Genomic DNA, 109368 nt, shown 5'->3' on the forward strand with positions numbered 1-109368 from the left:
GCCGCCGATACCCCGCGCTCCCTGACAAGCTTCACTGCCTCAAGCTTGAACTCGCGACTGAATTTTCGTCTCTGCATGGCTCCCTCCGGCTTCATGAAACACCCAATCTCGGTGTCCACCAAACCGGCAGCAGCTCAGTTGGGCGGAAGGCGCTTCGAAGTGCGCCGAGGGAGGAGCTCTAAGTCGCTCAGATGCAAGTCTGCCGGCAGCAGCCATCCCTCTTCGCGCGAGGGATCGTCACCGGAGGCGAAGACGCTCCTTGCCCATCTTCAACCGAGGGGCGGCTTCGTGAGGCTGCTCGCTCAGGCGGCCGAGTAAAGCCCGGTCCGGCTCGCCGGACGCGCCGACCCTATCTCGGATCATTTCCGATGCTAGAATTGCTGGACATGCCTGGAGGCGCTGCCTGTGCTCGACGACATCGACAAACTGAAGTTAAAGCGAATATGCGACGACTGCGTCGGTGAACCGTTTCTCAAGGACTTGATCCAGAAGACGGGAAAGAAGCGGAAATGCGCCTATTGTAAAATCAGTGCTCCAACCATCTCGGTCGGAGAACTCGCCGAACGTGTCGACGGCGCATTCGATCGGCATTATCGAAGAACGTCTACAGAGCCGGATGGCTATCAGTGGATGGCGATGAAGGACCCCGAATCGAATTATGATTGGGAGCGTGACGGCGAGCCGGTGATCTGGGCGATCGTCAACGCAGCTGTGATTTCTGAAAAGGCGGCAACAGACGTTCAAGAGATTCTGTCAGAGGAACATGGCAGTTCGCCATCGGACTACACCGGCGAAGAAGAGCCCTACGATAGCGACTCTCACTATGAAGAGATCAGCGTCGATGACTACGCCTGGCAGGAAGAATGGCGCAATTTCGAGCACTCACTGAAGACGGAGAGCCGCTATTTCAGCCAAACCGGTCTCGCACATTTGAAATCCGTGTTCGCTGGACTTGATGCGCTGAAGACCTCAAACGGGCAAGCCCTCATCGTCGATGCTGGACCGGGAACGCCGTTCGAGGCGTTCTATCGCGCACGCTATTTTGAGTCCGGGTCGAAACTTAAAGAGGCCATGAAGCGTCCAGACCGCAACATCGGGCCGCCCCCAACCGAACTTGCTGCTGCTGGGCGAATGAATGCGCGCGGGATATCGGTCTTCTACGGCGCCGGCAATGCCGAGACAGCGCGAGCAGAGATACGGCCCCCCGTCGGATCGCGGGTCATTGTGGCAAAGTTCAAAGTGATGCGCACTCTGAAGCTTCTCGATCTTCGCTCGTTCCTCCACGTCCACGAAGCGGGAAGCATTTTCGACGAAACACTGGCTCGACGGACGGGTCGAGCAGTCTTCCTCCGCAGTTTGGTTTTCAAAATGACGATGCCGGTGATGCCAAGCGACGAGGCGACGTCCTACCTGCCTACGCAGGCGATTGCCGACTTTTTGGCATCAAACATGGAGCCCGAGCTCGACGGAATTCTCTTTCCATCGGTCCAGGTTGCCGGTGCAGGGCTGAATGTCGTGTTGTTCCACAAGGCCTCACGCGTCGCCGGAATCAGTCTGCCGAAGGACACGAAACTCATCGCTTCTCAAGGTCACACGACCGAGGAAGGTTATGAGGCCGACTACACCGTCTTTGAAGAAGTGCCGAAGCGGGACGAGCCCGAAGAGCAAAAGGCCCAAACCTTATGGGAGCCGATTGGCATTATCTCGCCAGAATACGCCTACGGTGGAGATACGCGAATGACATCGCTCGATGTGGACCTGGGCAGCGTCGAGGTACACGAAATCAAATCGGTGAGCTTCGTCGCAGACGTTGAAGCCGTGACCCGTCATCGTATTGAAAGGCGGTTTCAGAAAGTGACGAAACAGGTGGACGAGGAAATCATCGACTTCTGAGGCTCTTTCCACAGGTTCTTCTCAAGTGACAGGCCAGGCCTTGGCGCGATAAGGACGACGACGTTCTCCATCCGGAGCCAGTCGGCGAGCAATGCCTGCATTCGGCGCATTCCGTCATCGGACGACTTGCCAGCGAGTAGGTCGTTGCCCTCGCCCGCAGATACAGGCGCAAGAAGTTGGTATTTGCAGATGTCAGTCACAACGATCTCATTGCGTGGAGCCTCCGTCGGCTATCGGGCTTTCTTCACGATGTTCATTCACCGCGTCGAACACAGCATCGTCAAGCAATCGCAAATCGAAGTGCCGCATCACGCCTGGAGAAAAGTTTGTGGTGTGTCGGCCTGCCTACCAGTCGGGATTCGAATTGGTGATGGCGATCGACGTTGCAGCGCAACGTTGCGCGGCAACAAGATTCTCCAGCGCACTTGCCGTGAGATTGTGTGAACGCGCTTCACTCGGAAACGTCCGTTGCAAGTGGGCCAACGTTTCGTCGATGTGCATCGGAAACAACCACTGCCGAATCATGGCCCGGAGAAAACCCGCCGAAAGCACCCGAATCGACCGAAATTTGAGGCGAATTGTGCGGCGCATGGTGGTGGTTTAGGCACGAAAAAGCCCGTAAACCGGGGCTCATTTGCGATGCCTTCGGGCCCGGAGAGAAAGTTCGCGGGCTCCGTGGCGGATCGATCGAGATTCGAACTGGGAGTGGCTGACAGGCGGATCTAGTGCGAATATTTCAACAGTTTTGCGCCTTCATGTTGAACGATTTCGAGGGCTTGAATCGTCTACCTGTTTTCGGCAGAAAAAAATAAGCTGTTGGCCTTTCTGTTGGCCTCGTGATCATTTCTAATGATAAATTATCCCATAAAATCAGTTCGTTACGGGGAATTTGCGATTCCGTCTCGGGCACCATCTACCTTCTCAAGCCATTGATGCGTGACCTGGTCTGCCAGGCGCTGGCCGGCGATTAGGCGCCCGCGATCCGCATCTTGCCGAGGAAGTCGCGCTTGCCGATCGGCACGCCTTTCTGGCGCAGGATGTCGTAGGCGGTCGTGGCGTGGAAGTAGAAGTTCGGCAGAGAGAACGACATCAGGAAGTCTTCGGCCTTGAACGGAATCTTGCGGTCGCCGACCGAGAAGATCACGTCCTTGCCCTCGATGCCGTTCACCTCGTCGGGTTTGATCGCCTCGAGGGATGCGCGGGCATCGCTCACTAGTTTCTGAAGAGCGGCGTAGTCCTCGCCCGCGGGCTTGGGCGGGGAGAAGGCACCAGCCATCGCGCCCCTGATGCCGCCGGCGGAGTGGTGCGCCGCCGCGACGATCTGGAATCGGAACGGCGCCATGTCGGGAAACAGCTTCGTCTCCACGATCTCATTGGGATCCAGGCCCTTCTCCGTGCAATGAGCCAGGCCCTTGGCGAGAAAGCCCTCGACGCCGCCGAGAATCTGTAGGAACGACCTGACGCTGAGGTCATAGAGTGAAATGGCCATGAAGCACCTCCCTTTGTCGTGACGTTACGATTTTGGACCGAACTCGGCGAGACTCGGTCTCGCTGTCTGGGCGACATGTTCACGAAGAATGCCGTCGCAGCGTAGTTCACGCCCTCGGAAAACTTATCCTTCCGGTACCGGTCGACTCGCAAACCACGCCCGTGAACGCGGGGTGAAGAGCATGTAGATGGCAGCGAACATCAATACGAGCCGCACCTCGACCAGCAACAGCACGGGATCACGCTCCACCATCTGGGGATATCGGATGCCGTCGTAGGCAACGATTATCAGACTGAAGGGAATAGCTATCACCCAGCGAAGGAAATTGCTCTTGCGGCGGGTGCAGAACAGCATCAGCAGAAATGTTCCGCCAAAACGGACGCTGGTCAGCAGCGCGGCAATGTAACGCCCGAATCTGCTCACGGACCAATCGAACATCATAATGGTAATGAACACGCTCAACACCAAGGTGGCGAGCCACAGTCGCTCGAACCAGGCGATGTCTGGCGGCGCGTCGGCATATTCCTCGAAATAAGCCCTGAACATCCTAAGGTCTCCCGAGACGATAGCTGCCCACTTGCTCCCGCGAACTTCGGGGCACGTTGACTGTCGGCGTAAGGGTGTGGCGGAGCCTGAGTGAGCATGCGTGGCAAACCGACACTTCGTAGCATGCAGCGTGCCTTTCACATCGCCCTGTCTGGATCCGAAGGAAATCGAGCACCATCAGAGCCGCAGTGCAGACCGAGCCGGGGATACTGGTGCGACGTTGCTTGTGCATTGGTTGGTCAAGGAAGCGCTCGTGGAGCGATTGCCGCCATTGACTACAGACCCACCGTGCAAGCGCGCAGAAATCCGTCGAGCCTTCACGGGAGTCGTTGCTGCTGCAGGCTGGGCGCAGTCGCGCTGCTGTCGAGCCTGATCGCCGCCTGGATCGCCTATGTCGCGGTGGCGTTCCTGGCGGTCCATTTCGATCCGCCTCAACAGCCCTTACCGAAAGGTGCGACGCGGGAGTTTTTACTGGCTCGTCTTGTTGAACGGATCGGAATGGGGACATGCAATTCGGCCATATGGCATCGAATGCCGAACCGTGCCGCAACGTATGGGCGTCGGAATTTCTTGGCTTGCGCAATCCGTCTGGTGAGCGGAAGGTCGAAACATGGCTTCCCTTGTCCACCCACGGTTGATCGGCAAGCGTGTGCTGATCGTCGAAGACAACTACCTCATCGCGACGCATCTCGAACAGATCGTGCGCGATGCAGGCGGCTGGCCGGTGGGGCCTGTTTCCAACATCGATCGTGCCTTGAAACTCCTGCGCTGGGGCAAGGTCGACGTGGCGCTGCTCGATTGCTGGCTGTCCGGTGGACACGCTGGACCCATAGCGGAGCTGCTGTGGTTTCGCCGGACGCCGTTCGTCGTTGTCACCGGCTGCGATACTTTCGATCTGCCGCCGGCCCTGCGCGATGTGCAATTCGTCCCCAAGCCGTTCAGCGGCAGCGACGTCGTCGGCGGTCTGGCCCAGGCAATCGGCCGCCAGCTCTGATCACAGACTGAACGATGTCCGCCTATGCGCTGTATCAGCCGCGCGATCGAGTCGGGTTCTGCCCTGGTCGACGTCGATATCAGCGTTGATATGCGGAAGGGGCTTGATCTCCAGGATCTGACCGGCAGCCCTCGAAGCGGACTTTTCGATGCCGTCCCGCGTACCAGGCCTCGTGCGTGGCTCGGTCTGCTTGGCAACCAACGGAGCAGCGGGAAAAAAGCAGGATCGTGACGGCAAGCAGGTCGGCACTGCCACCTGCGGACAGGTTACGGGCCACGAAATCGCGGTGAACCTGTTCTGCTCGTGTCTTCCAGCTCTTTTCGTAGCAGCCGCCCTGCTCCAGAAAGGCTCGCGCGGCGTGTCGCACGAAGCCGCTTCCGTCCAGGCCTCCCCGATACAGCACGGTCGTGTCTTCGACGGCTTCCATCAGCGTGAACAGGGTTTGGACACTTGCGGTATTTCCATCCAGGCCCGCTCTCAGCGCCGTACTGTAGGCCGGAAGCGCCACATCGAAGATGCTGGGAAATCCGAGCGCCGCCTCGCGCCTCGCGCCATCGTGACCCGTGGCGCGTCGCACGATCGCGCCGTGACTATCGCCGATTTTGCCGTCCGCGGCATGGGCCTCGAGGGCGGCGCCCCATTCCCCTCGCAATGTCGTGCGGACCAGGTCGGGAGAGACATCTTCGCGCCGAGCCGTTACGTGCGCGATGGCGGCGACCATCATTCCCATCGCGAAGATGGCGCCGCGATGCGTATTGACCCCGCCTGTGGCGGCCAGCATACGCCGCTCCGCCTGAACACCAAGCGGCTTCAGCGCGCCCTCGAAAGACTTCCCCTCCCGACCGGCGGCAGCAATGGCCTCGAACGGTTCGGCCAGGGCATCGGCAGATCGGCGCATCAGGTCGAAGTCCATGTCGGCGTGTGACCCCGAGTCGATGGGACTCACCAGGCCAGGCTTCGGATAGGCCGCGAGTTCTTCGTGTAATGCCTTGACCGCAGCCGCGGCCAGATCGGCATCCGTGATCGCGGCGCGCGTGGCGGCGTCGAAGGCAGCGTCGGGACTCACGGCGCGAGTTCCGTGCGCGGAACGAGCCGGAGAGCATCGATCGACTTCAGCACGATTTCCGGTTCGCCCTGATGATATTCTCGCCACTGCACCTCGCCTCGGTCGGCGAGAGACAATTCGCCGTCGATCCGGAAGGCCAGCGTCGGCTCCTCGCGGGCGAGCATCGCCGCCGCGCGATCTGCCTCCTCGAGGGACACGACGTCGATCACGACATCGAGGTCCGATGCTTCATGCACATGTCGCTCGTCCGTGAGGGCTTGCCACATCCAGCTACCATAGACGCGGACCACGACGCCGGCTTCCGAGGCCGCGGCCTGCAGGCGCGCGAAGGCCGGCGCCTTCGTTCGGGCGGCCGCACACTGGGCCACCGCGTCGAGCGACAGTGGCCGCATGCTTTCCACGATGTGCTGCGGGACAGTTTGCGCAGCGACCCGACGCGGCCTCAGTTGCGGATGGTGACGATCGGTGGTGCAGAAGCCGAGTCCGATCTCCGCCCCTTCGCCGCGACGGCGCGTGACGACGAAAGGCCGTCCTTGCGCCTGCCAGGCAGCGGCGCGCGCGCCATCGTCGGTATCGAATGCGTCCGGCGGCTCGGAAAGCCAAACCAGGCTGTGGCGGCGAAGCGGCTTCATCGCGCCGATTCGGTCAGCACCTTCTTGCGGATGTCGAGGGCGAGCTTGCGCCCACCGCGCTTTTTGCCCAGCTCGGCGCGATTGTCCACCGGCGAGGCCGTCGCGATCGCCTTCTCGAGCTTGGCGGCGACACCGTCATCGAGCGTCCACACTTCCTCGACGCCGCCCAGAAGGGCAAAGGGCTGCGCGCCGAATTCCAGCGACGGCATGGTTTTGGAGAGCTTGGTCAGGACCGGAACGGGGATCTTGGTGACCGCCGACATCGCCTCGACCGGCATCAGCCCGACGCTCGCGGAGTCGAGCGCATAGATGCGGTCGCCGAACATGCCGTAGCAGATGAACGCCCCGCCGACCGCCTTGCCGGTGGCGACGGTGATGAGCTTGTGGCCGTTGCGGCGCGCCAGTTCGAGGCAGCTCAGCAGATGGCCGAAATAGCTGGCGAGGCCCAGCATCTCGGCGACGCGGTTGGGCTCCTGGCCGGCGCTGTCGACCAGCATGACGATCGGCATCTTGGGGTGATGCTCGATGCAATCGATGACCTGCGCCGCCAGATGCAAAGCGGCGGCGTTGTCGACATAGGTTCCGTCGCAGGTACCGATGACGCAGACCTTGGTCGTTCCGACGGCGGCGTAGCCGGTCAGCAGCGACTTCTTGACCGCGACATCCTTGGCGGAGGTGCCGAACAGCTTGGCGAGCAGGGCACGGGAGGTCAGCTTCTTCATCGATCTCACTTCCCGCGCTTTGCCATCGCCGCGAATTCCGGCCCGGAGGCGAGCGACGCCGCCTCGATGTCGCGAACGCCCATGCCCTTCCAGACTGCATCCGCGTCTTGCGTCTGGCCGAACCGCTTCAGGCGCTTGGCGAGTTCGGCCTGGCGTGCCTTGACCGCCTTCAGCGACATCGGGCTCGACTTGCCCAGCAGCCTGGCGATCGCGTCGCGAATCTCGCCGGCATCGTCGTGGACCAAAGCGTCGGCATCGCCCAGCAGATACTTGGTCTTGCCGCCGCTGGTCTTCCAGACCAGGGCCCGGTTCGACGAGTCATACGCCTTCTTGCCCATCCATTTCTCGATGACGATGGGGCCGGAAATGCCGAGGCGACCATGTTCGGTCATCACCCGGAAGTCGCAACAGGTCGACAGGATACCCATGCCGCCATAGGCGCCGATGTCGGAGCAGATCACGGCCAGCGTCGGCACCTTGAGGGCGCGACACTCGAAGATGGCCCGCATGGTCTCGGCGATGGCGATCTCGCCAGCCGACCCTTCATGCAGGCGCACGCCGCCGCTCTCGATGATGATGACGCAGGGGATACGGTCCCGCGCGGCGGCCTTGAACAGGCCGGTGAGCTTGGCGCCGTGGATCTCCCCCACCGCGCCACCGACGAACTGGCCGACCTGGGCGGCCAGATAGATCTTGCGACCGCCGATCTTCGCGCGGCCGATCACGACGCCATCGTCGAACGACACCGGGATGCCGAGCTGCGCGAGGTAGGGGCTCGTGATGCGTTCCGGCGGCGCCAGCAGCTCGTCGAAGCTGCCGGGATCGACCAGGGCCGCGATGCGCTGCCGGGCCGTCTGCTCGTGGAAGAGGGGGCCGCGCGTCATTTGTCGCCTCCGGTCAGATGATCGTAGGCCTGACGGAGCCTCAGGTTGACGAGTACCGGCGGGGCGCCCTGGTCATGGATGGTGACCTTGGTGCCGCCGGCCGGATAGTGGGTCGCGAAGTCGGCCAGAGCCGCCAGCCAGGACGACTTGTAGCCGGGGATCGAGGTTTCGACGTGGCACTCCATGGTGCCGGAGGCGCCCGCGCGTTCCAGCAACACTTCGAGGTTACCCGAGCCCACGACCCCTGCCAGCGCCCACGGCTTCGTGGTCCTCGCCTTGAGCGGCTTGGACGGGAAGGCCTTTGTGAACTTTTCCATGTTGCGTGGTCCTACCAGTCGACGAATTGCGGCGGCGGGTCGTACAGACCATTCGACCACCGCACCAGGCCCTTGATGTCCTGCGCGGCGAGCAGGCTGCGGCTCGCCTCGCGCGGCGACACGCCGACATCCTCGGGGAATTGCACGATGCCGCGGCGTCGCAGCTCCTCGGTGTCGCGCTTCCGGCGCTTGAGGCCGACCGGCGTGTAGCCGGCGACCGAGCGGATGGCGGCCTGTCGCTCGGCGATCGAACGGCAGGCGGCGAGATTGGCGATGCCTTCCTCGGTGACGACATGGGTGACGTCGTCGCCGTAGATCATCACCGGCGCCACGCCGTGGAGCGCCTTGCGGATGCTGGGATCCTGCGCGTCCAGTTCCTCGACGAAGGTGGGAACGCGCCCGGACTGGAAGGTCTCGACCATCTGCACGACCAGCTTGCGGCCCGGCGGCGAGCCGGGCCCAGGATTGGCTTCCGCGCCGACCTTCAGCCATGACTCGGTCGGATGGCGGCGCCCGGCCGGCTGGCAACCCATGTTGGGCGCGCCGCCGAATCCGGTGATGCGGTTCTTCGACACCGTCGAGGAATTGCCGTTGATGTCGATCTGCAGCGACGCGCCGATGAACATGTCGATGCCGTAGTGGCCGGCAAGCTGGCCCATCGCCCGGTTGGAATGGAAGCTGCCGTCGCGGCCGGTGAAGAACACGTCGGAATGAGCCGCTGTGTAGCGTTCCATGCCGACTTCGCCACCGACGGCAAAGACGCTTTCGACCCAGCCCGACTCGATCGCCGGGATCATCGTCGGCAGCGGGTTGACCATCCAGTACTTGCAGATCTTGCCCTTGAGGCCGAGGCGCTCGCCGTAGGTCGGGAGCAGCAGTTCGATGGCGGCGGTGTTGAAGCCGACGCCGTGGTTCAGCGACTGCACACCGTACTTCTCGTAGATGCCGCGCAGCGCGACCATCGCCATCAGGACCTGCACGTCTGTGATCGCGGCGGGGTCGCGCGTGAACAACGCCTGCAGGTGCATCGGATACGGCGCCTGCACCACCAGATCGACCTGGTCGGCGGGGATGTCGATGCGCGGCAGCTTGTCGACGATCTCGTTGACCTGCGCGAACACGATGCCGTCGGAGAAGGCGGTCGGCTCGACGATGGCCGGCGTTTCCTCGGTGTTGGCGGCGAGGAAGAGGTTGCCCTTGCGATCGGCCTGAGCGGCCGCGATCAGCGCCACGCGCGGCGTCAGATCGATATAATAGCGGGCGTAGAGTTCGTTGTAGGTATGGATCGCGCCGACGGGGAACTTCTTCGCCTTGACCAGATCGGCGACAGCCGTGCCCTGGGGACCTGCGTAGCAGAAGTCGACCTGCCGGATCATGCCCTTCTTGAAGAGCTGTATGTGGGCCGGCAGCGTGATGCACGACATCACGAGATGAATATCGCTGAGGTCCTTGCGGTCGAGGGAAGCGAGCTGGTTGGCGAGAAAGTCGGCCTGCTTCTGGTTGTCGCCTTCCAGGCAGAGGATATCGCCGGGCTCGATGACTCGCTTCAGGACCTGGGCGACGTTCGCGGCGGAGACAAACTTGCCTCGTGCCAATTTGCCTACGCGTTGGAGGCGCTTTGCCTTGTTCTCTCGTCGCAAGGCAGACTTTGCGGTAGCCATGCAGCCTTTTCGCTTATCGGTCGCCAAGGGTCAATTGACGAATGGGCGACATCCTTGATCTGCGTCGCCGCAGGCTTGCGCTGGCGTGGAGGGCGGAGGAGAGACCGCTCCGCCGCCCTCTGATGCTAGACGCGGCGCAGGTCGCGGAAGTCGGCCTGGCGATAGAACTGATAGGTGTAGCCGTCGATGGACCTGGCCATCACCGCGTCGTGGTTGGGCTGCCACAGCATGACCAGGGGCGTATCGGCCGTGAACAGCGAGATCATCTCCTTGCAGTCGGTGTCGTACTTGCCCTTGTCGGTCTGGTAGCGCGCGTCGAGGGTGAGCTCCTCCATCCGCGGGCTCTTCCAGCTGGCGAAGTTCCAGCGCTGGTCGCGCGTGAAGTAGAGGTAGAAGAAATAATAGGTGTAGGGCAGCCAGGCCGTTGCGCCGTCGGTGAAGAAGGGCATCTTCTTGTCGGACTCGAGCGTGTTGAACTCGGCATCCGGCTTCTTCTGGATCTCGACCTGGATGCCGATCTTGCCCAGCGATTCCTTGACCAGCGCCGCCATCGGCTCGGCCGTGGCCGCCTGACCGGCGGTGAAGGCAAAGGTCGTCGAGAAGCCGTTGGGGAAACCGGCCTCGGTCAGCAGCGTCTTGGCCGCGGCGAGATCGGTCCTGTTGGGGATCTCCTGCGGGAAGCTGGCGTCGGGCGGCGTCTTCGTCCAGGTCGCGCCATACAGCTTCTTGCCGCGGGCAAACAGTGCGGCCTTGAACATATCGTCGTAGGGCAGGGCCGCGGCGACAGCCTGCCGGACCTTGGGATTGTCGAACGGCGCCATCTGCGTGTTCATGGTGATGTGCGTGAAGCCGTTGGTCTGCGGGATCGACACGACCTTGGCCTTGGCCGACTTGTCGAAGGTCGGGATGTCGCTCGCGGCGAGGTCGATCGACAGGTCGGCGTCGCCGCGCTCGATCAGGATGGCGCGGGTGGCCGCCTCCGGCACGGTCTGGATGATGATGCGCTTGAAGGCGGGCAGCGCGCCATTGGCGCCGCCGACCCATTTCTCGTTGCGACGCAGGACCGTGCTTTCGCCCGGCTTGTGGCTTTCGACGATATAGGCGCCGCTGGCGGCGGTGTTGCTCTTCATCCACTCCATCGCCCAGGGGTCGTCGCTGGAGGCGTGCTGCTTGGCGAGCTTGCTGTTGATCATGATGGCATAGCAGACGCAGAGATTGGCGAGCGCCAGCCGGTCCGGCTTGTCGAGCGTGACGGTGAGGGTGTGCGCATCGACGATCTTGAACTGGTCGGGGCTGATCAGCGATCCGGTCATGAATTGCGGTGCTGCCAGAGACTTGGCCGAGACGTGCCGATCGAGTGACCACTTCACGTCCTCCACCGTCACCGGCGAGCCGTCGTGCCAGAGAGCGTCGGGGCGCAGCGTGATGGTGATGACCTTGTTGTCCGGGCTGATGCTGTAGGACTTGGCCAGCTCGCCGCGGATCGTGTCGGGATCGAAGGTCCAGGCAGTGTCGCCGAATTTCTTGCGGCCGAAGGCGAACAGCCGATCGTAGACATTCATGCTGAGGCCGAAGGCCTCGCGCGTCGCGCCGGGCATGGTCGTGTCGAGCGTGTTGATGGTGGCGCCGGTCACGTACCGCAACGTCTCGGCCCGGCTTTGCGCCATGGCTTCGGTGGCGCCGCCGGCGATCAGAGTTGACCCGGCCAGACCTTTCAGTAGAACGCGACGTTTCATGAAACACCATCCCGATCGGTGGATTGCGCTCTTCGAGGACGCAAGTTCCGCGCCATAGAACGATCGATGGCGCTCCGATCACCGCTGCCGAAGGGTCAGGGTCACTTGGAGTGCGATTAGGCTAGCCGGGCGGCGTTGGCCCTCGCCGCGGCGGGCGTGCTAGTCTCGCCGCAACAATAAGCGAAAGAAGAAATCCGACAGGGAGGAAGCAATGCGGTACGCACGCGTGCTCGTGGCGTTGTTGTCCTGTTGCGTGGTAGCGGTTCCGGCGTTGTCCCAGAAGGTGTTGGCCCAGAACAAGGCGGTGAAGATCGGCGTGCTGGACGACATGTCCGGGCCCTATGCCGAGAATACCGGGCCGGGCGATGTCCTGGCGGCCAAGTTCGCCATCGCCGATTTCGGCGGCTCGGTGCTGGGCAAGCCGATCGAGCTGGTGAGTGCGGATTTCCAGAGCAAGGTCGATATCGGCGTCGGCATCGCCAAGCGCTGGTACGACGACGAAGACGTCGACATGGTCATCGGTATTCCCAACTCGGCGATCGCCCTGGCGCTGGTCAAGGTAGCCGGCGAGAAGAACCGCATCGTCATGCCGACGGCGGCGGCGACCTCGGAACTGACCGGCAAGGGCTGCGGGCCCAACAGCCTGCACTGGATCTACGATACCTACGGCCAGACCAAGACGATCGTCAGCGCGCTCACGAAGCAGGGCGGCGATACCTGGTTCTTCGTCACCGTCGATTATGCCTTCGGTCTCGCCATCGAGGCCGATGCCACCTCCTTCATCAAGGCGGCCGGCGGCAAGGTGCTGGGCTCGGTGCGGCATCCGCTGAACGCTTCGGACTTCTCCGCCTACCTGGTGCAGGCGCAGGCCTCGAAGGCCAAGGGCCTGATCTTCGCCGATGGCGGCAACGACATCATCAACGGCGTCAAGCAGGCCGCCGAGTTCGGCCTCGCCCGCCAGGGCATGCGGATCAGCGCGCCGCTGATCCAGTTCCCGGACGTGCACGGGCTCGGCCTCAAGGTGGCGCAGGGGCTCTTGATGGCGAGCCCGTTCTATTGGGACATGAACCCGCAGGCGCGCGCCTTCAGCGACCGCTTCGCCAAGGAGATGGGCCGGCCGCCGAGCTTCATCCAGGCCGGCACCTACAGCGCCGTGACCCACTATCTGAAGGCGGTGAAGGCAGCCGGCACCGACGAGGCCAAGGCCGTGCTGGCCGAGATGCGCAAGCTGCCGATCAACGATTTCATGACCTCCAATGGCCATATCCGCGCCGACGGACGCGTCATACGCGACATGTATCTGATGCAGGTCAAGACGCCAGAGGAATCGAAAGGCGAATGGGATCTGGCGAAGATCATCGCCACCGTTCCCGGCGACGAAGCGTTCAGGCCCCTCAGCGACGGTGCCTGCCCGATGGCACCGAAGCACTAGGGGCGGTGGTGTCGACGCCCGAGCCTGTCAGGCCCGCGCCGGCAGCGTCATGGCTGTTGCTGGCGCGGTGTCCTTGATCGGGAAGTGCAGCAGGGCAGCCACCGCGCCGGCGACGGCGGTCAGGATCCAGACCGGGCTGTAGGAGCCGGTGAGATCGAACACGAAGCCGCCCAGCCAGGCGCCCAGGAACGAGCCGATCTGGTGGCTGAAGAAGCAGACGCCGAACAGCGTGCCGAGATGGGCGACGCCGAATACCTTGGCCACCCAGCCGCTGGTGAGCGGCACGGTGCCGAGCCAGGTGAGTCCCATGACGGCGGCGAAGGCGACGACCGAGGCGTCGCTCTTGGGCATCAGGAAGAACAGGGCGATGGCGACGCCGCGCACGAGATAAAGCCAGCCCAGCACGTATTGCTGGCGGAACCGTCCGCCCAGCCAGCCGCAGGCCCAGCTTCCGACCATGTTAAACAGGCCGATCAGCGACAGCGCCACGGCGCTGAGGCCGACTGGCATGTGGCACAGGCTGAGATAGCCCGGCAGGTAGGTGGAGATGAAAGCGAGCTGGAAGCCGCAGGTGAAGAAGCCGAGGGTGAGCAGCCGGTAGCCGCGATGATGCAGCGCCTGGGCCAGGATCTCGCCGAGAGAGGGAGTCTGCAACTCGAGCGTCGGCGTGGTGGTCGTTCGGCGGGCCGCGAGCAGCAGGCCGAAGGGCGCGGCGAAGGCGAGCAGGATCGCCAGCCCGAACAGCGAGGCCGAGAGGCCCCAGCTGTCGATCGTGAGCTGGGCGATCGGCGCGAGCGAGATCTGACCGACCGAGCCGCCGGCGCTGGCAAGGCCCATCGCCAGGCTGCGCTTTTCCGCCGACGCCGTGCGACCCACCGCGGTCAAGACGACGCCGAACGTGGTGCAGCTCATGCCGATGCCGACCAGCAGGCCCATGCCCAGGACGAGCACGATCGGCGAGGTCGTGCTGGCGGCGATGGCGAGACCGCCGGCATAGGCGAAAGCGCCGAGCGCCACGAGCGGTGGAGCGCCGTATCGATCGGCGGCGGCGCCAGCCAGTGGCTGGGCGAGCCCCCAGACGAGATTGTGCAGGGCGATGGCGAGCGCGATCGTGCCGACCGGCAATCCGCGCTCCACCGCGAGCGGGCCGAGGAACAGCCCGAAGGTCTGGCGCGTGCCCATCGCCGCACTGATGATGACCGATGCGGCCACGATGACGATGACGAGATGGCTGCCGAACAGCCGCGATCGCGCGGCTCCGATTGGCTGCATGGTGAGTCCTCCGGTCGGCGTCACCATGCTGAGCCGAACCGGCGGCGGCAAAAGAGAAGGACTTGACGGCGGGTGAGCCGTATTCACCCGGGTTTGCCGGCCTCCGCGATCAGCCAGCGCTTGAAGCCGCGCAATTCGGGCCGGCCCTCGGCCTCGCTTGCGCTCACCAGCCAGTAGGCCGTTTCGGCAGCGACTCCCTTGTCGGCGAGTTCGATCAACTCACCGGATGCCAGCTCGCGGTCGACCCAGGGCCGACGGCCGATCGCCACGCCAAGACCGGCGACCGCCGCGCCCAGGGCAAGGTCCACCGTGTCGAAACGCAGCCCGCCCTTGCAGTCGATGTCTTCGAGGCCGCGGGCCTCCAGCCAGTTCTGCCAGCCTTCGCTCGCGGTCGTGACATGGATGAGAGCCGCCCGCGCCAGATCGACCGTGCCGCGCGAGCCGACGATCTTGGCGCGGTAGGCCGGGCTGCAGACCGGGACGAATTCTTCCCGCAACAGCTTCACCCAGGAAAGACCGCGACTCGGCGTGCGGCTCATGCGGATGGCGAAATCGAAGCCGTCGACCGGAAAGCCGACGTGGCGGCGCGAGGTATCGACGGTGATGCCGACCTTCGGCCAGCGCGCGGTGAAGCGGTGCAATCGCGGTAACAGCCAGCGCGCCGCGAAGGTGGGCGCGCAACTGACGGCAATGGCTCTTTCGCCCCGCCGACTCGGCAACCGCTGCGTGCCCACCGCGATCAGCGACAACGCCTCGCCGATATAGGCGAGATAATCGCCACCCGCCGCCGTGAGCGACAGGCCGCGCGGGCCGCGAACGAAGAGTTTTGCGCCGAGCGTCTCTTCCAGCCCGGCAATGCCGTGGCTGACGGCGCTCGGCGTCAGTCCCAACTCGGCGGCCGCCAGTTTGAAGCTGCGCAGCCGGCCGGCGGCCTCGAACAGGCGCAGCGCCGGCAGCGGCGGTAGACGAAGCGACATGGACGGACTCCGGTGCAGTCTTTCTATTCGGAGCCAATGTTACGCCGGCGTTGGCCGAAACGCCGTCACTTATGCCGTCTCGCGGGCGAACTGGAAGGCATCCTCGAGACGGTCGTTGCCCCAGAACATTTCGTCGCCGACGAAGAAGGTCGGCGCGCCGAACACGCCCTGGGCCCGGGCCTGTTCTGTCTGCTGCCGCAACCGGCCCTTGATGTCGTCGGACCGGGCCTGGGCGAGAAGAGCATCGGCCGGCAAATCGAGGGCGGTCAGGATCGCGCCGACCTGGTCCGGTGCGTTGATGTCCTGGTCCTTGACGAAGTTGAGTTCCATCACGGCGCGGCTGAAGGCGCCGATCCAGGGCTGGTCCGCACCGAGCAGGGCGACGCGGGCGGGCAGGACGCTCAACCGAGGGAAGACGCTCGGGGTCGTCCAGGGCGCCAGTCCGTATTTGCGGCACTGCCGGGCCATGTCACGCTGGACATAGGCCCCCTTCTGCTTCTGCCCGACGAAGGGTGAGTTCTCCATACCGAGGCCACGGAAGATCGGCCCCAGCAGGAACGGCTTCCAGAGCAGGCGCACACCCTGCCGCTGGACCTCCGCCTCGATGCGCATGACGCTGAGATAGCTGTAGTTGCTGGCGAACTCGAACCAGAACTCGACAGCAGGCAGCGGATCAGACGCCATGGTTCCGAAGCGGTGGCGCGCCGGTCAAGGCGTTACTGCCAGTAGCCCGGGGTCCATCCCCACTGGTCGTCCTTCAGGCTCCAATCGCCATTGGTCCAGACCGAGGTCGGATAGGGCCGCTCGACCCAGTTGCCCGGCAACCAGGTGAAGGAGCCGTCGCTGGGGCTGGCCGTATAGCTCCAGTGATAATGGCCGGGATTCCACACGAAGTGGCCTTCCGGCGCGGCCGGCTTGGGCGGAACGGCCTCGGCTTGCGGCGGCGGCGGCTTCACCGGCGACACGATGGCGACCGGCGGCTTGGGTGGGCGCGGCGCCGCGGTCGCCACGGGCGTCTGGCTCTGCTGATTGCAAGCGGTCAGGACAATAGCTGCCAGGAACAGCGTCCCAATGCGTCTCATCGCAAGATCCCCCAAATTGCTCGACTACTTGTTTGCGGCACACGATCGCCGATGCCAATCGACCTGCATCAACAGTTCCGCGGCGCGTCCGTCAAGGGCGATCGTCTCCGGCTCCGCCCTCGGTCTTGCCGTCCCGCAGCGAAGTGGCGCCGTACTGCTTCTGCCGCTCGACCTGCTGGCCGAGCTCAGTCAGCACCGGGACGCTGCGCAGCGCCTCGTCGACCGCGAGCATGCCGATGATGTTGTAGCCATTGTCGACATGAACGATCTCGCCGGTGATGCCCTGGCCGAGATCGCTGATCAGGCTGAGGGCGGCGCGGCCGACATCCTCGATCGTCGTGTTGCGCTTGAGCGGCGCGTTGAGCTCGGCCCACTTGATGAGGTGGCGCATGCCGGAGATGCCGTTCGAGGCCAGCGTCTTGATCGGTCCGGCCGAGATCGCGTTGACGCGGATGTTCAGCGCGCCGAGATCGGCGGCGAGATAGCGCACGCTCGCTTCCAGCGCCGCCTTGGCCACGCCCATGACATTGTAGTTCGGCACGACGCGTTCGGCGCCATAGTAGGTGAGGGTGAGAAGGCTGCCGCCGGCCGTCATCAGCGGGGCAACGCGCTGGGCCACGGCGGTGAAGCTGTAGCAGGAGATGTCCAACGCGGTGGTGAAGTTGCTGCGGCTGGTGCGGACATAGGGACCAAGCAGCTCGTTCTTGTCGGAGTAGGAGATGGCGTGCACGACGAAGTCGATCGGCGCACCCTGCCAGCGCTGACCGAGATCGGCGACCATGCGATCGATATCCTCGTCGGAAGCGACATCGCACGACAGCAGTTCTATCTTGCCAAGCTCCTGCGTCAGGGCCCTGACTCGTTTGCCCACGGCTTCGTTTGGATAGGAGAAGGCCAAGGTGGCGCCTTGGGCGGCGGCGATCTTCGCGATGCCCCAGGCAAGCGAGCGTTCGTTTGCCAGGCCCATGATCAGGCCGCGTTTTCCGGCCAGCAGTCCGAGGGGTGTTGCAGCGATGTCCGGCATGAGCTCCATCGACTCAAAACATGTCCAGTGTCGCTGCCCGCTTTACAGCATTCGGTGAAAACTCCACTTCACGTTTGGTTACGATTTGTGTCGGTCGTGGCATCGTCGTCGGCCGCGGACGGGAACAAGGCGCGCGCACGGGAAGGAACGTGCTCGAGGAAGCCGGGCCCGAATACCAGCCGGCGCTGCCCGGATTTCCTGAAATTGACCGGATCCCGATACCAGTCACGAGCATAGGTCGCGTAGATCATGGGACGCGCCTGCGATGACAGGTTCGGCGTGCCACTGTGATGCAGGCGGAAATCCCACAGCAGGCCCGAGCCGACGGGGACAACGGGCATCGCCGCGCGCGCGTCGTCCTGCGGCTGCTGCCAGCGATGGCTTCCCGGTACGATCGCAGTCGTGCCGTGCTGTTCATTCATCTCGATCAACGGCAGGGCGAAGGTCAGGGCATGCGCCGGCAACAGGGCGGAGATGTCGGCGTTGAAGAGTGGCGGTCCATCGGGATGAAGGCGCTGGGCTTCCGATCCGCTCAAGGAAACGATGGCGCCGAAGGCTTCCAGGATGGCATCTGCATCGAGCACTGCCTGCACCACGGCCATGACAAAGGGATTCGCATAGACGAGCGGGTTCGCGAAACCACCGGACAAGGCAACCGGCACCATGAAGCGCCGGCCACTGACACGCAGCGATTCGAGGCGCTCATGCTCCTGCAGGTAGTGAGCGTAGTTCTTCTCGAACTCGTGGCGCAGCGCCTGGACCATCGCGTCCGGCAGGATGTGGTCGAGAAGGGCGTAGCCATGCCGGATGAAGCAGTCGCAGGCATGGCGGATCTGTTCGCAGCCGGCCAATGTCTCCGGCGCCAGACCGGCGCAATCGATTCGAATCATCCCTGCGGCCCGGCCTCCAGAATCCAGGTGCGTTGTGTCCCGTGAGACCGTATCAACATCGGTGATGCGCGAATGTCTGGCAAGGCAGGATCGTATCGGACACTGCGGTTGACCAAGGGCAATGTCGCTGGGAACGCCATCGTGACGGGCTTCCGTCGTTACCGGATCTACGGCCTGCTGGTGGAGAGCGCGTTTCCGCTGTCGTCCGTTCCGGAGGTGCGGGACGAGACCGAAGCGCCGGCCATCCGGCTGATGCTGGGAACGCCGGACTATTTCGACGCGCATCGGCCGAATGGGCCAGCCGATCCGCTGGACTGGGTTCACCACGCAGTGCTGCCGGACGGAAGTGTCTACATGGGGGCGGAGGGCGTTTTCGAGACCGTGATTTCAGCCGATGGCCGCTCCGCCATATGCGCGCGCCTGGGCGACGTCGACATGCGGTCGTTCGAGGCAAACCTCGTCAACTTCGTCCTGAGTGCCGCGCTCACCCTACGCGGCGAGGAGCCGCTGCATTCGACCGCAGTCAGCTTCGACGGGGCGGTTGTCGGGCTACTCGGTCTCAGCGGCGCCGGCAAGTCGACGCTGGCGGCTTTCCTGATCAGCCAGGGCGCCGACCTCGTGACGGACGACATGTTGCGGGTGACCTTCGGCAATGAGGGCGTCTTGGCCTATCCCGGACCGTATCGCCTGAAGCTGCTGGGCGATGCCGGACATCGATTGCTTCCGGCCGCCGTGGAGCACGGTCATTTCAATCCGTTGAGCGGCAAGACGATGGTGCAACCGCGGGCGGTTCCGACGCTGCCGCAGCGGCCGATGCCGTTGGCGGCGCTCTTTCATATCGGGTATGCGGGCGATGCGGCGCCAGACGATCCGGTTCCGGTATCGGTCCGTCGTCTTTCCGGCCTCGAGTTGGTCAAGGCGATCATTTCGTCGACGATGGACAATCGATATGCTGATCCGCGGCGGCTCGAGCGGCAGCTTCGGTTCGCGGCCGAGATGGCGGACAGGGTGCCTGTCTATGCCCTGCGCTATCCGAGGAGCTTCGAGGCGATGGACCAGATCGCGCATCTCATCCGGGAGAAGATGCAGCCATGAGTCGGCTGACGGCGTTTGCCGGCCTGACGGGCGTCGATCGTCGGCTCCTTGTGGAAGCCTTTGCGACTCTTCTGCTTATCCGGATCGCCTTGCATGCTTGGCGTCTCGAGCGCCTGCGCAAGTGGGCCGCGCGTCCGGGCACGGGCACGGCGCCGCTGGAGCGGATCGTGTGGGCGGTACGGACGGCGTCGCGTCATTTGCCGGGCACGACCTGCCTGTGCTCGGCCCTGTCGTTGCAGCGCATGCTCTCGTCGCGGGGATATGGCTCCGCCTTGCATATCGGTGTCAGCCGGAACGGCGAGCGCTTCGGTGCCCATGCCTGGTTGGTGCGGGACGGAGAGGTGCTGATCGGCGAGCGCGAGGCGGCGGATTATACGTTTCTGACTGCCTGGGCGGCGGGCGACTCGTCGAGCTGAGCGTGTTCGCCGCTGTATTCGATATCCAGGGTGCATCGCTCCCGACGGAATGGATGCGGCCGCAGTCGCGGCATGCGGTCGGTGTCGAGAGGGACACACCGATGATCGTGTCGCTTGGCCGGGCGCGCCAAGCCGCTTTCCTGTGCCGGTCCGACGACACGTCGACTATCGACGGCGAGGCTTGTTCCATCGAGGCATATGCCGAGCGCTTCTGGATCGTCGGTCGGGTCCGGCTGGACGGCCGTTCCGATCTGAAGGCACGGCTTGCAGCGCAGGGCGAGGATATCGAGACGGCATCCGATGCGATGCTTTGTCTACGCGCCTATGCCGCCTGGGGCGAGCGCTTCACCGATTTCATCTCGGGCGATCTGGCCTTTGCGATCTGGGATGGCGCCAAGGAGCACCTGCTGGCCGTGCGCGACCAGTTGGGAAAGCGTTCGCTGTTTCATGCTCGAACGGGTTCGACCTGGCTGATCAGCGATTCGCTCGACTGGATCGCGGATCGCCTGCCGACAGCGGTCGCGTTCGACGATTACTGGATTGCAGATTTCTTGACGGTCGGCTTCTCGCAGGAGGTCGAGCGGACGGTCTATCGCGACATCCATCGACTCGCGCCGGCGCACCTGCTCTGCCTGAGCGATGCCGGTCCGTCGTTGCGCAAGTACTGGCGACTCGAAGTCGAGGAGCCGCTCTATCTTCCCCGTGCCGCCGACTACGGCGACCGCTATCGCGAGTTGCTGTCGAAAGCGATTGCCGATCGGTTGCCCAGCGGGCGGATCGGCATCGCGATGAGCGGCGGGCTCGACTCGACCACGATGGCCGCGTGTGCCGTCGAGCTTTGCCGCGATCGCTCGCGCATCGTGGCGGAATGCGAGCAGTATCAGGAGCTGACGGAGAGCCGGGAAGGCTATTACGCGGGCCTTGTCGCGCAGCGCCTTGGTATCGAGCTCCAGCTCGTGAAGGCCGACGACCTCGTTTACGATCCGCACTGGCAGTCGCGCGCTCTTTGGCATGACGAGCCCACCGTCTATTTCGTCAACGCGCAGAACTGCCGCGCGCTTTATGGCCAGTTGGCCGGCTGGGCGTCGGTCTGGTTCGACGGCGAGGGGCCGGACAACGCGCTCACCTTCGATCGTGATGCCTATTTCCATTGGCTGTGGCGACGCGGTTCCTGGGGAAGGCTGGCGGGTTCGGCCTTGCAGTATGCCTGGATCAAGGGAGCGGAGGGCTGGAGAGCCAGCCTGCAGCGCCGTCTAGGGCGGAGCGCGGAGCGGCCGCGAGCGGCGGTTGGATCGATACCGTCCTGGCTGAGCGGCGACTTCGTCGCCCGTTGTCATCTCGCCGAGCGCCTGCGGGATCTGGGACAGAGACCCGAGAGCTCCCATCCCTGGCATCCCGAGGCCATCGCCTCCTTCACCAGTCCGATCTGGGCGCGCTACTTCGACGACTTCCGCTTTTACCAATCCCTGGCGCCCTGCGTCTGGCGCCACCCCTATCTCGATCTGCGGGTCCTCCAGTTCATGCTGTCCGTGCCGCCCGTGCCCTGGGCCTGGAAGAAGCGCCTGGTTCGCGTCGCCATGCGCGGTCGCTTGCCCGACGAAGTTCTCTACCGGGAAAAGACGGCGCTGGTCGGGGCCGGCCAGGCCGGCCTGATCCGCCGCCATGGCCTTCCGGAGATTGCGAGCGTCAGCCCGCTCGACTCCTATATCGATTGGCGAGCCCTGCGGGCGGACCAACTATCCGACGGCGAGATCGATACGGCGATTGCCTCGCATGCGCTGGCGCATTGGTTTGCGCTCAGGCAGCAAAAACATTGCAGTGCAAGTGTGATTTGATGTTGGAGATGGCGATGGATGGCGGTACAAAGCGCCGATTCGCTGGGCGGTTATCGATTGTCGTCGTGAAATGGGCAGGGAAGCTTGGCTGAGGAAATTGAAGGATCGTCGGTCTTCAGGCGCTCGGCCGGGCAGGTCTCCTGCACCATAAACGGCGAAGTGGCGATCCTGAGCCTGGAAAAGGCTGTCTACTTCGGCTTGCAGGGCGCCGGCGTCCAGATCTGGGAGGCGCTCGAACAACCCCGCTCGGTCGACGACCTTTGTCGGTCCGTCATGTCCGAATTCGAAGTTTCGCCGGAGCAGTGCCGGAAGGACGTCGTGCGGCTGCTGGCAGAGATGCGGAAAGAGGGCTTGGTGGAGAGCGTCGACTGACCTCGCGATCGAGGTCATCGTGCTATATTGTACGAAATCATTCGAAAGGCCGGACAACATGGATCAGGCAGTAGAGACGAAACAGGATGCTCCGGCCCTGGAACAGACCGGAGCGAAGAAGCCCTACCAGGCGCCGGCTCTGACGCGCTGGGGCAGCCTGAAGGACCTGACGATGGCGGTCGGCCCCGTCGGGGCGCCCGATTGGGGCTATCGCACCAAGTTCCGGTACACCGGCCGTGGCGGCCTCCACGTCGCGGGTACACCCAAGCATTAAGCGCGTCATCGGTCGACATTTTCCAGAGAGGGCAGGTTGCGCTGACCGCCTGCGGGATGGCTTCCGTGGCCGAGCATCGAGAGGGTGAGCGAGAATTCGCGCTTCTGTGCTTGGCGGTGCGGCCGCAACCTGACTTCGACGGACTCAAAACCATCCTGCAGCAGGGGGTCGACGAGTCCGTCCTGCTTCGGCTCGCGGAAAGGCATGGCGTTCGGCCGGGACTCATCCAATCCCTGGCGGCGCTATCGTGGGAACGGGTTCCTCGGCCGGTCCGTCAGGAACTCGAAGCCTTCCAACATCGCCACCTGATCCGGACGCTTGCCCTGGCGAACGAATTGCGCGGGGTCGCCGCTTTGCTCGGCACAAGCGGCATCGCCTTTGCCGCCTTCAAGGGGCCGACGCTGGCCCTCTCGCTCTATGGCGGTGTGGCGGCGCGTGAATATGGCGACATCGATATCATCGTCCGCGAAGACCGGGTAGCAGACGCCGAACGCCAGCTGAAGACACTGGGTTATCACCTGCCGGGCGACGACCCGGCCTATCGCCATGCCTTCCTGGGTTATCAGCGCCAATACGAGCTGGTACGCGACGACACCGAGAGCGCGATCGACCTGCATTGGGCTTTCAGCGGCAGCCACGTCCCCTTTCCGCTCGCGACCGACGAGATCTGGTCCGGCCTGCAACCCGTGCCGATCGGTGGACGGGACATTCCGACGCTTCAAGGGCCCGAACTGGCGCTCCTGTTGGCGGGGCACGGCACCAAGGAGCGCTGGGGCTGCCTCAAGTGGGTGTGCGATTTCGCCTTGCTGATGGATCGTCATCCGGATCTCGACTGGATGGCTGTCCATCGACGCGCCGCTCAGCATGACTGCGGCGATGCCGTGCTGCTCGGCTGCGCCATGGCGCGCGACGTGCTGGAGCAGCCCGTGCCGTCTGCGCTCGACGCGCAGCTTACCGCCAGCAAACGGGTGAGGTCGCTCAGCCGCTTGCTGGTCGAGCGCTTGCAGGAAGGACCGTGGCCGGCCGGCGAGCCGGAGAATTTCACGGACTTCGATCTGTGCGAGAGGCCGCTCGACAGGGTGAAGGCGACGCTGAAGATCGTGTTCACACCAACCGGCAGCGACCATGCCGCGATGCCGCTGCCGCAGGCCCTGTGGCCGGCCTACTACCTGACGCGGCCTTTCCGGCTCGCCTCGCGGCTGTTGACGCGCAGCCGGCCGTAGCGACGGCGGCGTCATTCGGCGGCGATGGCGAACCTCGCATCCGGCAGGAGTCGCGCCCGATCGATCGGCGCGCCGGCGTCGAACGTCTTGAGCTCGGGCATCACTGTGTTGGCGAACAGCCGCACGTTGCGGGCTGCTTCCTCGTGCGGCATGCCGGCATAGGAGAAGACGCCGACATAGCCGCAGTTCCGCGTCTGGCGATGGATCGCCATGATCTTCTCATAGACCTGCTCGGGCGTGCCGTAGACTTGGAGGTCGGCGAAGAACTCGATCGCCTTCTGGTCGCCGTAGACCGCAAGCTTCTCGTTCATCTTGGCGTAGTATTCGTAGCCGCGCTGGTTCTTCATGTGCTCGCCGGCGAATTGGTAGTGGTCGAGCACGGTGCGGTAGTAGCCGCCGATATACTTCACCGCCATCTCGCGCGCCCGCTCGGCGCTCTCGTCGACGAAGGTCCAGCCGGCCGAGATGGGCTGCGGCGCATCGGTTCCATTGATCTCGCGATAGAGCGCGTTGTACTCGGTCAGCTCCTTCTCGACCTCGCGCCAGGGCTTCTGCGGGATGATCAGCAGGCCGACGCCCAGCCGCGCCATGATGCGCGAACTCTCGGGGCTGACGGCGGCGGCGTAGGTGCGGCCGCGGAACGACTTGAAGGGCGCCGGCCGGATGGCGGCGGGCGGCTGACGGTAATGCTTGCCCTGATAGTCCATCACGCCGCTCTCGAGGCCCTTGAGCAAGGCCTCGCCGTATTCGACGAACAGTTCGCGGCTGTCGCCCATGTCGAGGCGGAAGCCGTCGAACTCGACCTTGCCCGCCCCGCGGCCGAGACCCAGGATCATGCGGCCGCCGGACAGATGATCGAGCATGGATATCTGCTCCGCCACCCGCATCGGATCGTGCCACGGCAGTACGACGACCATCGAGCCGAGACGCAGGTTGCGCGTGCGGCCGGCCATGTAGGAGAGGAACTGCACCACGTCCGGACACATCGTGTAATCGGTGAAGTGGTGCTCGACCGACCAGATCGACTCGAAGCCGAGCGGCTCGGCCATGTCCGCCAGTGCGAGCTCGTTCAGGTAGATCTGCCGGTCGGAGACCTTCCGGCCGGTATTCTGGAATACCACCGCCATTCCCACATGCATGGGCCTTCCTCCGCGCCTGTTCGGTCTCATGGTAAACGGTTGTTCATGTTGTTGGAAGAAGGGCCAGGCCTTGCTTGATTCCGCCTCATTCGGCGGTCATATCGGCGCCATGCGTCGCTTTCTTGCCGGACTTCTCGCCGTTCTCGCTGTCGCCGTCGTCGGATCGAGCGGGGCCCACGCCCAGACCGGCGTGCCGGAGATCGAGAACTACTTCAACTCGATCCGCACGCTGCAGTCGCGGTTCGTCCAGAGCAATCCGAACGGCTCGGTTGTGCAGGGAACGCTCTATGTGCGGCGGCCCGGCCGCATGCGCTTCGAGTACGATCCGCCATCGCAGCTCAAGATCGTGGCCGACGGTTTTCAGGTGACGTTGTGGGATCCGGCCACGCGTGACTTCGGGCAATGGCCGATCGGCTGGACGGCAGCCTCGTTCCTGGTCAAGGACCCGCTGAAGCTGTCGGGCGATCTGACCGTGCAGGCCTTGAACCGCGACGCCGACGGCCTGATCAACGCCACCATCGTGCAGACGCGCAAGCCGCAGGAGGGCAAGGTGATCGTCCGCCTTGCGGAAAATCCGCTGACGCTGCGCGGCTGGTCGATCGTCGACAATCGCGGCAACACCGTCACGGTGACTCTGACCAGCGTCCAGTCGGGCATGCAGCTTGCCGATTCGCTGTTCAAATATGACGGCCCCGACGCCGGGCAAATTCTCAACGGCGGACGCAACTGACGCGCTATAAGCCTCACATGGATCGTGTGGGGAAATGGCCAAGTGAGTAGTCTGATCGTTCGGGCCTCGACCGAGGCCGACGTGGCGCGCTGCGCCGAAATCTATAGCCATCACGTGTTGCACGGCACGGCCTCGTTCGAGGTCGAGCCGCCGGACCTGGCCGAAATGAAGAAACGGCGGGCGGCGGTGCTCGATCTCGGCCTGCCCCATCTCGTCGCCGAGCGTGGGGGTCGCGTGATGGGCTACGCCTACGCCAGCAACTGGCGGCCCCGACCGGCCTACAAATACTCGGTCGAGGATTCGATCTACATCGACAAGGATGCGGTCGGCCAAGGCGTCGGCAAGGCGCTGCTGCCGGTCCTGATCGAGCAGTGCACAGCCTTGGGCAAGCGGCAGATGGTGGCGGTGATCGGCGATTCGGCCCAGACGCCGTCGATCCGCCTGCATGCCTCCTGTGGCTTCGAGATGGTGGGAACGCTGAAGAGCATCGGCTTCAAGTTCGGCCGCTGGCTCGATTCGGTGCTGATGCAACGGGCACTCGGAGCGGGCGACACGATTGTTCCGGGAGGGAACTGACATGCGGCTCATCGACTATTTCGACCGCGGGGCTGATCTCTTCCCCGAGCGCCACTGCCTTCACGACGGCACGCAAGGCTGGACCTACCGCGAGGTGCGCGAGACCACGCATCGCGTCGCCAACGGCCTGCTGAAGACTGGCCTTCCGCTCGGTGCCAAGGCCGCGGTCTACAGCCCCAACCACGCCATGGCCTATGCAGCGCTGCTGGGCATCGTGCGGGCGGGCCTGATCTGGGCGCCGGTCAACGCGCGCAACGCCCTCGAGGAGAACCTGTTCATCCTCGACAACACCGACGTCGAGTTTCTCTTCTATCACTCGAGCTTCGCCGACTACGTCGCGCGCATCCGCGAAGCCTGTCCCAAGATCAAGACCTTCCTCTGTCTCGACGATCCCGAGTTCACTGCCTGGCTGTCGCGGTTCGAAGCGGCGGCTCCGGACCTGGCCGATGCGCCGGACGATGTCGCCATGCTGATCAGCTCCGGCGGCACGACCGGCCGGCCGAAGGGCGTGCAGATCACCAACCGCGTGATCGAGACCATGAACTCGATCTTCTGGGCCAGCATGCCGATCGAGCAGCCGCCGGTGCATCTGATGGTGGCGCCGATGACGCATGCGGCCGGCGTCTGTTCCTTCCCGCTGTTGCCCTATGGCGGCACCAACATCTTCATGGGCACGGCCGATCCCGGCGCCATCCTGGCCGCGATCGAGAGGCACAAGGTCACGCATATCTACATGCCGCCGACCCTGATCTACATCCTGCTGGCGCACCCGGACATCGGCAAATACGACTACAGCTCGCTGCGGCACCTGGTCTATGCCTCGGCGCCCATGTCGGTCGACAAGCTCGTCGAGGCGATCAAGGTGTTCGGGCCGGTGCTGACGCAGACCTACGGCCAGGCCGAGGCCTGCATGATCTGTACCTTCTTCTCGCCCAAGGACCATGTGGCGGCGCTCGAGGGCAACAACCGCCACCGCCTCGCCAGTTGCGGCAAGCCGACGCCGCTGATGCGCGTCGAGGTCATGGACGACGAGGGCCGGCTGCTGCCGCGCGGGCAACGCGGCGAGATCGTGGTGCGCGGTGGCCTCGTCATGAAGGGCTACTACAAGAACCCGCAGGCCACGGCCGAGGCCTCGACCTTCGGCTGGCACCATACCGGCGATATCGGCGTCATCGACGAGGACGGCTTCGTCTATATCGTCGATCGCAAGAAGGACATGATCATCTCGGGCGGCTTCAATGTCTTCCCGAGCGAAGTCGAGCAGGTGCTGTGGAGCCATCCGGCGGTGCAGGACTGTGCCGTCATCGGCGTGCCGGACGAGAAGTGGGGAGAGGCGGTCAAGGCCGTGGTCGAGCTCAAGCCCGGCACGACGGTCGAGGAGGCGGAGCTGATCGCCCTGGCGAAGGAAAAGCTCGGCGGCGTGAAGGCGCCGAAATCGATCGACTTCGTGGCGACGCTGCCGCGCAGCCCCGTCGGCAAGGTGTTGAAGAAGGACCTGCGCGCCACTTACTGGGCCGGCCGCGACCGGAAGATCTGAGAGATGAGGATCGCGCTCTCCGGCCTGCGTCAGTTGCCGCCCAACGTGCAGGGCGCCCTGTGGCTGGTGAGCGGCGGATTCATCTTCACCACCAACAGCGCCATGATCCGGCTGCTGTCGGCCGAGATCGAAGGCGTGCAGACGGCGTTCTTCCGCGCCTTCTTCTCGGTGCTGCTGCTGACGCCGATGATGCTGAACGGACGCGTGCAGCCGTGGCGCAGCAAGCGCATCCAGGGCCATTTCTGGCGCACCTTCATGGGCACCTGCTCGATGGTGCTGGGCTTTTATGCCGTGTCGATGCTGCCGCTGGCCGATGCCACGGCACTGGCCTTCTCGCAGCCGCTCTTCTCGGTGGTCATCGCCGCGGCGATCGCCGGCGAGAAGGTGCGGTGGCGACGCTGGGCTGCCACCATCGTCGGCTTCGTCGGCGTGCTGGTGATGGTCCGGCCGGGCAGCGGCAGCCTGCAGCCGGGCGCCGTCGTTGCGCTGCTGAATGCCTTGTCGGTCGCCGTCTCGATCTATCTCGTGCGGCGGCTGTCCGATTCCGAGGCGCCGCTGATGATCCTGACGCAGTTCGCGATCTTCTCGACGCTGTTGCTGACGATCCCGGCGATCTGGTTGTGGCGCTGGCCATCCGCCTATGGCTGGGCGCTGGCGATCGGCATCTCGATCACGGCGACGCTCGGCCAGTATTTCTGGGTGCAGGCTTTTGCCTCAGGAGAAATGTCGGCAGTGGCGCCGTTCGACTATCTGCGGCTGCCGTTCGCCGTGTTCGTGGGCTGGCTGATCTGGGGCGAGATGCCGGTGATCTGGACCTATATCGGCGCTGCCATCGTGATCGGGTCGGCACTTTATATCGCCTATCGCGAGACGCAGCTCCTGCGCGAGCGCCGGGCCCAGGCGCGCATCACGCCTGCGGCGGCGAGGCCTGCTCCTTGAGGAGCCAGGCGCGGGCTTTCTGCCGGTGCGTCTCGGTGATGTGCGAACTGGCGGCCGTGAAGGCGGCCAGCAGGACCGCCGCATCGTCCGTGTAGCCGAGGCCGGCGATGAAATCTGGAATGATATCGAAAGGCATGACGAAGTAGGCCAGCGCCCCGAACAGCGTGGCGCGGATCGTGAGCGGCGTGGCGCTGTCGGTGGCGCAATAGAAAGTGGCGACAGCATCTTCCGTGAACGGCACGTGGCCCAGCGTCCGCCGCGCCTTGCGCCAGAACCCTTGGCGCACGCGCCGTTCGTCGGCCTCGAGTTGGGTGAGATCCGTCATGCCAGGAAAGGTTGGGCCGGCGGCCCGGCTTGGCAAGGGGGCCGGCCCTGCTTAAAAGCGGCTCCAGCCAAGGAGGAGTGAATGAACGTCAAGGGGCAAGCCGTCATCGTTACCGGCGGCGCGTCAGGACTGGGCGGAGCCACCGCATCGGCGCTGGCGGCGGCCGGCGCCAAGGTCGCCATCTTCGATCTGCAGGACGAGCTGGGCGAAAAGAAGGCCAAGGAACTGGGTGGCCTGTACATCAAGACCAACGTCGCCGACGCCGCCAACACCGAAGCCTCGGTCAAGACCGTGGTCGAGAAGCTCGGCGCACCGCGCGTGACGGTGAACTGCGCCGGCATCGGACGGGCCGCGCGCACGATCTCCAAGAACGGACCGCACGACCTGGCGATGTTCTCGCAAGTGATCCAGGTCAACCTAATCGGCACCTTCAACGTGATCCGCCTCGCCTCGTGGGCGATGAGCCAGGCCGAGCCGATGGAAGACGGCGAGCGCGGCGTCATCATCAACACCGCGTCGGTCGCAGCCTTCGACGGCCAGATCGGCCAGGCCGCCTACTCGGCGTCCAAGGGCGGTGTGGTCGGCATGACGCTGCCGATCGCGCGTGATCTGTCGAGCGTGGGCATCCGCGTCTGCACCATCGCGCCGGGCTTGTTCCTGACACCGATGATGATGGGCCTGTCGGCCGAGGCGCAGAAGAGCCTGGGCGCGCAGGTGCCGTTTCCGCCGCGTCTGGGCGATCCGAAGGAATATGCGCAGCTCGCCATGCAGATCGTCGAGAACCGCATGCTGAACGGCGAGACGATCCGCCTCGATGGCGCCATCCGCATGGCGCCAAAGTAGGGCATCCGGATATCGGATCCGGCGTGACTTGACTCCGATCCCCATCGACCCGTTAAATGGCAGTCGATGGGGATCGCGATCTCCCCATGAGGCGGCAGCCGAAGCATCGCGTCCTGTTTTCTTCCTCAAGGACGCTGCCCCATGCCCTCGACCAATGCTATTTCCGTTGAAAAACTCGCTCGTCTGATCGGCCGTCCGGACACTCCGGCGCTGATCGACGTCTGCACCGAAGAAGACTTCGCCATCATGCCGCGACTCGTCCCGGGCGCCGTGCGACGGCCTTGGGATGCCGTTCCCGCCTGGGGACCGGAGTTCGTGGCCAGCGGCAAGCCCGCCGTCGTGATGTGCACGAAGGGGCTGAAGCTCAGCCAGGGCGTGGCCGCCTGGCTGCGCCACGAAGGTGTCGCCGCCGATATTCTCGAAGGCGGCGTCATGGGCTGGCAGGCCGCGAAGCTGCCGATGGTGCCGGCCGACAAACTGCCCCAGCGCGACGCCCGCGGCCGGACCGTCTGGGTGACGCGCTCGCGGCCCAAGGTCGATCGCATCGCCTGCCCGTGGCTGATCCGGCGTTTCGTCGATCCTGGTGCGGTGTTCCTGTTCGTGGCGCCGTCCGAGGTCATGGACGTGGCCGATCGCTTCGCCGCCACGCCGTTCGATATCGATCGGCCCGACGTCCATTGGAGTCATCGTGGCCTCAAATGCACCTTCGACGTCATGGTCGAGGAGTTCGGCCTCGAGACCGAGCCTTTGAGGCGCCTGGCGGCGATCGTGCGCGGCGCCGATACCGGCCGCCCCGAGATCGCGCCGGAATCGGCGGGATTGCTGGCCGCATCGCTTGGTCTTTCGCGCATGTTCTCCGACGACCTCGCCCAGCTCGAGGCGGGGATGACGCTCTACGACGCTTTCTATCGATGGTGTCGCGACGCCGTCGACGAGGGACACGACTGGCCTCCGACGGCGCGGAAAAAGTCGTGAATCCGGTTCCCTTCGGCGACGCGATGCGCGTGTGGGCGCGCGTCGCCGCGCTCTCCTTCGGCGGTCCGGCCGGCCAGATCGCGGTGATGCATCGCATCATCGTCGAAGAAAAGAAGTGGATCGGCGAGAACCGCTTCCTGCAGGCGCTGAACTATTGCACCTTGTTGCCCGGTCCCGAGGCGCAGCAGCTCGCCACCTATATCGGTTGGCTGATGCACCGCACCAGAGGCGGGTTGCTGGCCGGCACGCTGTTCGTGCTGCCGGGGTTCGTCTCCATCATGATCCTGTCCTGGATCTATGTGCTCCTCGGCAAGGTCACGCTGGTGCAGGGCCTGTTCTTCGGCCTGAAGTCGGCGGTGCTGGTGATCGTGATCGAGGCGGTGCTGCGCGTCGGCAGGCGGGCGCTGCGCAACGACGTCCTGCGCGGCCTTGCTGCGGCAGCCTTCATCGCCATCTTCTTCTATGACATTCCGTTCCCGGTGATCATCCTGCTCGCGGCGGCGATCGGCTGGCTTGGCGGCCGGCTGGGGTGGAAGCCCTTCCTTGTCGGCGGTGGCCACGGCAAGGTCGGCGACAAGCAGGTGGCGGACGCCGACTCGATCCTGGGCGAGGCGACGCCACCGCATGCGCGGCCGAACCTGCGCTGGTCGCTCAAGATTAGCTCGGCCTTCCTGGCCTTGTGGCTCGTTCCGGTCGCGGCGCTCTATATCGGGCTGGGCCCCGTGAACGTGTTCTCCCAGATCGCCATCTTCTTCAGCAAGATGGCCGTGGTCACCTTCGGCGGCGCCTATGCCGTGCTGGCCTATGTCGCCCAGCAGGCGGTCGATCATTATCATTGGGTGACTCCCGGCGAGATGCTGGATGGGCTCGGCATGGCGGAGACGACGCCAGGCCCGCTGATCATCGTCACCCAGTTCGTCGGCTTTCTGGGCGCCTGGCGCTCGCCGGGACCGCTCCATCCCTTGCTGGCGGGAACCTTGGGCGGCGTGCTGACCACCTGGGTCACCTTCACGCCGTGCTTCCTCTGGATCTTCTTCGGCGCGCCGTTCGTGGAAGTGCTGCGCGCCAACAAGGCGTTGGCGGCGGCGCTGGGCGCCGTCACGGCTGCCGTGGTCGGCGTGATCCTGAACCTTGCCGTCTGGTTCGGGCTGCACGTGCTGTTTGCGACGCTGCGGCCGGTCCACTGGCTCGGCGCTTCGGCCGAGTTGCCGCTGCTGTCGTCGATCAACCTGCCGGCCTTCGTGCTCGCCGTTGCGGCCGCTATCGCCGTTTTTCGCTTCAAGATCGGCATGGTCCCCGTCCTGCTCGCCTGCTCGATCGCCGGAGTCCTCTATTCGCTGTTCGTGAGTTCGCTCTGAGGCCGTCCACCAACCCAAGGAGGTTTCAATGACCGATACACAGAACCGTCGCGACTTCATCGGAATTGCCGCCGGCGTCGCGCTTGCCGCGACGGCGGTGGACGCCATGGCGCAAACGCCGCCGAAGCCCGACTATGCGATAAAGAAGCTGCCCTTCGACCCGTCGAAGATCAAATTCCTGTCGGAGAAGCTGCTCGCCAGCCACTACGAGAACAACTACGGCGGTGCGGTGAAGCGGCTGAACGCGATTGCCGCCCAGCTCGCGACTCTCGATATGGCGACGGCGCCGGTCTTCGTCGTCAACGGGCTGAAACGGGAGGAGCTGATCGCTGCCAACTCCATGATCATCCACGAACTGTATTTCGATGGGCTTGGTGGAGAAGGGGATCCCAAAGGGCTCCTGGCGGAGGCGATCAATCGCGACTTCGGCAGTCTCCAGCGCTGGAAGGCGGAATTCGCCGCGATGGGCAAGGCGCTGGGCGGCGGTTCGGGTTGGGTCCTGCTCACCTGGTCGCCGCACGACAAGCGCCTGGTCAATACCTGGGCCGCCGATCATACGATGACGCTGGCGAATGGCCGACCGATCCTCGCGCTCGACATGTACGAACACGCCTATCAGATGGACTACGGCGCGAAGGCCGCGGCTTACGTGGACGGCTTCATGCAGGCGATCCGCTGGGAGAATGCCGCGGCGCTCTACGAGCGTTACAGCAAGGAAGCGTGACCTCGCCGAGAGGCCCGGGTATTTGCAGCCTGACGGAATCGGGCGCGCGGAAATTCTCGCTGCGGCGATGACTGAGCGCGCCCGGCATCTGGGCTATACTTCACCCATGACTGATACAGCATTGCCGGACCGGCTCTCCACCAATCCCAAAAGTCCCTTTTACGACGAGGCGCTGCTCCAGAAGGGCGTCGGCATCAAGTTCGACGGCGAGGAGAAGACCAATGTGGAGGAGTACTGCGTCAGCGAGGGCTGGATCCGCGTCGCCGTCGGCAAGACGGTGGATCGCAAGGGCAATCCGCTGACCATCAAGCTCAAGGGTAAGGTCGAACCTTACCTGCAGAAGTAACGGAGCCTCTCGTGCACAGCCATACGCTCGCCGACTGGCGCCACGATCACGTCTTTCTGGGCGCCGCGCACGATCGCAACGAACGCCGGACCTGGCTGGTGGTCGGCCTGACCGCCGCCATGATGGTGGCGGAGATCGTGGGCGGCAGCGTGTTCGGCTCGATGGCGCTGCTGGCCGATGGCTGGCACATGTCGACCCATGCCGGCGCGCTGGCCATTGCCGCGCTGGCCTATCGCTATGCGCGCACCCATGCCCGCGATCCGCGCTTCGCCTTCGGTACGGGCAAGCTCGGCGATCTGGCCGGCTTCAGCAGTGCGATCGTGCTGGCCATGATCTCGCTGCTGATCGGCTACGAATCGATCGGGCGCCTGATGCAGCCGGTGTCGATCCATTACGACGAGGCGACGGCGATCGCGGTCGTCGGCCTCGCGGTCAATCTCGCGAGCGCGTGGCTGCTGGGCGGCGATCATCACGATCATGGCCATCATCATCATGGCCACGGCCATGCGCATGACGACGACCATGACGATCATCATGATCACCACGATCACCATGATCACCATGATCATGCCTCCACTCACCGCCATCACCATCACGACCACAATCTGCGTGCCGCCTACTGGCACGTGCTGGCCGACGCGCTGACCTCGGTGCTGGCGATCGTGGGCTTGCTCGCCGCTCGCTTCTATGGCTGGAACTGGCTCGATCCCGTTATCGGCATCGTCGGCGCCGCCGTCATCGCGCATTGGTCGTGGGGCCTGATCCGGGATGCCGGTGCCGTGCTGCTGGATGCGGCGCCGGACCGCGAGTTGGGCGAGGCGATCCGGGAGCGCCTCGAAGTCGGCGACGATCGCATCGCCGACCTCCATGTCTGGCGCTTGGGGCCGGGCCATCATGGGGCCATCGTTTCCCTGGTGTCGCACGAGCCGGAGGCCGCTCAGCACTACAAGGCCCGCCTCGGAGATCTTGCACAGCTCAGCCATGTGACCGTGGAGGTCCATCGCTGCGCGGGACCGCACTGACCGACGGCCGGTGCGGTTTCGAACCTTTCCGTAACCTTGCCCGTTCCCTCGCGTTCAATCCCGGAACAAAAGGAGCGAGCGATGGCGACCAGCAAGGGTAAGTCGAAGAACGGCATCGAAGGCGAGGGCAGCTACACCGGCACCAAGGCCTACGACGAGGCCACGGCCCGCTTCATCAAGGACGGCAAGGTCGACAAGGCGGCGCAGGAGGCCAAGCGCGCCATGGAGTCCGGTGAGGCGGACGAACTGAAAGCCGCCGAGGACAAGGGCAAGGCCGGCGACCCGCGCGGCCAGGGCAAGCCGACCTCGAACTGACGGGTCAGGTGCTGTCGCGGACCAGCACAGAAAATCCCAGATCCACCACCCGTGGTCCGGCCGCTTCACCCCGCAATCGGCCGACCACGATTTCGCCCGCCCGCCGGCCGATCTCGTAAGCAGGAATGCGGACGGTGGTGAGGGCAGGACTCAACTCCCGTGCGATCTCCAAGTCGCCGAGCCCGGCCACCGCCAACCGCTTGGGAACGGCGATGCCGCGCGATTGGCATTCGAGCAACCCGCCCACCGCAAGAACGTCGGTGGCGAAGAATACGCCCTCCGTCTTGGGGGCGGTCGACAGGATATGGGCCAGGGCACGACGGCCATCGGCAATCGTCGCGCTGTCCACCGATTCGATGAGAGGGGCAGGGGCGCCTGCTTCCTTGAGAGCGGTGGCAAATCCTTGGGCGCGTGCCGCCGCGCGATGGTCGCGGCCTCCGACAAAAGCAAGGCGGCGGTGGCCGCGTGACAGGAGATGGCGGGCCATCGCCGCCCCAGCCGCCTTGTTCGAGAAACCGACGACGATGTCGACCGGCTTTGCCGTAAGATCCCATGTCTCGATCACGGGGATGGCGAGCTGCAGCAACATGCTGCGCAAGGCGGCGTCGCGCACGACACCGACAACCACCAGGGCTTCGGGCTGCCGTCCGACGAGGGCCCGGACCAGTGTCTTTTCGCCTTCCTCGGAATAGCGGAAGTCGCCCAGCAGGAGCTGCAACCCCGCCGTGGCGATAGCGTCGGTAAGGCCCTGAACCGTTGCGGCAAAGATCGAGTTGTCGATGGTGGGCACCAGCAGACCGACGATGCCGCTGCGACGGGAGGCGAGGCTGCTGGCCGACAGGTTGGGGATGTAGCCGAGGGCGGCGATCGCCGCCATGACCCGCGCGCGTGTCGCCGGCGCGACCTTGGACGGATCACGCAGTGCCCGCGACACCGTGATCGCCGAGGTACCGGCGCGGGCGGCCACTTCCTCGATCCGGGGTCTGCTCATGCGGTCGGCGCGTCGTCCATGGGAGTGCTGATACACATCCGACAATGGTCGATCAAACGACGTTGACTTTCCGGGAATGACAGCGCTACCATTTATATTAAGAATAAGCTGCACGGAGGAATGGATCGATGCTTTCCGCACGAGAGATCGAGCAATACCGTGAGACCGGCTGGCTGGTGGTCGAGAATGTCCTCGATCGGGAAGCGCTATCGCAGGCCCGGCAGGTCATTGCCGAATTCGTCGCCGGCGCCGCCAACGTCACCCGGCACGACCACATCTACGACCTGGAACCCAGCCATCGGCCCGAGGCACCGCGCGTCCGGCGTATCAAGACTCCGCACACCAACCACCCGCTGTTCTGGAAGATCGCCCGGCTTCCCAATCTCGTCGGCATGCTGGAGCAGCTTCTCGGGCCGTCGGGGGTCCGACTGCACGGCTCCAAGATAAACCTGAAGGCGCCTGAGTTCGGCTCGCCGGTGGAATGGCATCAGGATTGGGCGTTCTATCCGCACACCAACGACGACATCCTGGCCGTCGGCGTCATGCTCGACGACATGTTGCCCGAGAATGGTCCCTTGATGGTGATGTCCGGCAGCCACAAGGGACCGACCTACGATCATCATCTCGATGGCTTCTTCTCCGGCGCGATCGATCCGGCGAAGATCGACCTCGATCTGTCGAAGGCGGAAGCGCTGGTCGCGCCGGCCGGCTCGGTCAGCTTTCATCACGTCCGCCTCGTGCACGGTTCGGCCCAGAACACCTCGCAGAGGTCGCGCCAGCTCCTGCTCTATGAATATGCCGCCGCGGATGCGTGGCCGCTGATGGGCGTCAGCGATTTCGCCAACTTCAACGAGCGGCTCGTTTCGGGGGCGCCGAGCATCGTTCCGCGGCTGGCCGACGTGCCGGTGCGCATGCCTTTGCCGCCGTCGCCGCATCAGGGCTCGATCTACGAAAACCAGACAGCGGCCAGGAACCGCTACTTCAAGATTCGCGAAGTCGCCTGAGTCTGCGCCGGCAACGTCCGGACGCTGCAAGAAAACAAACGAGAAAGAAAAATGGGAAAGGGAGAGAAATGTCTCAAAGCGGTGCCGCCGCGGGCGGTGAACTGGCGGCCAATAGGCTGCGCCATGTGATGTTGGCCGCGGCCGTCGGCTCGGCCCTGGAGTGGTACGATTTCTTCATCTACGGAACAGCCTCGGCACTGGTGTTCGGGGAGCTGTTCTTTCCCAAGTACGATACCGACATCGGCACGCTGGCTGCCTATGCGACCTTCGCCGTCGGCTTCATCGCGCGGCCTTTCGGCGGTCTGTTCTTCGGCCATTTCGGCGACCGCTTGGGTCGCAAGCCGATGCTGGTCGCGACCATCCTGCTGGTCGGCGGCGGCACCTTCCTGATCGGCTGCCTGCCCACTTATGCCGTCATCGGCATATGGGCGCCGATCCTCTTGCTGCTGCTGCGCCTGCTGCAGGGCTTCGGCGCCGGCGCCGAATACGGCGGCGCCGTCATCCTGGCGGTGGAGTTCGCGCCGCCGGGAAAGCGCGGCCTGTACGGCTCGTTTGCCCCGATGGGTGTCACTGTCGGTAACCTGCTGGCGGCGGGTGTCTTCTACCTCGTCACCCTGATGTCGAAGGACGATCTGCTGACCTGGGGCTGGCGCATTCCCTTCCTGGTCTCGCTGCTGCTGCTGGGGCTTGGCGTCTACATACGGGCCAAGGTCTCCGAAACGCCGGTCTTTACCGAAGTCGGGGCGAAGCGGCCGCCGTTGAAGATGCCGGCGATCGAAGCGGTGCGGCGCCATCCGCGCAACTTCCTGGTGGTGATCGGCGCACGCCTCGCCGAGAACGGGCTGGGCTATCTCTTCCCGGTGTTCGGTCTCGGCTACGTCATCAACACACTGCATCAGCCGCGCGAGGTGGCGATCACCGGAGTCATGCTCGGCAATGTCGCCGAGATCTTCGGCATCCTGTTCTTCTCGTGGCTCTCCGACAAGATCGGTCGGCGTCCGGTCTATATGGGCGGCGCGTTGTTCTCGGCCGCATTCGCCTTCCCGTTCTTCATGCTGACGAACACGCTCGATCCGACATTGATCAGCCTGGCCTTCATCCTGATCATGGGCATCGGCGGCGGTGCCATGTTCGGTCCGCAGGCGGCCTACTTTGCCGAGCTGTTCGGGCCGCGCCTGCGTTTCAGCGGCTTTGCCTTCGCGCGCGAACTGGGCTCGATCCTGGCAGGCGGGCCGTCTCCGTTCATCGCGGCATTGCTGGTCGGCTACATGGCCGGCGCCCCCTGGGGCGTCGCCTGCTACGTCATCTTCCTGTCGCTCGTGACCGCCTTCGCGGTGTGGTGTGGCCCGGAGACCAAGGCGAGCAACCTGAGCGCCGATTCGATCGAGGATGCCGCGCCGGCGGCACGTGCGATGTAACTAACAGCTGCTGGCGGCGGGCGCGGACATCAACATGGCGCGTGTCAGTTGGCACGCGACCTCGGGACACATCCGTATGCCGACGATCTCGCCGGCATCGCCGACCAGGGCGCCCTCGATATATCCGGCATCCTTGTTCATCTGGAACGCGGCGGAGGCGACATTCAGCGTATCGAGCGGCAATCCGCCTACGCCGATGTCGTCGTCCTCTTCTTGGGCTTCTTCGGACGCCAAGTCGGTCGGGCTGTCGCCCTGACGGCGTCGCGCCATTTCCTCCGCGACGCGATTGAGGCTGGCGATAAAGGTCTGGAACTCGGCGTAATTGGCCACACAGTTGATACTGCGCTGCGCTTCGTCGACGAATACCATCACGCAGCTCTGGCCATCGGCACTCACACCCAAGTGAAACTTGTCGAGCGTGCCAGTTACATTGTCCATGGCGGCCTCCATCGTCAGGTTAGAACGAGGCCGCGCAAGGCTTGTTCCGCTCCCGTCAGGTGGCTGCCTGGTCGATGAACTTGGCCAGGGCGATGTCCTTTTCGGTCACACCGCCGGCATCGTGCGTCGACAACAGGATCTCGACACGATTGTACACATTCGACCATTCGGGATGATGGTCGGCCTTCTCGGCCGCCAGGGCGACGCGCGTCATGAAGCCCCAGGCCTGGTTGAAATCGGCAAACTTGAAGCTCTTGTGGATCGCGTCACGGCCGCTGGCTTCGGCCCAGCCCGCGAGATCGGCCAGGGCATCGGCTCGTGCTTTTCCGCTCAATTTGGTCGTCGTCATTCGCCCTCCTTCCGGGACCCTCGAATGGTCCGAAGCTTGCCTCACTGCCTCTGCAGAGCCTAGGCTCATCAGATCAACAGGAGGCTTTCGTGAAACTTACCCGCCGTTCCGCGCTGCTTGCCGCAACTTCCCTCGCGGTCGCCCCGTCTGCAGCCCGGGCCGACAAGGCCGCCGACACATTGCGCATCCTGTTCCTCGATGCCGTGCCGAACATCGACATGTATTTCAACAACCAGCGCACGGGATTGATCCTGGCCCATCACGCCTGGGACATGCTGGTGCATCGCGATCCGGGGACCTTCGAGATCAAGCCATCCCTCGCCACCGAGTGGAAGTTTACGGACGACACCACACTCGATCTCACCATCCGCCAGGGCGTGAAATTCCACGACGGCAGCCCTCTCACCGCCGAGGACGTCGTCTATACCATCAATATTGCCGCCGATCCGATGAGCAAGGTCGCCACGCCCAGCAACTATGCCTGGATCGACAAGGCCGAGAAGACCGGCGATTTCTCGGTGCGTATCAAGATGAAAAGGCCGACGCCGGCGGCGCTCGAATATCTCGCGATGGTGACGCCCATCAATCCCAAGGCCTATCGCGAGAAGGTCGGACCCGAAGGCTTCGCGGCCAAGCCGATCGGTGCCGGGCCGTACAAGATCGTCAAGAACGACCAGGGCAAGGAAGTCATCTACGAACGTTTCGAGGAGTACTGGGCGGGCTCGCCCAAGGGCAAGCCGGCAATCAAGAACCTGCATGTGCGCTTTGTGCCCGACCTTGCCACCGAGGTGACGGAGCTGATCGGCCGGCGCGCCGACTGGATCTGGAACGTCAATCCCGATCAGATGGACAACATCAACAAGATCCCGTTCCTGCAGTCGGTGCGGCAGGAATCGATGCGCGTCGGCTATCTGTCGATCGATGCCGCCGGCCGCTCGGGTGCTGGCAATCCGTTGACCAACGTCAAGGTGCGCCAGGCCATCTGGCACGCCGTCAACCGCAAGGAAATCGCCGACAAGCTGGTCGGCGGCGGCAGCCGCGTGCCGCCCGCCCCCTGCTTCCCGAGCCAGTTCGGGTGCGATGCCGATGCGGCCGTGAAGTACGACTACGATCCGGCCAAGGCCAAGGCGCTGCTGGCGGAAGCGGGCTTCCCCAACGGCTTCGAGACCGAGATGCTGAGCTACGTGCAGCCGACCTCGTGGGGCGCCGCGATCCAGAACTATCTCGCCGCTGTCGGCATCAAGGCCAAGATCAACCAGCTCCAGGTTGCGCCCGCGATCCAGAAGGCCTGGAAGGGCGAAGCGCCACTCTATTTCGCCAGCTGGGGCAGCTATTCGATCAACGACGTCTCGGCCATCCTGCCGGTGATGTTCGGCAAGGATTCGCTGGACAACTATTCGCGTGATCCGGAACTCGAGAAGCTGATCGCCGAAGGAGGCTCGACCTCCGACAAGGCGGTGCGCTCTAAGGACTACTCCGCGGCGATCAAGATCGCGACGGAGAAGGCCTACTGGATGCCGGTGGCCACCTACGTGAATACCTACGCCTTCGCCAAGGACCTCGACTTCAAGACCTATCCCGACGAGCTGCCGCGCTTCTACCTGGCGAAGTGGAAGTGACGCGTCGCGATCCGCCGCCGGCGCGTCACTGACGCGTCGGCCTGGGAGCGGGACGGGACAGGCCGGGACAGGCGAGACAGCGGGACAGAGGCCGGGAAAGCCTTGTGCCATCGGCATTCGACCTGTCCCCGCCATCCGGGACAGGACCAAGGGAGCGGGTCAGGCCAGCCAGCACTCGGCGCCGCCATTCGCCCGTTTCCTAAGCGGCGGACTTTCGCTGGCGCAGCGCGCTTCGGCCACCGGGCAGCGCGGATGGAAGCGGCAGCCGGGCGGCATGTTGGCGGGATCGGGCAGGGCATCGCCCAGGCCGACATCGGGCACGCCGAGTCCGGGTTCGGGCGTGAGGACGGAAGCCAGCAGCGCCTTGGTGTAGGGATGCTCCGGCCGGGCGAACAGGGCGTCGGTGCTGCCGCGTTCGACGATGCGGCCGAGATACATCACCGCCACCTCGCTGGCGACGTGTTCGACCACCGCGAGATTGTGACTGATGAAGAGATAGGTAAGACCAAGATCGCGGCGCAGCTCGGCCAGCAGATTGAGGATCTGCGCCTGCACCGAGACGTCGAGCGCCGAAGTCGGTTCGTCGCACACGACGATGCGGGGCCGCAGCACCAGGGCGCGGGCGATTGCGACGCGCTGGCGCTGGCCGCCGGACAGCTCCGCCGGCAGGCGGCGTCCCATCTCGGCGCTCAAGCCGACGCGCGCCAGCAGCTCGTCGACACGACGGCCGATCTCGGCGCGCCCGAACGTGCCCTGCGCCACCAGCGGCATGGCGACGATGTCCTTCACGCGCGCCAGCGGATTGAGCGACGAAAAGGGATCCTGGAACACGGGCTGGATCAGGCGGGCACGCGCCTTGCGGTCCATGCCCGAGACCGCCTGGCCTTCGACCTTGACCTCGCCCGAATCGGGGGCGAGCAGGCCGAGGATCAGGCGCGCCATGGTGCTCTTGCCGCAGCCGGATTCGCCCACCACGCCAAGCACCCCACCGGCGGGAATGGCGAAGGAGACGTCGTCGACGGCGACCACCCGACCACCGCCCGTGGCGAAGGTCTTGTGCACCTGCAGGACTTCGATCGCCGGCGCGCTCATGCGGCGGTCCGTGCGGATTGCGGCGCCAGCCGGCATAGATAGTCGTGCGTGGCGCCGGCTCGCTGATGCGGCACGGCCACGGCGCAGCTCGCATCGGCAAAGTCGCAGCGGTCGCGGAAGGCGCAGCCCGTGAAGCCCGCACCGATGCGCGGCACCGTGCCGGGGATGGAACCGAGCGGCTCGTCGCGCCGCACCTTGCCCGGCACCGGCACGCAGCGCAGCAGCCCCTGCGTATAGGGATGGCTGGGGTTGGCGAACAGTTCGGCGGTCGGGGCGCTCTCGACGATCTCGCCCGCATACATCACCGACACACGCGTGGCGACGCGGGCGACGATGCCGAGATCGTGCGTGATGAGAAGCAGGCCGAGCCCGAGGTCGCGCTGCAGGCCGGCGAGCAGGCGCAGGATCTGCGCCTGTACGGTCACGTCGAGCGCGGTGGTGGGCTCGTCGGCGATCAGCAGCTGCGGGTCGCACATCAGCGCCATGGCGATCATGACGCGCTGACGCAGGCCGCCGGAAAGCTGGTGCGGGAACTGGCCGAGCCGCATGCCGGGGGCGGTGATGCCGACGCGCGCCAGCAGATCGGCGGCGCGCTCGGTGGCGACGCGCTGGCTCGCGCCCTTGTGGCGTCGCAGCACCTCGGTCATCTGCGAACCGATCGTGTAGGCCGGATTGAGGCTGGTCATCGGTTCCTGGAAGATCATGGCCATGGCATTGCCGCGCAGGCGCGCCATGGCGCGCTCCGGCAGTCCCAGCAGGTCCTCACCCTTGAAGGCGAGCCTGTCGGCGCGTCGTTGCGCGCCGCGGGCCAGCAGGTTCATCACGGCCAGCGAGGTCACCGACTTGCCGCAGCCCGACTCGCCCACCAGGCAATGGGTCTCGCCCGGCGCGACCTTCAGCGATATGCCGCGCACCGCGGAGGTGCGGCCGAACTCGACCCGCAGGTTCTCGATCTCCAGCAGCGGGCTCATGGGTCCGACCTCGCGCCGAACTGGTCGCGCAGCCCGTCGCCCAGCAGGTTGATGCCCAGCACCAGCACGAACAGCGCCACGCCGGGGATCATGATCACCCACGGGCTGAAGAACATGTAGTCCTTGGCCTCGGCGATCATCAGCCCCCAGGAGGGCAACGGCGGCGGCACGCCGAGTCCCAGGAAGGACAAGGTCGCCTCGAGCAGGATGGCGAGCGCTATTTCGAGCGTTGCCACGACGACCAGATGGCTGGCGATGTTGGGCAGCACCTCGCGCGTCAGGATGCGAAAGCGCGAGCAGCCGGCGCACCATGCCGCCGCCACGTAGTCGAGATTGCGCACCTGCAGGGTCGTGGAGCGGGCGACGACGGCGAAGCGATCCCACAGCAGCAGGCCCAGCGTCAGCAGCAGGAGCGTCATGGAGCTGCCCAGCAGACCCACCACCGCCAGAGCGACCAGCACCACCGGAAGCGAAAGCCTGGTCGTGATGGCGAACAGGACGGCATCGTCGACCCGGCCACCGAGGAACCCTCCCAGCACGCCGAGCGTGATGCCGATCAGGCCGGAGACGATGCTGACGGTGACCCCGATCAGCATCGAGATGCGGCAGCCCCAGATCAGGCGCGAGAGGTAGTCGCGGCCGAGCTGGTCGGTGCCCAGGAGATGCTGCGGGTCCGAGCCCTCCATCCAGAACGGGACGAGCAGGCGCTTGCCGAGATCCTGGGCGAAGGGATCGTGCGGCACGAGGAGCGGCGCGAAGACGGCGCAGAAGGCGGCGACGCCGACGATCGCCGCACCCAGCCAGGTGGCGGCGCTGCGCCAGCCGCGCCGCGGGGCCGCGCTTGACAGTGCCATGCTCATGCGCCGCGCAGCCTCGGATCGAGGACGGCGTTCATCAGGTCGGCGAGCGTGGTGAGGCCGATATAGATGACGGCCAGCACCAGGACGACCGATTGCACCACGGGGAAGTCGTTCTTGGCGATGCTTTCCCAGGCCAGGAAGCCGACGCCGTGCAGCGCGAAGATCTGTTCGATCACGATCGAACCACCCAGCATGAAGCCGAGCTGCACCGCGGCGATCGCCACCACCGGGATCGCCGCATTGCGTAGCGCATGCTTCAGGATGATCGAGGCCCGCGACAGGCCCTTGGCGCGCGCCGTGCGGATATAGTCGGATCCCATCGCCTGGATCATGCCGGCCCGCGTCAGGCGCGTGAGGGCCGGGATTGCCGAGAAGGCGAGCACGATCGCCGGCAGGACATAGCCATCCCAGGATTCCGTGCCGGAGATCGGCAACCATCCCAGCTTCAACCCGAACAGGATCATCAGCAGCAGACCGAGCCAGAAGGAGGGCATGGCCTGGCCGAACAGCGTCACGAACTGCACGCCCCTGTCGAAGGCGGTGTTCTCGCGTACGGCGGCCAGGATGCCGAGGGGCAGCGACACCACGAGGGCGATGACCAGGCCGGACAGGCCGAGCGTGAGCGTCACCGGCATGCGCTCACCGATCAGCGCCGATACCCGGCTCTTGAAGAAATAGCTTTCACCCAGGTCGCCCGTCATCGCTCGTCCGGCCCAGTCGAAGAACTGGGTGACTAGCGGTCGATCCAGCCCGTAGGCCTTGCGCACCGCCTCGACATCGGCCTGCGTCGCGTTCGGCCCGGCGATCGATATCGCCAGATCGCCTGACAGGCGCGTCATGATGAAAGCGAGGGTCATGACGGTCGCCGCGACCAGCAGCGCCACGATCAGGCGTCGGACAAGAAAACGGAGCATGTGCGCGACAAGCTTAGTGGTGTTTGTTCCAGAACGCGACCATGCGAATCCTGCGCCAATTGCCGCCGGCACCCGGTGAACAAACCGTCGCGGCAGGACCCTTGGCGAGCGGGCACGGCTCCTATATGGGGGAAGGATGCCGGTCTTCACCAATCCGCGGCGGACGCCCAGCTTCGGTGTTGCGCCAACGCTTGAGGATATCGAAGCCATCGCCGCCGAGGCGCTGGCGACGATTCCGGAGGAATTTCGTCGGCATGTCGGCAACGTGCGCATTCAGGTCGACGATTTTCCATCCGACGAGGTCGAGAAGGCGATGGAGCTCGAGAGCCCCTTCGATGTGCTCGGCCTGTACCAGGGCGTGTCGATGGTCGAGCGTGGCGCGGGCCACGTGGCCAACGACATCGATCGCATCTTCCTCTATCGCCGGCCGATCCTCGATTATTGGTGCGAGTCGGACGAGGATCTGCCGCACATCGTGCGTCATGTGCTGATCCACGAGATCGGCCATCACTTCGGCCTGAGCGACGACGACATGGAAGCGATCGAAGCCAAGGCCGAGGAGGACTCCCGCCGCGCCTAGCGGCGATCCCGCAGACTCAAGCCCGACGTTCGCGCTGCAGCCTTCGCTCCATGACGAAGGCCGCTGCTTCGCGCCACGGCTCCAGCGTCCAGAAAGAACGGGCGCGGCCGGAGGGCGAGGCGAGCACGAAGACAGCCGCGCCCTCGAGCGGTTCGGCCTGTCGGCCATAGGCAGGTGCCTTGATCCCCAAAGCCAGCGAGGCGGCGTGCTTGCTCGTGAAGGCGACCGCCGCGGGTCGGAACTTGCGCAACTTGGCGTGCAGCGACTTTGCATCCATCGCCTGGGGGCTCAGTTCGTGATCGGAGCCGTATTCGGTCTTGTTCAGGTCGGTCAGGCCGATCCCCCAGGCCAGCAACTCGGGATAACGCTGCGGCGGCAGCCGCTCCGGCGTCAGGCCGACGGCATGGAGGGTGGCCCAGAAGGCGTTGCCCGGATTGGCGTAGTAGGCGCGGGCGGCGTAGGAGGCCGGGCTTGGCGCCGTGCCGCAAAAGACCAGATCGAGCCCGGGAGCGAGGAGATCGGGCACCAGGTGCTTGGTGGTCGTGGCGCCGGCCGACGGTCCCTTGCTTTTCATTCTCCCGATGATGCCCCAGCTCCCGGTCCGGGAACAGCCGCTGCAACCCTTTTACTGCGCACGCGTTGGTCCCCCATGTACGCGGCGCGTAGTTTCCCACCTCTCCCGGCAGAACAGCCAGAGCCGCTCCGTCGCGTCGTACTGGTGGTCGAGGACGATATTCTGGTGCGCGCCGTCGCCGCCGACAATCTGCGCGACTGCGGGCTCGACGTCGTCGAGGCCGGCTCGGCCGACGAGGCGATCCGCCTCTTGAAGGCGGGCGTCCGGGTCGACCTGGTCTTCTCCGACGTCAACATGCCCGGCAGCATGGATGGATTCGGGCTGTCGGCCTGGCTGCGCGATCATCGGCCGGAGGCCAAGATCCTCCTGACATCGGGTTACCTGCGCACGTCGCAGCAGCTCGATGCCGTCCCCGCGCACGGTGGAATGCTGGTCAAGCCTTATCGGCAGGAAGAACTCGCCAGGCGCATTAGCGAAATGCTGGACCGGTAGAAGCTTGTTCGCTTGCGATCCTCGGGCATGATTGGCCTCGGAGGAAGCGCATGAACAAGATCGACGCGGCGGACGAAGCTCAGCTTCTTGCGACCATCGACCGCTGGATTGCGCGCGAGATCGCGCCGCGGGTGAAGGAATTCGACCACGCCGATAAATGGCCGGCCGAGATCGTCGAGCAGATGAAGGAACTCGGCCTGTTCGGCGCGACCGTTTCGCCCGAGTATGGCGGACTCGGCCTGCCGGCCGCCACTTATGCCGAGATCGTGATGCGCATCTCCTCGGTCTGGATGGCGATCACCGGCATCTTCAACTCGCACCTGATGCTGGCGCTGGCGGTCGAGAAATTCGGCACCGAGCCGCAGAAGCGGTTTTGGCTGCCCAGGTTCGCATCCGGCGAAATCCGCGGTGGCCTGGCCCTGACCGAGCCCGACGCCGGCACGGACCTGCAGGGTATCCGCATGACCGCCCGTCGCCAGGGCGATCACTATGTCATCAACGGCACCAAGACCTGGATATCGAACGGGATCGAAGGGTCCTGCTTCGCCTTGCTGGTCAAGACGAACCCGGAGGCGCAGCCGCGCTACTCAGGCATGAGCCTGTTCATCGCGCCCAAAGGGCCGGGCTTCAAGGTCGGCCGCAAGCTCGAGAAGCTGGGCTACAAGTCGATCGATTCAGGCGAACTGATCTTCGAGGACTACAGGATTCCCGCCGACCACCTGATCGGCGAGGTCGAGGGGCGCGGCTTCACGCAAGTCGCGGGCGGCCTCGAACTGGGCCGCATCAACGTGGCGGCGCGCGGCGTTGGCATCGCCGAGGGTGCACTGCGGCTGGCGACCGACTACGCGCAGATCCGCAAGACCTTCGGCAAGCCGATCTTCGAGCACCAGGCGATTGCGCTGAAGCTGGGCGAGATGGCTACCCGGGCCCGCGCGGCGCGGCTGCTGACCCTCGATGCCGCCCGCGCCTTCGATCGCGGCGAGCGCTGCGACATGGAGGCCGGCATGGCCAAGTATTTCGCCTCCGAAGCGGCGCTGGAGAACAGCACTGAGTCGATGCGCATCCACGGCGCCTACGGCTACTCCAAGGAGTACGATATCGAACGTCTCTATCGCGATGCGCCGCTTACCTGCATCGGCGAAGGCACGAACGAGATGCAGCGCCTGATCATCGCGCGTCAGTGGATCAAGCGGAACGCCGTCGCATGACCGCCAAGCCGCTGGCCGGCATTCGGGTGCTGACGTTGGAGCAGTTCGGCGCCGGCCCTTACGGGACGATGTTCCTGGCCGAACTGGGCGCCGAGGTGATCAAGATCGAGCCGCCCGAAGGCGATCCGTCGCGCCACGTCGGGCCGCACAAGCTCGGAGCGGCCGATAGCGAATACTTCCAGGCCTGGAATCTCGGCAAGAAGAGCGTCGCCCTTGACCTCAAGACCGTCGAGGGCCGCCGGCAGTTCGAAGCGCTGGTGAAGACAGCGGATTGCGTCGTCAACAATCTGCGCGGCACGCAGCCCGGCAAGCTTGGGCTCGACTATGCGAGCCTCAGCCCCCTCAAGCCGTCGATCGTCTGCCTGCATATCTCGGCCTATGGCCGCACTGGCGAGCGCGCCGACTGGCCCGGCTACGATTTCCTCATGCAGGCCGAGGCCGGGCTGATGGAACTGACCGGCGATCCGGATGGTCCGCCGACCCGCGTCGGCGTGTCGCTGATCGACAGCATGAGCGGTCTCACCGGCATCGTCGGCCTGCTGAGCTGCCTGCTGCGGGCGCGCACGACTGGCCAGGGTTGCGACGTTGATACCTGCCTCTACGACGTCGCCATGCACCAGCTCACCTATCCCGGCGTCTGGTATCTCAACGAGGGCGATGTCTCGCCGCGCGTGCCGCGTAGCGCCCATCTGTCGTTGGCGCCGGTCCAGACCTTCCCGACTCGTGACGGCTGGATCTTCATCATGTGCATGACGCAGAAATTCTGGCTGGCGCTGTGCGAGGCGATGGGTCGGCGAGATCTCCTTTCCGATCCCCGCTTTCCCGATCCCAATGCCCGCGCGCGCCATCGCGCCGAACTCACCGATGCGCTCGATCCGACCTTCCGTGAGCGCACGACGGCACAATGGCTGGAACGCTTCAACGGCCTGTTGCCGGCGGCTCCCGTCCATCGCCTGGATGCCGCCCTGGACAGCGGTTTCGCACGCGCGGCCGGCATGGTTTCGTCGGTGTCCCACCCGACGAAGGGGGAACTGCGGGTGCTGGCCAACCCGATCCGCATCGACGGCGAACGTCCGGCGCAGGCAGCCTGCTCGCCGCTGGGCGCCGATAACGCGACCTATCTGGACAAGTCGACATGAAGCTCGAAGGCATCAAGGTCCTCGATCTCTCGTGGTTCCTGCCGGGGCCCTACCTCACGACCGCGCTGGCCGACCATGGCGCCGAAGTGATCAAGGTCGAGCCGCCTGGCGGCGACCCCGGTCGCCATATCCGCCCCGCCGACGAGCGCACGTCGGTGTTCTTCCGCAACATGGGCCGCGGCAAGAAGAGCGTCGTGCTCGATCTCAAGAGCGAACGGGGCCGGGCCGATCTGTTCCGGCTCGCCTGTGCCGCCGATGTGCTGGTGGAATCCTTCCGGCCCGGCGTCGCGGCCCGCTTCGGTATCGCCTACGAGGCGGTGAAGGAGAAGAATCCCGGTATCGTCTACTGCTCGATCTCGGCCTTCGGGCAGGATGGTGCCTATCCCGGCCGCGCCGCCCACGATCTCGCGCTCGAGGCGATGACCGGCGTGCTGAGCCTGACGCTGGGCGACGACGGCCGGCCGGCCATTCCCGGCATTCCCGTCGCCGATCTCGTCAGCGGCTTGCACGGATTGAGCGGCGTGCTGATGGCGTTGCTGCGGCGACAGACGACCGGGAAGGGCGATTACATCGACGTCTCCATGCACGAGGCGCTGATGGCCTCCTGCGCCAACGTGGTCGGCTCGGCCTTCGCCGAGAATCGGCAACCCGACGTGAAGCAGCAGCGCACGACCGGCGGCTCGGCCTTCTATCGCGTCTACGATACCGCCGATGGCCGCCAGCTCGTGCTGGCCGGTCAGGAGATGAAGTTCGTGAAGAACCTGCTCGGTGCCCTGGGTCGTGCCGAGCTGGCGCCGCTCTGCGAATGGCCGGGTGTGCATCAGAAGCCGGTGGTGGAATTCCTCGAAGCGACCTTCCGCGGCAGGCCGCTGGCGCATTGGATGGACTGGCTGCCCACGCTCGACATCTGCTACGGGCCGGTGAACACGCTGCCCGAGGCGATCGCCGATCCCAATCTCGTCAAGCGCGGTGCCGTGCTGACGGAGGCGGACGGCCGCAAGCACTTCGCGCCCGTCGTCCGCTTCAGGGACGAGCCGTCGCATCCGCTCTATCGCGAGCCGCTGCTGGGCGAACACACCGAGGAAATCATAAGGTGAGCTGCAACGAGGCGAAATCAAAGACGAGCACTCGGCATTCGAGAGCGTCGTTTGTGTGCCTTTGAGAAAGGCACGGCCTATCTAGCTTTTCGCCGTTTGAGAACGTACTTTGGTTAGGTGGAAATTCCAGGTCCGGGCCTGAAGTACAACAACTCCATTGTTCTCTACCGACCACAGTGACTTCGTCCGGCCCCAATAGAAGAAATGTGACTGAGTCCCATCGTCATTCTTTCTACTCTTGTCGTCGCCAGCTTTTGTGTAGACGACAACAGTGTCGCCATTCCCTACTTCTTTGTCTGGAAACCAGAAAGCCACTTTGCCACCTGACGTCGGTTCTTGCTTGTTGTTTGTCGATGAGGCGAGCAAGCAGTAGTTGCCGACATCTAGATTTCCAGAGGCGCGAAAAATTACGCGTTCTGACGTAGGCTCGCCTGGGTCGCGCATATATTGGAATTCCAAACTCATAGCACGGCGTCCCTTATTTTTCTCATTTCATCCACAACTGGACAATCTTTGCTGCCAACGCCGCGCCAATCAGCAGGAGAGCCAAGGCCACGCCGTAAGGAAGCATTTCAGGGGCGAAAAGAGATTTTGATGCGCTTAACATTGCGCTGCCAGCTGCAGCCATTGCGAGGGAGACGATCTCGAACATGAGCTTGCGCTTCTTGACGTCGTCTAACTGTGCCTTGGTGACGCGCAGATCAGCTTTCACTTCGGACAGCTCATTTTCAATGGGCCGAAGCCGGGTAAGTTCCGTCTCGTAGTCATCAAATCTCTCGACGAGCATTTTCATGACACCAGAAGACTTAATTTCCTCGTCGGTCAGGTTCGCGCGCCCAACCGTAAGAATGGGGCGCAGCTTCTTTGCCGAGTCCGCTTGGGGGCTAGTTTGACCGCCACCGCTTTTCGGCTCTTCTTCTGCAGCTGATGCTATGCTGTCACTCGGAGTCGTCATTTCTTCCCAAATATATGAAGAATCGCTTCGGCTGATCCCTTGGCTAGCAGACCGATTTTCGACCTTGAAACTATCCTACTAGACTTGTCGCCGTGGCAAGCGGCACGGGCGTCTCCTGCAGCAGCAGATCCATCGCCTCCTGCTCCCAGGCCGGCTCGTTGAGGGACAGCGGATCCTGCGGCGTGAGGCGGTGCTCGATCACCAGCCGCGACAACAGCAGGCGGCGCGCGTCGCCGCCGTGGGCGCCGAGGGTGGCGCCTTCCCAGGCGAGCAGCGCCGCCGATGTGGCGTGATAGAGCGCGTTGGAGGCGAGCCGCGCCCGCTTCTCCTGCCGCGGATCGGCCGCGACCGCTTCGACGAAGCGTTCCACTCGTTCGAGTGTCGCGCCCAGCAGGCCCTTGTACTGGCCGGGCAGGCTGCCCGACGGCTCGTACTTGTCCTTGAGGGCCGCGGTCAGCGTCTTGTGGCCCTGCGCCTTGCCGACGGCGCGCTGCACGACATCGAGCGCGTTGATGTTGGAGGTGCCTTCCCACAGGGTGCCGATCTGTGCGTCGCGCACCAGCCGTGCCGTCACCCATTCCTCGATGTAACCGATACCGCCGCGCACCTCGAGCGCCTGGCTCGCCACCGGAATGTTGTCGCGGCAGGCGCGGAACTTGTAGACCGGCGTCAGGATGCGCAGCAGGTTGGCCGCGTCGCGGTCGCCCTTGTCGGCCCGGCCCATGGCGTCGGCGGAGAAGGCGTACATCGACAGCGCCTGCTCGGTCGGCAGCATGATCTTCATGAGTTGGCGGCGCAGCAGCGGATACTCGGCGATCGAACGTCCGAAGGCACGGCGACCACGCGCGGCCGCCAGCGCCTCGTTGAGGCAGCGGCGCATCATGGCCGCGGCACGCACGCCATGGCTGAGGCGGGACAGGTTCACCTGCTCCATCATCTGCTTGAAGCCGCGATCCGCTTCGCCGACGAGATAGGCGGTGGCACCGTCCATGATGATCTCGCCCGAGGCCATCGAGCGCGTGCCGAGCTTGTCCTTGAGTCGCACGATCCGGTAGCTGTTGCGGCTGCCATCCTCCAGCCGCCTCGGCATGGCGAACATGCCGAGTCCCCTGGTGCCGGCGGGAGCGCCGCGCGGTCGCGCCAGCAGGACCGCGACATCGGCGTCGGCATGGCTGCAGAACCATTTCTGGCCATGCAGCTTCCAGCGCTCGACGCCGTCGGCGCCCACTCCGACGCGCTCGGCCTCGGTCTCGATCGCGCCGACGTCCGAGCCGCCGGCCTTCTCTGTCATGAACTGCGTGCCCTTGAGCATGGTCGCCGGGTCGGTCGAGAGCAGGCGATCGAGCAGGAGCTTCTTGAGCGCTTCCGATCCGTAGCGCTTGATGACGAAGTTGGAGGTGTCGGACACCGACACCGGACACATGAGGCCGAACTCCGCCTGCACGAACAGGTAAGTGATGCCGTATTTCACGAGCGGGTGCGCGGGCTCGGACATTCCCAGCACGCCGGCGCGATGACTCATCGCGTGCATGCCGAATTCCTCGAACGCGATCTTCTCCATCTCGCGATAGGACGGATGATAGTCGATCCAGTCCTCGTCGCGCCCGAAGCGGTCGCGCGGCTGGAGGACGGGAGGATGCTTGTCGGCGACCTGCGCGAGATCGTCGAGGCGATTGCCGGCGAGATCGCCGAGGCGCTCGAAGTGCGAGGTCATCGCTTGGCGAAGGGCGGGGTCCAGATAAAGCGACAGCAGGTCCTGGAACTGGCGGTCGATGGCATAGAAGTTCTGTCCATGCGCGTCGGGCGCGATGTAGTGGGCGCCGTGCGCCATCAATGACATGTCGGGCATGATCCCTCCCAGGATTCCAGCTGCGTGGCCACTGTACCCTCATGCTAGTGTGGCTCGCTATGACCATCGGCGTTCTCTTCGTCTGCACCGGCAACATCTGCCGCTCGCCCACCGCTGAGGCGGTATTCCGCACAATGGCTTTGCGCGCGGGACTCGCTCACGCGTTCACCATCGATTCCGCGGGGACCTACGAAGGTCATGTCGGCCAGATGGCGTCGCCGCTGGCGCTGCAGGTCGGCCGGCGGCGCGGCTACGATCTGTCGAGCCATCGTGCACGTCTTCTGACCAGCGCCGATATCGAGAAGTTCGACTATCCGCTCGCGATGGACCGCAGCCATCTCGTCGCGATGCGTTGGATGGCGCCGCGAGCCTTGTCAGATCGCCCGCAGATGTTCATGAAGTTCGCCCCGCAGACGCGCGTCATCGAGGTTCCCGACCCTTATGGCGGGCCGGCGCGGGCTTATGAACAGTCCTTGAACCTGATCGAGGCGGGATGCGCGGGGCTTCTTGCCCATCTGAAGCCGCTGGTCGGGTCCAATAGTGAAGTCGCAGGGAAGGAATAAGGAATGACCAGGACGATTCGCCGCCGCACGCTTCTGTCGGCGGCCGTGGCGACCCCCATGCTCGCCCGCCATGGCTGGGCACAAGCGGCCTATCCGAACAAGACGCTGCGCATGGTGGTGCCGTTTGCGCCGGGTGGCACGACCGATCTGCTGGGCCGCATCGCCGCCCAGTATCTGACCGAGACGCTGGGACAGCAGGTCGTGGTCGACAACAAGAGTGGCGCGGGCGGCAATGTCGGTGCCGAGATCGTCGCCAAGGCGCCGCCGGATGGCTACACGCTGCTGCTGGGAACGATCGGGACCGGGGTCACCAACCAGTTCCTCTACAAGACGATGCCCTATGACAGCGTGAAGAGCTTCGTTCCGATCGCTCTGTTCGGCGAGGTCGCCAATGTCCTGGCGGTGAATCCCAACATGCCGGTGAAGACCGTCGCCGAGTATGTCGAGTACTGCAAGAAGCAGGGCGACAACAAGGTGAGCTTCGGCTCGCCGGCTGTCGGCGGCAGCGGTCATCTGGCGATGGAGTATTTCGAATCGCTGGCGGGCTTCAGGGTCGAGCATGTCGTCTATCGCGGCAGCTCTCTGGTGCTGAAGGACCTGCTCGCCGGTCATATTCCGAGCACCATGGACAACCTGCCGCCCTACCTGCCGCACATCCAGTCCGGCGCGCTGCGGGCGCTCGGTGTCAGCACGTCCAAGCGCTGGTTCGCGCTGCCGGATGTACCCACGATCGCCGAGAGCGGCTATCCCGGCTTCGATGCGGCGCCGTGGTGGTATGTGGCCGCGCCGGCCGGTACGCCGGCGGAGATCGTCAAGAAGCTGTCGGATGATCTGGTCAAGGCCTCCAAGGATCCGGAAGTGATCAAGCGCATCCGCGATGCCGGTGCCGCCGAACTCGGCGGTTCGTCGGAAGACCTCGCCCGCTTCATGGCTGCGGAGACGGTCAAGTGGCGGAAAGTCGTCGAAGCCGCGAAGTTGGAGCCGCAATGACCAGTCATCCTCTTAAGGGCCGTTCGCTCAAGGGAAAGATCCAGACCGTGCTCGGGCCGATCGCACCCGAGCAGCTTGGCCGGACGCTGATGCACGAGCACGTGCTGTGCGATATCCGGCCGCCCGAGACCCGCGGCGACAACGATCTCGGGCCCGAGATCACGCTCGAGAATGTCTGGCAGATCAACTACGGCCATGGGCTCAAGCGGGCCGGCCGCAAGTACATGCTCGACCTCGAGGACATCGCCACGCGCGAGGTCCGCATGATGAAGCACGAGGGCGGCGATGCGATCGTCGAACTCACCTGCGGCGGACTTTCGCCCGACCCGGCGGGATTGAAGCGCATCGCCGAGGGCACGGGCGTGCATCTCATCATGGGCTGCGGCTATTACGTCAACGACTACCAGGATCCGCGTAACCACGGACGCACGGTCGAGGATTTCGCCCAGGAGATGATCGGCCAGATTGTCCATGGTGCGTGGGGAACCGATGTTCGCGCCGGCATGATCGGCGAGATCGGCTGTCAGGCGCCGTGGACGGACACCGAGAAGCGCGTCATGCAGGCCGCCCTGATCGCGGCGGCGGAGACCGGCGCCGCCATCAATGTCCATCCCGGACGCGATGCCGACCAGCCGCAGGAAGTCGCCGACTTCATCAAAGCTGCCGGTCATCCGACCGACCGCATCGTCATCAGCCATATCGATCGCACGATCTTCGACGAGACGCGGCTCTTGAAGTTGGCGGAAACGGGCGTGACGATCGAGTTCGATCTGTTCGGGCAGGAATCCAGCTACTACGGCCTGTCCGACATCGACATGCCGAACGACGCGACGCGATTGAAGCTGATTCGGGCCCTGATCGATCACGGCCACCTCGACCGCGTCGTGATCAGCCACGACATCTGCTATCGCACCCGTCTCGCCAGTTTCGGCGGCCACGGCTACGGTCATATCTTCCGCAATGTCGTGCCGATGATGGGCCGTCGTGGCTACAGCGAGGACGAGATCGATGCCATCCTCGTTCACAATCCGCGGCGATTGCTGACCTTCGTGTAGGGCGCGGCCGACCGCGGCAGGACGTACGTCGATCAGTACGTCAGGTGGTACGCCGTTTCCTCGGTGTAGATCGAGCCGTTGCGGCCGGAGCGGCTCGAATAGAGCGAGAAGTGCTCGGCCACCCAGGGGCCGGCGCGGAACTGGGCGTGGCTCGACATGAACTGGGCGATGTGATGGCCCGTCTCGGCGCCGGCGCGGAAACGCGCCAGCGTCACATGCGGCCGGAACTTGCGACGCTCGACCTCGATGCCGCAGTGGCGCGCGATCGTCGAGACTTTCTGCTGCAGTCGATCGAGCGCGTCGCTCTTCTGCACCAGGGCGGCCAGCGCGCGCGGCTGCTTGCCCGAGCTGAACTGCTCGACGCCGGCCAGCGTCACGGTGAATTTCGGCCCCGCGGCATCGCTCAGCTCCTCCTCAAGGTCGCGCATCGTCCCGCCGTCCACTTCGCCGGCGAAGCAGAGCGTGACGTGGAAGTTCTCCGGCGCCGTCCAGCGCGCATCGGGCACGCCCGATTGCAGCGCCGTCAGCTCGGCGGCGACTTCCTCAGGGACGGGCAGGGCGATGAAGAGACGCGGCATAGAGATCGAGGTTCTTGGTCACGAAGGGCAGAATGTTGCGGACGATCACCGCCACGCCTTGCGGATTGGGGTGCAGCCCGTCGGCCTGGTTGAGGGCGGGGTCCTGCGCCACGCCCTCGAGCAGGAAAGGATAGAGGGGAACCTGGTATTTGTCCGCCAGCCGCCTGTAAATCCCGTCGAAGGCGGTGACGTAATCCGGCCCGAAGTTGCGCGGCGCCATCATGCCGGCCAGCCAAACCGTGACGCCGGCGGCTTTCAGCTTCTCGATGATGGCGGAAAGATTACGCTCCGTGCTCGCCGGATCGATGCCACGCAGGGCGTCATTGGCGCCAAGCTCGACCATCACGATGTCCGGCTTGTCGCCCAGGATCCAGTCCACGCGGTCCAGGCCGCCCGCCGAGGTATCGCCCGAGACGCCATCGTTCAGCACCGTTACAGTGCGGCCGTCGGCCTTCAACGCTGCCTCCAGACGGGCCGGAAAGGACTGTTCCGGCTTGATGCCGAACCCGGCCGCCAGGCTGTCGCCCAGGACCGCCAGGCTGATCGACTTGGCCGGCTTGTCATTCTGGCCCGGGGTTTGGCCCGCCGTCTGTGCCTGCGCGGGCATCAGGCAAACTGGCATCAGGCAAAAAAGAAGCAGCAGCAGCGAATTGACCACCGCCGCAAAACGACCATATCCGTTGCCCAGCCTCATCGCCTCAGTCCCGGAGCCTGTGTGACCGCCGCGCCCATTGTCCGCTTCACCGACGTTCACCTCGACATGGCAAGCGATGCGGGCATGGTCAATATCCTGCGCGGCATCACGCTCGATGTCGCGCCGGGCGAGATTGCGGCCGTTGTCGGGCCGTCCGGCGCCGGCAAGTCGAGCCTGATGATGGTGGCCGGCGGCCTGGAGCGCGCGACCGCCGGTCGCGTGGAAGTGGTCGGCCACGATCTTGGCGCCCTCGACGAGGATGCTCGCGCGCGGTTACGCCGCGACCATATCGGCATCGTGTTTCAGGGCTTCCACCTCATTCCCACCATGACGGCGCTCGAGAACGTGGCCTTGCCGCTCGAATTCGGAGGGCGGCGCGACGCCTTCGAGACGGCCGAGTCGGCATTGGCGCGCGTCGGTCTCGCGGCGCGCATCGGACACTATCCAGCGCAGTTGTCGGGCGGGGAGCAGCAGCGCGTCGCCGTCGCGCGGGCGATGGTCGGCCGGCCCCGGCTGCTCCTGGCCGACGAGCCGACCGGCAATCTCGACGGCGCCACCGGCAAGCAGGTCATGGATCTGCTGTTCGAGCTGGCGCGCGCCGATGCTGCCACCCTGATCCTGATCACCCACGACATGACGCTGGCGCAACGCTGCGACCGGATCGTGCGCATCGCCGACGGGCTTGTCGTCGAGGATCGGCGCCTCGCCCCGGGCGTCGCGATCGCGGCACAGTGAGCCCGTACAGTGAGTCGGGTGTGACGACGCTTCCCTTCCGGCTGGCGCGCCGCGAGATGCGCAGCGGCCTGGGCGGGTTTCGCCTGTTCCTGGCCTGTCTCGCCCTGGGCGTTGGTGCCATCGCCGCGATCCTCTCCTTCAGTCGCGCCATCGAGGAAGGCCTGCGGGCCGACGCGCGCGAATTGCTAGGCGGCGACCTCGCCATCTCGCAGCTCTATCGCGAGCCGTCGCCCGATCAGCTCGCCTTTCTGAGCCAGCAAGGCACGCTCACCCGCTGGGTCGACATGCGGTCCATGGCGCGGCCGGTGAAGGCCGATGGCAACCCAGCCCTAATCCAGTTGAAGGCAGTCGAACCGTCCTATCCGCTCTATGGCACGGTCGAGCTGAAAGGCGGCGGATCGCTGGCCGATGCGCTGGCCAAGCGCGACGGCCTCTGGGGCGCGGCGGTCGAGGAGTCGGCGCTCAAGCGTATGAACATCGCGCTCGGTGACGAGGTTAAGGTCGGTGAAGCTAGGCTGCAGGTTCGTGCCGTGATCGCGCGCGAACCCGACAGTGGCCTGAGTGCCTTCGCCAGTCTCGGGCCGCGCCTGATGATGCCGTTGGCGGCACTAGGCGACTCGCAGCTGGTGCAGCCGGGCAGCCTGTTGACCTGGCAATATCGGCTGAAGCTGTCGCCGGGCCGCTCCGATAAGGCGATGGCCGAAACCCTCAAGGAACGCTTCCCGGACGCGAGCTGGCGTATCGAGGATCTCGATGCGGCGGGCGGCGGCATCCGCTTCTGGCTCGAGCGACTGACGCAGTTCATCAGCCTGATCGGTCTTTCGGCCCTGCTGGTCGGCGGCGTCGGCGTGGGCAATGCGGTGTCGAGCTTCCTCGCCAGCCGGCTGCGCACCATTGCCACCCTGAAATGTCTCGGGGCGCCGCAGCGGCTGGTCTTCGCCACCTATTTCATCCAGCTCGGCGCGCTTGCGCTGCTGGGCGTGGCGATCGGCGTGGCGCTGGGCGCCGCACTGCCGTTCCTGGCGCAGTCGCTCATCGCCGATCTTCTGCCGGTAAAGGCGCGCATCGCGCTCTATGTCCGCCCGCTTGCCATCGCGGCGGTGTTCGGCCTGCTGGTCTCGTTGCTGTTCGCGCTCCTGCCCCTGATCCGGGCGCGGCGCATTCCGGCGGTCACGCTGATGCGCGGCGCGGTGGTCGCAGCGATGCGCCTCGACTGGCGCGAGATCGCGCTGGTCGCCGCTGTGGCCGTCCTGCTGGCGGCATTCGCCGTTCAGACGGCCGGCAGCCGACGTATCGCCGCCTATTTCGTGGTGGGGGCGGTCGCCGCCTTCATCGCCTTTCCGCTGCTGGCCCGCGGCGTCATGGCCGCGGCCGCCCGGATCGGCAAGCCGAGACTCGCTGCCCTTCGCCTGGCCCTTGCCAATCTGCATCGGCCGGGTTCGCCGACACCGATCGTGATGCTGTCGCTGGGGCTCGGCCTTACCGTGCTGGTGGCCACGGCCCTGATCGAGGGGAACCTGCGCGAGCAGATCACGCAGCGCATTCCCAAGGACGCGCCGGCCTTCTTCTTTGTCGATATCCAGTCGACCCAGATGCCGGCCTTCGAGCAGGCGATCGCCGCCATCCCGGGAGCCGGCGCCCTGGAAAAGGTGCCGTCGCTGCGCGGACGCATCGTGAAGATCGGCGGCAAGCCGGTGAGCGAGCTGAAGATCCCGGCGGGCGCGCGCTGGGCGGTCGACAGCGACCGCGGCATCACCTATGCCGCGACGCCGCCCGACGGCGCCCATGTCGTGGAAGGGACATGGTGGGCGGCCGATTATCGCGGTCCGCAGCTCGTCTCCTTCGACGAGACCCTGGCGCACGATTTCGGCATCGGCATCGGCGACACGATCACGGTGAATGTGCTGGGGCGCGAGATCGAGGCGCGCATCGCCTCGCTGCGCCACATCGAGTGGCAGACGCTGGCGATCAATTTCGTCATGGTCTTTTCGCCCGGCATCCTCGACCGTGCGCCCCACACCTTCCTCGCCACCGTCAAGGCGATGCCCCAGGCGGAGGAGGCGATCTTCAAGACGATCACCGACCGGTTCCCCAACGTCACGGTGATCAGCGTGCGGGATGCGATCCAGACCGCGTCGGAGGTGCTGGGCAATATCGGTCTGGCGACGCGGCTGATCGGCCTGCTCAGCATCCTGGCCGGGGTGCTGGTGCTGGCCGGGGCCATGCTGGCGACGCAGCGACGGCGCGTGCACGAGGCGGTGGTGATGAAGGTGCTGGGGGCGACGCGACTGCGGATCGCTAGCATCTTCGCCTGGGAATTTGCCGCTCTTGGCCTGTCGACCGCCGTGGCGGCGTTGGGCGTCGGAACGGCCGCGGCCTTCTGCGTCGTGCGCTACCTGATGAACCTGCAATGGACTTTTCTGCCGACCGTCGCGGTTGCCGTTGCGGTCGGCGCCATGCTGCTGACCCTGGCGTTCGGTCTTGCTGGCACGTTGGCGGTGCTGCGGCAGCGGCCGCTGGCTTTGCTGCGCAATGAATAGGCTGTAGAATTCACCGTTTCGGCACAATTCATTGATACTGAAAGACGCTTGATTCGACAGGGCTAGGTGCCCAAATTGTCGGGCAAAGGGGCTCGCCAAGGAGGCCCCCTCGGAGGCTTAGGTATGGCGAATCAGAATTTCAACAGTTTCGGCCGTATGGGCGGCGTAGCCGACCAGGCGACATTCGATGTCGGCCTGCGCGCCCATATGATCCGCGTCTACAACTACATGGCGTCGGGCCTGGCATTGTCGGGCATCGTCGCTTTCGGGCTGTTCAGCTCGCCCCAGCTGCAGAGCATCTTCTTCCAGATGGGCATCACGCCGGGCGGGGCGGTCGTTCCCGTCGGCATGAACATCCTGGGCTGGGTCGCCATCCTGGCGCCGCTCGGCCTGCTGATGATCGCGTCGTTCCGCGCCGCGCAGATCAGCGTGGGCGGCCTGCAGGCGATCTACTGGTCGGTTACGGCGCTGATGGGCGTCAGCCTGTCGCTGCTGCTGTTCCGCTACACCGGCGCATCGGTCGCGAGGACTTTCTTCGTGACGGCGGCGTCGTTCGGCGCGCTCAGCCTGTACGGGTACACGACCAAGCGTGACCTGACCGCGTTCGGCAAGTTCCTGTTCATGGGCTTGATCGGCATCATCCTGGCGAGCGTGGTGAACATCTTCGTCCACTCCAGTGGCATGGCGTTCATCGTCTCGATCCTGGGCGTGCTGATCTTCGCCGGCCTGATCGCGTACGACACGCAGAAGATCAAGGAACAGTACAGCGATGCCTGGGGCACGCAGATGCAGGACAAGGTCGCCATCTTCGGCGCCCTCAGCCTCTATCTCGACTTCATCAACCTGTTCCAGTTCCTCATGAGCTTCATGGGACAGCAACGCGACTAGTCGATCGTCCAACGATCGTCGCAGGCGCCCGGGCCGCAAGACCCGGGCGTTTTGCTGTGGAGCGCCACCACCAATGAAGCGATTGAAAGCGCTGTTGCAGAGCGAAGCAGGGAGTGCGTTGCCGTTGCTGGCCGCCTCGGTGCTGGCGCTCGTGATCGCCAATTCGCCGTTCGATTGGCTGCTCAGCGAGGTGCTCCAAACCAAGCTCACCGTCGATCTGGGCGGTATCGGTCTCAGCAAGCCGCTAGTGCTGTGGATCAACGACGGCCTGATGGCCGTGTTCTTCCTGCTGGTGGGGCTGGAGATCAAGCGCGAGGTGCTGGAAGGCGAACTCTCGCGGCCTGCGCTGGTGGCGCTGCCGATCGCGGCCGCGCTGGGGGGCATTGCCGTACCGGCGGCGATCTATGCCGCCTTCACCTTCAACGATTCCCAGGCGCTGCATGGCTGGGCGATCCCATCGGCCACGGATATCGCCTTCGCCGTCGCCGTTCTGGCCGCGCTCGGGCCGCGCGTGCCGCGCAGCCTGAAGCTGTTTCTGCTGACGCTGGCCATCGTCGACGACCTGGCGGCGATCGTGATCATCGCCGTGTTCTACACGGCCGAGCTCTCGACCCTGTCGCTGGCCCTGGCGGCGCTCTGCATCCTGATCCTCGTCGGCTTCAATCTGAGCGGCATCCGTCGGCTCGGGCCGTATCTCCTGGTCGGCATCGTCCTGTGGATCTGCGTACTGGAGTCCGGCGTGCATGCGACCCTGGCGGGCGTCGTCCTGGCTTTCTGCCTGCCGCTGTCCTATCGGACCGACGCGCCGGAGGAACGGCCCTATATCCGGCTCGAACATGCGTTGGCGCCGCGCGTGAGCTATTTCGTGCTGCCGGCGTTCGCCTTTGCCAATTCGGGGCTCAATCTGTTCGAGATGAGCGCCGACATGGCGCGCGCGCCGATCACGCTCGGCATCGTGGCCGGCCTGTTCCTCGGCAAGCAGATCGGCATCTTTGCCGGTGCGGCGACGCTGATCGTGCTCGGACTGGCCCGCCTGCCGTCCGACGTGCGCTGGAGCCAGCTCTACGGTGCCAGCGTGTGCGGCGGCATCGGCTTCACCATGAGCCTGTTCATCGGCACGCTCGCCTTCGAGAGCGACGGTCATCAATCGATGGTGCGGCTCGGGGTCCTGGTCGGATCGCTCCTGTCGGCCGCGGTCGGCTTCACGGTCCTGCGCCTGTCACCAGGCCGGTCCCCGGGCTGAAACGTCAATTCAGCCGCAAAAAGGGACCACGCGCCCAAGATTGCGCGACGGCGGCAGCGGCCTATACTTTTGCCCATGCGGCGAACTTCCTACGAGCAAATGAACTGTTCGATCGCCTCGGCGCTCGACGTCGTGGGCGAGCCCTGGACTCTTCTGATCGTGCGTGACGCCTTCTACGGCGTGCGTCGTTTCGATGACTTCCAGGAAAATCTCGGCATCGCGCGCAACGTGCTGACGGCGCGATTGAAGAAGCTGGTCGAGGCCGGTGTCTTTCGCAAGACAGCCTACCGGCAACGACCGCTACGCTACGAATATCGTCTGACCGACAAGGGCGCTGCCCTGTTTACGGTCATTGTCGGACTGAAGCAGTGGGGGGATCGCTATGGCATCGCCTCGCGCAACGGCAAGCCCATGGACCTCGTCGATCGGACGGACGGCCATCCGCTCGATCCGGTGCTGATCGATGCGGCGAGCGGACGACGCCTGGAACTCACCAACGTCCGTGCGGTGGCGGGACCCGGCGCACAGCAGGCGACGCGGGATTTCTTCGATCGTCTTGCGTTGAGCCGACCGCCGACGCGCTGACGTCGTTACGTCCCGCTTTCGTCTTCCGGCGGCGCCAGCCGTTTGCCGGCGAGGAGATCGCGTTCGCGCGTTTCGCTTTGCCGATCGGCGATCTTTTCGGCCTTGGTACGGCCGAAGCGCAGGCGGTTGGCTTGCGCTTCGTTCTCGCGCTCGTGCCGCGCGCGCTCCTTGCGCCTGCGTCTCAGGTTGACGATCTCGGCCATGATGCGTCCCTCCATTTCCTTATGCCGCGCTGTTGCACGATGCGCTAGTCTTGCCTCGAGCCACTAGGGGGAAACGATGAGCCCTTCCACGCGCAACAAGGTGCTGATCGGCGCGGGCAGCATCCTCGGCCTTGTGATCGTGGCACTGCTGCTGGTTCCGGCATTCGTCGATCTCAACGGCCGCAAGGCCGAACTCGCCGCCGAGGTGAAGAAGGCAACCGGCCGTGATCTGGTCATCGACGGTCCCATCAGCCTGTCGATCCTTCCCTCGCCCAGCGTCAGTGCCACCGGCGTGAAGTTCTTCAACATGCCGGGCGCCAAGAACCCGAACATGGTCGAAGTGCGATCCGTCATCGTGCGGCCATCGGTCCTCGCCTTGCTGGCGGGCCGGCTCGAGGTGAGCGAGGTGGTGCTCGACCAGCCCAAGATCGTGCTCGAGGTGAATGCCGAGGGCAAACCGAACTGGGAGTTCGCGCCGTCGGTCGCGGAGGCGAAGCCCGTCGCGTCGAAGCCCAGTTCGCCCCGGCCTCTCTCGCTCGGAACGCTCGCGATCCGCGACGGCACGCTGATCTTCAGTGATGCCCAGCAGGGCATCTCGGTGGTGGCCGAGAAGGCCAACCTTTCGGCCTCGGTCGGCTCGCTCGATGGCCCGTACAGTGCCGCCGGGAGCGCCACCATCAATGGGGCACCGCTCAGCTTCGATGTCGGTATCGGCGCCAAGGGAGGCGAGGGCTATCCGGCCCGCATCGCGGTGTCGACCCCCGACGGCAAGCTCTCCTTCGACGGCCGCTTGAGCGAGCTTGGGCCAGCGGCACGCCTGAGCGGAGCCGCCAACGTGTCGGCGAGCTCGCTTTCGGGCTTCACCACCACCCTGGTTGGTCTGGCCGGACGGAAGCCCCTGGCGCTGCCGCCGCTGCTATCCGGCAAGTTCAGCTTCGAAGGCGGGATCGACGTGTCCCAAGGCGGCTTTGCCGCCAAGGACTTCAAGATCGCCCTCGGTAATGACAGCGGTTCGGGTTCGCTTTCCATCGCGCTCAAGCCGACGCTTGCGGTCGAGGCGACTCTGTCCGTGCCCAGGCTCGATCTCGATGCTTGGCTCGCCGCCTTGTCGCAACCCTCGGCGCCGACGGCTACACCGGCGGCGGCATCAGACAACGCGCCCAAGCCAGCGGGCGGTTCGGCCGCTGCAGCGCCGGCGGCGCCTCCCCAGGAAAGCCTGTTCGCCGTGGCGAATGCCAAGGTCGCGATCGACGCCGGCGAGGTCCTCTACAACAAGCAAGCCGTGCGCAACGTCTCGCTGCAGCTCGAATCGCGCGGCGGGGTCGTGGCGGTGCCGAAGCTCAGCGCGGCGTTGCCCGGCGACGCCGTTCTCGAAGCCAAGTCGACCCTTTCTGGCGATCCGGCACGGCCCAGCGCATCGGGCGAATTCAGCCTGGTGGCGCCCAAGCTGCGCGAGACCCTGCAATGGCTGGCGGTCGATGTCGCCGCGCTGCCGTCAGGCAAGTTCACGCGCCTCAGCATCAAGGGCCGCATGACGTCGAGCCGCGGCGATGTCCAGGTGCCCGATGCGACCGTCGAGCTCGACGGCATGAACGCGACGGGCGGGCTTACGGTCACCTTCGGTGTGCCCCTGTCGATCGCCACCCGCATCGAGCTGGACACGCTCGATCTCGACTCGCTGCTGGCCGGAGCAGGCGATGGCAAGACCGGGACGAGCAGCGCACCTGCGCCACAGTCGGCCAGCGCGGCGCCGTCGACCAAGAGGCAGGCGGTGGCCGGGCCGCTTCTGGAACTGAAGGCCAAGGTTGGCCGGTTGATCTACAACAAGCAGACCGCCACCGGGGTCGAGGTCGATGCTGCTCTCCAGGGGGAGACGCTGAAGCTCAACGACCTGAAGGTAGCGAATTTCGCGACGGCGCGTTTCGCCGTGCGCGGCACGGTGGCGGATTTCCGATCCGAGCTGCCGCGCCCCGACATCGCCTTCAACTTCGATGCCGACAACATGACGCAGTTCCTGAAGGCAGTCGGTTCCACGGCGCCCGACGAACTCGGCCATGTCGCGATGAGCGGCGGCGTCGCCGGCACCATCGAGCAGCTGACGATCAAGGACTTCTCGGTGAGCGCCATGGGCGAAAGCGCCAAGGCGAGCGGAACGCTATCGATGCCCGGAGCCGCCGGCGGCAAACCGCAGGCCGTCGGCTACAAGGGCAGCGTCACGTTCAACGGTCAGACGATCGAGGGATCGGTCGACGCCAAGCTCGAAGGCCGGCCCCAGATCACGGCCGATCTGCGCACGTCGCTGCTCGACCTCGACAAGCTCAGCGCCGGTTCGGGCAGTGCGCGGCCAAGCACGCCGGCGCGGGGAGCGGCGTCCGCCAAGCCTGTCGACAAGACGATCGATACCTCGGCTTTGCGCGGCGTCGATGGATCGCTGAAGCTGGTCGCGGCCACGTTCGTGAGCGCGCCACTGCGCCTCAACAACGTCACCATCGTGGCCAGCCTGAAAGACGGCGTCCTGACCCTGTCGCAGTTCAAGGGCGGCCTGTTCGGCGGTACGCTGGAACTCGCCGGCACCGTCAACGCGACGCAGCCGGCCCTCGCTTTCGACATCAAGGGCGATGCGAACAGCATCTATCTCGGTGAGATGCTGCGCAGCATGGCGGGCACGAACATCTTCGGCGGCACGATCAAGATCACGGTCGACGGGCGGCTGAATGCCAACGGTATCGCCATCAGGGGAAGCGGTGCGACGCCGGAACAGCTCAAGAGTTCGATGGCGGGCGGCGCGCAGCTCAGCGGCCATGTCTATGCCGGCGCCGACAAGGCCCTGACGACGCTCGGAACCGCCGCCACCGGCGTGGTGGGCGGCGTCATCGACAACACGCTCGGCAACGCGCTGGGCATCATCGGGCATACGGCCGGCGTCGGCGTCAGCAACATGCTGAATGCCGCGTCGCTGCTCCTCAATCGCTTCGTCAATCGCGACAACCCGATATCGGGTCGCGTCGACATCGCCGGCGGTATCCTGACCGACAAGGGGCTCGCCGTGCAGGGTGATCGCGCCACGGCCAATATCGCCACGCGCACCGATCTCATCCATTCAAGCACCAATACGACGGTGAACTTCGTGATCGCCGAAGATCCGTCGGCGCCATATGTCATCGTTTCGCTGCGTGGCGCGCTGTCGTCGCCGTCCTTCAGCGTGTCGCGCGGCACGGCCAAGGATCCGCCGGGCTTCGTCAACACGCTGGAGCAGGGCGTCACGGCGCCGGCGCGGCAGATCCTGCCCAACGTGCCCATTCCCAACATCCCGATCCCCAACATCTTTGGCCGCTGAGGATATTGTGCTCGAACGACTTCTGACGGTGCTCAAGGCGCGCTTTGGCAGTGCGCCTGCCTTGACCGAGGCGCCGAAAGGCGTCGATGTGCTGGCCGACATGGCCGACCGCCGTGTCATGCGGCGCTACCTCGACAAGCCCGTCGATCCAGCGCTGGTGGAGACGCTGTGCGCCGTCGCCCTCTCCGCGCCGTCCAAGAGCGATCTGCAGCAGACCGATATCGTCATCGTGTCTGACAAGGGCCAGCGCGAGAAGCTCGAGGCCCTGCTGCCGGACAATCCCTGGGTGAAGGCGGCACCGGTCTTCCTGGTCTTCTGCGGCAACAACCGCCGCCATCGCCTGCTGTTCGAATGGCGCGGCCGGCCGTTCGTGAACGACCATCTCGACGCCTTCTTCAATGCGGCGGTCGATGCCGGGATCGTGCTGGCCACCTTCGTCGCGGCGGCGGACCGCGCCGGCCTCGGGACCTGTCCGATCAGCGCCATCCGCAATCACGCCGAAGCCGTTTCCGAGATCCTCGGCCTCCCGGACCATGTTTTTCCGGTGGCGGCGCTCGGCATGGGCTGGTCGTCCTTTGCAGGGGTGATGAGTCCACGCCTGGGGCTCGAGGTGACGGTGCATCGCGATCGCTACGACGAGAGCGGTCTGCGCGACAAGATCGCCGCCTACGACAAGCGACGCGAGTCGGTGCAGCCGTACAAGACCCAGCGCTATGTCTCGACCTTCGGCGAGAGCGACAGTTATGGCTGGTCCGAGGACAAGGCCCGGCAATATTCGGTGCCGGAGCGGGCCGGATTCGGTGCTTTCGTGCGCAAGAAGGGATTCACTCTCGACTGAGCCGCTGGCGCAGCGTCTCCAGCACATGGAGGCGCAAGGCGCTCGACAGATTGCCCTGGCCGCCGCGCGCCCGGTCGATCTCGGCGACCAGCGCATTCAGCGACAGGTGCCGGGCCTCGGCAATCGCCGCCAATTCCCGCCAGAACGCGTCCTCCAGCGAGATGCTGGTGCGGTGGCCGTCAATTGTGACCGATCGTTTACGCATTGCCGGACTGTGGCAGCGGCAAGACGCCGGCTCAACCCGCCTTGCGGCTGACACGTCTCATGCGTATATACCGCCGCGATCAACCCCCTCCCGGAAGACAATATGGACATCCGCAACGTCGCGATCATCGCGCACGTCGATCATGGCAAGACCACACTCGTCGATTGCCTGCTGAAGCAGAGCGGTACATTCCGCGAAAACCAGCAGGTGGCCGAGCGCGCCATGGATTCGAACGATCTTGAGCGCGAGCGCGGGATCACCATCCTGGCCAAGGCGACGTCGGTCGAATGGCAAGGCACGCGCATCAACATCGTCGATACGCCAGGCCACGCCGACTTCGGCGGCGAGGTCGAGCGCATCCTCTCGATGGTCGATGGCGTGGTGCTGCTGGTCGATGCGGCGGAGGGGCCGCTGCCGCAGACCAAGTTCGTGCTCGGCAAGGCGCTGCGCCTCGGCCTGAAGCCGATCGTGCTGATCAACAAGGTCGACCGGTCCGACGCCCGCGCCCACCAGGTGCACGACGAGGTGTTCGACCTGTTCGCCGCGCTCGAAGCCAACGACGAGCAGCTCGATTTCCCGACGCTGTTCGCCTCGGCCCGCCAGGGCTGGGCCGCGACCTCGCTCGAGGCCGAGCACAAGGATATGACGCCGCTGTTCGAGCTCCTGGTGAAGCACGTGCCGGCGCCGAAGGTCGATCCGGACCCCGCTTTCCGCATGCTGGTGACGACGCTCGAGGCCGACAACTTCCTCGGCCGTATCCTGACCGGCCGCATCCAGTCGGGCACGATCAAGCCCAACACCATGGTCAAGGCGCTGGGCCGTGACGGCAAGGAGCTGGAGCAGACCCGCATCACCCGCATCCTGGCCTTCCGCGGCCTCGAGCGCGTGGCGCTCGACGCGGCCGAGGCGGGCGACATCGTGGCGCTTGCCGGCCTCAAGGTCGCGACCGTTGCCGACACGATCGGCGATCTGACCATCTCCGAACCGATCGCCTCGCAGCCGATCGATCCGCCGACCCTGGCCATGAATTTCATGGTCAACGACTCGCCGCTGGCCGGCAAGGAAGGCGACAAGGTCACGACCCGCATGATCCGCGCCCGCCTGATGGCCGAGGCCGAGGGCAATGTGGCCATCCGCGTGCGCGATACCGAGAACGCCGACTCCTACGAGGTTGCCGGGCGCGGCGAACTGCAGCTCGGCGTGCTGATCGAGACCATGCGCCGCGAAGGCTTCGAACTCGCCGTCGGCCGTCCCAAGGTGCTGTTCAAGACCGATCCGGCGACCGGCCAGCGCCTGGAGCCGATCGAGGAAGTCGTGATCGACGTCGATGACGCCTATACCGGCGCCGTGGTCGAGCAGATCTCGCTGCGCAAGGGCGAACTGCAGGACATGCGTCCGTCGGGCGCCGGCAAGACCCGCCTGGTGTTCTACGCTCCGTCGCGCGGCCTGATCGGCTATCACGGCGAGTTCCTCACAGACACCCGCGGCACCGGCGTCATGAACCGCCTGTTCCATGCGTACGGTCCTTATCGCGGCCCGATCGCCGGCCGCCGCAACGGCGCGCTGATCGCCAACGAGGAGGGCACCTCGGTCGCCTACGCGATGTGGAAGCTCGAGGATCGCGGCCCGATGTTCATCGATCCGGGCGTGCCGGTCTATGCCGGCATGATCATCGGCGAGCATTCCCGCGGCAACGACCTCGAAGTCAACGTGCTGAAGGGCAAGCAACTCACCAACATCCGCGCCGCCGGCAAGGACGAGGCCGTACGCCTCACGCCGCCGCGCAAGATGTCGCTCGAACAGGCCATCGCCTATATCGAAGAGGACGAGCTGGTCGAGATCACCCCGAAGTCGATCCGGTTGCGTAAGCGCTTCCTCAATCCCGAGGACCGCAAGCGCGCCAAGAAACAGGCTGCCGCAGCAGCCGCGGAGTAGGACGTTCTTTGAAGAATCGAGGAGAAACTTTCGCTGACCGTCTGGAGACCGCCGCCCGGGCCAAGCAGGCCCTGCTGGAAAAGGCGCGCCAGAAGGATCCGTCCAACGACCCGGGTTTCGCGGCCCGGCAAGAGGCGCGTGCCGCCGCGGCGCGCGCCCGCGAAGAGCGCGAGGCAGAGCGCCGCGCCGCCAAGCAGGCCGAGCGCGAGCGGATCGCGGCGGAGCGGGCGGCCGAAGCCGCGCGCAAGGCCGAAGAAGCGGCTCGCGAGGCCGAGCGCATCCGGCATGGCCGGCGCCCGATGTCGAAGCCGGCGCTCAGCCCGGCCGAGCAGAAGGCGGCTCGCGACGCGCGCTATGCCGCCCGCAAGGCGCGCCAGAAGTAGCTAGAGGCTGCCGGTCAGGCTGGCGCGCTGGCTGATCTCGATGTGGTTGCCGTCGGGATCGCACACGAAGGCGAAACGCACCGTGTCGCCCAGCACGCGCACCGCGCCGCCTGACGTGCCGCCGCGGGCGAGGATGCCCTCGTATTCGGCGACGCAGTCCCAGACCTGGACCGTGGTGTATCGATAGCCCGGCCCGCGCCATTCGGGGCTGCGCTCCACCTTGCCTTGCTCGGCGATCACGATCAGCGAATCGCCGCAACGATAGCGGCCTTCGCCGACACGCTCGTACTGCATTGCCTCAGTCCAGAAACGGTCGTGCGCCGCGGGATCGTTGACCCGCAGCAGCACGGCGATGCCCTCGACGCCGTCATGGCCCTTGGGCACCAGCGTGACCTTGTTGCCGTCCGGATCGGCCAGAGGCCGCGGCGCCGCCAGTCCCTCCCGCGCGATCTGCAGGCCGATGATGCCGGACGGCGCCAGGTTCGGCAGCGGATCGCGCGCATGGTTCATCTTCAGGATGGAGCCGTTCATGTGGTGGCGATGCTGCTGCATGCCGCCGCCCAGCTTGCCGACATGGTCGTAGGGCAGGCCGACCGTCTGCTGCCAGAAGGCGAGCTGCTCCTCGCGCTTGTTGGAGAACAGGCCGACATCGAGATGCTGCTTGGCGAGTTTCATGGCCACGACTTTAGCCCAGGCAACTGGATACAAAGCATACAAACGCTGCCCGGACTCCGCCGTGCGGCCATTGCTAAAAGGGCCGTGGGTGAAGGGGGCAGCAGATGGGGATCTGCTGCCGCATAAACGTGGGAAGGGATCTACGATGATTCGCGCCATCATTGGCACGGTCGCCGTGCTCGCCGGCTTTGCCGTGGTCGAGACGTCGAGCGACGCCAGCACGAGCGACGCCGGCGGGGGGCCGAGGGCGTCGTGCAAGGCCACGCAAGCCTATGCCGTGCTGCAGCCGGGTGAGCCGGTTGCGGTGCGGGCCGAGCCGACGCCGAGTGGGGCGGTCGTCGGCTCGCTGGCGGCGCATCGAAGCGGAGAGGGGCCGGTTTTCTCCGTGGTGACCCTGACGGGCAGTCAGGGCGGCTGGGCGCGCATTGCCCTCGGGTCGAAGGATTACAGTGCCACTGACGGCGCAACACGCTCCTACGGCTGGATCCCGGCGGATCAGCTGGCGGTCGATACGCGCCTGGCCGGCAAGGTCACGCTCTACGACCGGCCGGATCTGCTGGGCCATGCGGTGGCCAGCCTGGAGAACGCAGACCAGAAATTCCGCGTGCTGGGATGCCGTGGTGAGTTCCTCCAGGTGATCAATGCCGAGCAGGGCAATGTCTGGATCGACCGCTGGTGCGCCCGCAGGGAGGGCTGCCGCGGATAAGGCGTTTGGGAAGCGGTGATCGGCATTCTGGGAATTGTGCCGGTCGCCGCAGGACAGCAGCGAAAACCCCGGGAGGCGACTCCCGGGGTTTTCTTGTCTCCTGGCACGGTCCTTGAGGCACGGTCCTCAAGGCACAGTGACCGAAGGAGCGCGTCGTTTCAGATCTTCAATTCGCTGAAGAAGTCGTTGCCCTTGTCGTCGGTGACGATGAAGGCGGGGAAGTTCTCGACCTTGATGCGCCAGATCGCTTCCATGCCGAGCTCGGGATATTCCAGAACCTCGACCTTCTTGATGCAGTTCTTGGCGAGGATCGCGGCCGGGCCGCCGATCGAGCCGAGATAGAAGCCCTTGTGCTTCTTGCAGGCGTCGACGACCTGCTTGCTGCGATTGCCCTTGGCCAGCATCACCATCGATCCGCCATTGGCCTGGAACAGGTCGACGTAGGAATCCATGCGCCCGGCGGTGGTCGGGCCGAACGAGCCGGACGGCATGCCCTCGGGAGTCTTGGCCGGGCCGGCGTAATAGACCGGGAATTGCTTGAAATAGTCCGGCAGGCCTTCGCCGCGGTCCAGCCGCTCCTTGAGCTTGGCGTGTGCCGAGTCGCGGGCGACGATCAGGGTCCCGGTCAGGTTCACGCGCGTCTTCACTGGATGCTGGGTCAGGATCGACAGCGTGTGCGCCATGCCCTTGTCCAGATCGACCGAGACGACATTGCCGGAAAGCTGCTGCGGCTCGACCTCGGGCAGGTAGTGCGCCGGGTTGGTCTCGAGCTGCTCGAGGAAGATGCCGTCCTTCGTGATCTTGCCCACGGCCTGGCGGTCGGCGGAGCAGGAGACGCCAAGCCCGATCGGCACTGAGGCGCCGTGCCGGGCGATGCGGATCACGCGCACGTCGTGGCAGAAATACTTGCCGCCGAACTGTGCGCCGATCCCCATCTGGCGCGTCAGCTCCAGCACCTTCTGCTCCATCTCGCGGTCGCGGATGGCGACGCCCTTGTTGTTGCCCTCGCTCGGCAGGTCGTCGAGGTAGCGCGTCGAGGCGAGCTTCACCGTCTTGAGGTTCAGCTCCGCCGAGGTGCCGCCGATCACGATGGCGAGGTGGTAGGGCGGGCAGGCCGCGGTACCCAGCGTGCGGATCTGGGTGTCGAGGAACTTGAGCAGCGACGCTTCGTTCAGTACCGCTGGCGTCTGCTGGTAGAGATAGGTCTTGTTGGCCGAGCCGCCGCCCTTGGCGACGAACAGGAACTTGTAGGCGTCGCCGTCGGTCGCATAGATGTCGATCTGCGCCGGCAGGTTGGTGCCGGTCTGCACTTCCTTGAACATCGAGAGTGGCGATACCTGGCTATAGCGCAGGTTGGTCTCGGTGTAGGTCTTGAACACGCCCTTGGCGATCGCGGCCTCGTCGCCGCCGCCGGTCCACACCGACTGGCCCTTCTTGCCCATGACGATCGCCGTGCCGGTATCCTGGCACATCGGCAGCACGCCGCCCGCCGCCACGTTGGCGTTTTTGAGAAGCTCGAGCGCAACGTACTTGTCGTTCGCGGAGGCTTCGGCGTCGTCGAGAATGCTCCGCAACTGCGCCAGATGGCCGGGTCGCAGGAGATGCGAGATGTCGTGGAAAGCAGCGGCCGTGAGCAGCGTCAGTGCTTCCGGCTCGACCGTCAGCACCTCGCGGCCGTTGAACTTGGCCGTGCCGACGAAGTCGGACGAGAGCTTGCGGTAAGGGGTGGTGTCCTTGCCGCTCGGGAACATCTCCTGGAACTGGAATTCGGGCATGCGACTCTCTCCTGGCGCCTGCTTGGAAGGCGCGCATCCCTGCCGCAAGTGGCGCGCGGCGTCTACCTACTTCTTTCGGAAGCTGTCGAGCTTGACGACCTTCGACGCGGCATCCTCCGGCTTGGCCGCCGGATCCGTCGTCGTGGCGTCGGGTTTGGCGTCCCCGCTGGCCTCCGGGGAAGCCGGACCGCCCAGGGACGGGCGCTTTTCCGGCGCTGGCAAGGGTGTCGGCGGCGCGGGCTCGGCCTTCTCCGCCGGTGCCGCGGCGCCCTTGTCCTTGCGGTCGAATTGCAAACCGAAGCGCACCGAGGGATCGACGAACGCCGACAGCGCCGCAAACGGCACCTTGATGTGCTCCTGCTGCTTGTTGAAGCTCACCGTGACCTCGAAGAACTCGTTGTTCACGACGAGGTCCCAGTACTGGTGCTGCAGGACGATCGTCATCTCGTCCGGATATTTCTGCCGCAGATAGTCGGGCAGCTCGACGCCGGGGTCGTGGCTGCGGAAGGAGATGTAGAAATGGTGCGAACCCGGCAGCCCCTTGTCGGCCACTTGAGTCAGCACACGCCGCACCACGCTGCGCAGCGCGTCGTCGACGAGAGCGTCGTAGTGAAATCGATCGTTCATGACTGGCCGGAATTTTCACAAAGCATCGGCCCGCGTACCACGAGAGTCAATCGTGGGGAACCCGAAACGGAGCGACGAAGTGGGAGGGGCTTCTGTTGCCCGGTGCCCCTCCCGAAACCGCGCTTACGTCCGCTGTTTAGGCGGCAGCAGCGAGTGCAACGTCGTTATCGTTGGCACTTGTGTGTGGCCCTTTACGGCGGAACCATGCCGGGCAAAAACCGCGCCTTTACCACGCTCGTCGATCCTGTTTCGCCCCCATCGACCTCGCTTCGAGAAGCGAGGGAAAATGGTGGAGGCGCCGGGTACTGCCCCCGGGTCCGATACGCTTATGCCACGCGGCGTTTATCGCCATAGTCGGTTTCCCGACGCACCCAATATAGGCACGCCGCATCGCTTTTTGAAGTCGCGCGGCAATATGCCGAACGTTCTCCGGTCCGGCCGGATGTGGGCAACTTTGCGTTGGTCGAGGTCAGTGAGCCGTTGGCAGGGGCGTGCCGGACGCTAAAGTGCCGCTCAAGAACGACGGAAGATTGCCATGCCCCTCTCCACCGACCAACAGGCCGAGATCGACCAGGCCCGCGAAGGCGGGAACAAGACGTTGCGGCCGGTTGCGCCGGCGCTCGAAGAAATCCTCTTTCAGGCGCTGCCGGTCCTGGACCACGGCTTCGTGCGCGTGATCGACTACATGGGGGACGATGCCGCCGTCGTGCAGGCGGCCCGCGTGAGCTATGGTCGCGGCACCAAGAAGGTCAGCGAGGATCGCGGCCTGATCAACTATCTCATGCGGCATCGGCATACGACGCCGTTCGAGATGTGCGAGATCAAGTACCACGTGAAGCTACCGATCTTCGTGGCCCGGCAGTGGATCCGGCACCGCACGGCCAACGTGAACGAATATTCGGCGCGCTATTCGATCCTCGACAACGAATTCTACATTCCCAGCCCGGAACACCTCGCGGCGCAGAGCAAGTCCAATCGCCAGGGCCGAGACCAGGTGCTGAGCGGCAAGGAAGCCGAGCGCGTCTTCTCGCTCCTGAAGAAGGACGCCGAGCTCGTCTACGAACACTACCTGGAAATGCTCAACGAGGGTGAAGGCGGCGAGCCGCTCGATCCCGAACGGTCAGGGCTCGCGCGCGAACTGGCGCGCATGAACCTGTCGCTCGCCTTCTATACCCAGTGGTATTGGAAGACGAACCTGCACAATCTCATGCATTTCCTGTCGCTGCGCGCCGATGCGCACGCGCAGTACGAGATCCGTGTCTATGCCGAGACCATGATCGACACGCTGAAGCGCTGGTGCCCGATCTGCCATGACGCCTTCATGGAATACCGCATGGGCGGCGCCCATCTGTCAAAGACCGGCCTCTCTGCCGTTCGACGCATGATCGCCGGCGAGAAGCTGGATCAGAAGGCGAGCGGCCTCAATCCGCGGGAATGGCGCGAGCTGCTGTCGGCGCTCGGCCTGCCCGGGGCATGACGGCCGAGCTTGCTGCGCGCGATCCCGGGCAATTGCGCCTGCTGCGCGAACGGGCCCGGGATGCCGACGCGATCGACGAAATGACGGCGGCGGCGTTCGGTCCGGATCGCTTCCACAAGACCGTCTACCGATTGCGGGAGGAGGTCGCACCGATCCGCGATCTCTGTTTCGTCGCGCTCGACCAGAAGGGGCGCCTGGTGGCCTCGATCCGCAACTGGCCGATCCTGATCAACGAACGCTGGCCCGCCGTGCTGCTGGGGCCGCTGTCCATCGCGCCCGAATTGCGCGGGCTGGGCTACGGCAAGGCGCTGATGTGGCACTCGATGGCGCAGTCGCGCATGCAGGGCCATAGCCGCATCATCCTGGTCGGCGATCCCGAGTACTACAACCAGTTCGGCTTCCGCCGCGACCTCGCCCTCAACATCCAGCTTCCAGGCTGGGTCGAGGAACGGCGCTTCCTGGCGCTGGAACTCGTGGCCGGCGCCATGATCGGCGTCCACGGCATGATCGGAAAGCCGGTGCCGCCCAAGCGGGCGACGAGACGACGAAAGAAGCAATAAGGACCGGAATCAGGTCCCGCCCGCCGACCGTACTATGGTGTTGTCCTCGGGGGAGGGCAGATGGATCGGGTCCGGGACTATTCCCGTTATTTTTCCGTTTGTTTAACGGCCGGGCCGGCGGTCGGGCGATCAGCGCACGACGATGCGCGGCGCCGGTCGGGCGCCCGCCGCCTTCTCTGCCAGCTGCTGCCAGACGCGCTGCGCGATGTCCTTGTAGACTTTGGCGTGGGGGCTGTCCGGCCGGGCGACGACGATGGGATGGCCCTCGTCGGACGTCGTCCGGATGTCGAGATGCAGCGGAATCTCTCCCAGGAACGGCACGCCGAGCTTGTCCGCTTCCTCGTGGGCGCCGCCATGCCCGAAGATCTCGGAGCGTTCGCCGCACTTGGGGCACAGGAAATAACTCATGTTCTCGATGATGCCGAGCACCGGCACGGCCACCTTCCGGAACATGTTGAGGCCCTTGCGGGCATCGACCAGCGCGATGTCCTGGGGCGTGGAGACGATCACTGCCCCCGACAGGGCGACGCGCTGCGCCAGCGTGAGCTGGGCATCGCCGGTGCCGGGCGGCATATCCACCACCATGACGTCGAGATCGCCCCACTGCACGTCGCGCAGCATCTGCTCGAGCGCACTCGATACCATGGGACCGCGCCAGATCATCGGCGTGTCCTCGTTGACGATATAGCCGATCGACATGGTGCGGAGCCCATAGCGCTCGATCGGCTTCAACTGCTTGCTGTCCGTGGATTCGGGCTTTTCGTGCACCGACAGCATCCGCGGCATGGAAGGGCCGTAGATGTCGGCGTCGAGCAGGCCGGTGCGGACACCGATGGCAGCCAGACCGAGCGCGAGGTTGACGGCGGTGGTCGACTTGCCGACGCCGCCTTTGCCGGACGCGACGGCGATGATGTGCTTCACGCCGGGCACCTCGATCCGTCCGCCACCGGGTGCGGCATGGGCGGGCCCATGGGAGTGGCCCGCGCGCGCGGGTCCGCCCGGACGCGCCGGCGGTGCGCCTGGCGGCGGTGCCGCGGCGCGCTCGGCTGTCATGACCACCGTCGCGGACAGGACGCCCGGCATGGCGCGAACCGCCTGCTCACAGGCCTGACGCAGGGGCTCGAGCGACGGACCGCGGGCCGGATCGACATCGAGCGTCACCGCGACGTGGCCGCCGCGCGTGGCAACGCCGCCGACCATGCCCAGGGCGACGACGCTCTTCGCCGTGACCGGGTCGATGACTGTTTCGAGAACGCTGCGTATCGCCGATTCAGTGATTTCCGCCACGTTCGTTCTCTCCGCGTGCGGCAATATTATGTCGCCGCTTGATTGAAGGAATAGCTGCCGTCACATATATGCAGACCGGCTTGAAAGCAAAGTCCCGCTGTGGCCCTGAGGTGATGGATGGCCTGGAATAACAATAGCGGCGGCCCGTGGGGCGGCGGCGGAAATAGTGGTGGTGGAGGGGGAGGACCTTGGGGAGGGGGCGGCAATCGTAACAACGGACCGTTCGGCCCGCGCCGTCCTCCAGACATGGACGACGTGATTCGCAAGGGTCAGGAGCGGCTGCGCAACCTTCTTCCGGGTGGGTTCGGTTCGGTCAAGGGCCTGATCCTGATCCTGCTCGCCGCGATTGTCGTCTGGCTGATCACCGGCTTCTTTCGGGTCCAGCCCAACCAGCAGGCGATCCAGCTGATCTTCGGCAAGCCCTATGGCGGCGCCGTCGATCCCGGCCTGCATTACAATCTGCCAGCGCCGATCGGCCATGTCGTCATCGTCAACGTGCTGGACCAGCGCCGCACGGTGATCGGATCGCGCAGCAACGCCGGCTTCAACCGGAACGCGCGCGCGACCTCGTCCGAGAATCTGATGCTGACCGGCGACGAGAACATCGTCGATATCGAGTTCGCCGTGCTGTGGCAGATCAAGGACGTGTTCCGCTACGCCTTCGCCGTGCGCAACGCCGAGGAAATCGTGCGCGCGGCCGCCGAAGCGGCGATGCGCGAGATCATCGGCAAGTCCAACCTTCAATATGCCCAGACCGAGGGTCGTACCCGGATCGAGCAGGACACCAAGGAACTGCTGCAGCGGATCCTCGACGAATACGGCATGGGCGTGCTCATCGCCCAGGTCCAGCTGTTGCGCGTCGATCCCCCGCAGGAGGTGATCTCGGCTTTCCGCGACGTGCAGGCCGCCCGCGCCGACAAGGAGAAGAACATCAACGAGGCCAACACCTATCGCAACCAGGTACTGCCGCGCGCCAAAGGTGAGGCCGCCTCGATCGTCCAGAAGGCCGAGGGTTACAAGGCGCAGGTCGTGGCACGCGCCAAGGGCGACACGCAGCGCTTTACCCAGGTCTACGACCAGTACGTCAAGGCCAAGGACATCACAGCCGAACGTCTCTACCTCGAGACGATGGAAGAAGTGCTGCGCGACGTGAACAAGGTCGTGGTCGACAAGGACGCCGCCGGACCGGGCGTGCTGCCCTATCTGCCGTTGCCAGAGCTCAAGCCCAACCAGCCTGCCACGCCGCTGCCGCCGCGGGTGAGTCCGTCCGCTCAGGGAGCGTCGCGATGAGCAACCGTTCGATCTTCGCGCTGGTATCGCTGGCGATCGTCATCTTCCTGCTGACCCAGACCTTGTACAGCGTCGACCCCACCACGCAGGTGCTGGTGCGCCAGTTCGGCGCCCTGGTCGGACAACCCAAGACCGAGCCCGGCCTCTACGCCAAGATCCCGCTGGTCCAGGACATCGTCCGCATCGACCGCCGGCTGATGGCTTACGAGGCCGACGAGTTCGAGATCATCGCCGGCGACCAGAAGCGGCTCGTGGTCGATGCCTACGCCATGTACCGGATCAACGACGCCCGCCTGTTCGCGGAACGTGTTCCGGCCGGCGAACCGGCGCTGCGCGGGCTTCTCGACTCGCTGATCAATTCCGAGATCCGTGGCGTGTTGAGCTCGGTGCCGCTGCACGCCGTTCTCACCGAGCAGCGCGCCAGCCTGATGGACGACATCACGAAGCGCGTGAACGGCAAGACCAAGGATCTCGGCGTCCAGGTCGTGGACGTTCGCATCAAGCGGGCTGACCTGCCGCAGGCGAATTCCCAGTCCGTCTACAGCCGGATGAAGACCGATCGCGAACGCGAGGCCGGGCAACTGCGTGCCGAGGGCGACGAGGAGAACCAGCGCATCCGGGCGACGGCTGACCGCGAGGTCACGGTGATCAAGGCCGATGCCGGCTTGCAGGCTCAGATCGCCATGGGCGAGGGCGACGCCGAGGCGACCCGGATCTATGCCGAGACCTTCAATCGCGACAAGGACTTCTACGCCTTCTGGCGGCGCATGGAGGCCTACCGCCAGGCCTTCGCCGCCGGCGGCACGATGATCCTCAGCCCGACGGACAACGCCTTCTTCCGCTACTTCAACGAGCCGCCGGCCGACGCGCTGACCGGCAAGAAGTAGTCTCTCGCGCCGATACGTTACCGGCGGCTGTGGCAGGTCTGCCACGCCGCCGGTTTCTTTTTGTGGGGAGCTGAAAAAGCGCCGCGAACAGGCCTACATAACGGGCTCTTTATTTGCGCCACAATCGGCGCACATGTAGAGAGTGAATCGTATGCGCGGCGCCGGCCGTTCCGACTTTTGGGCCTCGAGCGCCGTGGGAGGTCGGGCGTGAATCTGACAGATTTTAAAGGATTTTCCAAGGTTGCGATCGCGGCGCTCACCGCTGTCGGCCTGATATTGGCGCAACCCATCGTGGCGGCCCCGGCGGCAGCCCGCGAAGCGCCGACCAGCTTCGCCGACCTGGTCGACACCCTGATGCCGACCGTGGTGAACATCACCACCACCCAGAATCTGCCGCAGCAGGGTCCGCGCCTGCGGGATATGCCGCAGCTGCCGCCCGGCTCGCCGTTCGAGGAGCTGTTCAAGGAATTCTTCGACCGCCGCGGCGGCGAGGAGCAGCAGCAGCGCCGGCGCGGCACCTCCCTTGGCTCCGGCTTCATCATCGATCCGTCAGGCTACATCGTCACCAACAACCACGTGATCCAGGGTGCGGAGGACATCACCGTCATCCTGCGCGACGACACCCAGCTCAAGGCCAAGCTCGTCGGCGCCGACAGCCGCGCCGACCTGGCGGTGCTGAAGGTCGATCCGCCGGGCGGCAAGCCGCTCCCGGCGGTGAAGTTCGGCAACTCGGACAAGGTGCGCGTGGGCGATTGGGTGATCGCCATTGGCAACCCCTTCGGGCTTGGCCACTCGGTGACGGCCGGCATCATCTCGGCTCGCGGCCGGGCGCTGTCGGATTCGCTGGACGACTACCTCCAGACCGACGCGGCCATCAACAAGGGCAATTCCGGCGGTCCGCTGTTCGATGCCGACGGCGAGGTGATCGGCGTCAACACCGCGATCTATTCGCCGTCCGGAACCAATGCCGGCCTGGCCTTCTCGATCCCGTCCAACCTCGTCAAGCAGGTCGCCGAGCAGCTGCGTGAGTTCGGCCGGGTGCGCCGCGGCTGGATCGGCGTCAGCTACCAAAGCGTGACGGACGACATCGCCGACAGCTTCGGGCTCGACAAGGCGCGCGGGGTACTGGTCGCGAACGTCGTGGCCGATGGCCCGGCCGCCAAGGCCGGCATCAAGCGCAACGACATCATCCTGTCCTTTGGCGGTCAGGACGTGCCGGATCTGCGGCATTTCCCGCGGCAGGTGGCCAATGCTCGGGTCGGCAGCACGGTCGATACCGTGGTCTGGCGCGGCGGCAAGGAGCAGACGCTGAAGCTCAGGATCGGCGAGCAGGACGAGCCCGAGAAGCAGAATGCGTCCGCCCAAGGGCCGGCTCCGAACAAGAAGCCCGTGGAGCGCGACCAGCCGGTCTCGTCGACGGTCGAGCAGCTTGGCCTGACCTTGCAAAAGGTGAGCGACCAGCTGCGTGAGAAGTACGGTCTGGCGGACAACGTGAAGGGCGTCATCGTGACCCGTGTCGCGCCCGACAGTCCCGCCGCCGAGAAGCAGCTGCAGCCGGGTGACGTGATCATCGAGGTCGACCAGAAGGCCGTGACCTCGCCGCAGGAAGTGACCGATATCGTCAGCAAGCTGCAATCCCAGAAGAAGCGCTCCGTCCTGCTGTTCGTTGAACGCCAGGGCGATCCACGCTTCGCTGCGCTCAGGCTGACGAAGTAAGCGGGTAAAGCCGCAGCACGGTTTCCGTCGCGCGCCGCGCCCGCAGGGCGCAGTCGCGGCGGGAGGGGCGCTCAGCCACCCGCAGGATGACGCGCAACAGGACGTCGCCAAACAGGAGCGACAGGAACTGGCCGGCCATCTGCTCGGGATCGGCTTCGGCGCCGATCAGGCCGAGCTGGCTCGCCCGCTGCAGGAAGGCCACCAGTGCCGGCCGCTGGATGCCGCGGCCGTTCTCGTCCAGCACGCGCGCCATTTCGGGATCGCCCTCGGCCTCGGCGATGGCGACCCGAAACAAGGCGGTCACCACCGGGTGGCAAACCTCGTGCAGAAGCGTCGTACCGAACTCGATCAGCGTTGTCGCTACGGCATCGCGATTGACCGCGACCGGTAGCGTCAACGCCCGCTGCATCTCGGTGGCCCGGCGGGCAATCATCTGCACCAGGATCCCGCGCTTGTCGCCGAACAGCGCATAGATCTCCCGCTTCGATACCTTGGCGCGCGTGGCGATCTCGAGCGTGCTGGCTCCGGCATAACCGCGTTCCATCAGCACAGCGAACGTGGCGTCCATGATGCGCTCGCGCGGACCGGCCGGTGCGTCGGCCGGCCCGTGACTCTCTCCGGCCGTCTCGCCGCTGGTCCCGCGCTTCTTCGTCTTCATGCCCGTCGCCTCGCAAAAACAGCTTGCCATGGTACCGGTTGGTACCTACTTTGCACTCATTCGGTACCATAAGGTACCACAACGCAGACAGGAGGCCGAAGATGAATGACAAGGTCGAACGTCACTACGCCTCGCGTTCCCTGGTCGACTCGGTGCTGGCCGCCGTCGACGAGGCCCTGCCTAGCCAGCCAAAGCCCACTGACCTCGCGCCGCTCGACCAGTTCCATGCCGGCGGATTGGAGGCGAGCCGGATGCTGGCAACGCTGGCTGGGCTCGCGCCGGGCCAGCGTGTGCTCGACGTCGGCTGCGGCATTGGCGGCCCGGCGCGATTTCTGGCGGAGACCTTCGGCTGCTCCGTGGTGGGGATCGACCTGACGGCGGAATATTGCCGCCTCGCCGAGGCGCTGACCCAACGTGTCGGCTTGGCCGACAAGGTCTCTTTCCGTCCCGCCGACGCGCTCGACCTGCCGTTCGATGCGGCCAGCTTCGACGCCGTATGGACCCAGCACGTGGCGATGAACATCGCCGACCGGCCGCGCCTCTATCGTGAGATCCACCGCGTCCTGCGGCCGGGCGGCAAGCTTGCCCTCTACGATGCCGTTGCCGGTTCGGGTGACCCGCTGTTTCCGGTTCCGTGGGCGCGCGATGCCTCGACCAGCTTCCTGCTGACGCCCGAGGCGTTGCGCACCGTTCTCGAGCAGAGCGGGTTCGCCATCGTTGCCTGGCGCGATGTCACGCCGGAGGCGAGCCGCTGGTTCGCCGCGCGCGCGGGAGCGACACCGCAGAAGCTCGGTCTGCATCTCCTCATGGGGCCGGACTTCCGGACCATGGCCGTCAATTTCGGCCGCAGCGTGCTCGAAGGCCGCGTCGGCCTGCTCATGGCGGTTGCCCAGAAATCCACCGCCTGATTCGATCTACCGAGGGAGTTTGCAGATGGACACGATCACGACGGTCGATCCGGCTGCCGCCCGGCTGGACGGGAGCTACTACCAGACCTGGTATCCGGTGTGTCTCGCCGGCGAGGTGCTTGCCGGCACGCTACTCGGTGTCGACATCCTGGACACGCGAGTCATCGTCTATCGCGACGACACTGGGCGCGCGGTGGTGCAGAGCGCGTGGTGCCCACATCTCGGCGCCGATCTCTCGCAAGGTACGCTCGTGGAAGGGCAGGTGCGTTGTCCCTATCATCATTGGCGTTTCGACCGGGGCGGCGCCTGCAGCCACATCCCCACCGGCGACCGCATTCCGTCGGCCGCCCGGATTGTCACCTATCCCACGGCCGAGGCCTGGGGGTTCATCTGGCTGTTCAATGGAACGACGGCGATGTTCGACCCACCGCGCATGCCGGACGCGACGGAAGCCGATCTCGACTGGGCCGCCCATTTCCGCGGCATCCGATCCGGTCCGGGCGAGGCGGCCTTGAGCAACGGAGTCGACTTCCAGCATCTGCGGACCCTGCACGGCCTGAACACCACGGAGCCCGACGAGATCACGGTGCGCGACCATGAGATCGAGTTCCGGGTCGAGGCTGCCGGCTACAGCCAGCACGGCATCATCAGCGGCATGAGCACCTTCGCCCAGCATCTGACACCGGCGGGGCGCGACCTCTTCATGCTGTTCTGCGGCGCACCGATCGATCGGACGCGACGTCGGTCGTTCTTCACTGTCGGCATACCGCGTCGCGTCGACCGCCAGGATGGAGGGCAAGATGAGAGCCAGGCGCTGGAAAATCTGGGTGTCTTCGTCGAGCGGCTGTTGAGCGAGGACGAGCCGATTCTCGAACGCATGCGGTTGCGGCGCGGTACGCTTGTTGCCAGCGATCGGCACCTGGCGCGTTACTTCCGCTACGCCAAGGAGTTCCCGCGCGCCGTGCCGCCCGGGATCTGAAGTCTGCGTTCTAGCCGTCGATCTTGACGACGAGCTTGCCGAAATTCTGACCCTTGAGCAGGCCCATGAACGCCTGCGGGGCCTTGGCGAGACCATCGACCACCGTCTCGCGGCTCTTGAGCTTGCCGGCCTTCAGGAGGCCGCCCACTTCATTCACGAAGTCGCCCATCAGCGCGACATGGTCGGACACGATGAAGCCCTGGATGGTGAGGCGCCGCTGCACGATGGTGAACATCTTGGGCGGGCCGGCCATCGGTTCCTTGTCCTGATATTCGGAGATCGCGCCGCAGAAGGCGACCCGGCCGAAATTGTTCAGCCGCGCGAAGACCGCGTGGAAGATCCGCCCGCCGACATTCTCGAAATCCGAGTCGATCCCTTGCGGGCAGAGCTTGTCGAGGACCGCACCATAGTCACGTTCGGTACGATGGTTGAAGCAGGCATCGTAGCCGGCCTCCCGCACCGCCCAGACGCACTTGTCCTCGTCGCCGGCGCAGCCCACCACCCGCGCACCGGCCAGCTTGGCGAGCTGGCCCGCCACCTGGCCGACGGCGCCCGTCGCGGCCGAGACGAAGGCCGTCTCCCCGGCCTTGGGCTTGCAGATGTGCTTCATGCCGTACCACGCGGTGAAGCTCGGCATGCCGAGGATACCGAGATGCGCCGAGAGCGGAGCGATCGAGGGGTCGATCTTGCGCAAGCCTTTGCCGTCATGGACCGTGTGGGTGGCCCAGTTCAGCAGGCCCATTACGATGTCGCCCTTGGCAAACCGCTCGTTGCGCGATTCGACCACCTCGCCGACCGAGCCACCCGTCAGCGGCTTGTCGAGTTCGAACGGCGGCGTGTAGGAGCGCAGCTCGGTCATGCGCGGCCGCATATAGGGGTCGAGCGACAGGAAGCGCTGGCGGATCAGGATCTGCCCGTCGGTCAAGGCCGGCAGGGTCACCGTCTCGGCGCGGAAGCAATCGTCGGTGACGTCGCCGACGGGGCGCTTGGCCAGGACGACTTGCAGGGCTTGGGTCATGGATCGGTCCTTTCGACAAATTCGCTGCGGCGATAACCCTGCAGATAGAGCAGGGACGTGAGATCGCCATGGTTGATGCGCGCCGGGACCTGTGCCGCGACGACGGGCTTGGCGTGGAAGGCCACGCCAAGCCCCGCCGCCTGCAGCATCGGCAGGTCGTTGGCGCCATCGCCCACCGTCATGGCCTCGGCGATGCCGAGCTGACGCTCGACACAGAGACGATCGAGCGTGGCGAGCTTGGCTTCCTTGCCGAGGATCGGCGGTTGGACGGAACCGCTCAAGGTCTGCCCATCGTGCCGCAGGACATTGGCGGCATCGATGTCGAAGCCCAGCGCCTTGCGCACCAGGGACGTGAAGTAGGTGAAGCCGCCGGAGACCAGGGCGCAGAAGGCGCCATGCTGACGCATGGTGGCAACGAGCGTCGCCCCGCCCGGTGTGTAGCGGATCCGCCGCGCCGCTTCGTCGAGCCTGGCGACCGGCAGGCCCTTCAGCAGCCCGACCCGTTCCTCGAGCGCACCGGCGAAATCGATCTCGCCGTTCATGGCGCGCGCGGTGATGGCGGCGATCTTGTCGCGCAGGCCGAGGAACTCCGCCAGTTCGTCCAGCATCTCGTTCTCGATCATGGTCGATTCCATGTCGGCCACGAGCAGCTTCTTGCGTCGCGCCAACACGGGCACGGTCACGGCATCGATGCCGGCCAAGGCGATGTCGGGCGCCGTTCCGTCGAACGGCAGATCGCAGGCGATGCCATCCGCCAGCCAGTCGGGCTCGCCGACTGAGGCACCGCTGGAGCGCAGCGCCTCCGCAGCTTGGCGGACGAGGGCCGACTCGAGAATCGGTTTGGCAGGATTGGCGATGAGGACGAGGACGCTTTTCACGCTCCGCCTCTAGCGGCGCATGCGAGGATTTGCAAACGCCGCCGCCGCATGGCCAAAGAAGGCATGAGCTCTTCTGGCCAGCATAAGCCGCCTGTCGTCATCGTGACCGGACCGACTGCCAGCGGAAAGTCGGCGCTGGCCCTGTCGCTGGCCGAAGGTCGCAGCGGCGTCGTGATCAATGCCGATGCGATGCAGACCTACGACGCCTTTCCAATCCTCACGGCGCAGCCATCGGCGGCGGAACGGGCCCGCGCCCCGCATCGGCTCTATGGCGTCCTGCCGCTCAGCGAGACACTGTCTGCTGCCCGCTGGCGCACCCTTGCCTCGGATGAGATCGAGCATGCCCAGGAACAAGGCCGCCTGCCTATCCTCTGCGGCGGATCGGGACTCTATCTGCGGGCCTTGATGCAGGGCTTTTCCGACATTCCGGAAGCACCGGCAACGCTGCGGGTCCAGGCCAACGAAGACTGGCAGGCCATGGGGGCCGAGGCTTTCCGGGCCCGGCTGGCGCAGCACGATCCGGCGATCGTCGCGCGGCTGAAGCCCGGCGACCGGCAGCGTCATGTGCGCGCCTGGGAGACCTGGATCGGCACCGGTCGGCCGCTCAGTGCCTGGCAGGAGACGAAGGGGACGCCTGCGCCCTGGCGGTTCGTCACCATCCTTCTCGCCCCGGAGCGGCAATGGCTGCGCGACCGCATCGAGGCGCGCTTCGATGCCATGCTCGCGGCGGGTGTTCTCGATGAGGTGAAGGCGGTGTTAGAGCGCCATCCCGACCCTTCTTGGCCCGGCCTGAAGGCGCATGGCGCGCCCGAACTGTTCCGCTATTTTCGAGGCGACCTCAGCCTCGATGAGGCGCGGCGAATTGCCATCGATCACACGCGCCAATATGCCAAGCGCCAGATGACGTGGTTCCGGCACCAGATGGCCCCAGATTTGGTGCTGGATCCCTCCGCAAATCCAGTTGGGGAGGGCGTAGAGAAATTTTTGGACAAAATGGGGGTCTGAAACTTTATGTTTCGTGCTGATTTCCGTTGACCCTCCCACCCCGCCTCTCTATGGTCCGCGCCGCCGCAAAACCCGTTTTTGCGGCGCATTTGTCATAGAGGAGACCCCTGTCATGAAGCCCGAGGAGTCCGCCACGACCGGCGCCGATCTGTTGGTGAAAGCCCTGATCGACGAGGAAGTCGAGGTCGTCTTCGGCTATCCCGGCGGCGCGGTCCTTCCGATCTACGATTCGCTCTTCAAGCAGAACCGCCTGCGGCACGTCCTCGTGCGGCACGAGCAGGCGGCGGTGCATGCCGCCGAAGGTTATGCCCGCTCCACCGGCAAGGTGGGCGTGGTGCTCGTGACCTCCGGTCCGGGCGCGACCAATGCCGTCACCGGCCTGACCGATGCCCTGATGGATTCGATTCCGATCGTCTGCCTCACAGGCCAGGTGCCGACGCATCTGATCGGCAACGACGCCTTCCAGGAAGCGGACACTACGGGCATCACGCGGCCCTGCACCAAGCACAATTATCTCGTGAAGGCGGTGGGCAATCTCGCTCGCACGGTCCACGAGGCTTTCTATGTGGCGCGCTCCGGCCGTCCGGGTCCGGTGGTGATCGACCTGCCGAAAGACGTGCTGATGAACAAGCACGAGTACGAGGCGCCCAACAAGCCGGTCCAGCACAAGAGCTACCGCCCGCAGGTGAAGCCCGATCCGACCAAGATCGAACAGGCGATCGAGATCATCGCGGCGGCCAAGCGGCCGGTCTTCTACACCGGCGGCGGCGTGGTGAATTCAGGCCCCAAGGCCAGCAAGCTGCTGACGCAGCTCGTGCATCTGACCGGCTACCCCATCACCAACACGCTGATGGGCCTCGGCGCTTTCCCGGCCTCGGACAAGCAGTTCCTGGGCATGCTCGGCATGCACGGGACCTATGAAGCCAACCTGGCGATGTACAATTGCGACGTGCTGATCAATATCGGCGCTCGTTTCGACGACCGCATCACCGGCAAGCTCGCCGAATTCTCGCCGAACTCGAAGAAGATCCATATCGACATCGACCCGAGCAGCATCAACAAGAACGTGCGCGTCGATCTGCCGATCGTGGGCGACGCGGCGCATGCGCTCGAGGAGATGATCCGGATCTGGAAGGCCAGGCAGCTCAAGGCCGACCACAAGGCGCTGAAAGCCTGGTGGGCCGAGATCGACAAGTGGCGGGCGCGCAACTGCCTCGCCTACAAGCAGGATCAGGAGACCATCAAGCCGCAATACGCGCTCGAGCGTCTCTATCATCACATCAAGGGCCTCGACCATTACATCACCACCGAGGTGGGGCAGCATCAGATGTGGGCGGCGCAGTTCCTCAAGTTCGAGGAGCCGAACCGCTGGATGACCTCCGGGGGCCTGGGCACGATGGGATACGGCTTCCCTGCCGCCATCGGCGTGCAGATCGCCCATCCCGAAGCGCTGGTGGTTGATGTCGCCGGCGAAGCCTCGATCATGATGAATATCCAGGAGCTCTCCACCGTGGCGCAGTACCGACTGCCGGTGAAGATCTTCATCCTGAACAATCAGTATATGGGCATGGTGCGGCAGTGGCAGGAGCTGCTGCATGGCGGGCGCTATTCCGAGAGCTACATGGAAGCGCTGCCCGACTTCATTCGCCTTGCCGAGGCGTTCGGGGCGGTCGGCCTGCGCACCGGCAATCCGGCCGAGCTCGACGGCGTGATCGAGGAGATGATCAAGATCAAGAAGCCGGTCATCGTCGATGTCCTGGTCGACAAGGCCGAAAACTGCTTCCCGATGATTCCGTCGGGCGCGGCCCATTACGACATGCTGCTGGGCCCCAACGACCGCGCGGCGAAGCCCGTGTCCGAGGAAGGCATGGTGCTGGTGTGAGCGCGATCGAGACGGCTTCGCGCCATACCATCTCCGTTCTGGTCGACAACGAGCCCGGCATTCTCGCCCGTGTGGTCGGCCTGTTTTCCGGTCGCGGCTACAACATCGAAAGCCTGACGGTCGCCAAGACCAACGAAAAGGAAAACCTCTCCCGCATCACCATCGTCACGACCGGCACGCCGATGGTGATCGAGCAGATCAAGGCCCAGCTCGACCGCCTGGTGCCAGTCCACCGTGTGCGCGACCTTACCGTCGAGGGAGCGCATGTCGAGCGCGAGCTGGCACTGGTGAAGGTGAAGGGAACGGGCGAGAGGCGGGTCGAGGCCCTGCGTCTTGCCGATGTCTTCCGCGCCAAGGTGATCGACGCCAAGAACGACTCGTTCGTCTTCGAGGTGACCGGCTCGTCCGACAAGGTCGACACCTTCATTGGCCTGATGGACGGGCTCGGCCTGGTCGATGTTGGCCGCACCGGTATCGTCGCCACGACCCGCGGCGGCGAAGCTCTCTAGCGATGGATGCGGTCGTCGCCCTTCTGGGCCTTGCGGTCGTGCATCTGCTTGCCGCCGCGAGCCCGGGTCCGAGCTTCGTGCTGGTGGCACAGACAGCGGTCGGCTCGGGGCGTCGCGCCGGATTCCTCGCCGCTTTCGCCATGATGCTGGGCGCGCTCGCCTGGGCCGCGGCGGCGCTATACGGCCTGCAGGTCCTGTTCGCGCGCTTCGAGTGGCTCTATCTCGCCATGCGCATCGGCGGCGGACTCTATCTGCTCTATCTGGCCGTGATGCTGTGGCGGCATGCCCGCGATCCTTTGCCGGAGCCGGGCTCCGGCGGCGTTCACGCCACCGGCGCGCAAGGCTTCGTTCGCGCCCTGCTGCTACAGCTCAGCAATCCGAAGGTCATGGTCTTCTTCGGCAGCATCTTCCTCGCCCTCCTGCCGGCGCAGCCGCCGGTCTGGATGCAGGCGGCGGTGCTGGCCATCGTGGCCTTCAACGAATTCACCTGGTACGCGCTGATCACCCTGCTGTTTTCCGGCGGGCCGGCGCGAGCCATCTACCGGCGGGCCAAGGTCTGGCTCGACCGAATTATGGGCGGAGCGCTGGCCGTTCTCGGCTTGCGCCTCGCCTTGCTGAGCCGCTAGACAGCGCGCCATTCGAAAGGGAGCAGGACAATGCGTGTCTATTACGATCGTGATGCCGACGTTAATCTGATCAAGGGCAAGAAGGTCCTGATCGTCGGCTACGGCAGCCAGGGCCATGCCCATGCCATGAACCTTCGCGACTCGGGCGTGAAGGACGTGCGCATCGCGCTCAAGCCCAGCTCCGCCACGGTCAAGAAGGCCGAAGGCGCTGGCTTCACCGTGATGAGCCCGGCCGATGGCGCCAAGTGGGCCGACATCGTCATGGTCCTGACCCCCGACGAGCTGCAGTCCGACATCTATAATGCCGACCTCGCGCCCAATATGCGGGCCGGTTCGGCGCTCGCCTTCGCGCACGGCCTCAACGTGCACTTCAACCTGATCACGCCGCGCCCCGACATCGACGTGTTCATGATCGCGCCCAAGGGCCCCGGCCACACGGTGCGGTCCGAATACCTGCGTGGCGGCGGAGTGCCCTGCCTGGTCGCGGTGGCGCAGAACGCTTCGGGCAACGCGCTCGAGATCGGCCTCAGCTACTCGTCGGCGATCGGCGGCGGCCGTGCCGGCACTATCGAGACGACCTTCAAGGAAGAGTGCGAGACCGACCTGTTCGGCGAGCAGGTCGTGCTGTGCGGCGGCCTCGTCGAGCTGATCAAGGCCGGCTACGAGACGCTGGTCGAGGCGGGCTATGCGCCGGAGATGGCGTACTTCGAGTGCCTGCACGAGGTGAAGCTGATCGTGGATCTGATCTACGAGGGCGGCATCGCCAACATGAACTACTCGATCTCCAACACGGCCGAGTATGGCGAGTACGTGTCGGGTCCGCGCATCGTGACGGCCGAGACCAAGGCCGAGATGAAGCGTGTGCTGGCCGACATCCAGTCGGGCCGCTTCGCGCGCGACTGGATGCTGGAGAACAAGGTCAACCAGGCCTCGTTCAAGGCGATGCGTAAGCGCATGTCGGAGCATCCGATCGAGGAGATCGGCGTCAAGCTGCGCGGCATGATGCCGTGGATCAAGGAAAAGGCCCTGGTCGACAAGACCAAGAACTGACGATCTCGGGAAGCGCGCCACGTGTCGCGGATCGGTTCCGCGGCACGTGGCGCGTTTTCTTTTGGTCAGATTGCCATCGACAGGGGCGAGCGCGGGAGACCTGTCACAATGCTTTCCCGAATCGGCGATTGAACACGGCCGGTGCCACCCTTATTGGTCGGATGTGATATCGCCGAGACATTCAATCGGTCCGAAGCCAACGGCTGGATCCGCGTCTGTCGAATGCGACTCACAAACGCGCAATTGCTATGAGACCTGAGATGAAATTGTCCGCGTCCCTGCTTGCTGCAGGATTGATCGTCATGACGGCGCCCGTCGCTTTCGCCGATGACTGGGCCGATTTTGAACTGCACAACGGTAGCAACTTCACGATCGTGTCCTTCACGACCAACGAGGGCGATGGCTGGAGTTCGAACTGGCTGGGACGCGATCGACTGGAACCAGGTGCTGCGATTGAGATGCGGTTCTCCGATCGCAAAGGGCCGTGCGATGTCCAGTTCCGAGTGACGGCGTCGGACGGCTACAAATACGAATACACGGGCAATTTCTGCCGCATCCAGAATCTGTACGTCTACGACAAATCGATAAAGTGGGACTGACGCCTCTCTCGCTGTCGGATCGGAGGTCGGGGCCGCTTCGCGACCGCCTGCCTCCGATCGATCAGTGAGACCGAATCAGGCTTTCTAAAGCATATAGCCGCCGCCCGATGCATCGAGCATGGCGCCGGTAATGAAAGAGGCCTCGTCCGACAGCAGCCACAGGATCGCCTCGGCGATCTCGTGCGCTTCTCCGATGCGGTGCATCGGGATCGAGGATTCGATGCGGGCTCGAAAGGTGGCGTCAGTGAGTCGGCCCTCGGTCATTTCCGTCGTGACCATGCCCGGTCGGACTGAATTGACCCGGATGCCTTCGCCTGCCGCTTCACGAGCGAAGCCTTTGGTGAAGGCGTCGACGGCGCCCTTGCTGGCAGCATAGGCCGAAGAGCCCGTCCGGCCGCCCAGAGTGGCAGCCATGGAAGAGACGTTGACGATGGCGCCGCCTTTGCCGCTGTGCTTGGTCGACATGCGCCGTGCGGCCTCGCGACAGCACAGCATCAAGCCGACCACATTGACGGCGAAGAGGTTGGAAAGGATGGCCGCGTCGTACTCGTCGACGCGTCCATTGCGACCGTTGATGCCGGCGCTGTTGACGAGGTGAGTGACAGGGCCGAGCGATTTCTCGGTTTCCTCGAACAGCCGCACGATCTCGCTTTCTCGAGCCATGTCGGCCTGCACCGCGACGGCTTGTCCGCCCTTGCCGGCGATCTCGGCCACGATGGCCTCCGCCTGATCCGCCCTCGATCGGTAGTTGACGGCAATCCGGTAGCCGCGGCCCGCGGCGCGTCGCGCGGTCTCGGCGCCGATGCCGGAAGCGCCTCCCGTGATCAAAAGAGTTTTGGTCATGCGAGCGATGTTATAGTGCGCCGTCTCCCGGGAGGAAAATGATGAAAGCCGCTGTTTTGTTCGAACCCAATACCCCGCTGCAGGTCGTGGAATGCGAACTCGATCCGCCGAAGGCCAACGAGGTGCGCGTGAAGATGAAGGCGGCGGGCGTTTGTCAGAGCGACTGGCACATCATGAACGGCGATTGGCCTTCGCCTCTGCCGATCGTGCCGGGGCACGAGGCTGCCGGCGAGATCCTGGAATGCGGACCCGGTGTCACGACGGTGAAGCCCGGCGATCACGTCATCTTCTCCTTCCGGCCGCATTGTGGGCGCTGCCGCTACTGCACCATGGGCCGCACTGTGCTTTGCATCGGCCATGCTTCCGCGCCGGCAGGCACCCTCTATGACGGGACGCTGCGGCTGAAGCACAAGGGGCAGGGCATCAGCCAGATGGCGCGCATCGGTACCTTCGCCGAGGAGGTCGTGGTGCCCGAGGAGATGGTGGTGCCAATCCGAAGGGATATGCCCTGGCCGCAAGCGGCGCTGGTCGGCTGCTGCGTCGCGACCGGCGTGGGAGCCGTCACCCGTCATGCCAAGATCGAGGCCGGGTCGTCGGTGCTGGTGATCGGCTGCGGCGGCGTCGGCCTCAACGCCATCCAGGGAGCCATGCTGTCGGGCGCGCGTCTGATCGTTGCTGCCGATATCCTGGACAACAAGCTCGAGATGGCCAGGACGTTCGGTGCCACGCACACGATCAACACGGCCAAGGACAACGATCCGGTCAAGAAGGTGAAGGAGATCGCGGACGGGCTGGGCGTCGACTATGCCTTCGACGCGGTGTCCAACGACAAGACCCAGGCCCTGGCTTTCGACGCGCTGGCGCCGGGCGGCCACGCCGTCGCGGTCGGTATCTCGGCCGCGACCGTGAAGGCGCAATATTCGCCATTCGCGATGGTATTGACCGAGAAGACGGTGAGCGGCACCTATTACGGATCGGTGCGGCCCAACGTCGATTTCCCCGTTCTCGTCGATCACTATATGAACCGGAGGCTCAATATCGACGGCCTGATCAGCCGTACCTACAAGCTCGAGGACATCAACGAAGGCTTCAAGCGCATGATGGCCGGCGAGGTCGCGCGCGGCGTCGTCGTTTTCGACTGACCGGCGGGCTCCGTTGCGCACCGAGTGACAAAGGACGGTTGTCCGGCCGGGGTGTTTGAATCGCCTTGCGAGACCCTCCCGGCCGGTCTAAACCCACCCCACTTCAGCGGCCTTTTCAGGCTCGCGACGAAAAGCTGTTTTTCCTGTAATTACAGAGACTTGGCGCAATGCTGTCGAGAGTGATCGGGCTTTTTTCGGCGGATATGGGGATCGACCTCGGGACAGCCAACACGCTGGTCTATGTGAAGGGCCGGGGCATCGTGCTGAACGAGCCCTCGGTTGTCGCGCTGACCACGCACAGCGGCAAGCGTCAGGTCCTCGCCGTGGGCGAGGAGGCGAAGATGATGCTGGGCCGCACGCCGGGCAACATCCAGGCGATCCGGCCGCTGCGCGATGGTGTGATCGCCGACTTCGAAGTCGCCGAGGCGATGATCAAGCACTTCATCAGCAAGGTGCATAATCGCCGGTCGTTCGCCCATCCGCAGATCGTGGTGTGCGTGCCTTCCGGCTCGACCGCGGTGGAGCGTCGCGCCATCCAGGAATCGGCCGAAAGCGCCGGCGCGCGCAAGGTGTGGCTGATCGAGGAGCCCATGGCGGCGGCGATCGGGGCCGGCCTGCCGGTCACCGAGCCGACCGGTTCGATGGTGGTCGATATCGGCGGCGGCACGACCGAAGTGGCGGTCCTGTCCCTCGGCGGCATCGTCTATCCGCGCTCGGTGCGCGTGGGCGGCGACAAGATGGACGAGGCGATCATCGCCTACATCCGGCGCAATCATAATCTCCTGGTTGGCGAGAGTTCGGCCGAGCGCATCAAGAAGACCATCGCCTCGGCCTGCGCGCCCGACGACGGCGAAGGGCGGACCATGGAAATCAAGGGCCGCGACCTGATGAACGGCGTGCCGAAGGAACTGGTGATCACCGAGCGGCAGATCGCCGAAAGCCTTCAGGAGCCGGTCAGCCAGATCGTCGAGGCGGTCAAGGTCGCCCTCGAGAACACAGCGCCCGAACTTGCGGCCGACATCGTGGACAAGGGCATCGTCCTCACGGGCGGCGGCGCCATGCTGGCTAACATGGATATGGTCCTGCGCCAGGCCACCGGCCTGCCGGTCTCGGTGGCGGAGGATCCGCTGCTGTGCGTGGCGCTGGGAACCGGCCATGCGGTGGAGAATATCGATCGTTTGCGCGGCGTCTTGTCATCCATGTACTAAGACTCCGCGCGCCACCGTCCGCTTGGAGTAGAATGACCCGGGCATGGCGATCCGCGACGATTTCGAGGTAGCGACCCAGCAGCTGCGGACATTCCTGCAGCGCTTTGCGCTCGTCCTCCTGGTGATCGCCGCCTTCGTGGCCATGCTGATCGGGAAGGCCGACACCGTGCTGGTCGAGAATGCGCGCGTGCTGGCGCTCGATCTTGCGACCCCGGCGCTCGAGGCGATCGCGCAGCCCGTCGCGGTGGCCAATCGTGCCATTGCCGATCTCCGCGAGTTTGCCTCGTTGCGTGAGGAAAATGCGCGGCTGCGCGGAGAAAACAGCCGTCTGCTGGCCTGGCAGACCGCGGCGAGACGCCTCGAGAACGAGAACAACCGCCTGCGCGAGCTGGCCAGCTTCCGCGAAGGTCCGGAGGCCTCGTTCATTACCGCCCGTGTCGTCGGCGACAGTGTCAGCGCCTATGTCCGTGGCGCCTTGTTGAACGTCGGACGCCGTGCCGGGGTCACGCCGGGCCAGGCCGTTCTCACCGGCGAGGGCCTTGCGGGCCGCATCGCCGAGGTCGGGGAGAACAGCGCCCGCGTCCTGTTCGTCACCGACGTGAACTCGCGGCTGCCGGTCCAGGTGGAGCGCACGCGTGAGCGGGCGATCCTGGCCGGCAACAATTCGCCCCTGCTGCGGCTGACGCTGCTGCAGAGCGTTGCCGGCATCCAGCCCGGTGACCGCATCGTCACCTCCGGCAGCGGCGGCAGCTTCCCGGTCGGGATTCCGGTGGGAGAAGTGGTCCAGGGCGGCAATGAAGGGACTATCCGTGTGCGGCCGTTCGCGGATTTCTCGCGATTGGAGTTCGTGCGCGTGGTCGATTACGGCGTCACCGGCCTGGTCAATACTGGTCCAGCGCCGGCGACGACCGGCTCGGCGGGCCCGGCAACGACCGGGCCGACAACAGCCGGCCCGACAACAAGCCCGGCAACGACACCGCAAAAGGCCCGCTGATGCGCGCGGACGGGTTCATCGCTCGGCTCGACGATCTGGGACGGCTGGTCCTGCCGGGCCTGATTCTGCTGTTTTTCGTCATCCTGACCCTGGCGCCCCTGCGCGTTCCTTATCTCTCTGACACGCTGCCGCTGCTGCCGGCCCTGGTGGTGTTCCAGTTCAGCCTGGCGACGCCGGAGCGCCTGCCTGGCCCGTTCCTGCTGGCGATGGGCGTATTGCTCGATCTGCTGCTGGGCGGCCCCGGGGCGCCGGTCGGCATCAGCGCTCTCGGTTTCGTGTTGATCCGCGCCGCCGTGGTCGCCAATCGCCGCTACCTGGTCGGCGTGCCCTTCCTGTTCCAGTGGATCGGTTTTTGCCTGCTCGAATGGCTCTTCATGGTCCTGGTCTGGGGCTTCACCGCGCTCTGGACATGGACCGCCATCGATCCGGTGCCTGCGATGATGCAATATGCCGTGGTGATCGTGATCTATCCCTTGCTGGCGCCCATCCTGGCTCGGGTGCGGCCCCGCGATCCGCTGAACGTCCCGGAGCCCGCCCGAGGCACGGCGCGGCCAGGGGAGACATCGGCATGATCCGGTTTCGCAAGGGCGATGGCGAGCGCGCCAGCCTGTTCACGCGGCGCTCGCTCCTGCTGGCCGGCGGACAGCTGACTCTGATGTCGGCGCTGGCCGGTCGGCTCTACCAGCTCCAGGTGCTGGACAGCGAGCGGTTCTCCACCATGGCCGAGGAGAACCGCGTCAATGTCCGGCTCCTGCCGCCCTCGCGCGGGCTGATCTTCGACCGTACCGGCGAACCGCTGGCCATCAACCGCAACAACTTCCGCGCCATGGTGACCTCCGATCGGGGACGCGGCGCCGAGATGGTGATCGACCGGCTCGACCAGATCCTGAATCTCGGCGAGGCGGAGAAGGGACGCCTGCTGCGGGAGCTGCGCCGCAGCCGCAATTTCCAGCCCTCGGTCGTCCGGGAAAACCTGGGGTGGGAAGAGGTGGCGCGTCTGGAATTCAATGCGCCGGACCTGCCGGGCGTCTTTATCGATATCGGCCAGACTCGGGATTATCCCGAGGGCGAGTTGATGAGCCACATCGTCGGCTATACCGGCCGCGTCTCCGACGAGGATCTGGCCGGCCGGGACGATCCGGTGCTGCAGCTCGCCACCATGCGTTTCGGCAAGAAGGGCGTCGAACGCTCGCTGGAGGACGACCTGCGCGGACGCGCCGGCGCCGTTCAGGTCGAAGTCAATGCCGTCGGGCGCGTCGTGCGCGAGCTCGACCGCACCGACGGCCAGGCGGGTGACAATGTCCTGCTGACCGTGGATCTGGAATTGCAACGTTTCGCTGCCGAGCGGCTGCGGGCGGCGCAGGTCAATGCGGAGCACAAGAGCGGCTCGGTCGTGGTGATCGACATCGTCACCGGCGACATCCTCGCGATGGTGTCGGATCCGGGGTTCGATCCCAATGTCTTCGCCCGAGGCATCACGCAGGCCGAGTGGCGCGAGATGCTCGACAATCCTGAGCGACCGCTCAACAACAAGGCGATCAGCGGCGTCTATCCACCCGGCTCGACCTACAAGATGGTCACGGCGCTGGCGGCCCTGGAGTCGAAGGCGATCGAGCCCGGCACCATCCTGCCCTGCAACGGCTATGTCGAGCTTGGCGACATCAAGTTCCACTGCTGGCTGAAGGGCGGTCACGGCGGGCTCAACGTCGTGGGCGGTCTCTACAATTCCTGCGACTGCTTCTTCTACGAGGCGGCGCGGCGGACCGGCGTGGACAAGATCGCCGAAATGGCCAATCGGCTGGGGTTCGGCCAGATCAGTTCGCTCGGATTGCCGGGCGAATCGGCTGGCAACCAGCCGACCCGCAGCTGGAAGCAGGACAAGTACAACATCCCCTGGCAGCAGGGCGATACCTTCAATCTTGGCATCGGCCAGGGTTACATGACCGCGACGCCGTTGCAGCTTGCCGTCATGACGGCGCGGGTGGCCAATGGCGGCTACGACGTGCAGCCCAATCTGCTGCTGGCCAAGGCGGCGCCGCGAGAGGAGCTCGCACCGCCGGTGCCGACGCAGAAGCCGGCCGCCCCGTCGATGCGGCTCAACCCCCAACATGTCGCGCTCGTGCGTGAGGGCATGAACCTGGTGGTGAATTCGCCGTCCGGTACTGCGCAGCAGCTCCGCTACGACTCCACCGGCAAGATGCTCGATCCGCAGTTCCGCTTTGCCGGCAAGACCGGTACGGCACAGGTGAAGCGCATCAGTGAACGCGAGCGCGCCATGGGCGTGACGGAAGCGCAGCTTCCCTGGCATCTGCGCTCCCATGCCTTGTTCGTCTGTTTCGGTCCGGTCGACAATCCGCGCTATGCCTGCGCCGTGATCGTCGAGCACGGCATGGCCGGCGGCGCCACGGCCGGCCCGATCGGGCGCGACGTGCTGGTGGAAACCATGAAGCGCGACCCGTCGCGCCGCACCGGTACCTTCCGCAAGACGGCCTCGCTATGACCGTGACCTCGCTGTCGTTGGGAGCGCCGCCGGCCGTCGGGCTGGGCGAGAAGATCTGGCGCGTGAACTGGGGCCTGATCCTGGTGCTGACGGCGATCGCCGGCGTCGGCGTGCTGGCCCTTTACTCGGCGGCCGGTGGCCGTTTCGAACCATGGGCCGCCAAGCATGCCATCCGCTACGGCGCGTCGCTGGTCCTGCTGCTGATGGTGGCCTTCGTTCACCCGAAGGTATGGCTGTCGCTGGCCTGGCCGCTTTACGTTTTCTCGCTGCTGCTCCTGATCGCCGTCGACGTCGCCGGCAAGATCGGCATGGGGGCGCAGCGATGGCTGGTGATCGGCCCGCTGCAGGTCCAGCCGTCGGAGATCGCCAAGGTGGCCGTGATCCTCGTTCTGGCGCGCTATTATCATGGCCTGACGCGCGAGCAGGCCGGCAAGTTCCTCTACACGCTGGCTCCCCTGGTGGTGATCATGGCGCCGGTGGCGCTGGTGATGGTGCAGCCCGACCTGGGAACGGCCCTCATGGTCATGCTGGGCGGCGCGGCGCTCCTGTTCGTGGCCGGTGTGCGGCTCTGGATGTTCCTGGCGGCGGCAATAGGGGCCGTCGGCTGCCTGCCGATCGCCTGGACCTTCATGCACGAATATCAGCGCAAGCGCGTGCTGACCTTCCTCGATCCGGACCGCGATCCGCTGGGGGCAGGTTACCATATCACCCAGTCGAAGATTGCCATCGGCTCGGGCGGCCTGTTCGGCAAGGGGTTCCTCAAGGGCACGCAGTCCGCGCTCAATTTCCTGCCCGAGAAGCAGACCGACTTCATCTTCACGACCTTCGTCGAGGAATGGGGCATGGTCGGCGCCTGCGTCCTGCTCGCTCTCTTCACTCTGGTGCTGGTGTGGGGCTTTTCGATCGCTCTGCGCAGCCAGCATCATTTCGGCCGCCTGATCGCTCTGGGCGTGACGGCCATGATGTTCCTGTACGTGTTCATCAATACGGCGATGGTCATGGGGCTGTTGCCGGTGGTGGGTGTGCCCCTACCGTTGGTCAGCAATGGCGGCACCGCCATGGTCTCGGTGATGTTCGCCTGCGGCCTGATGATCGGCGTCAACGTCTATCGGGATGCCCAGCTGCCGCTCGCGCGGTGAAATGTGGCGACATTTGTCCCGAAATTCTCTTGCGCGAGGCTATCGACAAGGGGGAATGGCCTTGGTATAGCCCCCGCCTCTTACGGCAATGCCCCGTTCACGCGTGAGGGCGCATAGCTCAGTTGGTAGAGCAGCTGACTCTTAATCAGCGGGTCCCAGGTTCGAGCCCTGGTGCGCCCACCATTGCCGGAAGAACGAAAGCCCCGCCATTGCGGGGCTTTGTCGTTTCTGCAGTGCCCAGATCGCACCGCTGCGACAATCTGGAACGATCGGCGGTGCCTTTCCCGATCAGGTCCGGCGGGCTGGGCAGAGGGAGAGGACGAACAGCAGAGCCAGGGCCGGTAGCAGGAACCAGTTAACGGCAGCGCCCGGGGCGGTGCCGACTGTCGTCACCGGTTTGAGGTGGCCGGCGAGCCCCCGCAGGACGGGCTCCATCGCGAACACGAGCAGCGTGAGCGGCACCAGCCCGCGCCAGCGCAGCAGCAGCACCCACAGCAGGAGCGCGAGCAGAAGCTGGATCGCGCCCCATTGACCGAACATCCCCACGATGTCCGAGCCGCCGGCGACGGATATGTCGATGGTGGCGATCGAGTGGGCGCCGCCGTCGGGGGCGAACAGATGGATGCAGCTGCGCACCGTGATGACGCAAAGCCACGCCATGGCCGCCGCTGTCGCGAGGCGCGGCCCATCGTAGCGCGCCGGCTCGGCCGGCAACACCATCGCCAGCTGGGGTCGCCAGGAGGTTGGCAGGATGCTCGTCGTGGAAGCCATATGGACGGAGACGACTGCCTACGGCGGCGTCATGTCCGACTTCTGCCAATCCTTGTCGGGATTGAAGACGGTGATCGCACCGGCACGCTGGGCCGTCTCAGGACCCAGGTCGCGCTCGTAGACCACACCGGCGTCGCTGACGATGAAGGTGGATACGCCGGTTTCGCCATAGCGGACCGGCCAGGCGATCACCGCGAAGCCGCCGATCATCCGTCCATTGACGATGTAGTCGCGGGCACCGCCGGGCGCCGCCGGCCCCTGGCTGTACAGCAGCCGATAGTGATAGCCGAAATAGCCGTTGGCGCCGTCCTGGTCGCCGGGCTGCGCTTTCGCCACCAGCGGACCCAGCGGGCTTTCGGGTTCGCCCGGCTTGGTCTCCCAATAGAGGCCGTCCTTCTTGCCGGGAGAACTCAGCAGCCGGCGCGCGTAGGTGCCGACACCGGTGCGCATGGGGTCGTCCGACGCATACTCACGCTCGGCATCGACGACACCGAGCAGGGTCTGGATGGTCGTCAACTCGTTGCGGCCAATATAGCGCGCCGTGATCTCCCGGAGGCCGGCGGTGGCGTCAAAGCGCCAGCCATTGCCATCCTTGACGATCGGGATCGGCAACGTGAAGCCGGTCTTGCCGACGACGACCGACGCCTTGCTGTCGCCCTGCATCTCAATCTTGTGGGCCTCGTCCCAGGAAGCGAGGAACTTGTCGCGCTGCGCATCCTCGTGCTGCTGCGTGCCGGGAACGAAATCGCGCCAGCTGCTGCCGAGAATGTCGGCCACCGCCTTGTCGTCGTTCTTGCGGATCGCCGTGGTCAGGGCGTCGGCGGCCTGCTGCGGAGAGGGGAAGGTCTGCTGGCGCGGCGCCGTGGCCTTGGTGACGGCGGGCGCCGGTGTCTGCGCCATCGCTCCGGCTGCGAATGTCCCCGCCGAGCCCAGCACCAGGCCGAGGACGAGACCAGCTTCCCGGAGGAACCGAGCCCTCATCGCCGTTCTCCTCTTCCAAAGCCACCACCACCGCCGCCGCGGAATTCCGGATGCGATTGCGCGCGATCGAGCTGGAACTGGCCGCGCTGGGCTTCGCGATTGACCTGCTGTCCGCGATCGACGCCGCTGAAGGCGGAGGGCCTGTCGGCGCCGCTGCGATTCTGCCACTGCTCCCGCTGTTGGCCCGCATTCGGGCGCGCGCCGCCCGGTTGGCCCGCCGGTCCGCGATTGGCCACCTGCGGCCGGTTGGCGCCGGCATTGCCATCGAGCCGTCCGCGGAACTGCTGTTGCTGCTCGGGGCTGAGGCGCGGTGCTTGTCCATATTTCGCGCGGGTCGCGGCATTGGGGTAGGCGACACCCAGCCGATGTGCCGGATCGTGCTGCCACTGACCGTTCGGGTTGATGTTCGCCGTGTTGAAGTGATTGTCGATGTTGACGGCGCGGTTGACGTTCACATTCACGTAGGAATTGCCGTACCCACCCCAATGCCAGCCGCCGAACATGGCGCCGGCCGCCGCGAATCCCACGCCCCACAGGAAGCCGCTCGCCAGAGCGCCGACAGCCGGCGGAAAGTACGACGGCGGATAGGCGGGATAGGGCCACGGGCCGTAGGCCCAAGAGGGATTGTAGGAAGGCACATAGATGACCTCCGGATTGGCCGGGGCGATCACGTACTGCACGTTGCTGCCGGATCCCTGCGTGGTGACCGTCTGCTGCGGCGTGCTCTTGAGATTGCCGGCCGCGGCGGCCTTGGCCCGCAGGCGCTGGATCGAATCGGCGACGGCCTGCTGTTGCTCGAGCATCGCGTTGCCAATCTTCTGCGTCCAGTCGAGCTGATCGTTCATCTGCTTCAGGACGCTGGGAAAGGCGACAAGCGACTTGACGCTCACATCCCAGCTCTTGTCCTTGACGGCGTTGACCGCGGCATCGCCCGTAAGGTTGGGGTTGGCCTGTGACCAGCGCGCCGCCTCGACAACCTCGAGCGGATAAGTGGCGGCCATCAGGACCTGCGACAGCAACGCATCCGGATAAAGCGCGATCGGCGCCAGCATCTGGTCGAGCTGCTCCGCCGAATATCCTGTGTTGGTCTGGGACCCTGTGGTGGTCTGGGACCAGGCGGCGGGTACGGCGGTCATGGACAGCATTGCTGCCGGAAGAAGGAGTAGCGTTCGCCGCTGCATGTCTGATCTCTAGTCTGGGACGACCTGGCCCATGCACTCTAGCGAGCCGGCACCGATCCCGTCCAGCATCACACTAACTGCATCCCGGTCGGTGGCGAGATCAGAGTTGGGTCTTCGCCTGCAGCCTCTGGAAGTACAGCAGGTCGAGTTCGGGCGCCGACTTGCCCAGTGCCGTCAGGATGGCATGCGCTTGTCCGCGATGATGGGTCTGGTGGTTGAACCAGTGATTGAGCGCCGGCTGCAGCGGCTGCACGAATTCCTCCGGCGTCGAGACGCGACGATAGCGGATGACACCGGCCAGCCGTTCCTCATCGAGGCCGTCGACATAGGCGATGATCCTGTCGTCCTCCGCCTGCCGCGCCGCGCGCAGATCCTCCAAACGGTCGTGTAGGATGGCGTCCAATCGCTGCGGGGCATCGCCTTCGCCGGTGAATCGCTGCATCCAGATGCGGTCGGTTGCCAGCAGGTGATTGAGAGTGCCATGCATCGACTTGAAGAAGGCGCCCTTGTCGGCGCGATACTCGGCCTCCGAAAGCTGTGATGCGGCATCATAGAGTCGTCGGTTGGCCCAGGCGTTGTAGGCGGCGAATTCCGCGTAATGCGCTTTCATGAACCCATTGTGCTACCGGCGCTGGCCACTGCGAAGATTGATTGATCCGGTCAAGGCACTTTCCGGAAGGTTCATTCGTTGCTGGGAAGTGCTGCTAGAGTGGACCGAGGAGACGGCATATGAGCAAGCGAATCGGCATCCTGACGAGCGGCGGCGATTGCGCGGGCCTCAATGCCACGATTCGCGCCGTGGCGCTGCGGGCGCATCACGGCCATGGCTGGCAGACCGTCGGCATCCATCGCGGCACGCTGGGGCTCCTATCGCGGCCAGTGGCCGCCGAGCCGCTCGATCCGGGGCGATTGGATGCGGCGTTGGCGCGGCAAGGTGGGACCTTTCTCGGCAGCACCAATCGCGGCAATCCGTTTGCCTTTCCGATGGAGGATGGCAGCCTGGCGGACCGCTCGGCGGAGATGGTGGAGGGCCTGCGCGGCCTGCAGCTCGATGGCCTGATCGGCGTCGGCGGGGACGGCAGCCTGGCGATCCTGCGCCGCCTGCTGGAGCCGATCGACCTTCCCTTCATCGGCGTGCCCAAGACGATCGACAACGACGTGCATCGCACGGAGCGCGCCGTCGGCTATACGACGGCCGTCGCGATCGCCACGGAGGCGGTGGATCGGCTTCATCCCACGGGCGCCAGTCACGATCGCATCATGGTGCTGGAAGTGATGGGACGTGATGCCGGTCATATCGCCATGGCCGCGGCGATCGCGGGCGGAGCCGATGTCGTGCTGATCCCCGAGGTTCCATGGCGCCTGTCGAGCGTCGTCGATCATATCGCCAAGCTGCGGCGTACCGCGCGCACCTCCGCTCTCGTCGTCGTCGCGGAAGCAGCCGGACACGCCGAGGTAGGCACAAGGGTACCGGAGAAATCAGCCGATCAAAGCATCGGCGAGCGGCTTGCCCATCGGCTCACGGTCGCGACGGGTGCCGAATCGCGCGCCACCGTGCTCGGCCACGTCCAGCGCGGCGCCATGCCGACAGCGGAGGATCGTCTGCTCGCGTCGGCGCTCGGCGTGCATGCGGTCGATCTGCTGGCGGAGGGCAAGGCGGATCGCATGGTCGGCTGGTGGAACCGGACGGTCATCGACGTTCCGCTCGACAAGGTCGTCGGCCGCTCGCGCACGCTCGATGTCGACGGGACGATGATCCGGACGGCGCGGGCGCTGGGAATCTGCCTGGGCGACGCCTAGCGGCGCACCAGGTCGGTTCGGGCGATCCAGAACACCTCGCCCTCGCTCTGCTCGGTATCGAGCCAGACAAACGGAAGGTCCGGGAACGCGCGTTCCAGCGGCTTGCGTCCGCGCCCGATCTCGCACACCAGCGAACCGTTGCGCGTCAGATGCTTTGGCGCCTCGGCCAGAATGCGGCGAACCAGATCGAGGCCGTCGTCGCCCGCCGCTAGGGCCTGGCGGGGCTCGTGCCGGTATTCCGGCGGCAGCGCGCCCATGCCTTCGGCATCGACATAGGGTGGGTTGCTGATGATCAGGTCGTAGTGTTGCCGTGCCAGTGGCGCGAACAGATCGCCGCGATGGAGGGTGATGCGGTCGCCGAGACGGTGGGCTGCCACGTTGCGGCGTGCCAGCGCCAACGCCCCCGCCGACAGATCCACGGCGTCGATCCGTGCGTGCGGGAAGGCGAGCGCCGCCAGGATGGCGAGGCACCCCGACCCGGTGCAGAGATCGAGCACCCGCTTGATGCGTCGCGGCTCGCCGACCGGCAGCGCACCAGTGACCAACAGGTCGCCGATGAAGGAGCGGGGGATGAGCGCGCGGCGATCGATGTGGAAGCGGATGCCGTGCATATAGGCTGCGCCCAGCAGATAGGGGGCCGGCATGCGCAGGCTGATCCGGGCGTCGATCAGGGTCAGAAGCCGCGCTTTCTCCGCGGCCGTCGGGCGCAGCTCGAGCCATGGGTCGATATTGTGGATGGGCAGTCGCAGCGCCTCCAGCATCAGGAAGGCCGCTTCGTCGACGGCATTGGTGGTGCCATGTCCGTAGGCGAGGCGGGCGGCGCGGAAGCGGCGCACCGCAAGACGGAAGAAGTCACCCAGGGTGACGAGAGAAGATTTGGAAGCGCGTGTCATGCCGGCCTAGATTAGCGGACATGAATCGCCGCGCCTTCCTTTTTGCGAGTGTTGCGACTTCGATCGGCGGCGCCGCGGTACGGGCGGAGCCCGGCCGGATCGAGATGATCTATGTCGGCGGCTGGGATTGCCCCTATTGCACGACGTGGAAGAACAAGTACAAGGCCGACTGGCTGGCGTCGCCGGAGTTCAAGCGCGTGACCTGGGTCGAAGTCGATCCGCCCCGGTTGCGCGATGCCTATCAGGCTCGCTACTGGCCCGGTGATCTCGCCGAGGTATTGAACCAGGTTCCGCGCAAGAGCGGCACGCCGCGTTTCCTAATCGTGCAGGACGGCCGCATCGTTTCCAATGAGTTCGGCGTGAGCAAGTGGCTGGTCACGCTCGAACATCTGCACAAGCTGCTGGGGTAAAGCATGGCCGGAGCGCTCGACGGGCTCGTCGTTCTCGATTTGACGACTCATCTTTCCGGGCCGTTCTGCGGCATGCAGCTCGGCGATCTCGGCGCCGACGTCATCAAGATCGAAAGCCCCCAGGGCGATTCGATGCGCGGGGCACCGCCCTTCGTCGAGGGCGAGTCGGCTCCGTTCATGCTGTGGAACCGCAACAAGCGCGGCGTGCGGCTCGATCTCAAGAACGCAGCCGATCTCGAGACCTTCTGGAAGCTGGTCGACGGCGCCGATGTGATGCTGGAAAACTTCCGGCCCGGCGTGATCGACAAGCTCGGTATCGGCTGGAAAGCGCTCCACGCCCGCAATCCGCGCCTGGTCCTGGCGTCGATCTCGGGGTTCGGCCAGACAGGGCCCTATGCCAAGCGCGGCGGCTTCGACCTGGTGATCCAGGCCATGTCCGGGCTGATGTCCGTCACCGGCCCCAAGGATGGGCCGCCCTATCGCATTCCCCTGGCGATCTCGGATGTCGGGGCGGGACTCTATCTCACCATCGGCGTGCTGGCGGCCCTGCAGGCGCGGCAGAAGACCGGGCAGGGGCAATGGGTCGAAACCTCCTTATTGGAGGCGACGGTATCGCTCGGCGTCTACGAAGCGGCGAACTACTTTGCCACTGGTGTGCGGCCGGAAAAGCTCGGCCAGGGTCATCGCGGCTCGTCGCCATACCAGGTGTTCCAGACGGCCGATGGCTGGCTGACCATCGGCGCGGCGCAGCAGAACTTCTTCTGCAAGCTGTGCGAAATGATCGGCAAGCCGGACCTTGCCGACGATCCGCGCTTCAAGACCAACGCGCTACGTGTGAAGCACAACGACGAGATCGTCGCGATCCTGCAGGCCGAGATCGTCAAGCGCTCGACCGCCGACTGGATGACGACACTGGAAGCCGCCGGCATTCCGGCGGGGCCGGTGCTTCATCATGACGAGGTATTCGCAGATCCGCAGATCCTGGCCCGCGGGATGGTTGCCGAAGTCCAGCACGCCAAGGCCGGCCGGCAGAAGACCCTCGGCGTGCCGATCAAGATGTCCGCGAACGAGACGGGCGTCCGTCGGGCCGCGCCGATTCTCGGCCAGCACGATGCCGAGCTGAAGAAGCCGAAGAAGAAGGCCCGCTAGCCGGCTCCGCCTCAGCTGCGGCGATCGCCGTCATGATCGTGGTAGCCGTCATGATCGTGAGGGTGTGGACTGCGGCCGTCGGCGTCGCGGTGATGATCGTCACGATCCCAGTGGCGTTCCGGCGGCGGTGAGACGACGCGCGGTGGCGGACTGTAGGTCGTGTAGTAGTTGTTGACCCGCGGCGGCGAATAATAGGCGGGCTGCGAATAGTAGCCCGAGCCATAGCCGTAGCCATAGGCTGGATAACCCGAATAGCCCGAATAGCCCGAATAGGCAGGGTATGCGCCGTCCTGGATGCAGCCCGTGACGGTCCCGAGAAGCAGTGTCGCCACCAGCCATCGACCCTTGTGCATCGTTCCTCCTGGGAGGACCAAGGCGAACACGGTCCTCCTCGTATTGGGGTACGAGTCGGATCGCGTCGATGGGGTGGCGCAATTAGGCTCTTATGGAGGCGAGCCCCGCCTTTCGAATCGGGCGCTTTAGTAACCGTAGCGCGCCGCGGCCATGGCATAGCCGACACGGCGGTCCGGAGACACCGGATGTCGGCCCGCGACGCGTTCCAGCATCAGCCGCACGTCTTCCGCGCTGTCGGCCTTGAGCGCCGAATCGAGGAAGAGTTGCTCCAGCACGTCCTGCTGCGCATGGCTGCCGCCCAGCAGGTACATCTCGCTGACGACAGGCCGCAGATGCTTCAGCGCCTCTTCATGGCGACTCTGCTTGTGCGCCAGCACCGCCTCGCAGACGGGGAGGGCGACGTGCCCGACCAGCCGCGGGCCGAAGCCGTTGCCCTGGCCGAAGCTGCGCATCGCCTCGATCATGCGGTTGGCAGCGGCGGTGCGGCCGGTGGCGGCCAATGCCATCATCCAGTGCGGCAGCGTAAAAGCCGACAGGCAGTCGCCGATGCGGGCCTCGGCCTTGTCGGCGAGTTCGATCCAGCGGTCGCCGACATTGACGCCGTGACGTTCGAGGCGGAACAGCATCGAGGCTGCGTTCTGGACGTCGATGTACATGTCCGGCATCGCCTGGACGAGCGGCGAATTCAGGTCTCGGAAGCCCTTGTCGTAGAGCGACAGCACCTCGTCGAACTCGCGCCGCTCCAGGTGATACATGCCGCGGTGCCAATAGAGATGGTGCTTGAGGTTGTTGCCGCCTTCCCAGTTGGGCTCGAGCTTGCGCAGCCAGGCGATGCCCTCGCCGCGGCGGCCTTGCATCTCCAGCACGTGAGCGATGGCATGGGCGCCCCACAGATCGCCCGGATCGACATCGATCGCCTGCCGTCCTGCGCTCTCGGCGAGCGTGTAGTTGCCGGCTTCCTCGTGCGCGAAGCAGCGGCACGACAGCAGCATGCCCCAGCCGGGATACTCGTCCGACCAGTGCGGATAGACCTTCTCGACCTCGGCCTGCATGGTCTCGGGCCGGCCGAGCCAGAAGGCGTTGAAGTGATGGAGGCGGAACGCCAGCACGTCGTGCGGATGTTCGCCAGCAATGTGCTCCCAGATCGCGAGCATGCGATCGAGGTCACCCTGGATCCATTTGTCGAGCGCCTCGATATGGGCAGCCTCGCGAGCGGTGGTGCGAGAGGCGCGCTTGCGCGCCTCCGCCAGAGATTCGGCGGCGCCGGCGACATTGGCCTTGTTGTAGGCCAGCATGTTGAAATAGCCGCGCGTCACATGCGCCAGTGCAAAGTCCGGATCGGCCTTCAGGGCCGCACCGAGATGCCGTCCGGCATCGGTGCGGTACTTGAGATAGGCCATCGTCGCCCGATCGAAAGCGTCGGCCGCCTCCGTCGAGTCGGTCGAGATGGCGAGCCCGTGCAGATCCTTGCGCATGGCGTTTCCTCGTTTCTTTTTTAGAGCGCGCTGGGCGCGAGGCCCGGCTTCGCCTTGGCATTGAGCTTCGGCGGATGCCTCACGATCGACTTCAGCGCCGGCACCGGCTTGGCGAGCTTCTTGAGATTCGGCACCGGGCGCGCCAGCTCTGGAATGCCCTTGAAAGCCTGCTCCATTGCGTGCGCCGCGCCCAGCACTTCGCCATCGCCGCGGAAGCGGCCGATGACCTGCAGGCCGAACGGCATCTTGTTATGGTCGAGACCGCACGGCAGGGACACCGCCGGATTGCTCGCCAGCGTGATGATGTAGACCGTCGCCATCCAGTGGTAGTAGTTGCGCAACTTCTTGCCATCCATCTCGTCGATGTAGAGCTGCTTCCACGGGAAGGGCGAGAAGCCCACCGTCGGGCCGATCACCAGATCGTAGTCGCGATAGAGCTGCTGGAACTTGCGGAAGATGTTGGTTTGTTCGCCATGCGCCCAGGCGAAGTCGGCCAGCGACATGTTGGCGCCGATCTCGTAGTTGGCGCGGATGTTGGGGCCGAGCTGGCTCTTGTCCTTCTCGTAGGCTTCGCGATAGCGCGCCACGAAGCTAACGGCGCGGATGACGTCGAAGCAGCGATGCACATCACCGAGATCGAGGTCGACCTTGTCGACGCTGCGGAACAGGTGCTTCATCGCCTTGACCTTCTCGCGCATTGTCGCGCGGACGCCCTTCTCGACCGGTGCGGCGCCGTAGTCCTCGGTCCAGGCCACGCGCAGGCTGCCGAGATCGACTGGCCAGGGTTCAGCGAAGGCGGCGCCATCGACAGGGAAGGACAGCGGATCGCTGTCGTGCTGGCCGATCTGCGTCGCGAAGAGCAGGCAGGTATCGGCCACCGTGCGGCCCATCGGTCCGAGCACGGAGATCGGCGTCCAGCCCATGGCGCGGCGCTCCACGGCGACCATGCCCGGCGAGGGGCGGAAGCCGACGATGCCGCAATAGGCGGCCGGATTGCGCAGCGAGCCGCCAGTATCGGAGCCGGTGCAGACCGGCAACATGTCGGTGGCGAGCGCCGCCGCCGAGCCACCCGACGAGCCGCCGGCATTCAGCATCGGATTGAAGGGATTGCCGGTTGCGCCCCAGACGGGGTTACGGCTGTTGGAGCCAGCGCCGAACTCCGGCACGTTGGTCTTGCCGACGACGACGGCGCCGGCGGCGCGCACGCGTCCGACCATCACATTGTCCCAGCTCGGCACGAAATCGCGATAGAGCGGCGAGCCGTAGGTCGTGAGGAGGTCCTTGGTCTCCTCGAGATCCTTGATGCCGGTCGGCAGACCGTGCAGCAACGGCAGCTCCTCGCCACGGCGGACCGCCGTCTCGGCCGCCTTGGCTTCCTTGCGGGCCCGGTCAACGCACATGGCGGTGACGGCGTTGACGGCAGGATTGAGTCTCTTGATGCGCTGCAGGCTCGCTTCCAGTAGTTCGACCGGCGAAATCTCCTTGGTGCCGATACGGCGGCGCATTTCCACCGCGGACAAAGCGAGCAACTCTTCGTTAGCCATTGATCCCCCTTGGTTGGCGCAACCTTAGCCCTTCCGGTTTCATCGAGGGAAGGGCACGATAGCCGCGGAGGAAACAAGCATGGCGCACGGCTTACGCGAAAAGGCCGCGATCAGCGGCATCGGCGAGACGGCCTATACCCGCGGCACGACCAAGAGCGCGCTGGCGCTGCAGCTCGAGGCCAGCCTGGCAGCGGTTGCCGACGCCGGATTGAGCCCGCGCGATATCGACGGCGTCATTCCCTATTTCCCCGGCGGCGGTATCGCCGAGGACTTCGTTGCCAATTTCGGCATTCCCGATCTGGCGTTGTCCGCCTTTGTGCCGATGGGCGGTGCCACCTGCGTGGCAGCGCTGCAGACCGCGGCGATGGCAGTGGCGACCGGCGTCTGCAAGCACGTCCTGATTTCGGTAGGCCGTACCGGTTATTCGGGGGCACGTGTGAGCACCCGCCTGCAGCAGTTCCCGCAATTCGCCTTGGCCGCGGAATTCGAGGCGCCGATCGGCATCTTCGCGCCGGCCCAGCTCTATGCTCCCGGGGCACGCCGTCATATGGAACTCTACGGCACGCGCTCTCGGCATTTCGCGGAAGTCGCGGTCGTCACGCGCCAGCACGCGATCCTCAATGGCAACGTGGTCATGAACAAGCCGCTCACGGTCGAGGAGCATCAGGCCTCCCGCATGATCTCCGACCCGTTTCGCCTGTTCGATTGCAGTCTGGAAAGCGATGGCGGTGCGGCAGTTGTGGTGAGCGCGACCGAGCGTGCCCGCGATCTGAAGAAGCCCGCCGTGACCATCATGGGCGTCGCCGAGGGGCATCCCGAATCGCCGGCCTCGATCGCTCAGCGCCCCGACCTGATGGAGTTCGGCCTGGCCAAGGCAGCGCCGCGCGCC

General features: G+C 65.2%; 114 protein-coding genes, 1 tRNA gene and 1 other RNA gene (1 of these 116 only partly in view). 66 read left to right on the plus strand and 50 right to left on the minus strand.

Going from position 1 to position 109368, the window contains the following annotated elements:
• A partial coding sequence (locus tag B5D62_RS34285) for a transposase (RefSeq protein WP_336470176.1) occupies nt 1-77 on the minus strand: 77 nt, incomplete at its 3' end.
• Between the two features lie 328 nt (nt 78-405).
• Between B5D62_RS34285 and B5D62_RS26320 the strand changes: the two genes are divergently transcribed.
• Both B5D62_RS26320 and B5D62_RS33105 read left to right on the plus strand, forming a co-directional pair.
• Entirely contained in the window at nt 406-1893 is a 1488-nt protein-coding gene (locus B5D62_RS26320) for an RES family NAD+ phosphorylase (protein WP_085937043.1), read from the plus strand.
• A 189-nt stretch (nt 1894-2082) separates the two neighbouring features.
• The gene (locus tag B5D62_RS33105; protein WP_139374108.1) at nt 2083-2337 is read left to right on the plus strand and encodes a hypothetical protein; all 255 of its coding nucleotides are present in this window, start codon (nt 2083-2085) and stop codon (nt 2335-2337) included.
• Nucleotides 2338-2860: 523 nt separating this feature from the next.
• Here the strand turns inward: B5D62_RS33105 and B5D62_RS26325 are convergent.
• The gene (locus tag B5D62_RS26325) at nt 2861-3382 is read right to left on the minus strand and encodes a DUF1993 domain-containing protein (RefSeq protein ID WP_085937044.1); all 522 of its coding nucleotides are present in this window, start codon (nt 3380-3382) and stop codon (nt 2861-2863) included.
• Nucleotides 3383-3505: 123 nt separating this feature from the next.
• Complete coding sequence (locus B5D62_RS26330) at nt 3506-3928, minus strand: hypothetical protein (RefSeq protein ID WP_085937045.1); 423 nt, start codon at nt 3926-3928, stop codon at nt 3506-3508.
• A gap of 610 nt (nt 3929-4538) precedes the next feature.
• Here B5D62_RS26330 and B5D62_RS26335 point away from each other — a divergent pair.
• Nucleotides 4539-4922: a response regulator gene (locus B5D62_RS26335; RefSeq protein ID WP_085937046.1), complete on the plus strand. Its 384-nt coding sequence runs from the start codon at nt 4539-4541 to the stop codon at nt 4920-4922.
• A gap of 79 nt (nt 4923-5001) precedes the next feature.
• Here the strand turns inward: B5D62_RS26335 and mdcB are convergent, their stop codons facing one another.
• The 7 genes from mdcB to B5D62_RS26370 form a co-directional block, all read right to left on the minus strand.
• Complete coding sequence (mdcB, locus tag B5D62_RS26340; protein ID WP_336470173.1) at nt 5002-6075, minus strand: triphosphoribosyl-dephospho-CoA synthase MdcB; 1074 nt, start codon at nt 6073-6075, stop codon at nt 5002-5004.
• Nucleotides 5985-6620: a malonate decarboxylase holo-[acyl-carrier-protein] synthase gene (mdcG, locus tag B5D62_RS26345; RefSeq protein WP_085937047.1), complete on the minus strand. Its 636-nt coding sequence runs from the start codon at nt 6618-6620 to the stop codon at nt 5985-5987. The genes mdcB and mdcG overlap by 91 nt, the downstream gene beginning before the upstream one ends.
• Nucleotides 6617-7342 carry a biotin-independent malonate decarboxylase subunit gamma gene (locus B5D62_RS26350; RefSeq protein ID WP_085937048.1) on the minus strand — a complete coding sequence of 242 codons (726 nt, stop codon included), beginning with the start codon at nt 7340-7342 and terminating at the stop codon, nt 6617-6619. The genes mdcG and B5D62_RS26350 overlap by 4 nt, the downstream gene beginning before the upstream one ends.
• A gap of 5 nt (nt 7343-7347) precedes the next feature.
• A complete protein-coding gene (locus tag B5D62_RS26355; protein WP_085937049.1) occupies nt 7348-8226 on the minus strand; it encodes a biotin-independent malonate decarboxylase subunit beta in 879 nt (292 codons plus the stop codon).
• Nucleotides 8223-8543, minus strand: coding sequence for a malonate decarboxylase acyl carrier protein (gene mdcC / locus B5D62_RS26360; RefSeq protein WP_085937050.1), 321 nt, complete (start codon nt 8541-8543; stop codon nt 8223-8225). The genes B5D62_RS26355 and mdcC overlap by 4 nt, the downstream gene beginning before the upstream one ends.
• 11 nt (nt 8544-8554) lie before the next feature.
• Entirely contained in the window at nt 8555-10204 is a 1650-nt protein-coding gene (gene mdcA, locus B5D62_RS26365) for a malonate decarboxylase subunit alpha (RefSeq protein ID WP_085937051.1), read from the minus strand.
• Nucleotides 10205-10329: 125 nt separating this feature from the next.
• A complete protein-coding gene (locus B5D62_RS26370; RefSeq protein ID WP_085937052.1) occupies nt 10330-11940 on the minus strand; it encodes an ABC transporter substrate-binding protein in 1611 nt (536 codons plus the stop codon).
• A gap of 211 nt (nt 11941-12151) precedes the next feature.
• Between B5D62_RS26370 and B5D62_RS26375 the strand changes: the two genes are divergently transcribed.
• On the plus strand, nt 12152-13372 hold the full coding sequence (locus B5D62_RS26375; protein WP_085937053.1) for an ABC transporter substrate-binding protein: 1221 nt from the start codon (nt 12152-12154) through the stop codon (nt 13370-13372).
• Nucleotides 13373-13399: 27 nt separating this feature from the next.
• Here the strand turns inward: B5D62_RS26375 and B5D62_RS26380 are convergent, their stop codons facing one another.
• From B5D62_RS26380 to B5D62_RS26405, 6 genes are all read right to left on the minus strand, one after another.
• A complete protein-coding gene (locus tag B5D62_RS26380; RefSeq protein ID WP_139374109.1) occupies nt 13400-14644 on the minus strand; it encodes an MFS transporter in 1245 nt (414 codons plus the stop codon).
• Between the two features lie 83 nt (nt 14645-14727).
• A complete protein-coding gene (locus B5D62_RS26385) occupies nt 14728-15621 on the minus strand; it encodes a LysR substrate-binding domain-containing protein (protein ID WP_085937055.1) in 894 nt (297 codons plus the stop codon).
• Between the two features lie 69 nt (nt 15622-15690).
• Nucleotides 15691-16305 (minus strand): 2-hydroxychromene-2-carboxylate isomerase, encoded by a 615-nt coding sequence (locus B5D62_RS26390; protein ID WP_085937056.1) that lies wholly within the window; start codon nt 16303-16305, stop codon nt 15691-15693.
• Between the two features lie 32 nt (nt 16306-16337).
• Complete coding sequence (locus B5D62_RS26395; protein ID WP_085937057.1) at nt 16338-16703, minus strand: flagellar basal body L-ring protein FlgH; 366 nt, start codon at nt 16701-16703, stop codon at nt 16338-16340.
• A 91-nt stretch (nt 16704-16794) separates the two neighbouring features.
• On the minus strand, nt 16795-17727 hold the full coding sequence (locus B5D62_RS26400) for an enoyl-ACP reductase FabI (protein WP_085937245.1): 933 nt from the start codon (nt 17725-17727) through the stop codon (nt 16795-16797).
• Nucleotides 17728-17795: 68 nt separating this feature from the next.
• Nucleotides 17796-18617 carry a phytanoyl-CoA dioxygenase family protein gene (locus B5D62_RS26405; protein ID WP_170921148.1) on the minus strand — a complete coding sequence of 274 codons (822 nt, stop codon included), beginning with the start codon at nt 18615-18617 and terminating at the stop codon, nt 17796-17798.
• 72 nt (nt 18618-18689) lie between these two features.
• Between B5D62_RS26405 and B5D62_RS26410 the strand changes: the two genes are divergently transcribed.
• The 6 genes from B5D62_RS26410 to B5D62_RS26435 all read left to right on the plus strand — a co-directional run bounded on the left by B5D62_RS26410 (nt 18690) and on the right by B5D62_RS26435 (nt 23832).
• The gene (locus B5D62_RS26410) at nt 18690-19712 is read left to right on the plus strand and encodes a hypothetical protein (RefSeq protein ID WP_170921149.1); all 1023 of its coding nucleotides are present in this window, start codon (nt 18690-18692) and stop codon (nt 19710-19712) included.
• The gene (locus tag B5D62_RS26415) at nt 19709-20128 is read left to right on the plus strand and encodes a lasso peptide biosynthesis B2 protein (RefSeq protein WP_085937060.1); all 420 of its coding nucleotides are present in this window, start codon (nt 19709-19711) and stop codon (nt 20126-20128) included. The genes B5D62_RS26410 and B5D62_RS26415 overlap by 4 nt, the downstream gene beginning before the upstream one ends.
• A gap of 2 nt (nt 20129-20130) precedes the next feature.
• Nucleotides 20131-21963, plus strand: a complete 1833-nt coding sequence (locus B5D62_RS26420; protein ID WP_085937061.1) for an asparagine synthase-related protein — start codon at nt 20131-20133, stop codon at nt 21961-21963.
• 84 nt (nt 21964-22047) lie between these two features.
• A complete protein-coding gene (locus B5D62_RS26425) occupies nt 22048-22335 on the plus strand; it encodes a PqqD family protein (RefSeq protein WP_085937062.1) in 288 nt (95 codons plus the stop codon).
• A gap of 58 nt (nt 22336-22393) precedes the next feature.
• Nucleotides 22394-22609 carry a lasso RiPP family leader peptide-containing protein gene (locus tag B5D62_RS26430; protein ID WP_085937063.1) on the plus strand — a complete coding sequence of 72 codons (216 nt, stop codon included), beginning with the start codon at nt 22394-22396 and terminating at the stop codon, nt 22607-22609.
• A 65-nt stretch (nt 22610-22674) separates the two neighbouring features.
• Nucleotides 22675-23832 (plus strand): nucleotidyltransferase domain-containing protein, encoded by a 1158-nt coding sequence (locus B5D62_RS26435; protein ID WP_170921150.1) that lies wholly within the window; start codon nt 22675-22677, stop codon nt 23830-23832.
• 11 nt (nt 23833-23843) lie between these two features.
• On the opposite strand, the gene B5D62_RS26440 is transcribed toward B5D62_RS26435, so the two are convergent.
• Nucleotides 23844-24971 carry an LLM class flavin-dependent oxidoreductase gene (locus B5D62_RS26440; protein ID WP_170921151.1) on the minus strand — a complete coding sequence of 376 codons (1128 nt, stop codon included), beginning with the start codon at nt 24969-24971 and terminating at the stop codon, nt 23844-23846.
• A gap of 70 nt (nt 24972-25041) precedes the next feature.
• Between B5D62_RS26440 and B5D62_RS26445 the strand changes: the two genes are divergently transcribed.
• From B5D62_RS26445 to B5D62_RS26460, 4 genes are read left to right on the plus strand one after another with little or no spacing between them, the layout of a single operon-like run.
• The gene (locus tag B5D62_RS26445) at nt 25042-25701 is read left to right on the plus strand and encodes a LolA family protein (protein ID WP_170921152.1); all 660 of its coding nucleotides are present in this window, start codon (nt 25042-25044) and stop codon (nt 25699-25701) included.
• Nucleotides 25702-25743: 42 nt separating this feature from the next.
• Nucleotides 25744-26277: a GNAT family N-acetyltransferase gene (locus B5D62_RS26450; protein ID WP_085937066.1), complete on the plus strand. Its 534-nt coding sequence runs from the start codon at nt 25744-25746 to the stop codon at nt 26275-26277.
• 1 nt (nt 26278) lies between these two features.
• Entirely contained in the window at nt 26279-27814 is a 1536-nt protein-coding gene (locus tag B5D62_RS26455; RefSeq protein ID WP_085937067.1) for a class I adenylate-forming enzyme family protein, read from the plus strand.
• A 3-nt stretch (nt 27815-27817) separates the two neighbouring features.
• Nucleotides 27818-28753 carry a DMT family transporter gene (locus tag B5D62_RS26460; protein WP_085937068.1) on the plus strand — a complete coding sequence of 312 codons (936 nt, stop codon included), beginning with the start codon at nt 27818-27820 and terminating at the stop codon, nt 28751-28753.
• On the opposite strand, the gene B5D62_RS26465 is transcribed toward B5D62_RS26460, so the two are convergent.
• Nucleotides 28722-29078 carry a YkvA family protein gene (locus B5D62_RS26465; RefSeq protein WP_085937069.1) on the minus strand — a complete coding sequence of 119 codons (357 nt, stop codon included), beginning with the start codon at nt 29076-29078 and terminating at the stop codon, nt 28722-28724. The two genes, B5D62_RS26460 and B5D62_RS26465, sit on opposite strands and share 32 nt — an antisense overlap.
• Before the next feature lie 81 nt (nt 29079-29159).
• Between B5D62_RS26465 and B5D62_RS26470 the strand changes: the two genes are divergently transcribed.
• The 7 genes from B5D62_RS26470 to B5D62_RS26500 all read left to right on the plus strand — a co-directional run bounded on the left by B5D62_RS26470 (nt 29160) and on the right by B5D62_RS26500 (nt 34661).
• Complete coding sequence (locus B5D62_RS26470) at nt 29160-29921, plus strand: SDR family NAD(P)-dependent oxidoreductase (RefSeq protein ID WP_085937070.1); 762 nt, start codon at nt 29160-29162, stop codon at nt 29919-29921.
• A gap of 141 nt (nt 29922-30062) precedes the next feature.
• Nucleotides 30063-30896, plus strand: a complete 834-nt coding sequence (locus B5D62_RS34095; RefSeq protein WP_085937071.1) for a chromate resistance protein ChrB domain-containing protein — start codon at nt 30063-30065, stop codon at nt 30894-30896.
• A complete protein-coding gene (gene chrA / locus B5D62_RS26480) occupies nt 30833-32254 on the plus strand; it encodes a chromate efflux transporter (protein WP_085937072.1) in 1422 nt (473 codons plus the stop codon). Before B5D62_RS34095 ends, chrA begins: the two co-directional genes overlap by 64 nt.
• Before the next feature lie 106 nt (nt 32255-32360).
• Complete coding sequence (locus tag B5D62_RS26485; RefSeq protein ID WP_231714956.1) at nt 32361-32978, plus strand: superoxide dismutase; 618 nt, start codon at nt 32361-32363, stop codon at nt 32976-32978.
• A 106-nt stretch (nt 32979-33084) separates the two neighbouring features.
• Nucleotides 33085-33324: a DUF3297 family protein gene (locus B5D62_RS26490; RefSeq protein WP_085937247.1), complete on the plus strand. Its 240-nt coding sequence runs from the start codon at nt 33085-33087 to the stop codon at nt 33322-33324.
• Between the two features lie 11 nt (nt 33325-33335).
• Nucleotides 33336-34346 (plus strand): CDF family Co(II)/Ni(II) efflux transporter DmeF, encoded by a 1011-nt coding sequence (dmeF, locus tag B5D62_RS26495; RefSeq protein WP_085937074.1) that lies wholly within the window; start codon nt 33336-33338, stop codon nt 34344-34346.
• An 81-nt stretch (nt 34347-34427) separates the two neighbouring features.
• Complete coding sequence (locus tag B5D62_RS26500; RefSeq protein WP_085937075.1) at nt 34428-34661, plus strand: hypothetical protein; 234 nt, start codon at nt 34428-34430, stop codon at nt 34659-34661.
• Nucleotides 34662-34665: 4 nt separating this feature from the next.
• Here B5D62_RS26500 and B5D62_RS26505 read toward each other — a convergent pair whose 3' ends face one another.
• The gene (locus tag B5D62_RS26505; RefSeq protein WP_085937076.1) at nt 34666-35652 is read right to left on the minus strand and encodes a LacI family DNA-binding transcriptional regulator; all 987 of its coding nucleotides are present in this window, start codon (nt 35650-35652) and stop codon (nt 34666-34668) included.
• A 128-nt stretch (nt 35653-35780) separates the two neighbouring features.
• Here B5D62_RS26505 and B5D62_RS26510 point away from each other — a divergent pair, with 128 nt between their 5' ends.
• Both B5D62_RS26510 and B5D62_RS26515 read left to right on the plus strand, forming a co-directional pair.
• Nucleotides 35781-36656 carry a phytanoyl-CoA dioxygenase family protein gene (locus tag B5D62_RS26510; protein ID WP_085937077.1) on the plus strand — a complete coding sequence of 292 codons (876 nt, stop codon included), beginning with the start codon at nt 35781-35783 and terminating at the stop codon, nt 36654-36656.
• 68 nt (nt 36657-36724) lie between these two features.
• Nucleotides 36725-38074, plus strand: coding sequence for an MFS transporter (locus B5D62_RS26515; protein WP_085937078.1), 1350 nt, complete (start codon nt 36725-36727; stop codon nt 38072-38074).
• Here the strand turns inward: B5D62_RS26515 and B5D62_RS26520 are convergent, their stop codons facing one another.
• On the minus strand, nt 38075-38524 hold the full coding sequence (locus B5D62_RS26520) for a hypothetical protein (protein ID WP_085937079.1): 450 nt from the start codon (nt 38522-38524) through the stop codon (nt 38075-38077).
• A 43-nt stretch (nt 38525-38567) separates the two neighbouring features.
• Nucleotides 38568-38861: a 4a-hydroxytetrahydrobiopterin dehydratase gene (locus B5D62_RS26525; RefSeq protein WP_085937080.1), complete on the minus strand. Its 294-nt coding sequence runs from the start codon at nt 38859-38861 to the stop codon at nt 38568-38570.
• 89 nt (nt 38862-38950) lie between these two features.
• Between B5D62_RS26525 and B5D62_RS26530 the strand changes: the two genes are divergently transcribed.
• Nucleotides 38951-40480: an ABC transporter substrate-binding protein gene (locus tag B5D62_RS26530; RefSeq protein WP_085937081.1), complete on the plus strand. Its 1530-nt coding sequence runs from the start codon at nt 38951-38953 to the stop codon at nt 40478-40480.
• Between the two features lie 159 nt (nt 40481-40639).
• Here B5D62_RS26530 and B5D62_RS26535 read toward each other — a convergent pair whose 3' ends face one another.
• Genes B5D62_RS26535 through B5D62_RS26550 form a run of 4 tightly spaced genes read right to left on the minus strand, consistent with a single transcriptional unit; the run spans nt 40640 to nt 44317 of the window.
• Nucleotides 40640-41572, minus strand: a complete 933-nt coding sequence (locus B5D62_RS26535) for an ABC transporter ATP-binding protein (protein ID WP_085937248.1) — start codon at nt 41570-41572, stop codon at nt 40640-40642.
• Entirely contained in the window at nt 41569-42543 is a 975-nt protein-coding gene (locus tag B5D62_RS26540; protein WP_085937082.1) for an ABC transporter ATP-binding protein, read from the minus strand. The genes B5D62_RS26535 and B5D62_RS26540 overlap by 4 nt, the downstream gene beginning before the upstream one ends.
• A complete protein-coding gene (locus B5D62_RS26545; protein WP_218191324.1) occupies nt 42540-43397 on the minus strand; it encodes an ABC transporter permease in 858 nt (285 codons plus the stop codon). Before B5D62_RS26545 ends, B5D62_RS26540 begins: the two co-directional genes overlap by 4 nt.
• A gap of 2 nt (nt 43398-43399) precedes the next feature.
• Nucleotides 43400-44317 (minus strand): ABC transporter permease, encoded by a 918-nt coding sequence (locus B5D62_RS26550; RefSeq protein ID WP_085937084.1) that lies wholly within the window; start codon nt 44315-44317, stop codon nt 43400-43402.
• Nucleotides 44318-44453: 136 nt separating this feature from the next.
• Here B5D62_RS26550 and B5D62_RS26555 point away from each other — a divergent pair, with 136 nt between their 5' ends.
• Complete coding sequence (locus B5D62_RS26555) at nt 44454-44897, plus strand: metallopeptidase family protein (protein ID WP_085937085.1); 444 nt, start codon at nt 44454-44456, stop codon at nt 44895-44897.
• Between the two features lie 16 nt (nt 44898-44913).
• Here B5D62_RS26555 and B5D62_RS26560 read toward each other — a convergent pair whose 3' ends face one another.
• Nucleotides 44914-45471, minus strand: coding sequence for a mismatch-specific DNA-glycosylase (locus tag B5D62_RS26560; RefSeq protein WP_085937086.1), 558 nt, complete (start codon nt 45469-45471; stop codon nt 44914-44916).
• A 75-nt stretch (nt 45472-45546) separates the two neighbouring features.
• Here B5D62_RS26560 and B5D62_RS26565 point away from each other — a divergent pair, with 75 nt between their 5' ends.
• From B5D62_RS26565 to B5D62_RS26580, 4 genes are read left to right on the plus strand one after another with little or no spacing between them, the layout of a single operon-like run.
• Complete coding sequence (locus B5D62_RS26565) at nt 45547-45963, plus strand: response regulator (RefSeq protein ID WP_085937087.1); 417 nt, start codon at nt 45547-45549, stop codon at nt 45961-45963.
• Between the two features lie 50 nt (nt 45964-46013).
• Nucleotides 46014-47171 carry an acyl-CoA dehydrogenase family protein gene (locus B5D62_RS26570; RefSeq protein ID WP_085937088.1) on the plus strand — a complete coding sequence of 386 codons (1158 nt, stop codon included), beginning with the start codon at nt 46014-46016 and terminating at the stop codon, nt 47169-47171.
• Nucleotides 47168-48310 (plus strand): CaiB/BaiF CoA transferase family protein, encoded by a 1143-nt coding sequence (locus tag B5D62_RS26575; RefSeq protein ID WP_085937089.1) that lies wholly within the window; start codon nt 47168-47170, stop codon nt 48308-48310. The genes B5D62_RS26570 and B5D62_RS26575 overlap by 4 nt, the downstream gene beginning before the upstream one ends.
• Nucleotides 48307-49407 (plus strand): CaiB/BaiF CoA transferase family protein, encoded by a 1101-nt coding sequence (locus B5D62_RS26580; RefSeq protein WP_085937090.1) that lies wholly within the window; start codon nt 48307-48309, stop codon nt 49405-49407. Before B5D62_RS26575 ends, B5D62_RS26580 begins: the two co-directional genes overlap by 4 nt.
• 81 nt (nt 49408-49488) lie before the next feature.
• Here B5D62_RS26580 and B5D62_RS33110 read toward each other — a convergent pair whose 3' ends face one another.
• From B5D62_RS33110 to B5D62_RS26590, 3 genes are all read right to left on the minus strand, one after another.
• Nucleotides 49489-49872 (minus strand): hypothetical protein, encoded by a 384-nt coding sequence (locus B5D62_RS33110; RefSeq protein ID WP_139374112.1) that lies wholly within the window; start codon nt 49870-49872, stop codon nt 49489-49491.
• Between the two features lie 22 nt (nt 49873-49894).
• A complete protein-coding gene (locus tag B5D62_RS26585; RefSeq protein ID WP_085937091.1) occupies nt 49895-50362 on the minus strand; it encodes a hypothetical protein in 468 nt (155 codons plus the stop codon).
• A 70-nt stretch (nt 50363-50432) separates the two neighbouring features.
• Nucleotides 50433-52211, minus strand: coding sequence for an acyl-CoA dehydrogenase family protein (locus B5D62_RS26590; RefSeq protein WP_085937092.1), 1779 nt, complete (start codon nt 52209-52211; stop codon nt 50433-50435).
• 59 nt (nt 52212-52270) lie between these two features.
• On the opposite strand from B5D62_RS26590, the gene B5D62_RS26595 reads away from it, so the two are divergent.
• From B5D62_RS26595 to B5D62_RS26605, 3 genes are read left to right on the plus strand one after another with little or no spacing between them, the layout of a single operon-like run.
• Nucleotides 52271-52774: a low molecular weight protein-tyrosine-phosphatase gene (locus tag B5D62_RS26595; RefSeq protein WP_085937093.1), complete on the plus strand. Its 504-nt coding sequence runs from the start codon at nt 52271-52273 to the stop codon at nt 52772-52774.
• A 3-nt stretch (nt 52775-52777) separates the two neighbouring features.
• The gene (locus B5D62_RS26600; protein ID WP_085937094.1) at nt 52778-53764 is read left to right on the plus strand and encodes a Bug family tripartite tricarboxylate transporter substrate binding protein; all 987 of its coding nucleotides are present in this window, start codon (nt 52778-52780) and stop codon (nt 53762-53764) included.
• Complete coding sequence (locus B5D62_RS26605; RefSeq protein ID WP_085937095.1) at nt 53761-54819, plus strand: phosphotriesterase family protein; 1059 nt, start codon at nt 53761-53763, stop codon at nt 54817-54819. Before B5D62_RS26600 ends, B5D62_RS26605 begins: the two co-directional genes overlap by 4 nt.
• Nucleotides 54820-54851: 32 nt before the next feature.
• Here B5D62_RS26605 and thpR read toward each other — a convergent pair whose 3' ends face one another.
• Both thpR and B5D62_RS26615 read right to left on the minus strand, forming a co-directional pair.
• Nucleotides 54852-55397, minus strand: a complete 546-nt coding sequence (gene thpR, locus B5D62_RS26610) for an RNA 2',3'-cyclic phosphodiesterase (protein WP_085937096.1) — start codon at nt 55395-55397, stop codon at nt 54852-54854.
• Nucleotides 55363-56019, minus strand: a complete 657-nt coding sequence (locus B5D62_RS26615) for an arylesterase (protein ID WP_085937249.1) — start codon at nt 56017-56019, stop codon at nt 55363-55365. The genes thpR and B5D62_RS26615 overlap by 35 nt, the downstream gene beginning before the upstream one ends.
• 93 nt (nt 56020-56112) lie before the next feature.
• On the opposite strand from B5D62_RS26615, the gene B5D62_RS26620 reads away from it, so the two are divergent.
• The 5 genes from B5D62_RS26620 to B5D62_RS26640 all read left to right on the plus strand — a co-directional run bounded on the left by B5D62_RS26620 (nt 56113) and on the right by B5D62_RS26640 (nt 62082).
• Nucleotides 56113-56826, plus strand: coding sequence for an ABC transporter ATP-binding protein (locus B5D62_RS26620; protein ID WP_419188820.1), 714 nt, complete (start codon nt 56113-56115; stop codon nt 56824-56826).
• A 20-nt stretch (nt 56827-56846) separates the two neighbouring features.
• Nucleotides 56847-59366: an ABC transporter permease gene (locus B5D62_RS26625; RefSeq protein ID WP_218191326.1), complete on the plus strand. Its 2520-nt coding sequence runs from the start codon at nt 56847-56849 to the stop codon at nt 59364-59366.
• A 123-nt stretch (nt 59367-59489) separates the two neighbouring features.
• On the plus strand, nt 59490-60254 hold the full coding sequence (locus B5D62_RS26630) for a Bax inhibitor-1/YccA family protein (RefSeq protein ID WP_085937097.1): 765 nt from the start codon (nt 59490-59492) through the stop codon (nt 60252-60254).
• Nucleotides 60255-60327: 73 nt separating this feature from the next.
• A complete protein-coding gene (gene nhaA, locus B5D62_RS26635; protein ID WP_085937098.1) occupies nt 60328-61497 on the plus strand; it encodes a Na+/H+ antiporter NhaA in 1170 nt (389 codons plus the stop codon).
• A gap of 99 nt (nt 61498-61596) precedes the next feature.
• Nucleotides 61597-62082, plus strand: a complete 486-nt coding sequence (locus B5D62_RS26640; protein ID WP_218191327.1) for a winged helix-turn-helix transcriptional regulator — start codon at nt 61597-61599, stop codon at nt 62080-62082.
• 5 nt (nt 62083-62087) lie between these two features.
• Here the strand turns inward: B5D62_RS26640 and B5D62_RS26645 are convergent, their stop codons facing one another.
• Nucleotides 62088-62285: a DUF4169 family protein gene (locus B5D62_RS26645; protein WP_085937252.1), complete on the minus strand. Its 198-nt coding sequence runs from the start codon at nt 62283-62285 to the stop codon at nt 62088-62090.
• A 76-nt stretch (nt 62286-62361) separates the two neighbouring features.
• On the opposite strand from B5D62_RS26645, the gene B5D62_RS26650 reads away from it, so the two are divergent.
• A complete protein-coding gene (locus B5D62_RS26650) occupies nt 62362-65622 on the plus strand; it encodes an AsmA family protein (RefSeq protein WP_085937100.1) in 3261 nt (1086 codons plus the stop codon).
• A 7-nt stretch (nt 65623-65629) separates the two neighbouring features.
• Nucleotides 65630-66460 carry a nitroreductase family protein gene (locus B5D62_RS26655; protein WP_170921147.1) on the plus strand — a complete coding sequence of 277 codons (831 nt, stop codon included), beginning with the start codon at nt 65630-65632 and terminating at the stop codon, nt 66458-66460.
• On the opposite strand, the gene B5D62_RS26660 is transcribed toward B5D62_RS26655, so the two are convergent.
• Entirely contained in the window at nt 66447-66665 is a 219-nt protein-coding gene (locus B5D62_RS26660) for a ribbon-helix-helix domain-containing protein (protein ID WP_085937102.1), read from the minus strand. The two genes, B5D62_RS26655 and B5D62_RS26660, sit on opposite strands and share 14 nt — an antisense overlap.
• Before the next feature lie 102 nt (nt 66666-66767).
• Here B5D62_RS26660 and typA point away from each other — a divergent pair, with 102 nt between their 5' ends.
• Nucleotides 66768-68600, plus strand: a complete 1833-nt coding sequence (gene typA, locus B5D62_RS26665; protein WP_085937103.1) for a translational GTPase TypA — start codon at nt 66768-66770, stop codon at nt 68598-68600.
• 8 nt (nt 68601-68608) lie between these two features.
• Nucleotides 68609-68983 (plus strand): DUF6481 family protein, encoded by a 375-nt coding sequence (locus tag B5D62_RS26670; protein ID WP_085937104.1) that lies wholly within the window; start codon nt 68609-68611, stop codon nt 68981-68983.
• Here B5D62_RS26670 and B5D62_RS26675 read toward each other — a convergent pair whose 3' ends face one another.
• A complete protein-coding gene (locus B5D62_RS26675; RefSeq protein WP_085937105.1) occupies nt 68984-69658 on the minus strand; it encodes a VOC family protein in 675 nt (224 codons plus the stop codon). It abuts the gene before it with no gap.
• Between the two features lie 145 nt (nt 69659-69803).
• Between B5D62_RS26675 and B5D62_RS26680 the strand changes: the two genes are divergently transcribed.
• Entirely contained in the window at nt 69804-70364 is a 561-nt protein-coding gene (locus B5D62_RS26680; RefSeq protein WP_085937106.1) for an SH3 domain-containing protein, read from the plus strand.
• 158 nt (nt 70365-70522) lie between these two features.
• Here B5D62_RS26680 and B5D62_RS26685 read toward each other — a convergent pair whose 3' ends face one another.
• From B5D62_RS26685 to ssrA, 3 genes are all read right to left on the minus strand, one after another.
• Nucleotides 70523-72139 (minus strand): fumarate hydratase, encoded by a 1617-nt coding sequence (locus B5D62_RS26685; RefSeq protein ID WP_085937107.1) that lies wholly within the window; start codon nt 72137-72139, stop codon nt 70523-70525.
• 66 nt (nt 72140-72205) lie between these two features.
• Nucleotides 72206-72766, minus strand: a complete 561-nt coding sequence (locus B5D62_RS26690) for an SspB family protein (protein WP_085937108.1) — start codon at nt 72764-72766, stop codon at nt 72206-72208.
• Nucleotides 72767-72847: 81 nt separating this feature from the next.
• Nucleotides 72848-73172: a transfer-messenger RNA gene (gene ssrA / locus B5D62_RS26695) on the minus strand.
• 129 nt (nt 73173-73301) lie between these two features.
• Between ssrA and thyX the strand changes: the two genes are divergently transcribed.
• Together thyX and B5D62_RS26705 are read left to right on the plus strand one after the other, a co-directional pair.
• Nucleotides 73302-74243 carry an FAD-dependent thymidylate synthase gene (gene thyX, locus B5D62_RS26700; RefSeq protein WP_085937109.1) on the plus strand — a complete coding sequence of 314 codons (942 nt, stop codon included), beginning with the start codon at nt 73302-73304 and terminating at the stop codon, nt 74241-74243.
• On the plus strand, nt 74240-74803 hold the full coding sequence (locus tag B5D62_RS26705) for a GNAT family N-acetyltransferase (protein WP_231714952.1): 564 nt from the start codon (nt 74240-74242) through the stop codon (nt 74801-74803). The genes thyX and B5D62_RS26705 overlap by 4 nt, the downstream gene beginning before the upstream one ends.
• A gap of 129 nt (nt 74804-74932) precedes the next feature.
• Here B5D62_RS26705 and apbC read toward each other — a convergent pair whose 3' ends face one another.
• Nucleotides 74933-76090, minus strand: a complete 1158-nt coding sequence (gene apbC / locus B5D62_RS26710) for an iron-sulfur cluster carrier protein ApbC (protein WP_085937110.1) — start codon at nt 76088-76090, stop codon at nt 74933-74935.
• 246 nt (nt 76091-76336) lie between these two features.
• Between apbC and hflK the strand changes: the two genes are divergently transcribed.
• The 3 genes from hflK (at nt 76337) to B5D62_RS26725 (ending at nt 79983) form a co-directional block, all read left to right on the plus strand.
• Nucleotides 76337-77380: an FtsH protease activity modulator HflK gene (hflK, locus tag B5D62_RS26715; RefSeq protein ID WP_336470174.1), complete on the plus strand. Its 1044-nt coding sequence runs from the start codon at nt 76337-76339 to the stop codon at nt 77378-77380.
• A complete protein-coding gene (gene hflC / locus B5D62_RS26720) occupies nt 77377-78267 on the plus strand; it encodes a protease modulator HflC (RefSeq protein ID WP_085937112.1) in 891 nt (296 codons plus the stop codon). The genes hflK and hflC overlap by 4 nt, the downstream gene beginning before the upstream one ends.
• Nucleotides 78268-78474: 207 nt before the next feature.
• Nucleotides 78475-79983 (plus strand): DegQ family serine endoprotease, encoded by a 1509-nt coding sequence (locus B5D62_RS26725; RefSeq protein ID WP_231714953.1) that lies wholly within the window; start codon nt 78475-78477, stop codon nt 79981-79983.
• On the opposite strand, the gene B5D62_RS26730 is transcribed toward B5D62_RS26725, so the two are convergent.
• Nucleotides 79967-80641 carry a TetR/AcrR family transcriptional regulator gene (locus B5D62_RS26730; protein WP_170921155.1) on the minus strand — a complete coding sequence of 225 codons (675 nt, stop codon included), beginning with the start codon at nt 80639-80641 and terminating at the stop codon, nt 79967-79969. The two genes, B5D62_RS26725 and B5D62_RS26730, sit on opposite strands and share 17 nt — an antisense overlap.
• Before the next feature lie 101 nt (nt 80642-80742).
• Here B5D62_RS26730 and B5D62_RS26735 point away from each other — a divergent pair, with 101 nt between their 5' ends.
• Together B5D62_RS26735 and B5D62_RS26740 are read left to right on the plus strand one after the other, a co-directional pair.
• Nucleotides 80743-81549: an SAM-dependent methyltransferase gene (locus B5D62_RS26735; RefSeq protein ID WP_085937115.1), complete on the plus strand. Its 807-nt coding sequence runs from the start codon at nt 80743-80745 to the stop codon at nt 81547-81549.
• Between the two features lie 25 nt (nt 81550-81574).
• Entirely contained in the window at nt 81575-82528 is a 954-nt protein-coding gene (locus tag B5D62_RS26740) for a Rieske 2Fe-2S domain-containing protein (protein WP_085937116.1), read from the plus strand.
• 10 nt (nt 82529-82538) lie between these two features.
• On the opposite strand, the gene B5D62_RS26745 is transcribed toward B5D62_RS26740, so the two are convergent.
• Both B5D62_RS26745 and serB read right to left on the minus strand, forming a co-directional pair.
• The gene (locus tag B5D62_RS26745; protein WP_085937117.1) at nt 82539-83546 is read right to left on the minus strand and encodes an NADP-dependent oxidoreductase; all 1008 of its coding nucleotides are present in this window, start codon (nt 83544-83546) and stop codon (nt 82539-82541) included.
• The gene (serB, locus tag B5D62_RS26750; protein ID WP_085937118.1) at nt 83543-84424 is read right to left on the minus strand and encodes a phosphoserine phosphatase SerB; all 882 of its coding nucleotides are present in this window, start codon (nt 84422-84424) and stop codon (nt 83543-83545) included. The genes B5D62_RS26745 and serB overlap by 4 nt, the downstream gene beginning before the upstream one ends.
• A gap of 63 nt (nt 84425-84487) precedes the next feature.
• Between serB and miaA the strand changes: the two genes are divergently transcribed.
• The 6 genes from miaA to B5D62_RS26780 all read left to right on the plus strand — a co-directional run bounded on the left by miaA (nt 84488) and on the right by B5D62_RS26780 (nt 90095).
• The gene (gene miaA, locus B5D62_RS26755; RefSeq protein ID WP_170921156.1) at nt 84488-85429 is read left to right on the plus strand and encodes a tRNA (adenosine(37)-N6)-dimethylallyltransferase MiaA; all 942 of its coding nucleotides are present in this window, start codon (nt 84488-84490) and stop codon (nt 85427-85429) included.
• Nucleotides 85430-85541: 112 nt separating this feature from the next.
• Nucleotides 85542-87311: an acetolactate synthase 3 large subunit gene (locus tag B5D62_RS26760; protein ID WP_085937120.1), complete on the plus strand. Its 1770-nt coding sequence runs from the start codon at nt 85542-85544 to the stop codon at nt 87309-87311.
• On the plus strand, nt 87308-87820 hold the full coding sequence (ilvN, locus tag B5D62_RS26765) for an acetolactate synthase small subunit (RefSeq protein ID WP_085937121.1): 513 nt from the start codon (nt 87308-87310) through the stop codon (nt 87818-87820). The genes B5D62_RS26760 and ilvN overlap by 4 nt, the downstream gene beginning before the upstream one ends.
• A gap of 2 nt (nt 87821-87822) precedes the next feature.
• Nucleotides 87823-88446 carry a LysE family translocator gene (locus B5D62_RS26770; RefSeq protein ID WP_085937122.1) on the plus strand — a complete coding sequence of 208 codons (624 nt, stop codon included), beginning with the start codon at nt 87823-87825 and terminating at the stop codon, nt 88444-88446.
• Nucleotides 88447-88476: 30 nt separating this feature from the next.
• Nucleotides 88477-89496, plus strand: coding sequence for a ketol-acid reductoisomerase (gene ilvC, locus B5D62_RS26775; RefSeq protein ID WP_085937123.1), 1020 nt, complete (start codon nt 88477-88479; stop codon nt 89494-89496).
• A gap of 260 nt (nt 89497-89756) precedes the next feature.
• Nucleotides 89757-90095 (plus strand): hypothetical protein, encoded by a 339-nt coding sequence (locus tag B5D62_RS26780; protein WP_085937124.1) that lies wholly within the window; start codon nt 89757-89759, stop codon nt 90093-90095.
• A gap of 84 nt (nt 90096-90179) precedes the next feature.
• Here B5D62_RS26780 and B5D62_RS26785 read toward each other — a convergent pair whose 3' ends face one another.
• Nucleotides 90180-90938, minus strand: coding sequence for an SDR family oxidoreductase (locus tag B5D62_RS26785; RefSeq protein WP_085937125.1), 759 nt, complete (start codon nt 90936-90938; stop codon nt 90180-90182).
• Between the two features lie 41 nt (nt 90939-90979).
• Between B5D62_RS26785 and B5D62_RS26790 the strand changes: the two genes are divergently transcribed.
• The 7 genes from B5D62_RS26790 (at nt 90980) to B5D62_RS26820 (ending at nt 98104) form a co-directional block, all read left to right on the plus strand.
• The gene (locus B5D62_RS26790; RefSeq protein ID WP_170921157.1) at nt 90980-92080 is read left to right on the plus strand and encodes a Zn-dependent alcohol dehydrogenase; all 1101 of its coding nucleotides are present in this window, start codon (nt 90980-90982) and stop codon (nt 92078-92080) included.
• 167 nt (nt 92081-92247) lie between these two features.
• Entirely contained in the window at nt 92248-93288 is a 1041-nt protein-coding gene (locus B5D62_RS26795; protein ID WP_085937127.1) for a rod shape-determining protein, read from the plus strand.
• A gap of 43 nt (nt 93289-93331) precedes the next feature.
• Nucleotides 93332-94282: a rod shape-determining protein MreC gene (gene mreC / locus B5D62_RS26800; RefSeq protein WP_085937128.1), complete on the plus strand. Its 951-nt coding sequence runs from the start codon at nt 93332-93334 to the stop codon at nt 94280-94282.
• Nucleotides 94282-94854, plus strand: coding sequence for a hypothetical protein (locus B5D62_RS26805; RefSeq protein ID WP_085937129.1), 573 nt, complete (start codon nt 94282-94284; stop codon nt 94852-94854). Before mreC ends, B5D62_RS26805 begins: the two co-directional genes overlap by 1 nt.
• Nucleotides 94851-96782, plus strand: coding sequence for a penicillin-binding protein 2 (gene mrdA, locus B5D62_RS26810; protein ID WP_085937130.1), 1932 nt, complete (start codon nt 94851-94853; stop codon nt 96780-96782). Before B5D62_RS26805 ends, mrdA begins: the two co-directional genes overlap by 4 nt.
• On the plus strand, nt 96779-97921 hold the full coding sequence (gene rodA, locus B5D62_RS26815; protein ID WP_085937131.1) for a rod shape-determining protein RodA: 1143 nt from the start codon (nt 96779-96781) through the stop codon (nt 97919-97921). The genes mrdA and rodA overlap by 4 nt, the downstream gene beginning before the upstream one ends.
• A 107-nt stretch (nt 97922-98028) precedes the next feature.
• A tRNA-Lys gene (locus B5D62_RS26820) sits at nt 98029-98104 on the plus strand.
• A 105-nt stretch (nt 98105-98209) separates the two neighbouring features.
• Here B5D62_RS26820 and B5D62_RS26825 read toward each other — a convergent pair.
• The 4 genes from B5D62_RS26825 to B5D62_RS26840 all read right to left on the minus strand — a co-directional run bounded on the left by B5D62_RS26825 (nt 98210) and on the right by B5D62_RS26840 (nt 101464).
• A complete protein-coding gene (locus B5D62_RS26825) occupies nt 98210-98692 on the minus strand; it encodes a hypothetical protein (protein WP_085937132.1) in 483 nt (160 codons plus the stop codon).
• Nucleotides 98693-98710: 18 nt separating this feature from the next.
• A complete protein-coding gene (locus B5D62_RS26830) occupies nt 98711-99673 on the minus strand; it encodes a DUF2950 domain-containing protein (RefSeq protein ID WP_218191328.1) in 963 nt (320 codons plus the stop codon).
• A complete protein-coding gene (locus B5D62_RS26835) occupies nt 99670-100809 on the minus strand; it encodes a DUF3300 domain-containing protein (protein WP_218191330.1) in 1140 nt (379 codons plus the stop codon). Before B5D62_RS26835 ends, B5D62_RS26830 begins: the two co-directional genes overlap by 4 nt.
• A gap of 145 nt (nt 100810-100954) precedes the next feature.
• Nucleotides 100955-101464, minus strand: a complete 510-nt coding sequence (locus B5D62_RS26840) for a DinB family protein (RefSeq protein WP_085937134.1) — start codon at nt 101462-101464, stop codon at nt 100955-100957.
• Between the two features lie 119 nt (nt 101465-101583).
• Between B5D62_RS26840 and B5D62_RS26845 the strand changes: the two genes are divergently transcribed.
• Nucleotides 101584-102654, plus strand: coding sequence for an ATP-dependent 6-phosphofructokinase (locus B5D62_RS26845; RefSeq protein ID WP_085937135.1), 1071 nt, complete (start codon nt 101584-101586; stop codon nt 102652-102654).
• Here the strand turns inward: B5D62_RS26845 and prmB are convergent.
• Nucleotides 102651-103547 carry a 50S ribosomal protein L3 N(5)-glutamine methyltransferase gene (gene prmB, locus B5D62_RS26850; protein ID WP_085937136.1) on the minus strand — a complete coding sequence of 299 codons (897 nt, stop codon included), beginning with the start codon at nt 103545-103547 and terminating at the stop codon, nt 102651-102653. The genes B5D62_RS26845 and prmB overlap by 4 nt on opposite strands.
• Before the next feature lie 20 nt (nt 103548-103567).
• Here prmB and B5D62_RS26855 point away from each other — a divergent pair, with 20 nt between their 5' ends.
• Nucleotides 103568-103957, plus strand: a complete 390-nt coding sequence (locus B5D62_RS26855) for a hypothetical protein (RefSeq protein ID WP_085937137.1) — start codon at nt 103568-103570, stop codon at nt 103955-103957.
• A 3-nt stretch (nt 103958-103960) separates the two neighbouring features.
• Nucleotides 103961-105106 (plus strand): CaiB/BaiF CoA transferase family protein, encoded by a 1146-nt coding sequence (locus tag B5D62_RS26860; RefSeq protein ID WP_085937138.1) that lies wholly within the window; start codon nt 103961-103963, stop codon nt 105104-105106.
• An 11-nt stretch (nt 105107-105117) separates the two neighbouring features.
• Here the strand turns inward: B5D62_RS26860 and B5D62_RS26865 are convergent, their stop codons facing one another.
• From B5D62_RS26865 to B5D62_RS26875, 3 genes are all read right to left on the minus strand, one after another.
• Entirely contained in the window at nt 105118-105459 is a 342-nt protein-coding gene (locus B5D62_RS26865; RefSeq protein ID WP_085937139.1) for a hypothetical protein, read from the minus strand.
• Nucleotides 105460-105585: 126 nt separating this feature from the next.
• A complete protein-coding gene (locus tag B5D62_RS26870; protein ID WP_085937140.1) occupies nt 105586-106935 on the minus strand; it encodes a tetratricopeptide repeat protein in 1350 nt (449 codons plus the stop codon).
• Nucleotides 106936-106955: 20 nt separating this feature from the next.
• Entirely contained in the window at nt 106956-108479 is a 1524-nt protein-coding gene (locus B5D62_RS26875) for an amidase (RefSeq protein WP_085937141.1), read from the minus strand.
• 79 nt (nt 108480-108558) lie between these two features.
• On the opposite strand from B5D62_RS26875, the gene B5D62_RS26880 reads away from it, so the two are divergent.
• Nucleotides 108559-109368 carry the 5' portion of a thiolase family protein gene (locus B5D62_RS26880; protein WP_085937142.1) on the plus strand. It continues 351 nt past the right edge of the window, so 810 of the gene's 1161 nt are visible here — the first part of the coding sequence; its start codon is at nt 108559-108561; its stop codon lies beyond the right edge, outside the window.

It is taken from the genome of Enhydrobacter aerosaccus, assembly GCF_900167455.1.
GTDB lineage: Bacteria > Pseudomonadota > Alphaproteobacteria > Reyranellales > Reyranellaceae > Reyranella > Reyranella aerosaccus.

What these genes read in the sequence shown, in the direction of transcription:
- B5D62_RS33105 (WP_139374108.1), top strand. Translation starts at nt 2,083, where the DNA reads ATGTCAGTCACAACGATCTCATTGCGTGGAGCCTCCGTCGGCTATCGG.
- B5D62_RS26325 (WP_085937044.1), bottom strand. Translation starts at nt 3,382, where the DNA reads ATGGCCATTTCACTCTATGACCTCAGCGTCAGGTCGTTCCTACAGATT.
- B5D62_RS26330 (WP_085937045.1), bottom strand. Translation starts at nt 3,928, where the DNA reads ATGTTCAGGGCTTATTTCGAGGAATATGCCGACGCGCCGCCAGACATC.
- B5D62_RS26335 (WP_085937046.1), top strand. Translation starts at nt 4,539, where the DNA reads ATGGCTTCCCTTGTCCACCCACGGTTGATCGGCAAGCGTGTGCTGATC.
- mdcG (WP_085937047.1), bottom strand. Translation starts at nt 6,620, where the DNA reads ATGAAGCCGCTTCGCCGCCACAGCCTGGTTTGGCTTTCCGAGCCGCCG.
- B5D62_RS26350 (WP_085937048.1), bottom strand. Translation starts at nt 7,342, where the DNA reads ATGAAGAAGCTGACCTCCCGTGCCCTGCTCGCCAAGCTGTTCGGCACC.
- B5D62_RS26355 (WP_085937049.1), bottom strand. Translation starts at nt 8,226, where the DNA reads ATGACGCGCGGCCCCCTCTTCCACGAGCAGACGGCCCGGCAGCGCATC.
- mdcC (WP_085937050.1), bottom strand. Translation starts at nt 8,543, where the DNA reads ATGGAAAAGTTCACAAAGGCCTTCCCGTCCAAGCCGCTCAAGGCGAGG.
- mdcA (WP_085937051.1), bottom strand. Translation starts at nt 10,204, where the DNA reads ATGGCTACCGCAAAGTCTGCCTTGCGACGAGAGAACAAGGCAAAGCGC.
- B5D62_RS26370 (WP_085937052.1), bottom strand. Translation starts at nt 11,940, where the DNA reads ATGAAACGTCGCGTTCTACTGAAAGGTCTGGCCGGGTCAACTCTGATC.
- B5D62_RS26375 (WP_085937053.1), top strand. Translation starts at nt 12,152, where the DNA reads ATGCGGTACGCACGCGTGCTCGTGGCGTTGTTGTCCTGTTGCGTGGTA.
- B5D62_RS26380 (WP_139374109.1), bottom strand. Translation starts at nt 14,644, where the DNA reads ATGCAGCCAATCGGAGCCGCGCGATCGCGGCTGTTCGGCAGCCATCTC.
- B5D62_RS26385 (WP_085937055.1), bottom strand. Translation starts at nt 15,621, where the DNA reads ATGTCGCTTCGTCTACCGCCGCTGCCGGCGCTGCGCCTGTTCGAGGCC.
- B5D62_RS26390 (WP_085937056.1), bottom strand. Translation starts at nt 16,305, where the DNA reads ATGGCGTCTGATCCGCTGCCTGCTGTCGAGTTCTGGTTCGAGTTCGCC.
- B5D62_RS26395 (WP_085937057.1), bottom strand. Translation starts at nt 16,703, where the DNA reads ATGAGACGCATTGGGACGCTGTTCCTGGCAGCTATTGTCCTGACCGCT.
- B5D62_RS26400 (WP_085937245.1), bottom strand. Translation starts at nt 17,727, where the DNA reads ATGCCGGACATCGCTGCAACACCCCTCGGACTGCTGGCCGGAAAACGC.
- B5D62_RS26405 (WP_170921148.1), bottom strand. Translation starts at nt 18,617, where the DNA reads ATGATTCGAATCGATTGCGCCGGTCTGGCGCCGGAGACATTGGCCGGC.
- B5D62_RS26410 (WP_170921149.1), top strand. Translation starts at nt 18,690, where the DNA reads ATGTCTGGCAAGGCAGGATCGTATCGGACACTGCGGTTGACCAAGGGC.
- B5D62_RS26415 (WP_085937060.1), top strand. Translation starts at nt 19,709, where the DNA reads ATGAGTCGGCTGACGGCGTTTGCCGGCCTGACGGGCGTCGATCGTCGG.
- B5D62_RS26430 (WP_085937063.1), top strand. Translation starts at nt 22,394, where the DNA reads ATGGATCAGGCAGTAGAGACGAAACAGGATGCTCCGGCCCTGGAACAG.
- B5D62_RS26440 (WP_170921151.1), bottom strand. Translation starts at nt 24,971, where the DNA reads ATGCATGTGGGAATGGCGGTGGTATTCCAGAATACCGGCCGGAAGGTC.
- B5D62_RS26455 (WP_085937067.1), top strand. Translation starts at nt 26,279, where the DNA reads ATGCGGCTCATCGACTATTTCGACCGCGGGGCTGATCTCTTCCCCGAG.
- B5D62_RS26460 (WP_085937068.1), top strand. Translation starts at nt 27,818, where the DNA reads ATGAGGATCGCGCTCTCCGGCCTGCGTCAGTTGCCGCCCAACGTGCAG.
- B5D62_RS26465 (WP_085937069.1), bottom strand. Translation starts at nt 29,078, where the DNA reads ATGACGGATCTCACCCAACTCGAGGCCGACGAACGGCGCGTGCGCCAA.
- B5D62_RS26470 (WP_085937070.1), top strand. Translation starts at nt 29,160, where the DNA reads ATGAACGTCAAGGGGCAAGCCGTCATCGTTACCGGCGGCGCGTCAGGA.
- B5D62_RS34095 (WP_085937071.1), top strand. Translation starts at nt 30,063, where the DNA reads ATGCCCTCGACCAATGCTATTTCCGTTGAAAAACTCGCTCGTCTGATC.
- chrA (WP_085937072.1), top strand. Translation starts at nt 30,833, where the DNA reads ATGGTGTCGCGACGCCGTCGACGAGGGACACGACTGGCCTCCGACGGC.
- B5D62_RS26485 (WP_231714956.1), top strand. Translation starts at nt 32,361, where the DNA reads ATGGCGCAAACGCCGCCGAAGCCCGACTATGCGATAAAGAAGCTGCCC.
- B5D62_RS26490 (WP_085937247.1), top strand. Translation starts at nt 33,085, where the DNA reads ATGACTGATACAGCATTGCCGGACCGGCTCTCCACCAATCCCAAAAGT.
- B5D62_RS26500 (WP_085937075.1), top strand. Translation starts at nt 34,428, where the DNA reads ATGGCGACCAGCAAGGGTAAGTCGAAGAACGGCATCGAAGGCGAGGGC.
- B5D62_RS26505 (WP_085937076.1), bottom strand. Translation starts at nt 35,652, where the DNA reads ATGAGCAGACCCCGGATCGAGGAAGTGGCCGCCCGCGCCGGTACCTCG.
- B5D62_RS26510 (WP_085937077.1), top strand. Translation starts at nt 35,781, where the DNA reads ATGCTTTCCGCACGAGAGATCGAGCAATACCGTGAGACCGGCTGGCTG.
- B5D62_RS26515 (WP_085937078.1), top strand. Translation starts at nt 36,725, where the DNA reads ATGTCTCAAAGCGGTGCCGCCGCGGGCGGTGAACTGGCGGCCAATAGG.
- B5D62_RS26520 (WP_085937079.1), bottom strand. Translation starts at nt 38,524, where the DNA reads ATGGAGGCCGCCATGGACAATGTAACTGGCACGCTCGACAAGTTTCAC.
- B5D62_RS26525 (WP_085937080.1), bottom strand. Translation starts at nt 38,861, where the DNA reads ATGACGACGACCAAATTGAGCGGAAAAGCACGAGCCGATGCCCTGGCC.
- B5D62_RS26535 (WP_085937248.1), bottom strand. Translation starts at nt 41,572, where the DNA reads ATGAGCGCGCCGGCGATCGAAGTCCTGCAGGTGCACAAGACCTTCGCC.
- B5D62_RS26540 (WP_085937082.1), bottom strand. Translation starts at nt 42,543, where the DNA reads ATGAGCCCGCTGCTGGAGATCGAGAACCTGCGGGTCGAGTTCGGCCGC.
- B5D62_RS26545 (WP_218191324.1), bottom strand. Translation starts at nt 43,397, where the DNA reads ATGGCACTGTCAAGCGCGGCCCCGCGGCGCGGCTGGCGCAGCGCCGCC.
- B5D62_RS26550 (WP_085937084.1), bottom strand. Translation starts at nt 44,317, where the DNA reads ATGCTCCGTTTTCTTGTCCGACGCCTGATCGTGGCGCTGCTGGTCGCG.
- B5D62_RS26555 (WP_085937085.1), top strand. Translation starts at nt 44,454, where the DNA reads ATGCCGGTCTTCACCAATCCGCGGCGGACGCCCAGCTTCGGTGTTGCG.
- B5D62_RS26560 (WP_085937086.1), bottom strand. Translation starts at nt 45,471, where the DNA reads ATGAAAAGCAAGGGACCGTCGGCCGGCGCCACGACCACCAAGCACCTG.
- B5D62_RS26565 (WP_085937087.1), top strand. Translation starts at nt 45,547, where the DNA reads ATGTACGCGGCGCGTAGTTTCCCACCTCTCCCGGCAGAACAGCCAGAG.
- B5D62_RS26570 (WP_085937088.1), top strand. Translation starts at nt 46,014, where the DNA reads ATGAACAAGATCGACGCGGCGGACGAAGCTCAGCTTCTTGCGACCATC.
- B5D62_RS26575 (WP_085937089.1), top strand. Translation starts at nt 47,168, where the DNA reads ATGACCGCCAAGCCGCTGGCCGGCATTCGGGTGCTGACGTTGGAGCAG.
- B5D62_RS26580 (WP_085937090.1), top strand. Translation starts at nt 48,307, where the DNA reads ATGAAGCTCGAAGGCATCAAGGTCCTCGATCTCTCGTGGTTCCTGCCG.
- B5D62_RS33110 (WP_139374112.1), bottom strand. Translation starts at nt 49,872, where the DNA reads ATGAGTTTGGAATTCCAATATATGCGCGACCCAGGCGAGCCTACGTCA.
- B5D62_RS26585 (WP_085937091.1), bottom strand. Translation starts at nt 50,362, where the DNA reads ATGACGACTCCGAGTGACAGCATAGCATCAGCTGCAGAAGAAGAGCCG.
- B5D62_RS26590 (WP_085937092.1), bottom strand. Translation starts at nt 52,211, where the DNA reads ATGCCCGACATGTCATTGATGGCGCACGGCGCCCACTACATCGCGCCC.
- B5D62_RS26595 (WP_085937093.1), top strand. Translation starts at nt 52,271, where the DNA reads ATGACCATCGGCGTTCTCTTCGTCTGCACCGGCAACATCTGCCGCTCG.
- B5D62_RS26600 (WP_085937094.1), top strand. Translation starts at nt 52,778, where the DNA reads ATGACCAGGACGATTCGCCGCCGCACGCTTCTGTCGGCGGCCGTGGCG.
- B5D62_RS26605 (WP_085937095.1), top strand. Translation starts at nt 53,761, where the DNA reads ATGACCAGTCATCCTCTTAAGGGCCGTTCGCTCAAGGGAAAGATCCAG.
- thpR (WP_085937096.1), bottom strand. Translation starts at nt 55,397, where the DNA reads ATGCCGCGTCTCTTCATCGCCCTGCCCGTCCCTGAGGAAGTCGCCGCC.
- B5D62_RS26615 (WP_085937249.1), bottom strand. Translation starts at nt 56,019, where the DNA reads ATGCCAGTTTGCCTGATGCCCGCGCAGGCACAGACGGCGGGCCAAACC.
- B5D62_RS26630 (WP_085937097.1), top strand. Translation starts at nt 59,490, where the DNA reads ATGGCGAATCAGAATTTCAACAGTTTCGGCCGTATGGGCGGCGTAGCC.
- nhaA (WP_085937098.1), top strand. Translation starts at nt 60,328, where the DNA reads ATGAAGCGATTGAAAGCGCTGTTGCAGAGCGAAGCAGGGAGTGCGTTG.
- B5D62_RS26640 (WP_218191327.1), top strand. Translation starts at nt 61,597, where the DNA reads ATGAACTGTTCGATCGCCTCGGCGCTCGACGTCGTGGGCGAGCCCTGG.
- B5D62_RS26645 (WP_085937252.1), bottom strand. Translation starts at nt 62,285, where the DNA reads ATGGCCGAGATCGTCAACCTGAGACGCAGGCGCAAGGAGCGCGCGCGG.
- B5D62_RS26650 (WP_085937100.1), top strand. Translation starts at nt 62,362, where the DNA reads ATGAGCCCTTCCACGCGCAACAAGGTGCTGATCGGCGCGGGCAGCATC.
- B5D62_RS26660 (WP_085937102.1), bottom strand. Translation starts at nt 66,665, where the DNA reads ATGCGTAAACGATCGGTCACAATTGACGGCCACCGCACCAGCATCTCG.
- typA (WP_085937103.1), top strand. Translation starts at nt 66,768, where the DNA reads ATGGACATCCGCAACGTCGCGATCATCGCGCACGTCGATCATGGCAAG.
- B5D62_RS26675 (WP_085937105.1), bottom strand. Translation starts at nt 69,658, where the DNA reads ATGAAACTCGCCAAGCAGCATCTCGATGTCGGCCTGTTCTCCAACAAG.
- B5D62_RS26680 (WP_085937106.1), top strand. Translation starts at nt 69,804, where the DNA reads ATGATTCGCGCCATCATTGGCACGGTCGCCGTGCTCGCCGGCTTTGCC.
- B5D62_RS26685 (WP_085937107.1), bottom strand. Translation starts at nt 72,139, where the DNA reads ATGCCCGAATTCCAGTTCCAGGAGATGTTCCCGAGCGGCAAGGACACC.
- B5D62_RS26690 (WP_085937108.1), bottom strand. Translation starts at nt 72,766, where the DNA reads ATGAACGATCGATTTCACTACGACGCTCTCGTCGACGACGCGCTGCGC.
- thyX (WP_085937109.1), top strand. Translation starts at nt 73,302, where the DNA reads ATGCCCCTCTCCACCGACCAACAGGCCGAGATCGACCAGGCCCGCGAA.
- B5D62_RS26705 (WP_231714952.1), top strand. Translation starts at nt 74,240, where the DNA reads ATGACGGCCGAGCTTGCTGCGCGCGATCCCGGGCAATTGCGCCTGCTG.
- hflK (WP_336470174.1), top strand. Translation starts at nt 76,337, where the DNA reads ATGGACGACGTGATTCGCAAGGGTCAGGAGCGGCTGCGCAACCTTCTT.
- hflC (WP_085937112.1), top strand. Translation starts at nt 77,377, where the DNA reads ATGAGCAACCGTTCGATCTTCGCGCTGGTATCGCTGGCGATCGTCATC.
- B5D62_RS26730 (WP_170921155.1), bottom strand. Translation starts at nt 80,641, where the DNA reads ATGAAGACGAAGAAGCGCGGGACCAGCGGCGAGACGGCCGGAGAGAGT.
- B5D62_RS26735 (WP_085937115.1), top strand. Translation starts at nt 80,743, where the DNA reads ATGAATGACAAGGTCGAACGTCACTACGCCTCGCGTTCCCTGGTCGAC.
- B5D62_RS26740 (WP_085937116.1), top strand. Translation starts at nt 81,575, where the DNA reads ATGGACACGATCACGACGGTCGATCCGGCTGCCGCCCGGCTGGACGGG.
- B5D62_RS26745 (WP_085937117.1), bottom strand. Translation starts at nt 83,546, where the DNA reads ATGACCCAAGCCCTGCAAGTCGTCCTGGCCAAGCGCCCCGTCGGCGAC.
- miaA (WP_170921156.1), top strand. Translation starts at nt 84,488, where the DNA reads ATGAGCTCTTCTGGCCAGCATAAGCCGCCTGTCGTCATCGTGACCGGA.
- B5D62_RS26760 (WP_085937120.1), top strand. Translation starts at nt 85,542, where the DNA reads ATGAAGCCCGAGGAGTCCGCCACGACCGGCGCCGATCTGTTGGTGAAA.
- B5D62_RS26770 (WP_085937122.1), top strand. Translation starts at nt 87,823, where the DNA reads ATGGATGCGGTCGTCGCCCTTCTGGGCCTTGCGGTCGTGCATCTGCTT.
- ilvC (WP_085937123.1), top strand. Translation starts at nt 88,477, where the DNA reads ATGCGTGTCTATTACGATCGTGATGCCGACGTTAATCTGATCAAGGGC.
- B5D62_RS26780 (WP_085937124.1), top strand. Translation starts at nt 89,757, where the DNA reads ATGAAATTGTCCGCGTCCCTGCTTGCTGCAGGATTGATCGTCATGACG.
- B5D62_RS26785 (WP_085937125.1), bottom strand. Translation starts at nt 90,938, where the DNA reads ATGACCAAAACTCTTTTGATCACGGGAGGCGCTTCCGGCATCGGCGCC.
- B5D62_RS26790 (WP_170921157.1), top strand. Translation starts at nt 90,980, where the DNA reads ATGAAAGCCGCTGTTTTGTTCGAACCCAATACCCCGCTGCAGGTCGTG.
- B5D62_RS26795 (WP_085937127.1), top strand. Translation starts at nt 92,248, where the DNA reads ATGCTGTCGAGAGTGATCGGGCTTTTTTCGGCGGATATGGGGATCGAC.
- mreC (WP_085937128.1), top strand. Translation starts at nt 93,332, where the DNA reads ATGGCGATCCGCGACGATTTCGAGGTAGCGACCCAGCAGCTGCGGACA.
- B5D62_RS26805 (WP_085937129.1), top strand. Translation starts at nt 94,282, where the DNA reads ATGCGCGCGGACGGGTTCATCGCTCGGCTCGACGATCTGGGACGGCTG.
- mrdA (WP_085937130.1), top strand. Translation starts at nt 94,851, where the DNA reads ATGATCCGGTTTCGCAAGGGCGATGGCGAGCGCGCCAGCCTGTTCACG.
- rodA (WP_085937131.1), top strand. Translation starts at nt 96,779, where the DNA reads ATGACCGTGACCTCGCTGTCGTTGGGAGCGCCGCCGGCCGTCGGGCTG.
- B5D62_RS26825 (WP_085937132.1), bottom strand. Translation starts at nt 98,692, where the DNA reads ATGGCTTCCACGACGAGCATCCTGCCAACCTCCTGGCGACCCCAGCTG.
- B5D62_RS26830 (WP_218191328.1), bottom strand. Translation starts at nt 99,673, where the DNA reads ATGAGGGCTCGGTTCCTCCGGGAAGCTGGTCTCGTCCTCGGCCTGGTG.
- B5D62_RS26835 (WP_218191330.1), bottom strand. Translation starts at nt 100,809, where the DNA reads ATGACCGCCGTACCCGCCGCCTGGTCCCAGACCACCACAGGGTCCCAG.
- B5D62_RS26840 (WP_085937134.1), bottom strand. Translation starts at nt 101,464, where the DNA reads ATGAAAGCGCATTACGCGGAATTCGCCGCCTACAACGCCTGGGCCAAC.
- B5D62_RS26845 (WP_085937135.1), top strand. Translation starts at nt 101,584, where the DNA reads ATGAGCAAGCGAATCGGCATCCTGACGAGCGGCGGCGATTGCGCGGGC.
- prmB (WP_085937136.1), bottom strand. Translation starts at nt 103,547, where the DNA reads ATGACACGCGCTTCCAAATCTTCTCTCGTCACCCTGGGTGACTTCTTC.
- B5D62_RS26855 (WP_085937137.1), top strand. Translation starts at nt 103,568, where the DNA reads ATGAATCGCCGCGCCTTCCTTTTTGCGAGTGTTGCGACTTCGATCGGC.
- B5D62_RS26860 (WP_085937138.1), top strand. Translation starts at nt 103,961, where the DNA reads ATGGCCGGAGCGCTCGACGGGCTCGTCGTTCTCGATTTGACGACTCAT.
- B5D62_RS26865 (WP_085937139.1), bottom strand. Translation starts at nt 105,459, where the DNA reads ATGCACAAGGGTCGATGGCTGGTGGCGACACTGCTTCTCGGGACCGTC.
- B5D62_RS26870 (WP_085937140.1), bottom strand. Translation starts at nt 106,935, where the DNA reads ATGCGCAAGGATCTGCACGGGCTCGCCATCTCGACCGACTCGACGGAG.
- B5D62_RS26875 (WP_085937141.1), bottom strand. Translation starts at nt 108,479, where the DNA reads ATGGCTAACGAAGAGTTGCTCGCTTTGTCCGCGGTGGAAATGCGCCGC.